The 115343-nt window shown below is 40.2% G+C and carries 123 protein-coding genes, 2 pseudogenes, 2 riboswitches and 1 other annotated feature (2 of these 128 only partly in view); of the genes and pseudogenes, 84 read left to right on the top strand and 41 right to left on the bottom strand.

What is annotated here, in order from left to right:
* Together metH and IEV27_RS13060 are read right to left on the bottom strand one after the other, a co-directional pair.
* A protein-coding gene (gene metH / locus IEV27_RS13065; protein ID WP_188377937.1) for a methionine synthase crosses the window boundary here: on the bottom strand, positions 1–240 show its 5' portion. The gene continues 3216 nt to the left of window position 1, outside the view; the window shows 240 of its 3456 coding nt (coding positions 1–240); the start codon lies at positions 238–240; the stop codon falls past the left edge of the window.
* Positions 203–2083, bottom strand: coding sequence for a bifunctional homocysteine S-methyltransferase/methylenetetrahydrofolate reductase (locus IEV27_RS13060; protein ID WP_188377936.1), 1881 nt, complete (start codon positions 2081–2083; stop codon positions 203–205). Before IEV27_RS13060 ends, metH begins: the two co-directional genes overlap by 38 nt.
* An 88-nt stretch (positions 2084–2171) precedes the next feature.
* A riboswitch (SAM riboswitch) is annotated at positions 2172–2278 on the bottom strand.
* 428 nt (positions 2279–2706) lie between these two features.
* Between IEV27_RS13060 and IEV27_RS13055 the strand changes: the two genes are divergently transcribed.
* Together IEV27_RS13055 and IEV27_RS13050 are read left to right on the top strand one after the other, a co-directional pair.
* Positions 2707–4083 carry a YjiH family protein gene (locus tag IEV27_RS13055; RefSeq protein ID WP_188377935.1) on the top strand — a complete coding sequence of 459 codons (1377 nt, stop codon included), beginning with the start codon at positions 2707–2709 and terminating at the stop codon, positions 4081–4083.
* Between the two features lie 45 nt (positions 4084–4128).
* Positions 4129–5445: an aspartate aminotransferase family protein gene (locus tag IEV27_RS13050; RefSeq protein WP_188377934.1), complete on the top strand. Its 1317-nt coding sequence runs from the start codon at positions 4129–4131 to the stop codon at positions 5443–5445.
* 492 nt (positions 5446–5937) lie between these two features.
* Here IEV27_RS13050 and IEV27_RS13045 read toward each other — a convergent pair whose 3' ends face one another.
* Entirely contained in the window at positions 5938–6372 is a 435-nt protein-coding gene (locus IEV27_RS13045; protein WP_188377933.1) for a universal stress protein, read from the bottom strand.
* A 156-nt stretch (positions 6373–6528) separates the two neighbouring features.
* Here IEV27_RS13045 and IEV27_RS13040 point away from each other — a divergent pair, with 156 nt between their 5' ends.
* Together IEV27_RS13040 and IEV27_RS13035 are read left to right on the top strand one after the other, a co-directional pair.
* Entirely contained in the window at positions 6529–7437 is a 909-nt protein-coding gene (locus tag IEV27_RS13040) for a CBASS cGAMP-activated phospholipase (protein WP_188377932.1), read from the top strand.
* Between the two features lie 217 nt (positions 7438–7654).
* Positions 7655–8818: a diguanylate cyclase gene (locus tag IEV27_RS13035; protein ID WP_188377931.1), complete on the top strand. Its 1164-nt coding sequence runs from the start codon at positions 7655–7657 to the stop codon at positions 8816–8818.
* Positions 8819–8858: 40 nt separating this feature from the next.
* On the opposite strand, the gene IEV27_RS13030 is transcribed toward IEV27_RS13035, so the two are convergent.
* The gene (locus tag IEV27_RS13030; protein WP_188377930.1) at positions 8859–9599 is read right to left on the bottom strand and encodes a YybI family spore inner coat protein; all 741 of its coding nucleotides are present in this window, start codon (positions 9597–9599) and stop codon (positions 8859–8861) included.
* Between the two features lie 158 nt (positions 9600–9757).
* Here IEV27_RS13030 and IEV27_RS13025 point away from each other — a divergent pair, with 158 nt between their 5' ends.
* Positions 9758–10825, top strand: coding sequence for a sensor histidine kinase (locus tag IEV27_RS13025; RefSeq protein WP_188377929.1), 1068 nt, complete (start codon positions 9758–9760; stop codon positions 10823–10825).
* A 204-nt stretch (positions 10826–11029) separates the two neighbouring features.
* Here the strand turns inward: IEV27_RS13025 and IEV27_RS13020 are convergent, their stop codons facing one another.
* Positions 11030–11485, bottom strand: coding sequence for a hypothetical protein (locus tag IEV27_RS13020; RefSeq protein ID WP_188377928.1), 456 nt, complete (start codon positions 11483–11485; stop codon positions 11030–11032).
* Positions 11486–11947: 462 nt separating this feature from the next.
* Between IEV27_RS13020 and IEV27_RS13015 the strand changes: the two genes are divergently transcribed.
* Complete coding sequence (locus IEV27_RS13015; RefSeq protein WP_188377927.1) at positions 11948–12178, top strand: excisionase family DNA-binding protein; 231 nt, start codon at positions 11948–11950, stop codon at positions 12176–12178.
* 503 nt (positions 12179–12681) lie between these two features.
* Here IEV27_RS13015 and IEV27_RS13010 read toward each other — a convergent pair.
* Both IEV27_RS13010 and IEV27_RS13005 read right to left on the bottom strand, forming a co-directional pair.
* The gene (locus tag IEV27_RS13010; protein WP_188377926.1) at positions 12682–14277 is read right to left on the bottom strand and encodes an amidohydrolase; all 1596 of its coding nucleotides are present in this window, start codon (positions 14275–14277) and stop codon (positions 12682–12684) included.
* Positions 14278–14686: 409 nt separating this feature from the next.
* Positions 14687–15067: a RidA family protein gene (locus IEV27_RS13005; protein WP_188377925.1), complete on the bottom strand. Its 381-nt coding sequence runs from the start codon at positions 15065–15067 to the stop codon at positions 14687–14689.
* A gap of 323 nt (positions 15068–15390) precedes the next feature.
* Between IEV27_RS13005 and IEV27_RS13000 the strand changes: the two genes are divergently transcribed.
* The 8 genes from IEV27_RS13000 to IEV27_RS12965 all read left to right on the top strand — a co-directional run bounded on the left by IEV27_RS13000 (position 15391) and on the right by IEV27_RS12965 (position 24862).
* Entirely contained in the window at positions 15391–16881 is a 1491-nt protein-coding gene (locus IEV27_RS13000) for a Na+/H+ antiporter NhaC family protein (protein WP_188377924.1), read from the top strand.
* Positions 16882–16994: 113 nt separating this feature from the next.
* Positions 16995–17492, top strand: coding sequence for a GNAT family N-acetyltransferase (locus IEV27_RS12995; protein ID WP_229735306.1), 498 nt, complete (start codon positions 16995–16997; stop codon positions 17490–17492).
* A 158-nt stretch (positions 17493–17650) separates the two neighbouring features.
* On the top strand, positions 17651–17944 hold the full coding sequence (locus tag IEV27_RS12990; protein ID WP_188377922.1) for a hypothetical protein: 294 nt from the start codon (positions 17651–17653) through the stop codon (positions 17942–17944).
* 135 nt (positions 17945–18079) lie between these two features.
* Entirely contained in the window at positions 18080–19660 is a 1581-nt protein-coding gene (locus tag IEV27_RS12985) for a long-chain-fatty-acid--CoA ligase (protein ID WP_188377921.1), read from the top strand.
* Between the two features lie 102 nt (positions 19661–19762).
* Complete coding sequence (locus IEV27_RS12980) at positions 19763–21220, top strand: NAD(P)H-binding protein (RefSeq protein WP_373868101.1); 1458 nt, start codon at positions 19763–19765, stop codon at positions 21218–21220.
* A 79-nt stretch (positions 21221–21299) separates the two neighbouring features.
* A complete protein-coding gene (locus tag IEV27_RS12975; protein ID WP_188377919.1) occupies positions 21300–22235 on the top strand; it encodes an aminoglycoside phosphotransferase family protein in 936 nt (311 codons plus the stop codon).
* Positions 22236–22256: 21 nt separating this feature from the next.
* On the top strand, positions 22257–23459 hold the full coding sequence (locus IEV27_RS12970; RefSeq protein ID WP_188377918.1) for a CynX/NimT family MFS transporter: 1203 nt from the start codon (positions 22257–22259) through the stop codon (positions 23457–23459).
* A 221-nt stretch (positions 23460–23680) separates the two neighbouring features.
* Positions 23681–24862, top strand: a complete 1182-nt coding sequence (locus tag IEV27_RS12965) for an MFS transporter (protein WP_188377917.1) — start codon at positions 23681–23683, stop codon at positions 24860–24862.
* A gap of 39 nt (positions 24863–24901) precedes the next feature.
* On the opposite strand, the gene IEV27_RS12960 is transcribed toward IEV27_RS12965, so the two are convergent.
* From IEV27_RS12960 to IEV27_RS12950, 3 genes are all read right to left on the bottom strand, one after another.
* Positions 24902–25960, bottom strand: a complete 1059-nt coding sequence (locus IEV27_RS12960; protein WP_188377916.1) for an SDR family oxidoreductase — start codon at positions 25958–25960, stop codon at positions 24902–24904.
* 24 nt (positions 25961–25984) lie between these two features.
* The gene (locus tag IEV27_RS12955; protein ID WP_229735298.1) at positions 25985–26788 is read right to left on the bottom strand and encodes an alpha/beta fold hydrolase; all 804 of its coding nucleotides are present in this window, start codon (positions 26786–26788) and stop codon (positions 25985–25987) included.
* A gap of 337 nt (positions 26789–27125) precedes the next feature.
* On the bottom strand, positions 27126–28088 hold the full coding sequence (locus IEV27_RS12950) for a nuclease-related domain-containing protein (RefSeq protein ID WP_188377915.1): 963 nt from the start codon (positions 28086–28088) through the stop codon (positions 27126–27128).
* Positions 28089–28170: 82 nt separating this feature from the next.
* On the opposite strand from IEV27_RS12950, the gene IEV27_RS12945 reads away from it, so the two are divergent.
* From IEV27_RS12945 to IEV27_RS12935, 3 genes and pseudogenes are all read left to right on the top strand, one after another.
* Positions 28171–28881 carry a hypothetical protein gene (locus IEV27_RS12945; RefSeq protein ID WP_188377914.1) on the top strand — a complete coding sequence of 237 codons (711 nt, stop codon included), beginning with the start codon at positions 28171–28173 and terminating at the stop codon, positions 28879–28881.
* A 1-nt stretch (position 28882) separates the two neighbouring features.
* Positions 28883–29638 (top strand): hypothetical protein, encoded by a 756-nt coding sequence (locus IEV27_RS12940; protein ID WP_188377913.1) that lies wholly within the window; start codon positions 28883–28885, stop codon positions 29636–29638.
* A 298-nt stretch (positions 29639–29936) separates the two neighbouring features.
* Positions 29937–31392 (top strand): annotated as a pseudogene (locus IEV27_RS12935) (carbon starvation CstA family protein).
* A gap of 72 nt (positions 31393–31464) precedes the next feature.
* Here IEV27_RS12935 and IEV27_RS12930 read toward each other — a convergent pair.
* The 4 genes from IEV27_RS12930 to IEV27_RS12915 form a co-directional block, all read right to left on the bottom strand.
* Positions 31465–31695 carry a helix-turn-helix domain-containing protein gene (locus IEV27_RS12930; RefSeq protein WP_188377912.1) on the bottom strand — a complete coding sequence of 77 codons (231 nt, stop codon included), beginning with the start codon at positions 31693–31695 and terminating at the stop codon, positions 31465–31467.
* Positions 31685–31837, bottom strand: a complete 153-nt coding sequence (locus tag IEV27_RS12925; RefSeq protein WP_188377911.1) for a YvrJ family protein — start codon at positions 31835–31837, stop codon at positions 31685–31687. The genes IEV27_RS12930 and IEV27_RS12925 overlap by 11 nt, the downstream gene beginning before the upstream one ends.
* Positions 31828–32340 (bottom strand): RNA polymerase sigma factor, encoded by a 513-nt coding sequence (locus IEV27_RS12920; protein ID WP_188377910.1) that lies wholly within the window; start codon positions 32338–32340, stop codon positions 31828–31830. Before IEV27_RS12920 ends, IEV27_RS12925 begins: the two co-directional genes overlap by 10 nt.
* 117 nt (positions 32341–32457) lie before the next feature.
* Positions 32458–32646 (bottom strand): hypothetical protein, encoded by a 189-nt coding sequence (locus IEV27_RS12915; protein ID WP_188377909.1) that lies wholly within the window; start codon positions 32644–32646, stop codon positions 32458–32460.
* 72 nt (positions 32647–32718) lie between these two features.
* Between IEV27_RS12915 and IEV27_RS12910 the strand changes: the two genes are divergently transcribed.
* The gene (locus IEV27_RS12910; RefSeq protein ID WP_188377908.1) at positions 32719–33378 is read left to right on the top strand and encodes a VC0807 family protein; all 660 of its coding nucleotides are present in this window, start codon (positions 32719–32721) and stop codon (positions 33376–33378) included.
* A 65-nt stretch (positions 33379–33443) separates the two neighbouring features.
* Here IEV27_RS12910 and IEV27_RS12905 read toward each other — a convergent pair whose 3' ends face one another.
* Complete coding sequence (locus IEV27_RS12905; protein WP_188377907.1) at positions 33444–35483, bottom strand: bifunctional metallophosphatase/5'-nucleotidase; 2040 nt, start codon at positions 35481–35483, stop codon at positions 33444–33446.
* Positions 35484–35983: 500 nt separating this feature from the next.
* Entirely contained in the window at positions 35984–37093 is a 1110-nt protein-coding gene (locus tag IEV27_RS12900) for an oxidoreductase (protein WP_188377906.1), read from the bottom strand.
* 196 nt (positions 37094–37289) lie between these two features.
* Between IEV27_RS12900 and IEV27_RS12895 the strand changes: the two genes are divergently transcribed.
* Positions 37290–37919, top strand: coding sequence for a flavodoxin family protein (locus IEV27_RS12895; protein WP_188377905.1), 630 nt, complete (start codon positions 37290–37292; stop codon positions 37917–37919).
* A gap of 19 nt (positions 37920–37938) precedes the next feature.
* Here IEV27_RS12895 and IEV27_RS12890 read toward each other — a convergent pair whose 3' ends face one another.
* Positions 37939–39327 carry a DUF2254 domain-containing protein gene (locus tag IEV27_RS12890; RefSeq protein ID WP_188377904.1) on the bottom strand — a complete coding sequence of 463 codons (1389 nt, stop codon included), beginning with the start codon at positions 39325–39327 and terminating at the stop codon, positions 37939–37941.
* 158 nt (positions 39328–39485) lie between these two features.
* On the opposite strand from IEV27_RS12890, the gene cypC reads away from it, so the two are divergent.
* On the top strand, positions 39486–40736 hold the full coding sequence (gene cypC, locus IEV27_RS12885; protein WP_188377903.1) for a CYP152 family fatty-acid peroxygenase CypC: 1251 nt from the start codon (positions 39486–39488) through the stop codon (positions 40734–40736).
* Between the two features lie 78 nt (positions 40737–40814).
* A complete protein-coding gene (locus tag IEV27_RS12880; RefSeq protein WP_188377902.1) occupies positions 40815–41171 on the top strand; it encodes a hypothetical protein in 357 nt (118 codons plus the stop codon).
* Between the two features lie 760 nt (positions 41172–41931).
* Here the strand turns inward: IEV27_RS12880 and IEV27_RS12875 are convergent.
* Complete coding sequence (locus tag IEV27_RS12875) at positions 41932–42711, bottom strand: TatD family hydrolase (protein ID WP_188377901.1); 780 nt, start codon at positions 42709–42711, stop codon at positions 41932–41934.
* A gap of 134 nt (positions 42712–42845) precedes the next feature.
* On the opposite strand from IEV27_RS12875, the gene IEV27_RS12870 reads away from it, so the two are divergent.
* The 4 genes from IEV27_RS12870 (at position 42846) to IEV27_RS12855 (ending at position 47207) form a co-directional block, all read left to right on the top strand.
* Positions 42846–43808, top strand: a complete 963-nt coding sequence (locus tag IEV27_RS12870) for an ATP-grasp domain-containing protein (RefSeq protein WP_188377900.1) — start codon at positions 42846–42848, stop codon at positions 43806–43808.
* Positions 43809–44193: 385 nt separating this feature from the next.
* The gene (locus IEV27_RS12865) at positions 44194–45135 is read left to right on the top strand and encodes a F510_1955 family glycosylhydrolase (RefSeq protein ID WP_188377899.1); all 942 of its coding nucleotides are present in this window, start codon (positions 44194–44196) and stop codon (positions 45133–45135) included.
* Between the two features lie 15 nt (positions 45136–45150).
* Complete coding sequence (locus tag IEV27_RS12860) at positions 45151–46533, top strand: sensor histidine kinase (RefSeq protein ID WP_188377898.1); 1383 nt, start codon at positions 45151–45153, stop codon at positions 46531–46533.
* Positions 46530–47207 carry a response regulator transcription factor gene (locus IEV27_RS12855; RefSeq protein ID WP_188377897.1) on the top strand — a complete coding sequence of 226 codons (678 nt, stop codon included), beginning with the start codon at positions 46530–46532 and terminating at the stop codon, positions 47205–47207. Before IEV27_RS12860 ends, IEV27_RS12855 begins: the two co-directional genes overlap by 4 nt.
* Before the next feature lie 35 nt (positions 47208–47242).
* Here IEV27_RS12855 and IEV27_RS12850 read toward each other — a convergent pair whose 3' ends face one another.
* Positions 47243–48304 (bottom strand): NAD(P)/FAD-dependent oxidoreductase, encoded by a 1062-nt coding sequence (locus IEV27_RS12850; RefSeq protein WP_188377896.1) that lies wholly within the window; start codon positions 48302–48304, stop codon positions 47243–47245.
* 261 nt (positions 48305–48565) lie between these two features.
* Here IEV27_RS12850 and IEV27_RS12845 point away from each other — a divergent pair, with 261 nt between their 5' ends.
* From IEV27_RS12845 to hepT, 7 genes are all read left to right on the top strand, one after another.
* Positions 48566–49942 carry a Glu/Leu/Phe/Val family dehydrogenase gene (locus IEV27_RS12845; protein WP_188377895.1) on the top strand — a complete coding sequence of 459 codons (1377 nt, stop codon included), beginning with the start codon at positions 48566–48568 and terminating at the stop codon, positions 49940–49942.
* Positions 49943–50430: 488 nt separating this feature from the next.
* Complete coding sequence (locus IEV27_RS12840) at positions 50431–51243, top strand: amino acid ABC transporter substrate-binding protein (protein WP_188377894.1); 813 nt, start codon at positions 50431–50433, stop codon at positions 51241–51243.
* On the top strand, positions 51221–51925 hold the full coding sequence (locus IEV27_RS12835; protein ID WP_281063598.1) for an amino acid ABC transporter permease: 705 nt from the start codon (positions 51221–51223) through the stop codon (positions 51923–51925). Before IEV27_RS12840 ends, IEV27_RS12835 begins: the two co-directional genes overlap by 23 nt.
* 12 nt (positions 51926–51937) lie before the next feature.
* Entirely contained in the window at positions 51938–52675 is a 738-nt protein-coding gene (locus tag IEV27_RS12830; protein ID WP_188377893.1) for an amino acid ABC transporter ATP-binding protein, read from the top strand.
* Positions 52676–52781: 106 nt separating this feature from the next.
* Positions 52782–53849, top strand: a complete 1068-nt coding sequence (locus IEV27_RS12825) for a C45 family autoproteolytic acyltransferase/hydrolase (RefSeq protein WP_188377892.1) — start codon at positions 52782–52784, stop codon at positions 53847–53849.
* A 348-nt stretch (positions 53850–54197) separates the two neighbouring features.
* Positions 54198–54590, top strand: coding sequence for a type VII toxin-antitoxin system MntA family adenylyltransferase antitoxin (mntA, locus tag IEV27_RS12820; protein WP_229735291.1), 393 nt, complete (start codon positions 54198–54200; stop codon positions 54588–54590).
* 1 nt (position 54591) lies between these two features.
* On the top strand, positions 54592–54996 hold the full coding sequence (gene hepT, locus IEV27_RS12815) for a type VII toxin-antitoxin system HepT family RNase toxin (protein ID WP_188377891.1): 405 nt from the start codon (positions 54592–54594) through the stop codon (positions 54994–54996).
* 627 nt (positions 54997–55623) lie between these two features.
* Here the strand turns inward: hepT and IEV27_RS12810 are convergent.
* Positions 55624–56109: a DinB family protein gene (locus IEV27_RS12810; protein WP_188377890.1), complete on the bottom strand. Its 486-nt coding sequence runs from the start codon at positions 56107–56109 to the stop codon at positions 55624–55626.
* Between the two features lie 149 nt (positions 56110–56258).
* Here IEV27_RS12810 and IEV27_RS12805 point away from each other — a divergent pair, with 149 nt between their 5' ends.
* From IEV27_RS12805 to IEV27_RS12775, 7 genes are all read left to right on the top strand, one after another.
* The gene (locus IEV27_RS12805; protein WP_188377889.1) at positions 56259–56861 is read left to right on the top strand and encodes a hypothetical protein; all 603 of its coding nucleotides are present in this window, start codon (positions 56259–56261) and stop codon (positions 56859–56861) included.
* The gene (locus tag IEV27_RS12800) at positions 56858–57604 is read left to right on the top strand and encodes a cytochrome c biogenesis CcdA family protein (protein WP_188377888.1); all 747 of its coding nucleotides are present in this window, start codon (positions 56858–56860) and stop codon (positions 57602–57604) included. Before IEV27_RS12805 ends, IEV27_RS12800 begins: the two co-directional genes overlap by 4 nt.
* 17 nt (positions 57605–57621) lie before the next feature.
* The gene (locus IEV27_RS12795) at positions 57622–58206 is read left to right on the top strand and encodes a peroxiredoxin family protein (RefSeq protein ID WP_188377887.1); all 585 of its coding nucleotides are present in this window, start codon (positions 57622–57624) and stop codon (positions 58204–58206) included.
* A gap of 20 nt (positions 58207–58226) precedes the next feature.
* Positions 58227–58910, top strand: a complete 684-nt coding sequence (locus IEV27_RS12790; protein WP_188378256.1) for a response regulator transcription factor — start codon at positions 58227–58229, stop codon at positions 58908–58910.
* Complete coding sequence (locus tag IEV27_RS12785; RefSeq protein ID WP_188377886.1) at positions 58900–59961, top strand: sensor histidine kinase; 1062 nt, start codon at positions 58900–58902, stop codon at positions 59959–59961. Before IEV27_RS12790 ends, IEV27_RS12785 begins: the two co-directional genes overlap by 11 nt.
* Positions 59962–60203: 242 nt before the next feature.
* Entirely contained in the window at positions 60204–61445 is a 1242-nt protein-coding gene (locus tag IEV27_RS12780) for a dicarboxylate/amino acid:cation symporter (RefSeq protein WP_188377885.1), read from the top strand.
* A gap of 135 nt (positions 61446–61580) precedes the next feature.
* Positions 61581–62270, top strand: a complete 690-nt coding sequence (locus tag IEV27_RS12775; RefSeq protein WP_188378255.1) for a YqcI/YcgG family protein — start codon at positions 61581–61583, stop codon at positions 62268–62270.
* Positions 62271–62416: 146 nt separating this feature from the next.
* Here the strand turns inward: IEV27_RS12775 and IEV27_RS12770 are convergent, their stop codons facing one another.
* Entirely contained in the window at positions 62417–63379 is a 963-nt protein-coding gene (locus IEV27_RS12770) for a bile acid:sodium symporter family protein (protein WP_188377884.1), read from the bottom strand.
* A 164-nt stretch (positions 63380–63543) separates the two neighbouring features.
* Between IEV27_RS12770 and IEV27_RS12765 the strand changes: the two genes are divergently transcribed.
* The 7 genes and pseudogenes from IEV27_RS12765 (at position 63544) to IEV27_RS12735 (ending at position 66846) form a co-directional block, all read left to right on the top strand.
* Positions 63544–63813 carry a hypothetical protein gene (locus IEV27_RS12765; protein ID WP_188377883.1) on the top strand — a complete coding sequence of 90 codons (270 nt, stop codon included), beginning with the start codon at positions 63544–63546 and terminating at the stop codon, positions 63811–63813.
* 162 nt (positions 63814–63975) lie between these two features.
* The gene (locus IEV27_RS12760; protein ID WP_188377882.1) at positions 63976–64257 is read left to right on the top strand and encodes a hypothetical protein; all 282 of its coding nucleotides are present in this window, start codon (positions 63976–63978) and stop codon (positions 64255–64257) included.
* A 110-nt stretch (positions 64258–64367) separates the two neighbouring features.
* Positions 64368–64747 (top strand): annotated as a pseudogene (locus IEV27_RS12755) (hotdog family protein).
* Positions 64748–64850: 103 nt separating this feature from the next.
* The gene (locus IEV27_RS12750) at positions 64851–65282 is read left to right on the top strand and encodes a GNAT family N-acetyltransferase (RefSeq protein ID WP_188377881.1); all 432 of its coding nucleotides are present in this window, start codon (positions 64851–64853) and stop codon (positions 65280–65282) included.
* 3 nt (positions 65283–65285) lie between these two features.
* On the top strand, positions 65286–65681 hold the full coding sequence (locus IEV27_RS12745) for an HIT family protein (protein ID WP_188377880.1): 396 nt from the start codon (positions 65286–65288) through the stop codon (positions 65679–65681).
* 248 nt (positions 65682–65929) lie between these two features.
* The gene (locus IEV27_RS12740; protein WP_188377879.1) at positions 65930–66364 is read left to right on the top strand and encodes a GNAT family N-acetyltransferase; all 435 of its coding nucleotides are present in this window, start codon (positions 65930–65932) and stop codon (positions 66362–66364) included.
* A 26-nt stretch (positions 66365–66390) separates the two neighbouring features.
* Positions 66391–66846 (top strand): NUDIX hydrolase, encoded by a 456-nt coding sequence (locus tag IEV27_RS12735; protein ID WP_188377878.1) that lies wholly within the window; start codon positions 66391–66393, stop codon positions 66844–66846.
* A 50-nt stretch (positions 66847–66896) separates the two neighbouring features.
* Here the strand turns inward: IEV27_RS12735 and IEV27_RS12730 are convergent, their stop codons facing one another.
* Positions 66897–67364, bottom strand: coding sequence for an Lrp/AsnC family transcriptional regulator (locus IEV27_RS12730; RefSeq protein ID WP_188377877.1), 468 nt, complete (start codon positions 67362–67364; stop codon positions 66897–66899).
* A 270-nt stretch (positions 67365–67634) separates the two neighbouring features.
* On the opposite strand from IEV27_RS12730, the gene ggt reads away from it, so the two are divergent.
* The 5 genes from ggt to msrA all read left to right on the top strand — a co-directional run bounded on the left by ggt (position 67635) and on the right by msrA (position 71953).
* Entirely contained in the window at positions 67635–69248 is a 1614-nt protein-coding gene (ggt, locus tag IEV27_RS12725) for a gamma-glutamyltransferase (protein WP_188377876.1), read from the top strand.
* 17 nt (positions 69249–69265) lie between these two features.
* Complete coding sequence (locus IEV27_RS12720; RefSeq protein ID WP_188377875.1) at positions 69266–69847, top strand: chromate transporter; 582 nt, start codon at positions 69266–69268, stop codon at positions 69845–69847.
* Positions 69844–70377: a chromate transporter gene (locus IEV27_RS12715; RefSeq protein ID WP_188377874.1), complete on the top strand. Its 534-nt coding sequence runs from the start codon at positions 69844–69846 to the stop codon at positions 70375–70377. The genes IEV27_RS12720 and IEV27_RS12715 overlap by 4 nt, the downstream gene beginning before the upstream one ends.
* Positions 70378–70451: 74 nt before the next feature.
* The gene (locus IEV27_RS12710; RefSeq protein WP_188377873.1) at positions 70452–71150 is read left to right on the top strand and encodes an AIM24 family protein; all 699 of its coding nucleotides are present in this window, start codon (positions 70452–70454) and stop codon (positions 71148–71150) included.
* Positions 71151–71236: 86 nt separating this feature from the next.
* A riboswitch (SAM riboswitch) is annotated at positions 71237–71359 on the top strand.
* Positions 71360–71479: 120 nt separating this feature from the next.
* Positions 71480–71953 carry a peptide-methionine (S)-S-oxide reductase MsrA gene (msrA, locus tag IEV27_RS12705; RefSeq protein WP_188377872.1) on the top strand — a complete coding sequence of 158 codons (474 nt, stop codon included), beginning with the start codon at positions 71480–71482 and terminating at the stop codon, positions 71951–71953.
* A gap of 53 nt (positions 71954–72006) precedes the next feature.
* On the opposite strand, the gene IEV27_RS12700 is transcribed toward msrA, so the two are convergent.
* The 3 genes from IEV27_RS12700 to IEV27_RS12690 form a co-directional block, all read right to left on the bottom strand.
* Positions 72007–72543: an RDD family protein gene (locus IEV27_RS12700; protein WP_188377871.1), complete on the bottom strand. Its 537-nt coding sequence runs from the start codon at positions 72541–72543 to the stop codon at positions 72007–72009.
* Positions 72544–72555: 12 nt separating this feature from the next.
* Positions 72556–73557, bottom strand: coding sequence for a signal peptide peptidase SppA (sppA, locus tag IEV27_RS12695; RefSeq protein WP_188377870.1), 1002 nt, complete (start codon positions 73555–73557; stop codon positions 72556–72558).
* Between the two features lie 93 nt (positions 73558–73650).
* Positions 73651–74187 carry a GNAT family N-acetyltransferase gene (locus tag IEV27_RS12690; protein WP_188377869.1) on the bottom strand — a complete coding sequence of 179 codons (537 nt, stop codon included), beginning with the start codon at positions 74185–74187 and terminating at the stop codon, positions 73651–73653.
* A gap of 121 nt (positions 74188–74308) precedes the next feature.
* Between IEV27_RS12690 and IEV27_RS12685 the strand changes: the two genes are divergently transcribed.
* The 4 genes from IEV27_RS12685 to IEV27_RS12670 all read left to right on the top strand — a co-directional run bounded on the left by IEV27_RS12685 (position 74309) and on the right by IEV27_RS12670 (position 77550).
* Positions 74309–74734, top strand: a complete 426-nt coding sequence (locus IEV27_RS12685; protein ID WP_188377868.1) for a hypothetical protein — start codon at positions 74309–74311, stop codon at positions 74732–74734.
* A gap of 47 nt (positions 74735–74781) precedes the next feature.
* On the top strand, positions 74782–75873 hold the full coding sequence (gene eutH / locus IEV27_RS12680; protein ID WP_188377867.1) for an ethanolamine utilization protein EutH: 1092 nt from the start codon (positions 74782–74784) through the stop codon (positions 75871–75873).
* A 69-nt stretch (positions 75874–75942) separates the two neighbouring features.
* Entirely contained in the window at positions 75943–76596 is a 654-nt protein-coding gene (locus tag IEV27_RS12675) for a peroxiredoxin-like family protein (protein ID WP_188377866.1), read from the top strand.
* A 57-nt stretch (positions 76597–76653) separates the two neighbouring features.
* On the top strand, positions 76654–77550 hold the full coding sequence (locus IEV27_RS12670; protein WP_188377865.1) for a DMT family transporter: 897 nt from the start codon (positions 76654–76656) through the stop codon (positions 77548–77550).
* Between the two features lie 4 nt (positions 77551–77554).
* Here IEV27_RS12670 and IEV27_RS12665 read toward each other — a convergent pair whose 3' ends face one another.
* The 5 genes from IEV27_RS12665 to argS form a co-directional block, all read right to left on the bottom strand.
* Complete coding sequence (locus IEV27_RS12665; protein WP_188377864.1) at positions 77555–78076, bottom strand: ribonuclease H-like YkuK family protein; 522 nt, start codon at positions 78074–78076, stop codon at positions 77555–77557.
* 107 nt (positions 78077–78183) lie between these two features.
* Positions 78184–78420 (bottom strand): hypothetical protein, encoded by a 237-nt coding sequence (locus tag IEV27_RS12660; RefSeq protein WP_188377863.1) that lies wholly within the window; start codon positions 78418–78420, stop codon positions 78184–78186.
* 152 nt (positions 78421–78572) lie between these two features.
* Entirely contained in the window at positions 78573–80051 is a 1479-nt protein-coding gene (locus IEV27_RS12655) for an MDR family MFS transporter (RefSeq protein WP_188377862.1), read from the bottom strand.
* A gap of 107 nt (positions 80052–80158) precedes the next feature.
* Positions 80159–80695, bottom strand: a complete 537-nt coding sequence (locus tag IEV27_RS12650) for a uridine kinase family protein (protein WP_188377861.1) — start codon at positions 80693–80695, stop codon at positions 80159–80161.
* Between the two features lie 10 nt (positions 80696–80705).
* Positions 80706–82388, bottom strand: a complete 1683-nt coding sequence (gene argS, locus IEV27_RS12645; RefSeq protein ID WP_188377860.1) for an arginine--tRNA ligase — start codon at positions 82386–82388, stop codon at positions 80706–80708.
* A gap of 41 nt (positions 82389–82429) precedes the next feature.
* Positions 82430–82647: a binding site (T-box leader), on the bottom strand.
* Positions 82648–82841: 194 nt separating this feature from the next.
* Here argS and IEV27_RS20110 point away from each other — a divergent pair.
* Positions 82842–82979: a hypothetical protein gene (locus IEV27_RS20110; protein WP_373868100.1), complete on the top strand. Its 138-nt coding sequence runs from the start codon at positions 82842–82844 to the stop codon at positions 82977–82979.
* 135 nt (positions 82980–83114) lie between these two features.
* Here the strand turns inward: IEV27_RS20110 and IEV27_RS12635 are convergent, their stop codons facing one another.
* Positions 83115–83642, bottom strand: a complete 528-nt coding sequence (locus IEV27_RS12635) for a class I SAM-dependent methyltransferase (protein ID WP_188377859.1) — start codon at positions 83640–83642, stop codon at positions 83115–83117.
* A gap of 83 nt (positions 83643–83725) precedes the next feature.
* On the opposite strand from IEV27_RS12635, the gene IEV27_RS12630 reads away from it, so the two are divergent.
* The 5 genes from IEV27_RS12630 (at position 83726) to IEV27_RS12610 (ending at position 89012) form a co-directional block, all read left to right on the top strand.
* Positions 83726–84049, top strand: a complete 324-nt coding sequence (locus IEV27_RS12630) for a thioredoxin family protein (RefSeq protein WP_188377858.1) — start codon at positions 83726–83728, stop codon at positions 84047–84049.
* Positions 84050–84361: 312 nt separating this feature from the next.
* Positions 84362–85204: a pyrroline-5-carboxylate reductase gene (proC, locus tag IEV27_RS12625; RefSeq protein ID WP_188377857.1), complete on the top strand. Its 843-nt coding sequence runs from the start codon at positions 84362–84364 to the stop codon at positions 85202–85204.
* 57 nt (positions 85205–85261) lie between these two features.
* On the top strand, positions 85262–86395 hold the full coding sequence (proB, locus tag IEV27_RS12620) for a glutamate 5-kinase (protein ID WP_229735289.1): 1134 nt from the start codon (positions 85262–85264) through the stop codon (positions 86393–86395).
* Between the two features lie 211 nt (positions 86396–86606).
* A complete protein-coding gene (locus tag IEV27_RS12615; RefSeq protein WP_188377856.1) occupies positions 86607–87869 on the top strand; it encodes a glutamate-5-semialdehyde dehydrogenase in 1263 nt (420 codons plus the stop codon).
* 372 nt (positions 87870–88241) lie between these two features.
* Positions 88242–89012: a nucleotidyltransferase domain-containing protein gene (locus tag IEV27_RS12610; protein WP_188377855.1), complete on the top strand. Its 771-nt coding sequence runs from the start codon at positions 88242–88244 to the stop codon at positions 89010–89012.
* Between the two features lie 15 nt (positions 89013–89027).
* On the opposite strand, the gene IEV27_RS12605 is transcribed toward IEV27_RS12610, so the two are convergent.
* The gene (locus IEV27_RS12605) at positions 89028–90128 is read right to left on the bottom strand and encodes an NADH-dependent flavin oxidoreductase (RefSeq protein WP_188377854.1); all 1101 of its coding nucleotides are present in this window, start codon (positions 90126–90128) and stop codon (positions 89028–89030) included.
* A 281-nt stretch (positions 90129–90409) separates the two neighbouring features.
* Here IEV27_RS12605 and IEV27_RS12600 point away from each other — a divergent pair, with 281 nt between their 5' ends.
* The 16 genes from IEV27_RS12600 to IEV27_RS12525 all read left to right on the top strand — a co-directional run bounded on the left by IEV27_RS12600 (position 90410) and on the right by IEV27_RS12525 (position 104231).
* Positions 90410–91888 carry a catalase gene (locus tag IEV27_RS12600; RefSeq protein WP_188377853.1) on the top strand — a complete coding sequence of 493 codons (1479 nt, stop codon included), beginning with the start codon at positions 90410–90412 and terminating at the stop codon, positions 91886–91888.
* A gap of 120 nt (positions 91889–92008) precedes the next feature.
* Entirely contained in the window at positions 92009–92260 is a 252-nt protein-coding gene (locus tag IEV27_RS12595; RefSeq protein ID WP_188377852.1) for a DUF2651 family protein, read from the top strand.
* Positions 92257–92520, top strand: coding sequence for a DUF4190 domain-containing protein (locus IEV27_RS12590; RefSeq protein ID WP_188377851.1), 264 nt, complete (start codon positions 92257–92259; stop codon positions 92518–92520). The genes IEV27_RS12595 and IEV27_RS12590 overlap by 4 nt, the downstream gene beginning before the upstream one ends.
* 435 nt (positions 92521–92955) lie before the next feature.
* A complete protein-coding gene (locus IEV27_RS12585; RefSeq protein WP_188377850.1) occupies positions 92956–94170 on the top strand; it encodes an acyl-CoA dehydrogenase in 1215 nt (404 codons plus the stop codon).
* Positions 94171–94173: 3 nt separating this feature from the next.
* Complete coding sequence (locus tag IEV27_RS12580) at positions 94174–94953, top strand: SDR family oxidoreductase (RefSeq protein ID WP_188377849.1); 780 nt, start codon at positions 94174–94176, stop codon at positions 94951–94953.
* On the top strand, positions 94947–95558 hold the full coding sequence (locus tag IEV27_RS12575; RefSeq protein ID WP_229735277.1) for a TetR/AcrR family transcriptional regulator: 612 nt from the start codon (positions 94947–94949) through the stop codon (positions 95556–95558). The genes IEV27_RS12580 and IEV27_RS12575 overlap by 7 nt, the downstream gene beginning before the upstream one ends.
* Entirely contained in the window at positions 95555–96427 is an 873-nt protein-coding gene (locus IEV27_RS12570) for a 3-hydroxyacyl-CoA dehydrogenase family protein (protein ID WP_188377848.1), read from the top strand. Before IEV27_RS12575 ends, IEV27_RS12570 begins: the two co-directional genes overlap by 4 nt.
* A 13-nt stretch (positions 96428–96440) precedes the next feature.
* Entirely contained in the window at positions 96441–96839 is a 399-nt protein-coding gene (locus IEV27_RS12565; protein WP_188377847.1) for an acyl-CoA thioesterase, read from the top strand.
* 11 nt (positions 96840–96850) lie between these two features.
* A complete protein-coding gene (locus IEV27_RS12560; RefSeq protein WP_188377846.1) occupies positions 96851–97915 on the top strand; it encodes a phosphotransferase family protein in 1065 nt (354 codons plus the stop codon).
* Positions 97908–98639 carry a 2-phosphosulfolactate phosphatase gene (locus tag IEV27_RS12555; protein ID WP_188377845.1) on the top strand — a complete coding sequence of 244 codons (732 nt, stop codon included), beginning with the start codon at positions 97908–97910 and terminating at the stop codon, positions 98637–98639. The genes IEV27_RS12560 and IEV27_RS12555 overlap by 8 nt, the downstream gene beginning before the upstream one ends.
* On the top strand, positions 98636–100408 hold the full coding sequence (locus IEV27_RS12550; protein WP_188377844.1) for an acyl-CoA dehydrogenase FadE: 1773 nt from the start codon (positions 98636–98638) through the stop codon (positions 100406–100408). The genes IEV27_RS12555 and IEV27_RS12550 overlap by 4 nt, the downstream gene beginning before the upstream one ends.
* A 17-nt stretch (positions 100409–100425) precedes the next feature.
* On the top strand, positions 100426–101214 hold the full coding sequence (locus IEV27_RS12545; RefSeq protein ID WP_188377843.1) for an enoyl-CoA hydratase/isomerase family protein: 789 nt from the start codon (positions 100426–100428) through the stop codon (positions 101212–101214).
* A gap of 12 nt (positions 101215–101226) precedes the next feature.
* Positions 101227–102201 (top strand): quinone oxidoreductase family protein, encoded by a 975-nt coding sequence (locus IEV27_RS12540; protein ID WP_188377842.1) that lies wholly within the window; start codon positions 101227–101229, stop codon positions 102199–102201.
* A gap of 117 nt (positions 102202–102318) precedes the next feature.
* Entirely contained in the window at positions 102319–102864 is a 546-nt protein-coding gene (locus tag IEV27_RS12535) for a GNAT family N-acetyltransferase (RefSeq protein WP_188377841.1), read from the top strand.
* Positions 102861–103319, top strand: coding sequence for a hypothetical protein (locus IEV27_RS12530; RefSeq protein WP_188377840.1), 459 nt, complete (start codon positions 102861–102863; stop codon positions 103317–103319). The genes IEV27_RS12535 and IEV27_RS12530 overlap by 4 nt, the downstream gene beginning before the upstream one ends.
* 171 nt (positions 103320–103490) lie before the next feature.
* Positions 103491–104231 carry a coiled-coil domain-containing protein gene (locus IEV27_RS12525; RefSeq protein WP_188377839.1) on the top strand — a complete coding sequence of 247 codons (741 nt, stop codon included), beginning with the start codon at positions 103491–103493 and terminating at the stop codon, positions 104229–104231.
* 41 nt (positions 104232–104272) lie between these two features.
* On the opposite strand, the gene glnA is transcribed toward IEV27_RS12525, so the two are convergent.
* Positions 104273–105583, bottom strand: a complete 1311-nt coding sequence (gene glnA / locus IEV27_RS12520; protein ID WP_188377838.1) for a type I glutamate--ammonia ligase — start codon at positions 105581–105583, stop codon at positions 104273–104275.
* Positions 105584–105837: 254 nt separating this feature from the next.
* On the opposite strand from glnA, the gene IEV27_RS12515 reads away from it, so the two are divergent.
* Positions 105838–106293: a DUF2188 domain-containing protein gene (locus IEV27_RS12515; RefSeq protein WP_188377837.1), complete on the top strand. Its 456-nt coding sequence runs from the start codon at positions 105838–105840 to the stop codon at positions 106291–106293.
* 140 nt (positions 106294–106433) lie between these two features.
* Positions 106434–106628 (top strand): YwbE family protein, encoded by a 195-nt coding sequence (locus tag IEV27_RS12510; protein ID WP_188377836.1) that lies wholly within the window; start codon positions 106434–106436, stop codon positions 106626–106628.
* A gap of 792 nt (positions 106629–107420) precedes the next feature.
* On the opposite strand, the gene IEV27_RS12505 is transcribed toward IEV27_RS12510, so the two are convergent.
* The 3 genes from IEV27_RS12505 to IEV27_RS12495 form a co-directional block, all read right to left on the bottom strand.
* Positions 107421–108413, bottom strand: a complete 993-nt coding sequence (locus IEV27_RS12505; protein ID WP_188377835.1) for an acrylyl-CoA reductase family protein — start codon at positions 108411–108413, stop codon at positions 107421–107423.
* 19 nt (positions 108414–108432) lie between these two features.
* Positions 108433–108642, bottom strand: coding sequence for a hypothetical protein (locus tag IEV27_RS12500; RefSeq protein ID WP_188377834.1), 210 nt, complete (start codon positions 108640–108642; stop codon positions 108433–108435).
* Positions 108643–108770: 128 nt separating this feature from the next.
* Complete coding sequence (locus tag IEV27_RS12495) at positions 108771–109406, bottom strand: hypothetical protein (protein WP_188377833.1); 636 nt, start codon at positions 109404–109406, stop codon at positions 108771–108773.
* A gap of 171 nt (positions 109407–109577) precedes the next feature.
* Here IEV27_RS12495 and IEV27_RS12490 point away from each other — a divergent pair, with 171 nt between their 5' ends.
* Positions 109578–110150 (top strand): M15 family metallopeptidase, encoded by a 573-nt coding sequence (locus IEV27_RS12490; RefSeq protein WP_188377832.1) that lies wholly within the window; start codon positions 109578–109580, stop codon positions 110148–110150.
* A gap of 35 nt (positions 110151–110185) precedes the next feature.
* Here IEV27_RS12490 and IEV27_RS12485 read toward each other — a convergent pair whose 3' ends face one another.
* The 5 genes from IEV27_RS12485 to mreBH all read right to left on the bottom strand — a co-directional run bounded on the left by IEV27_RS12485 (position 110186) and on the right by mreBH (position 113365).
* Positions 110186–111106, bottom strand: coding sequence for a ketopantoate reductase family protein (locus tag IEV27_RS12485; protein WP_188377831.1), 921 nt, complete (start codon positions 111104–111106; stop codon positions 110186–110188).
* 17 nt (positions 111107–111123) lie between these two features.
* Positions 111124–111420: a DUF1428 domain-containing protein gene (locus IEV27_RS12480; protein WP_229735275.1), complete on the bottom strand. Its 297-nt coding sequence runs from the start codon at positions 111418–111420 to the stop codon at positions 111124–111126.
* Between the two features lie 87 nt (positions 111421–111507).
* On the bottom strand, positions 111508–111906 hold the full coding sequence (locus IEV27_RS12475) for a DUF1428 family protein (RefSeq protein WP_188377830.1): 399 nt from the start codon (positions 111904–111906) through the stop codon (positions 111508–111510).
* Positions 111890–112183, bottom strand: a complete 294-nt coding sequence (locus IEV27_RS12470) for a hypothetical protein (protein WP_188377829.1) — start codon at positions 112181–112183, stop codon at positions 111890–111892. The genes IEV27_RS12475 and IEV27_RS12470 overlap by 17 nt, the downstream gene beginning before the upstream one ends.
* 174 nt (positions 112184–112357) lie before the next feature.
* Entirely contained in the window at positions 112358–113365 is a 1008-nt protein-coding gene (gene mreBH, locus IEV27_RS12465) for a rod-share determining protein MreBH (protein WP_188377828.1), read from the bottom strand.
* A 165-nt stretch (positions 113366–113530) separates the two neighbouring features.
* Here mreBH and IEV27_RS12460 point away from each other — a divergent pair, with 165 nt between their 5' ends.
* The 4 genes in view from IEV27_RS12460 to IEV27_RS12445 are tightly spaced (at most 22 nt apart) and all read left to right on the top strand, a layout consistent with a single transcriptional unit that may run on beyond the window.
* Positions 113531–114277, top strand: a complete 747-nt coding sequence (locus IEV27_RS12460) for a YkgJ family cysteine cluster protein (RefSeq protein ID WP_188377827.1) — start codon at positions 113531–113533, stop codon at positions 114275–114277.
* The gene (locus tag IEV27_RS12455) at positions 114267–114908 is read left to right on the top strand and encodes an MOSC domain-containing protein (RefSeq protein ID WP_188377826.1); all 642 of its coding nucleotides are present in this window, start codon (positions 114267–114269) and stop codon (positions 114906–114908) included. Before IEV27_RS12460 ends, IEV27_RS12455 begins: the two co-directional genes overlap by 11 nt.
* A 15-nt stretch (positions 114909–114923) precedes the next feature.
* Positions 114924–115289, top strand: coding sequence for a DnaJ family domain-containing protein (locus tag IEV27_RS12450; protein ID WP_188377825.1), 366 nt, complete (start codon positions 114924–114926; stop codon positions 115287–115289).
* Positions 115290–115311: 22 nt separating this feature from the next.
* Positions 115312–115343 carry the 5' portion of an SOS response-associated peptidase gene (locus IEV27_RS12445; RefSeq protein WP_188377824.1) on the top strand. It continues 634 nt past the right edge of the window, so only the first 32 of its 666 coding nucleotides appear in the window; the start codon lies at positions 115312–115314; its stop codon lies beyond the right edge, outside the window.

The raw sequence follows: 115343 nt of genomic DNA, 5'->3' as shown, positions 1-115343 counted from the left end.
CAAATCGGTAGCACCAAATGTATTGGTTTCAATAATATCCGCTCCGGCTTTAAGGTACTCATCGTGGATCCACTCAATCACTTTAGGTGATGTAATATTTAAATATTCATTACATCCATCGTATAATTCTCCGCCAAAATCTTCAGGGGAAAGGTCGGCATCTTGGAGCATTGTCCCCATGGCTCCATCTAAAACTAAGATTCTATTTGATAGATGCTGATGAAATGGTGTTGTTTCCATTAAGAACCGTCCTTTCTGAACGTTGCTGATTCACTTCTTTAATATAGTTCGTTAACTCTACCGTAATTTCATAACGCAAAAATGGTGTAATTAGATAGATGCCATTAAACAGCTCGGCTGCTGTATCGATTAATGACTTAGCGATGGCAATTCCTTCTGCCTGTGCAAGAGCAGGGTCGTGGCTGACGTGTTCCATACGCTTTCTAATTTCGTCAGAAAGTGTGATCCCAGGTACTTCATTATGCAAAAATTCAGCGTTTCTTGAGCTTGTAAGCGGCATAATACCGATATAAATAGGTGCTGATATATGCTTGGTTGCTTCGTATACTTCTCTAATTTGTTCCACGCTATATACGGGTTGGCTAATGAAGTAGTCAGCTCCGTATTTGATCTTTTTCTCAAGTCGTCCGACTGCTCGGTTAAGGTTTCGTACGTTTGGATTGAAGGCAGCAGCTACTGAAAAATTCGTGTTCATACCAAGAGATTTCCCGGAAAACGAGAGGCCTTGGTTTAATTGTTTAATGTATTGAATTAAATCAAATGATGACAGATCATACACCGACGTAGCCCCAGGGAAATCACCAATTTTCGTAGGATCCCCGGTAATTGCTAATACTTCTGTGATCCCTAACGTATGCAGTCCCATCAAATGGGATTGAAGTCCAATCAAGTTACGATCTCTACATGCGATATGCACAAGAGGGTTGATATCATACTTCTGCTTAATAATGGAGGCAATGGCTGAATTGCTGATCCTTGGTGAGGCTAGTGAGTTATCAGCAAGCGTAACGGAATCAACACCAGCGTCTCTTAATGCTTGTGCTCCCCTCATGTACTTGTCTGTGTTCAGTTTTTTCGGTGGATCAAGTTCTACGATGATCGAAGACCGCTCGGCTGCTATTTCATGGAGGTGCGGGTTCGTATCTTCAACTTCCCTTGGGGTTTCAACCTCAGCTTTAGCAGGGGCGACCACCTTTTTCTGAATTGGCTTTTTTCCTTTAACTTCTTCTGCAATCGCAGCGATATGCTCCGGAGTTGTTCCACAGCATCCGCCGATTAAACGTGCTCCTTCTTCGTAAAGAGAGCGTGCACTCGCTTTAAAATAGTCCGCATCTGTTTTATAAACAAGTCGACCATCCTGATAAGCAGGTAAACTGGCATTAGGATAAGCAGATAGAACAGCTTTTTTTGGCAAAGGCACGCCTTCTAACGCTTGTGTCATATGATAGGGTCCGAGGCGGCAATTGATTCCAACTACATCCGCTCCGATATTTTCTAGTGTAGCCAAGGCTTCGTTTAGAGAAGTTCCATCCTGCAGTACGCCAGGTTCATGCATAGAAACTTGGGCAATAATAGGAAGCTTCGTTTCTTTTCTCGCAATTTGTAAAACGGTTTGAAGCTCTTCAAAGTCATAGAAGGTTTCGAGTAAAAGACCGTCTACACCTTCGAATAGCATGCAGTATAACTGTTCTCGGAAGCTGCGTTTAATTTCTTCAAGCGAGACCGCCTGCTTACTAATTGCTCGAGTTCCTCCAATTGTACCAACGACATAATTGTGCTCAGCAGCAGCTTGTTTCGCAATTTTAATTGCGGCCGTATTAATTTCTTTTACTTTATCTTCAAGTCCGTAACGGGATAGTTTAACGTAATTCGCGCCATATGTATTGGTTTGGATGACATCAGCACCTGCTTCTACATAGGCTTTATGCACATTTAATACCTCATCAGGGTGGCTGCGATTTAAATCTTCAAAACACTGATCGATTCCATAAGAGTAAAGAAGGGTTCCTAAAGCTCCATCTCCTACAAGAGTTTGTGTTTGAAGAGCATCTCTCAAATTCATACATTTCCTCCTTAGTGGTACCGAGTACCATGGTAAATAAAAAAAGCCTTCTTATAAGAAGAAGACTTTAATTCGCAATAAATCCTTCTCCTTATCTTCCAAGTTTTTGATAACTTGCTGGAGTTAGCACCATACTGTGGAACAGTGGTTGCTGAGGCTTCATAGGGCCAGTCCCTTCACCTCTCGAGATAAGAAAGCATATAAAATTTTCCTGTACAAAACATTGTTGCGACTTACATTACACTAAATAATGTTAGTAATCAAGCGAATATTCGTAATTTTTCATTTTTATTCTAAAATTATTAACTACCTTCATTAGAGTTGTATGAATTTAACAATTAACCAGTGCTAAGTACACCCTTACACTTCGACGAATTTTGACATTTATAATTAAAATGGAGTGAATTTTCTTAATATTAAAACATGTAAGCGGATTTCTGATATACTGTTCAAAAGCTTGATGTAAAGCCATTTTCATCCAATATAAAAATAATATTTTTAATTTGCTTTCCTCTATTGAATTTTTATGCATTAAAATGTATCATTAAAAACCGCAAACCCGAAATAAGTCATATGTACCAATAATATATACAAAATTCATTCATTGATGGGGGAATCACATTATGGAATTAGAGAAAAAGGAAATGCAAGTAACATCGGGCTACACAGCGGGCCAGCTTATGAAATTTTTAATACCTTCTATTATTGGAGTTTTGCTGTTTCTCGTACCTGTTTCAGTTGACGGGACAGTCACTATTGGATTGGGAATTTTAGCTGATGGACTTCAAGGGGCGATGTCTGATTATATTCCATTGTTTATGACAATCGTGCTGTGGGTTTCTGTAGTCGGCACTTTTGTTATAAAGGGAATAAGTCATCCTGGAATTAGAAATCATAAATTTATATCAAGTTTGTTTGATATTGGAGTATTTTGGATCGTGCTTCGTGCATTAGGGGCTATTTTTGCTACGATGACCCTCGTGGGAATAGGACCTGAAGTTATATCCTCTGAGTTAACTGGACAAGTTGTCCTTTTTGATTTAATTCCTGTCTTAATGGTTTGGTTTTTATTTGCTAGTTTATTTATGCCGTTACTTCTTGAATTTGGACTTATGGACTTTATTGGATCTGTCGTTCGTAAGGTCATGCAGCCTTTATTTAAACTTCCGGGACGCTCCTCGGTTGATGCTTTGGCCTCTTGGATGGGAAGTGGAACGGTTGGCGTTCTGCTAACGACTCAACAATACGAGGGAGGCTACTATTCAAAGCGTGAAGCTGCTGTGGTCGCAACTAACTTTTCTATTGCTTCCATTGCATTTAGTTTAGTGATCGCTCGATTTATTGGTATTGACCATATGTTCGTCCAATTTTACTTTACAGTAGCTGTTTGCGGGATAGTTGCTGCGGTTATTTGTCCGCGTATTCCTCCGCTTTCAAGAAAGAAGCATACGTACTATGAACCGGTTGGAAAACAAATCGATGAAGCTGTACCCGCTGGCGTGTCAAGTTTTCGCTGGGGAGTCGATCAAGCTGTAAAAAAAGCGGATCAAGTGAAAAGTGCGAAAGATGTCATCAGCCGTGGTATTTTTAATGTGGCTGATATATGGCTTGGTTTAATCCCGCTCGTTATGGCGTTGGGAACGATCGCTTTAATCATTGCCGAATTTACACCAATTTTTACGTTTTTATCTTATCCATTTATTCCTTTACTGACATTACTGCAAATCCCAGAAGCTGCTGAAGCTGCCCCGGCGATGATTGTAGGTTTTGCTGATATGTTTCTTCCAGCTGTCGTTGGTTCAGGGATTGAATCTGAACTTACTCGATTCATTATTGGGGTAATGTCTCTCACGCAACTGGTGTACATGTCAGAGATCGGGATCTTACTTATTAAATCAAAAATTCCTTTAAACTTGCTGGAGTTGTTCGTGATTTTCTTGCAGCGTACGATTGTTACTTTGCCAGTGGCAGCGCTTATGGCTCATCTATTATTCTTTTAAATCTAATGTTACGATAAATAGAAATTGTTGTAGGAGGATTTGGTTATGGGAAACGATTGGAGTCACCTGGTAGATAATATGTCAAATCGTTTAGCACCAAGTATGGCAAAGGATCATCCGAACTTGCCGGTCGTTAAAGAAGAAGGCTGCTATTATTATGGTGTGGATGGAAAAAAATATTTAGACTTTACTTCAGGAATTGCCACTACGAATGTAGGGCATCGTCATCCTAAAGTTGTAGAAGCGATCAAACAAGGAGCAGACGAGCTTGGGCATGGTCCTTCTGGAGTTATTATATATGAATCAATATTAAAGCTGGCCGATCGGCTAGCTGAAGTCATGCCTGGAAACCTCGATTGTTTCTTTTTTGGAAACAGTGGAGCTGAGGCCATTGAAGGTGCCATTAAATTAGCGAAACACGTAACGCAGCGTCCTTATATCGTTTCATTTATTGGAGGATTTCATGGCAGATCGATGGGAGCTTTGAGTGTGACGAGCTCCAAAAGTAAGTATCGAAAATTTTTACAGCCTTCAGGATCTTACCAAGTGCCATATGCACAAGTAGATGACTGTCCGGCTGGAGCTGATCCTGAACAGTATGTAGTTGACCAGTTGGAGAAGGATTTCGAACGGTTATTTGCTCATCAAGTGACACCAGATGAAGTGGCGGCTGTATTAGTTGAACCTGTCCTTGGTGAAGGAGGATATATTGTCCCTCCAAAAGCATGGCTCCAAAAAGTGAGAGAACTATGTGATCAACACGGTTTATTACTTATTTTCGATGAAGTGCAGACTGGGTTCGGTCGAACAGGTGAGTGGTTTGCCTCTCAAACGTTTGATGTCACTCCCGACATCATGGCGATTGCCAAAGGGATTGCCAATGGTATGCCGCTTAGTGCAACCGTAGCTTCTAATGAACTGATGAAGCAGTGGCCGCTCGGAAGCCACGCGACGACATTTGGCGGCAACCCCATTGCCTGTTCAGCTGCCAATGCGGTTCTTGATGTAATTGAAGAAGAAAATTTACTTGAAAATACGAGAGATGTCGGAGCTTATGCAGCGCAAAAGCTTCAAGAAATTAAAGCGAAGCATTCTGTGATCGGCCGGGTACGGTCGGTAGGGTTGATGATTGGTATTGAAATCATTGATCCTCAATCAGGGGCACCAAATAGTGATGGTTTATTTAAAGTGTTAGATACTGCTTTAGAAAATGGCGTACTGTTTTACTTTGGGGGAAATCAAACAGAGATCATCCGCATGATTCCTCCATTAACCGTAACGAAAGAACAGATTGATGAAGGACTTCGCATGTTTGATGAAGCCTTAACTGCTTATGAAAAAGAGATTGGAGTTCATAACTAACAGAAGAGAGCCTATCCTTTATATGGATAGGCTCAGCTTGTAGAGAAACCCCTTGTTTTTCTACAAGCTTTTTCTTGCCTCCAGGAGCACAGACCATTCCCTTTCCGCCGACGAACGCCAGAGTCTCCTCGTGAAAATCCACACTGCGTGGTCTCGGATCGCCCGTTTTTCCGCAGGAGTGTCATGGTCTGTGCTCCTTCGCTCTAGATTATAGCTAAAACAGACTCTCCTCCACCTAACTCACCCCAGCTAGGTGTAAGACAATCTTTTTTTAAGTTTCAACAGGCATTCGTCAGCAGCGCCTGTTCTTTAACTTTGTCTTTTCCGTGTAAGCGGCTAAGTACCATTCCCTTTCCATCCCACCTCTTAAGTTTCTGAGTTTAGGGTAGCGAAAAATGAAGTTGAATTCTCAGACACAAGACAAAAATAAGGCTGTCGAGAACTTTCCCGACAGCCTGAGAGCCTATCCATATAACAGGATAGGCTCTTTTCCTATTTAATAACTAAAACCGGGCATTTCGCGTGCTGCACAACATTGTTGCTGACGCTGCCTAAGAAAAATTTCTTAACATTACCTAATCCGCGATTGCCAATGATGATCAAATCGATATCATGTTCATCCGCATAATCACAAATTTTAACCCCTGGATTGCTTTCACTTTTTCCTACTAACGCTTCAGTGACAATCGGGTGGTGGACAGTTTTAAACTCTTCTTTAATTGCTTCTAAATCTGATTTCAACTGTTCAGCTAGTTCTGTACCAATACTTTCAGCCATCTTTGCGTTTGTAAACGGACCGGTCGGTTTAATAACTGAGACGACGTGAACTTCTGCTTCATTATTGGCCTCTTCTTTAGTAAGTGCTTCTTGTATAGCTTTTTTACTAAGTTCAGAGCCATCGTACGCCACTAAAATTCTTTCCTTCATTATAAGCACCTTCCTTGGAGTTATAATATTAAGGTTTTCCTACTTCCATTTTAACATACAATAAACAATAATTCTTCCATTCAGTGCCACTGCTGTCGAATGAAGGAAGCCTATCATGGATACACTGAGGATAAATCATAAATTTAGGTGGCGCATGTGAAAATATTATGTATTGATGGCGGAGGGATTCGAGGTATCCTTCCTGTAACCATTTTGAAAGCAATTGAGAAGGATTTAAAAAAACCAATAGGAGAGTCGTTTGACTTAGTAGCAGGGACAAGCACAGGGGCGATTATTGCCGCCTCTATTGCTTTACGCAAAAGGATGGAAGACGTCCTTCACTTTTATCAAATGTATGGGGAGAAAATATTTACAAGGCAGGCAAAAGTAGGCCTATTTAAAAGTGTATATAGTGATCGGGATTTAAGGCACATGTTACGCGATGTGTTTAAAGAAGTGAAGCTGGCAGATGTAGAGCAGCCACTTCTCATTCCTTCCGTTGATATTACTCATGGGAAACCATTTACATACCGTTCTCATGCAGATGAAGCTGATAAAGGAGTAAGCGATATTTTTTTATGGGATGCAGTCCTGTCATCATGTTCTGCTCCCGTCTACTTTCCTCCGAATAACATCTCTCAGCGATATTTATCCATTGATGGGGGACTGTGGGCTAATAATCCATCGATGGCAGCAATTACAGAAGCTATTAAATCATTTAACACAGGATTAGAAGAGGTGAATGTTCTATCATTTGGAACAGGAAAGCAAAAAATTGAATTTTCGTTTTCAAAAAACAAGTACTGGGGGTTAAGGCAATGGATGCCTTTGAAGATCCCTTCGTTAAAAACAAAACCTAAGCTGCTGGACCTAGCTCTACATTTGTCTTCAGAATCGGTTTCTTATCAAAGTCAATTATTATTAGGAGAGCGTTATTTGCGAATTGATGAGGATTTATCTAAAGAAATTCCTTTTGATGATATTCTTTGTATGGAAGAACTCATGACCTTAGGGGAAAGGGTGTATGACCAGCACAAAGAAAAGATTCTCCAGTTTTTGTTTTGAGCGCCTTTGATGGCGTTCTTTTTTTATAGAGTTGAACCGATTGAATTTTGTTGTGTGTATAAGTTTTACAGTATAATAGTTCTAAAGTAATTGTAATACTGAACATTATTTGGTTTCAGTTCACTGATTATAGGAAAATATGATTATTAAGGTTGTCGATCATTTCATGAGTAAGATTGAAATGGTTTTGAAGTTAGAGAAATGAGGATGAACGACTATGGTTCATATCGATGAATTTATACTCAATGCCAGTATATTAATTACGATCATCTATTTATCTGCTTTTCTACACAAACACTTTCTAGTTAGAACCCATGTGCAATTTAAAGCTGCCATTTTCGTTATTATTTCGATAGCAGCTGGTTGGGTGTCTATGTTTTTTGGAATACACCTCAGTCAATCCGTTATTTTTGATTTGCGTTTTATCCCTATAATTATCGTGGCGCTCTATGCAAAAAATCCTTTTCAAATTTTAATGGTCGGCGGAGGGATTGGACTGCTTCGCTTTACATTTGGAATGAGTGAGGCTGCATTAATAGGGTTCATTAACATGTTAGTTCTCTCTATTACTGGGATGATACTTAGTAAACAGTTTAAGTATAGGAATTTCACAAGAAAAATTTTCATAGTGTCGATCCTATTAAATACAGTTAATGTAGTAGTTATTGCTACGCTCGGCGTTTTATCTCCTGGTGAATATTTCAGGTTGGTTGTTCCGACAGCGTTTCCCATGAGTATCGCGCTTAGCTTGTTTTTAGCCTGGATGGTCAAAGATTTAGCAGAAGAATTTAGGTACAAAAAAGACCTCATGGAGAAAGCAAGTAGAGATCCCTTGACCAAGCTTTATAATCGTCGTGCATTTATGCGGTTTTATGACCAACATGCTAAAGACCGTAATTCTGCGCTTTCTGTTGCTTTTATAGATATCGATTATTTTAAGGAAGTCAACGATACGCACGGGCATGTGACAGGAGATTTAGTATTGCAGAAATTAAGTAAATTATTATCACAAAATTTACGCACAATTGATATTATTGCCCGCTATGGGGGAGAAGAGTTCATCGTATTGCTGCCGCACTGTAACCAGTGGAATGCTGAAAAGGCGATGGAACGAATTCGTGAGGCAATAGAAAGAGAAGTTTTTCACGTGAACGGCCTCCATCTCCAACTAACGATTTCTACAGGAATTGCTACGACAGACGATGTCGAGGCCAGTCAATTAATCCTTGCTGCGGATGAAGCGTTGTATACAGCTAAGAATAACGGGCGCAATCGCGTGGAGTGTTATAAAAGTGGGAAGACGAGGGAGCGTTTTACGAAAAAAATTCTTGTTCACTCACAAAACTATTCTTCAGGAGGGACGGAAACGATAAAAAAATAGTGCGAGGTCAGCTCTAAGTTAAAAGAACTGACCTTTTTATTTAGGGCTGTTCCGTCCCTAACACTGCGACATATTGCCAGGTATCTTTAATAATAAATTGAGAACCGTCCCAATAAAGAGGGGACTGCACGAGACCTAAGCCATCGGCGTTATATCGCCCGGCGATACGCTGAAACACAAATAATTCGTATACGCCATTTCCGTCAAAATCCACAGGGTAAGCTGTATTTAATCCAGACACCCATCCTTGTACGGGAGTTTTAAGTTTTCCGTCCTCTGTGTAGATCTCAGATAAATATTCCTCGCCTCGATTGCTAATATCCATCACGTAATCTAAATTTAACGTTTGGTTGGATACATCTACTTTATACTGATCCCGGTACATGACATCATACAAGTATTGGTCGTTAAACGTTTCGTAGTTAAACAACTCTTTGGCCTGGTTATTAAGGAAGGAATAGATGTAAACAAAATAAAAACCTCCACTTCCGCCAGAGTTAATATTAATTTGAATATCATCTATACCATCCCCAGTAAAATCACCTAGAAACAGAGTAGGTGCATATCCGGCATTTGATTGAAGAGGTACGCTGTAAAACGTTTGTGTTCTTCCGTCTTGAATCACTAGAGTAATATCGGTCGTATAAGGACTCCCGGTCTCGTTTGGCTTTTTTCCCGTCAAGTACACATTGTCCATCACTCCGTTTCCATTCACATCTCCTTGAGCAAAAGCCAGAACTGTCGGCTGATTCATGGTCTGTCTATAATCATATGGATACATAATATCCTCTCCTTCAGATGATTCCGCGTATATGCTATTCTATGCTTCGGTAAACGAACAATAATATGAAAAAAGTTGGAAAGACTTTTGTAGACGATTGGCTGGGTCATGGTATATCCTTAAAGGACGGTACTACATAGATAAAGGAGAAGAAAAGAATGTCTATTCGTAAACGATTTATGCGATCAAATCTGGCGATTGTCATTGTTCCAATGCTATTGTTTCTTTTCGTAGAAGGATATTTACTTTTATATACATTTGACTTTAGTTCACAACAGGGAGATCAGCTTACGTTTCTATCGATTCATATTGTTGGGTGGTTGGTGCTTTTACTGATCACGAACGTTTTGTTTATTTACTTTGTAACGAAAAACGTCATTAAACCAATGAAGAACCTTACAAAAGCAGCTGAAGAAGTGAGTGCAGGGCAAATCGAAACCCCTTTTGTACGAATGAAAAAAGATGAAATTGGTAAACTTGCAGATTCTTTCGAGAATTTAAGGCTGCAATTACTAGAATCAGAAGATGTGAAACAAAAATATTCAGAAAACAGAAAGAAACTTTTATACAACATCTCAAATGATTTAAGACTTCCGATGTCGTTTATTAAGGAACAGGTCGAAGTTGCGCAAAGGGAAAATGCTTCTCGTGAAGAAGTCGATTCTGCCTTACAGGCTGTTCATATGAAGTCGATTGTACTTGAACGTTTGATTGATGAACTGTTTCAGCATTCTGAACTTGATATGGGGCGCCTGGCCTTTTATTTTAAAAAGGTGGAAATGCGTTCGTTTCTAATTGAAATCATGGAAGGTTTTCAAGAGGAATGGGAAGAGGTTACATTTACCTTTGAAGCCGATCAAGTTAAACCTTATGAGGCAAAAGCGGACCCGGCTCAATTAAAACGTGTCATGGTTCACTTGATTAACAACTGCTTGCGATTTATGGATAAAGAAGAGAAAAAGGTTGATATTCGTTTACAGGAAAAACGTGGGGAAATCATAGTTGAAGTTACGGATAATGGACCGGGTATTCTAGATAATGACCTTCCGCATATTTTTGAATTGTTTTATCAATCCGAACAAACGAAAATGTTCTCCGAGGGAGGAAGCGGCCTTGGTTTGCCAATTTCAAAGCGAATCATCGAAGAGCATGAAGGGTGGATAAAAGCTGCAAGCCGTATTGGACATGGCACGACGATGACCTTTACTCTCCCGACGTATGAATAATAAAAAAAGCTTGTAGAGAATTCCTGGCATCCTCTACAAGCTTTTTTTACATTTACCTGAACGCAGATAACAAGGTTACGTCCCATTGTTTGGAGAAAAGAAAAAATTCGCTTTCCGTCAAGACCTGCGGAAAGGGGGGCATTTCCACAACCCTTTATTCTGCCAACTTAACGGAACCTTTTTCGTGGAAGGCGTAACAATGAGTTAAATACGGCTGAATCCTTCTTCTTCTAGAAAATTAGCGGCTTCTTCGTATGAATTAAAGGCGCCTTCTAAATCTTCTCCTGCATAAACATGGTATCCATCATCTTCTCGCATAAGGAAAAGGGAGAAATCACCGTCATTCATCCATTCTTCAAAGACCGGATTTTTTTCTGCAGGCGTAGAAGATAAAGAATCAATGGCTTTACGAACGATGTTTCTCAATTCATCTCCGCTAAAATCACGAATGTTTACCATTCCTCGATCATCCGTAGGGTAGTCTTCAATCTCACCTGCGTATACGAAACCATTGCCGTTAGGATGTAGATGGTAAACAACGTTTTTCTTATCATAAAGACTTTCCTCGTAATGGAAGTTGACACGACCTAGTGAGACTTCTTTTTTAGTCAGCTCACCAAACTCTTCTATAATAGCGATCTTTTCTTCAAACGTTAGCATAATAGCCTCCTGCTGATTTTGTAATTCGTTCATTATAGCACAGCGGAGGAAGAATCCGAAATCTCAAATCAAATTTTGATTGTAAGTGCCTGTGAAAGATGGTATAGTTATGGAGCGATGAGCTGTTTGTGTAAGACGAAGTATATGCCTTCGAGGCTAAACGACGAATGTGGTCGTCGGTACATTCGCGACAAAAGATCGAAAGCTTTCCCTGAAACACGGGAAAGCTTTTTTTGATATGGATTTGTTAAATTTCATTATTGATCTTCTTCTATGAAAAAGAAGTGGAGCGTTGGGGAGGGAAAGGACTCGTTTTCCGTCACGCCTCGCTAAAAGCCGACTCTTTTTCTACATAAAAGTAGTGGATGGGTTACCCATATAATGAAGGATCAACACGAACATTTAACAAAGCCTTTGATATAGTAGTTTCAACTTCTTCAAATAAAAGGGAAGGTGAACGAAATGTATTTAACGGTAGAAGAAACGGCTAAATATTTAGATGTTCCAAAAGAGTATGTAGAGCATTTAATTAGAGAGAAGAAGGTACGTTGTATCCATGACGGGGAGCAATATTTAATTAATAATGCTCAATTTGATACATATTTTGAGCAGGTGGAGAAGTACCGTGCCATGATACAGGACTATTTAAATGAGCCTATTCCTCAAGATCGAGATATAAAAGATGAAGATTAACAAAAAAAGCAGGGTAAAAATTGAGGCCGCTGAAAAACTGAAGGTCCATGAAAGGTATAATTTTAAAAAGCGGTCTGTGCGAATTTAATTTCTACACAGACCGCTTTTCTTCTAACTTTTAAGAGATTTACTTCTATTCCTTCATAAGTTTAACGATTCGTTTCACTTAGCTGGGAAAAGCGCCATCGCACCCTGTAACATAAGAATTGGTTTTTAGATTGATCTCTGTTGATGCCACGATAAGCGTTCGGTGGTGACGACCTGGTCGATTAAAACCGGCCACTTCCTGTGGCCAACATCGACACTAGCACGTCCGGTGCGTCGCGGGAAGAGCGCGAGCCGAAGATCCACTTGGTCAAGTGAACTTCTTGACCAAGTTAGCTGAGGTCGTGCCCGCGGCAAGCCTCCACCGAAAAGCGATTCGTGAGGTTCAACTACAATCTTTAACACCTTTTTTAGAATAAAAGGACTTTTTCAGTGCACTCAAAAATCCCCTGCTTTTTTTACTTTTTATATGTTCTCTTTCCTCGCTGCCACGTCTCTGTAACTTGAATTTTGTTGATGTCTTCCATCCGAATCTCTAGAGGATGCTGATCTAAAATGACAAAGTCAGCTTGATAGCCTGGTGCGATTTTTCCTTTTCTAGTTTCTCCGTATTCTAGGTAAGAAGGAGTGACCGTGAATGAGTGAAAACTCTCATTTACTGAAAGTTTCTCTTGCGGCATCCATCCGCCTTGAGGCTGTTGATTTAGATCCATACGATTGACCGCAGTATAAATACTGACCAAAGGGTTGATGCTTCCAATTGGTAAGTCCGAGCTTAGTGTAATGGGAATATGACCTCGAACTAAACTTTTAAAAGGGTCACTAAAGCGAAGTAACTCTTCAGGTGTCCAAAGGTGTTTTTTATCCCATTCCCCTAAAAGAAACGAAGGCTGTGTTTCAATATAAGGCTTAATTTTTTGCAGTCGCTGAATTAAGTCGGGCGCTAAGGTCTGCGCATGAATAATCCGGTGTCTAAGCTTAGCAGTGTGAGACTCTTTTTGCTCTAAAGCTTCAATAGCTTGTTCAACCGCTCGGTCGCCAATCGCATGCATGGCCACTTGCATGTTGTTCTCGCTGGCTAGGGAAACCATTTCATTCAGCTGGTTTTGAGAATAGATGAGCGGTCCGGTTGCATTAGGGTCATCAGGGTAAGGATTTCTCATGGATGCTGTATGAAGACGCTGGGTACCATCCAAAAAGATTTTTATAGCTCCTACTTTAACTTGGTTGGTCCCATCACCTGTGCGACGAGTGTGGGTTTCTAGAAAGTGAGTTAAATCGCTAATATCGAATATATAGTGGTGAAGCTGAACATCAATAGGTAGTTTCCCTTCCTCTTCAAGTTCCGTATAAGCTTGCCATAGCCGATCATAATCCCCAATAAAACTCCGGTCATCTGTGTGCACGGAAGTTAGTCCATTTTCGCTCAAATAAGGAAATGCAGCTAAAAGGGACTGCTTAGCATCTTCCACAGATCTTCCCCAAAACCGATGGTTAATGTAATGAACCGCTGTATCTTTAAAACGTCCTGTCCAATTGCCATCTTCATCTTTTTCCTTAAACTCTTCGGGTTCTTTTTTAAATGCTTCTTCTTGCTTTAACAATTCCATGGCTTTCTCACTAATTACGCATTCATGCCCATCTTCGTGCAGGAGGTAGATATAAGCATTCGCTTGAATGTCATTTAAATCTTTTGCTGTTAACAACTGATCCAAATCTTCAAAATGATCATCGTTAAATCCTTTTCCAAAAAACCATCCACCTTCGTCTAAATTTTCATAGTGGTTTTCTATTAACTCTTTCATTTCTTGATAGCTGTTTGCTTCTGTTAAGTCTAATTCTTTCTTTAACAACCCATAACGCAGCAAATGCATGTGACTGTCATTAAATCCAGGGCTAAGTACTTTTCCTTCCCCATCTATGGTTGGCTCAGTCCCAGTGTAAGGACTTGAGTGGATTTGCTTAATTTTATCGGACTGTATCTCCACTGCAAACTTTTCATTACGATCTTCGTATTCATAAGGCTGATATATTCTTACATTATCCAAAATCATGCAGTTACTCCTCTCAACTATTTTCTACAGTTTTTCTACCCTTACTATACTCCGTTTAACCTTCTAATAGGGGAGCTCATTGTAGTTCCTTCATTTTGCTTGGATAAAAGGAAGAGGAAAAGCGCCTCTTTAAGAGAAAGTGAAGGAACAAGCATTACTGACGGCTGCCTGCCAGAATATAAAAAAGATTGACCTTCATCTAAAATGAGGGTCAATCTTTTTCAATATCGGAAGGACGAATACTGCGAGACTCCAGCGGGAAAAAGGCGATCCGAGACTCCGGAGCGTGGGTTTTCGCAAGGAGGCTCGGGCGTTCGGCCGTTGGAACGTCCACCCAAAAAAGCTTGTAGAAAAACCCGGGGTTTCTCTACAAGCTGAAAAGCAGAGCGTCTCTGCTCTGCTTTTGGGGTTATTCTTTAACAGCAATGGCTTCTATTTCAACCTTTGCTCCTTTAGGAAGCTTTCCTACTTCAACCGCAGCACGCGCTGGATACGGTTCGCTTAAATAACTGGCATATACTTCATTAACTACGGCAAAATCATCCATAGAATCCAAATAGATATTTGCTTTAGCTATATGTTTGTAATTCAACCCAGCCTCTTCAAGGATCGCTCCTAGGTTTTTCATCACTTGGTGAGCTTGGTCCTTAACATCTTCCGATACAAATTCCATTGTCTGTGGGTCCAGAGGAATCTGACCGGAAATAAAAATAAGGTTTCCTACATCTGCTGCTTGAGAATAAGGTCCGATTGCTGCAGGTGCTTGATCTGTAGCTAGTGGTTTAAACATAATGGTCACTCCTTTTATGTAGTTAGTTTCCATCCTACCATGACTCAGATAAATAGCGAAATTTTTTCAAATTAGAACATAGTTTTTGTTCATGCCGTTATCATTTCCTGGGAAATAATGAAGAAAAAAATAGAATAATGGCGACACTATCTCGGGGATGTCTGTAAGCCATTATACCTTAATAATAGTAAAAAAAAGAATAATTTTAGTGACTGGCATTCCATATTTATATGCTCACATCCCCTATCATAGTTAATGATTACGGTAAAACTAGATTTAGTGATACACTATGAAGGGATTTTAGTCATCAAGGAGGAAGTCTAGTGGGAAATCAAGAAAATAACGAAGTCATTGATGAAGCCGTAGGAGAAAAAAAGATAAAGAAATTAGAATTCCGTGGTGGCGTTTTTGCTGCAACCATACCATTAGTCTTTTTCATCGTGTGGGCTATCACACTTAGTGTCTCACAGCTTGTCACAGAGGAGGCGCTTGTACTGGGAATGGTGATTGGCGTAGCCATCGGTTTGTTCTTTTGTAAGTCAAAATGGGCCGATTATGCTCAAAGTTTAATTTCAGGGATGGCGCAGCCTGTAGGTGTAGTTGCGGTTATTGCCTGGTTTTGGGCTGGGATGTTTGCCACACTGTTATCAGCAGGTGGATTAGTCGATGGACTGATTTGGTTTGGATTTCAAACAGGTCTTGAAGGTGGAGCATTTGTAGGAATAACTTTTCTGCTTTCTGCGCTGTTTGCTACAGCTGTAGGTACAGGCTATGGAACTGTAGCTACATTTGGAATACTTATGTATCCGGCGGGTGTTATTCTAGGAGCCGACCCCGTCATTTTACTTGCTGCTATTTTAAGTGGTGCCGTGTTTGGTGATAATTTAGCGCCTGTATCAGACACGACCATCGTTTCGGCTACTACTCAGGAAGCAGATGTACCTGGCGTCGTTCGCTCAAGGTTTAAATACTCCGTAACTGCTGCCGTTCCAGCACTTATTTTATTCGTCATCTTCGGAGGAGGAGGTACTATGGGGAATACTCAAGTAATGAGCGACCTTCAACAAGAGGTGTCTGCTGATGGATTGCTCTTATTAATTCCGTTTGCCCTTGTGCTGTTCTTGGCATTGTCTGGCCATCATCTACTGACATCCCTAACTTGGGGAATTGTAGCTGCTGTAGTCGTCATGGGTCTTGCAGGTATTCCATTAACTGAAGTGCTGCATATTTATCAAAACGATGCAGGTGATGCGGTTATTGAAGGAGCTCTTATGGAAGGGATAGGCGGATACTTTAATATGGCCATTCTGATTCTATTTATTTTAGCAGCCGCTCATTTAATGGAAGTGGCTGGAACAATGGAGACCATTAAGAACTTCTTCTTAGGAATTATTAAAAATGTAGTACGTCGCGCAGAATTAACGATGTTTGGAATTGTGGCATTTTTAAATATATTTATTACCATTAATACTGCTGCTGAAATTGCAGCTGCACCGTTTGTGCGAAAGTTAGGGAAAGAGATGAACATTCACCCTTATCGTAGAGCGAACTTTTTAGATACAGTGACGTCTTCACTAGGGTATATTTTTCCCTGGAGCGGCGGTGTCCTGCTCGCCTGGGCGACCATCCAGGGAGCGGCTGATGACTACGAGTTCATACCAGTTGTCAGCCCAACAGAGGTTTTTCCCTTCGTATTTCAAGGGTGGGGATTGCTGATTGTTATGTTTATCGCGGCCCTGACTGGTTGGGGATTACGATTTAATGGGAAAAATGGAGAAGAAGTTAAGCCAAAGGATTATTATTCTGAAGCTTAGCAAGAAGGTCGTCTTTCCTTAGGGAAAGATGACTTTTTATGTGGAAAAAAGGAAATGGATGCTGCGTGTCGAATCTGATTCATAACGATTTTTATATTGGAAGGAAGAATGTCGTGAAAATTAAAGAATTACATAGAGATGATGTAAAAGTATTTCTTGAATTAACGGATCAAGTGGAGAGGGAAGCAGCCTATATGCTGATGGAACCTGGGGAGCGAAAATCAGGTCATCAGCTCGAAAAGGTAAAAGCTTTTATCAATGACCCTCATTCCACCATTTTAATTGCTGAGGCTGAGAATCAATGGATTGGGTATGCTTTAGCTTTTGGAGGAAAGGCCAATCGCAATCAACATACAATTTCCATCGTTTTAGGCGTTATACAGGATTTTCAAGGGAAGGGAGCAGGCAGCAGCTTATTAAATTCCCTTGAGGAATGGGCGAGAGAAAGAGGGATTCATCGAATTGAATTGACGACAGTGGTAAAAAATACAGCGGCTGTTCATTTGTATAAGAAAAATGGGTATGAAATTGAAGGGTGTAAAAGAGATTCTTTGAAAATGAACAATACGTATGTCGATGAATATTATATGGCTAAGCTTTTATGGGGATAGAGGATTTGGTATGCTTAGTAAAAACAACTGTGACTTTTTAATCAAACTTTCTTTTTAATAAGTAGGACTTTTAAGCATTCCGGACCTTCTTCTCACTTTACATGAATACTATAATAAAGAAAGATCAATTATTTTGTCGACAGGAGGATGCCAATTCAATGGCGAACAGTTTTTACTTAACATCAGATGAAATAAATAAAAAGAAAAAATTTAACATAGCATCACTTGTATTGCTTGGTATTTTCATTGCATTATTTGTCTTATTAGTAAGCGGGTTTTCATTTTGGGGGCTTGGCAGAGTGACTGTCATTCTTATGCTTTTGTTTCCTTTAGGTGGAGTATTTGTAGGATTAAAAGGCAGCGGATGGACGAAATGGCTGCTCGTCCTTCTTCATGCTGGCGCCTTTCTAATGATGACTTATATCATGTTGATCGCATTAGGTATCGCTTAATACGTTTGAGAACTTCCTTTCTATTTTCATAGATTGGGAGTTTTTTTGTTATATATCTGTTTTGTTTGATATATAACAGTGCATTCTTTACAATAAAATGTAACCGCTTTATTTAACGGAAGGGGAGGAAAAAGTATGCATGTCCCATTAGTACTAACAGATTTTTTGGACCGAGCTGTTGAACTTTATGGTAGTAAGCCAGCGATTATTGATGATCACCAGACACTAACTTACGATCAATTAAATGATCGAGTCAATCAATTATCACGTGGTTTACAAGATTTAGGTGTGGAAAAAGGAGATAAAGTTGCTTACTTAGCTCCCAATACAAGTGAAATGCTTGAAGGGTTTTACGGAGTCTTTCAAGTGGGAGGAGTGATGACTCCTTTAAATACACGATTAAAGCCTGAAGATTATAAGTTTATATTAACTCATAGTGAAAGCAAGGTACTATTTGTTGATGAGGAGCTTTATTCTCTAGTGAAGTCCGTTCTGCATGAGATTCCCCAGCTGCAAGAAGTGATTATTCACGGTAATTCTTTTGATGGCCATCTAGCTTATGAGAGTTGGAGGAGCAACTATTCATCGGACGATTTTGACCGTGAGCCGATTGAAGAATCGGATATTGCGAGCCTTTTATATACAAGCGGTACTACAGGCAACCCAAAAGGAGTACTGCTTTCTCACCGATCAAATTATTTACATGCCCTATCTGCGATGCATCATTTGCGAGTTTCTGACCAAGATACATTATTGCATGTTTTGCCGATGTTCCATGTGAACGGATGGGGTTCTCCTTTTTACTACACGTTAAATGGTGCAACTCAAGTGATGCTGCGGAAAGTGGATCCGGAGTTAATTTTACAAAAGGTAAAAGATCACCAGGTTTCTATTATGCATATGGCTCCAACCGTTTTAAATATGTTATTAGAACAATATGAATCTAACCCAATCTCTTTGCCTGAAAAAGGGAGGATTGTGATTGCAGGGTCAGCTCCCCCTCCTGCGTTTGTGAGAAAAGTAGAAGAAGAAATGGACTGGGAGTTTATCCAAGTCTATGGAATGACAGAAATAACGCCGCTTATTACCACTTCCATTTTGCGTTCCATGGAACAAGAATTACCCAAGGAAGAGCAATACCTGCTAAAAGCAAAAACAGGCTATGAAATGGTAGGATCGAAAGTGAGAGTTTTAGATGAATTTGGTAAAGAGGTACCAAGAGACGGGAAATCAATTGGCGAAATTGGTACCCGCTCCAACAATGTGATGGAAGGCTATTATAAAAATCCAGAAGCTACGAATGAAACGATCCGTGACGGGTGGCTGTATACAGGTGACATGGCGATCGTAGACGAAAGAGGGTATATTGAAATTGTCGATCGGAAGAAGGATGTCATTATCAGTGGAGGAGAGAATATTTCTTCGATTGAAGTAGAAGCCGCGTTATACGATCACCCTTCTATTTTAGAGACAGCTGTCATTGCGGTTCCACACGAAAAGTGGGGAGAAACTCCTCATGCTGTGGTTGTTGAAAGGGAAGGGCATTCCTTAACAGAGGAAGAGCTGACAGAATACTGCCGTAATAAATTAGCCCATTTTAAAGTGCCAAAAAGTTTCTCGTTCGTTGAAGAGCTTCCAAAAACAGCTTCTGGAAAAATTCAAAAAGTCCAGTTACGTAAAGAGTTCTGGAAACATGAAGATCGAATGGTGAAGTAGCCCCAACTGTTTGGGGCTTTCTTTATGAGCATCTCCCCAAGTTATCATTAGTAAAGAACAGGGTAAGGGTCCATAACTACATCGTACAGGAGGCAGATGAAAGTGAATAACACCATTATTAATAAGAAGCGGCCAGTAGTCGCGCTGACCGGAGCCACCGGATATATAGGAAATAACTTGCTAGAAAAATTAACGAAATATGCAGATGTTATTGCCTTATCAAGAAACGGAGATCACAAAGAGGATAGTGAACATGTGACATGGCGTTCCTGTGATTTGTATTCGATGGCAGACGCGGAAAAAGGACTTGAAGGTGCCGATATTGCCGTATACCTCGTTCACTCAATGCTGCCCTCCGCTAAACTCACTCAAGGGTCATTTGAAGATATGGATGTCATTCTATCGGATAATTTCGCCCAAGCAGCAAAGAAGCAAGGCGTAAAACAGATCGTTTATTTGAGCGGTATTATACCAAAAGCCAAACGACTGTCTCGTCACCTAAGGAGCCGGCTTGAAGTTGAAAAAATTTTAGGTGCTTATGGTGTGCCGGTTACGACGATTCGGGCAGCACTTATCGTGGGACCTAAAGGCTCATCCTTTCCTATACTTGCTAAACTGGTGAAACGACTGCCGATTATGGCTTTACCAAAATGGACTCGAATAAAAACACATCCGATTGCTTTACCGGACGTGTTAAACGCCCTCAATACGAGTATAGACAACCAAAATTTAAAAGGAAAAGCCATTGATGTAGGTGGTCCCGAGGTCATGACATATAAAGAAATGATGCTTCAAACCGCAGAAGCTATGGGCAAAAACCCACGACTATTTGATGTTCCTTTTATTACCGTGAAGCTTTCAAGGCTGTGGGTCAGTTTAACGACTCAATCCCCTAAAGAAATGGTATATCCATTAATAGAAAGCCTTGTGCATCCGATGACGGCCAGTCCAGAACGGATGGAAAAGGAAGTAAGTGAAGGAACAATGACGTTTAAAGAAGCAGCCGAGTGGTCCCTTAAGGAAGAAGCAGAACAATCGGGATCTTCTAAGAAAAAAAGGAAAACACCACAAGTTCAAAAGGATGTACGATCGGTTCAGCGTATTTGTCTTCCTGAAGGCAAAGATGCGACGTGGGCTGCCAAACATTATGTAGAGTGGCTTGCAGAAAAATTTGCTCCCATGATCCAAACGGAAAGCGATCAGAAAAATAATTATAAGATAAAAACAGCATTAACGGGCCAGCCCCTCTTGAAAATGGGCTATTCTACGGAACGCAGTACAGCAAACCGTACGTTATACTATTTAACAGGCGGCGTATTTTTCGATGCTAGTAAAAATGAACGGGGCCGCTTAGAATTCAGGCAAATTCCTGACTCGCAGGAATGTATCGTAGCGATTCATGATTACATGCCTTCTCTTCCATGGTTCGTTTATAAATATACGCAAGCCAAAGCACATATTTTTGTCATGTATCTGTTCCGTAAACATTTACAAAGTATGATAAAGTCTACTGAAAATAAAAGCAGGATAGTGAGAGGAAATGTAGAAATAACAACATAACAGGGAAGCTCGGTTCAAATAGAGAACCGAGCTGCTTGTTTATGAAAAGAGAGTTTATTCCCTTTAAGGAGAAGAGTAGATGAATTTTCCAAAAAAATTCGTTCACAATGTATTATTGGCTTGTCCAGATAAAGGTCAAGCCTTTCTTGATGAAATTCCTAACTTAATTGCCTACTGTGAGGAAAGGTGGTCATTGAAGATCCATGAGCCCTTTGAGCTGTCTTATAATTTTGTTGCACCTGCTACTCTTACAAGTGGGGAAGAGGTAGTCGTGAAATTATCATTACCTGAAGAGGGTTATGACGATGAACGTAAAGCACTTTTATCTTTGAATCCAAATGGCCGAGTTCAAGTAATAGATGAAGATGTCAGTAGAAGGATTCTTCTTTTAGAAAAAGTACAACCTGGAACTCCTTTATCAGATCTGGAACAAGATCATTCATCGACTCGAATTGCTGCTAAGCTAGTCCGTCAATTAGTAACAAAGGACACGGGGGATGTAACGCTTCCAACGACTAAAAGCAGAGAAAATCAGTTAAGAAAAATCTATGCAAACCACCCTGATGGCATAGGACCGATATCGGAAGGCACATTACAAGAGGCTATAGCTGTTTTTGACTTTTTAAATGAAACCCTACAGTCTCGCTATATCCTTCATGGGGACTTTCATCATTATAATATTTTAAAACGAAGGGATAAGGATTGGCTTGCTATTGATCCAAAAGGGTTAGTAGGAGAAGTGGAGTATGATCTCATCCAATTTTTATTAAATCGATTGCCTGCCCAAAAACGAAAGCAGTGCATCGAAGACCGCATTAAGATTTTTATGGAGGAGCTTAATTTAAACAAAGAAAGACTGTTATTATGGGGATTTTGTCATACTGTTCTTGCTGCTTCGTGGACAGTGGATCCGGTTTCCAATCATTATGACAAAACTTTTCTTTCAGGGGTTGAGATTTTTCGCTCCCTCTATAAAAGTACGTATAATAGAGACATTGGAAAAGGAATTTTTTAAGAAAAGGGGGAGAGACGGTTTATGTTCTATAACCCTATACATAAAAGAAAGTGGCTTATAGTTGGTATTGTTCTTATTGCTTTAAATTTAAGGCCATCGCTTACAGCAGTAGGGCCATTAATCAGTTCTATTCGAGAAGACCTTTCGATAACAAATGGAATAGCAGGAATGCTGACAACTCTTCCTCTCATTGCATTTGCCGTGCTTTCTGCGCTAGCTCCTCGCTTAGGCTTAAAAGTCGGGCAAGGCCAGGCTATTTTTATTGGAATGTTCGTGCTTACGGTTGGCATATTGGTCCGTTCAATTGAATGGGTAACCACTCTTTTCATCGGAACAGCCCTCATTGGTATCGGAGTAGCTATTTGTAACGTACTGCTTCCAAGCCTCGTTAAGCAGCAGTTCCCAGATAAAGTAGGTCTGCTTACCGGCATTTATTCGATTTCCTTAAGCGCATGGGCAGCGGTAGGTTCGGGTATAAGTTTTCCTTTAGCTCAACGTATGTCAAGCGGGTGGCAAGGTTCATTAGGAGTATGGGCTGTGTTGGGAATTATTGCTATGGTAGTATGGATTCCTCAAACGACTATAAAACGTAAGCCCGTTAAAATTCCAAAGATCAATATAAAAAACAGCCCGCTCTTTCGCTCGAAGCTTGCCTGGCAAGTGACGATCTTTATGGGCATGCAATCTTTTATGTTTTATTGTCTGATTACGTGGCTTCCAGAAATAATGCAAAGTCGAGGAATGACCCCTTCTACAGCGGGGTGGATGCTTTCTTTCATGCAAATTGTTGGGCTGCCAGGTACTTTTATAACGCCTGTTTTAGCGGGACGCATCACCAACCAGCGCGGCATCGTGCTCAGCATCGGAATTTTGTATCTAATAGGATTATCAGGTATGTTATTTGGTTCAGGTGTTGTATGGTTAACCCTATGTATTGCGATCATTGGTCTTGCTCAAGGTTCTTCAGTTAGTTTAGCTTTAACATTTTTAAGTTTGCGCGCTTCCACAGCAACCCAGGCTTCTAACTTATCAGGAATGGCTCAATCGATCGGCTACGCGCTGGCTGCTGTAGGACCTATTTTAATTGGAATGCTCTATGACTTTACTCAAACCTGGACACCTGGAATCGTTATTTTTATAGGCATCGTTGTGATCATGGTTAGTGCGGGAATAGGAGCAGGAAGAGATAAATACATCGAAGAGGTTTCCTTGGCTGCCAAATGATTTCACTAATGCATAAGCTATCTCTTTACACTGTGAAGAAAAATAAACGGTAAGCTTATTAAATCTGTCCTCTTCCAAGGGCAGATTTTTTTGAAAAATAGAACTTTTATAAAGTAACGCTTACATAAAGAATCATCGTTTTACTAATATAATGAGCGGGTATCTCCCGGAATGGAATTATTTTTGGACAGTAAAGTGTAACCATTCAGGAGGTAGTCATCATGACTAAAGGAAAAAGTATACATGCTTTAATTATTCTTATGTTTACTCAATTTATTTCAGGTGGAGTAACGAATACGAAAGGTATCGTACTAGATAAGGTAGAAGAAGATATTGGATTGAACATGGACGAGTTCGGGCTGATCGTGTTCATTTTCCAACTAGGGTTCACGTTAGCCAGTGTCATTATTGGTTATTACACGGATAAAAAAGGGCTGCGTGCGATGACAATTGTCGGTTCCATCATAATGGGACTTGGTTTCTTAGGTACAGGGTTGGCACCTAATATTATGTTCTTCTTAGGTTTTTATATGATCGTTGGTTTTGGTTTAGGTTCGTTAGGCGTAGCATCTAATGCCATCGTTCCTGCGGCGTATCCAGATAAGCAGCGACAAATGTTTAACTATGCGATGGGGGTTTATGGTTTAGGGATGGTTTTGTTCCCGCAGTTATTAAACTTCATGTTCCAATTTGCTTCATGGCGCGTGTTTTACATCGGGATTGCCGTGTGTTTAGTGGCTGTAATTATCTATGTAACGTCGGTAGCGTTCCCTTCAGGCAGAGCCGAGCGCATTGATTTGAAGGCTTTTATTCCTATGTTAAAGGATGCACAGTTCGTATTCCTTATGGCATTCCTTATGCTTCAAGTGTCAGCAGAAGTTTCATTTACGAACTTTTTCCCAACCTATTTGAAGTCGCTTGATTTAGGTGGATTATCAACAGCGGAAAAAGACGATATGGTAGCCGCCATCCTTTCATTGTTCTCTGTATTTTTCATGATTGGCCGGCTGGCAGTAGCTTATCTATCCAATTGGATTAATGAACGTATTATTTTGATTACGTTCTCTGCCGGATCTGTTGCAATGGTAGGCATTAGTTTCTTATTTGCGGATAGCTTTCCATACTTGTTTGCGGGTGCTGGTTTGTTCTTCTCCACGCTTTTCCCAACAGCAACGGCTTTTGGTACCCAGCTTTCTAAAACAAGCGGCTCCGCATTAGGTCTAATCTATATTGCATCTGGTATCGGCGGAGGTATAGCAGGTTATATTGTAGGACTGGCTTCGGATCTATTTGGTCAGAAAGGCGGATTTAGTATTGTACTGGTTTTCTTAGTCATGATGCTGATTACTTCTCTATTCTTAAACAGTAAGAAATCGACTCAGGAAGGTTATGCTTCCTCCTAATAAAAAAACTCGAAGAATCTCAGGGATTCTTCGAGTTTTTTAATGTTTAAAGTAAGCATCAATAATCATTTGCAGCGTTTCTGAGGATAGGTTTAGATGTTCAACATTCGTCCCTTTGATAAGCTCTTGTGTATTGTGATCATCAAAGGTAACATTACCAGCTAAATAGACTCGGAAGATGTTAATCATCGCGTTAAGCTGCTGTTCTTCTTCTGTTAAATCCTCCATTTTTGCATGATCGACAAGGTCTAGTTCTTTAAAACTTAATGCGGACTTAAACATATTGAGAATTTCCGTATTTGTCGGAGGATTTGGGTTCGTGATGTTATAGATTTTATTAGGCTCTGCTTTTTGTACGGCTAAACTAAGAATGTCAGCTACATAATCAACGGGAACGAAATTAGATGTCCCTTCTTCGTTGGCGATCACACGATACTTAACGGTATCATCGCCCCGGTTTTTTCGTGCAACCCGTCGTTTGAAGATGTGAAGGGCACGCATAAACCCGTAGAGCGTAAATTCTGAATCAGCTTCACCTGTTTTTGAGTCTCCAACGATGATCGCCGGACGGAAAATAGAGACGTCCATTTCGTCCTTGTAAGAAAAAACTAAGTGCTCCGATTGTACTTTACTCGCTTCATAAGGATTATGGTACTCAGCGTCTAACGGGTAGAGTTCTTCAACTCCTTGACTGCTTTTGCCAACTGTATAAGCGGTACTAATATAGAAAAACTTCTTAACGCCTAATAATTTTGCCAGTTCAAGAGTGTTCTTCGTACCTTCATAATTAATTTCAAATAGTTCATCGCTCAGTTCCACATCGAATTTAACGAGTGCTGCTGAATGATAAAAGCCATCCATTCCCTGGTCTTGAAGCTTTTTAAAGGATTCTTCAGAGAGACCGCAGTAGGGTTCGGTAATATCGCCCTTAATCAGGTGAATTCTGTTTTGTTTTTCTTCAGTAAACTGGCTGATTAAGCGTTGTCCTTTTTCAACGTTTCGTACTAATACATAGACGTGGTGACCCGTATCCTGCATTAAATTACTAATAAGCTTACCACCGAGAAAACCAGTCGATCCTGTTAAAAATAAATTCAAATTCTTCACTCCTGGAGCTGTACTTTAAGAAATTTGCTTCGTAGACTTCACACTTTGATTTCCTTTTAGAAAATCGAGGGTGACCTGATTAAATTCCTTATAGCGCTCAATATTACAAACGTGGCCACATTTTTCAATTAATTTGAAAGTGGCATTAATATCATGCTTTATATCTTTTTTAAGGTTCTTAATGAAAAGATGATCTTCACTGCCGGATACATAAAGCTTAGGAATACTTTTAGCTAGTTTTGGTACCAGGTCATAACTACGGGCAACTTTATTGACCGAATTAAACCAACCAATAAAATCCTCGCGCTTCATTTTTCTAGCTTCTTTAATAAAAATATCTCTTGAAGCCTTATGGTTTGCTCTAGGCATAATAATATGAGCGAAAAGATAGTAAATCCACAAATGCGGAGTAATTGATTTAATCATTCGTCCAACAAATAGGAGAAACTTTGAAAATAAATTAAATCGGGTAATGGCTCCTGAAAGAACGGCACTCGCAATGCGCTCAGGGTGACTCTTCATCATATGGTGAAGAATAATGGAACCAAGAGACACGCCGACAAAATGAGCTCTTTGAATATTTAAATGATCAAGTGTTTTAATCACTTCCTGAGCGGCAAGCTCTTGTGAGAATACCCCTTCATATTTATTCAAACTCGGCGAATTCCCATGTCCTGGTAAATGAATCGTAATCACATTAAAGTGTTCACGGTAATACTTCAACTGTTTATAGAAAATGTTAGAATTCCCGCCCATGCCGTGAAGCAGCACTAAATCTTCTTTGCCACTGACTTTGCTGTATACTTTATATTCTAACACGTGGACCCTCCTGAAATTCGATCTATGATGGTTTCAAAAAATAATCATTTTCATACTTATTTGGACAGATTAGTCTGCCCCTTCTCATAGTAAAGCATAGAAGCTCAAGGTGCTAGCCTTAATGGGCGAATTCTTAATTTTTTTGTGAACTTTGTGAATATAGAGGGGAATTAAGGAGGATTATGGTAATGGAGGGAGGATTTTAATGAGTTTTGGGAAGAAGGGTTAGCCGCGAAAATTTTGATTTGCCCGCGTTTTTAAATAATTAGCCGCGAAAATTAGAAAATGGCCGCGATTTTTTTAGTTTCGCCGCGAAAATCAAAATTTAGCCGCGATTTTACTTTTTAAAGCTTTCGAGACAATAGTATCTATTCTTATCTGCACCTCCCGACTTCAATCCCATCCCCACTAAAATCCTCCTGGCTGTATCAGCTGAAGAAAGCAGCAGCCATTCTCTCAGCTGACGGTTCGTAATTTGCTCTCCGATTAACAGTTCATAATCACGTAAAGCATCCAGGTGAGCCGATTTTGATGTATGACTGCAACGTTGGCAGCACCACCGAGCCGGCAGACGCTTCATTTCTGCAAATCCACACTCAGGGCAAATGACGCCTCGTATTAGTTCATGCTGCTCAATCTTGAATTTCCTTAATACTTTCTTCTTTTGTTCGGGTGGTTGATTCACAATGGCTTTTTCTATAAGCTTCAGATCCCTTCTGCTTAACACGACTTCTAAACAGCTATTCGCAAAATCGCGGACTCGCCACGGTAGATTTTCTACACGAACCACCCGCTTGACTTTAGGATCACTCTTATCTGTAAAATCAATGATTGCTCCTCTGTTTGTAAAAACGACGAGTGCTTCCATTGGCGGCAGCTGAATTCCTTGCTCTAGCAGCCAATTTTTAAAATGGGCGAGCTGCCGATCGGCCTGAGTTAAAGGGCTGGGCATGCCGCTTTCCACTCCGTCCACTATACGAACTAACTGCTGATGATCGAGATCAAATATATTTTTTCCAGCCAAGTTTTTAGCTTCTAATAAAAGGATATATTTTTCATTCAAAAGAAGCGCATCAATTTGGACAACAGAATCATTGAGTAAAGGGAGACGTACATCGTAGTAAATCGAGTGGAATTCATCAGGGGAGAGGTGAGTGAGCCAATATCGCAATGTATCTTCACCATAAGATCCGGCTTCCTGCCTTTTAAGAATAGATTCAATAGCTGTTCGCCCTGAATGATCAACGGACAGCCGCCTAAGCAAGGCTTCTACCTGTTCATGATATATTGTTGCTTGCAAAATAAATGACCTCCTTTTCACAATTATAGCTCAATCGGACAGGACATTTCTGGTAAAATAAGAGAAGAAAGGAGGCAATAGTATGGTATTTGATTTTAACTGGTCATGGAACCTTCCTGAAATTATTCTTCAAATCATTTCCTATGTCCTAATCATCTCTTTGCTACTTATCATTTATAAAAAGCAGTCCGAAAAACCTCACATTGGAAAAGCAGTGCTTGCTGCAATGGTGGGGATTTTTTCTTTTTCCTTTAACTTTCAGTTTCAAGGGTATTCTGTGAGCCTGGCGATCTTGCCTCTGGGCGTTGGCGTCCTTTATTTTTTCATTAAACGAAGGAACGAAGAAAGGTGGCGCGTATATCGCCGTTATGCATGGTTAGGGTTTCTGGCTAACTACGTATTTTTATTAACAGGATTGCTTACACCGCTCGTATTCAACCTTATGTATGATAAAAGTGATCCAGCAACATATTTAGCTCAAACCGATGACGCAGCAGTGCACCTGACTCATGAATCAGCGGACCAAAGAAACTTACATAATGAACGATTAGAAACAGAATTGGAAAATGCTCAGGTTAAAGAGTTTGACAGTATGCGGTGGCACCGGCAAATAGAGGATCAAGAGGAGAAAGAGAGGTTTCCTTATATTTTATCGGGATTCGAGTCTAAATCAGGAAGCGATTTGAATGCGGTCACTTTTGTGGAGAAAGACGGGAAAGGTCTTCTCATTCAAACAGCGGAAGACCAGCTATATGTAAGAACGGAGCAGTCGGTACTAAAGGAGGGCGAATAACATGAAGAAGAAAAAACTTATAATTGTTACCCTCCTGTTATTTGTTGTACTGACCGGTGTATTTATTTTTACATCCAATTCTCCAGGACCGGGCGACCTGCCTGAAAACAGCGCCATTAAAGAGGAAATTGAGTCCACCCTAGGCGGAGTGAAAATAGATGAAATCGTTGATCGTCAGCAAGTCGGGGACGACCACGCTTTTTTTCCTTTTATTACAGATGATGGTCAGCGGGGAATGAGTGTGTGGAAAGTAGAGAACCGGAAATGGACAATAGGGGCTTCGGATAATGGTGGCGAACCATCATTATGGAAAATCGACCCTCAGGACCCTGAGACGTTTTACATCATCTATCATTTAGATCCTGATGATGATGTGGATAAGATCGACTTTTATATGAAAAGGGAACGCAATTACCATGTGACAGGGGAACATCAGAGCTATGTTCCACAAATCATGGCGAAAGAAGAAGTTGATGTAAGTGGGGGTTATGGAGCTCAACCTGCACCTAAGATATGGAAAGAATTGCAAAATCAACTGAATACTTTAGCTCAACCTGATAATAATGGAGCAAATGGCTTGTTCTCAAGCAGCCATCCTAACCCTCATTTGCAAATGTTATATGTTCCGTATGACGATGAAGGGGAATTTAGTAGGCTGGAGCAGACACTAGGAAATCAGTCATTTACGAATGGAGAGCAGATGGATCTTATTATATGGATGGATCCTTTAGAACTGGAAGAAGAACAAATCCAGTAGCTTGATTCCAACACCCCCATATGCTATTTTTAAATTAATGCCACCTCAGCGCAAAACGACTGCGGGAACTTAACCATTCTCTACTGGGGTGGCAGGTTACATAAAAGAGCGAGATTCTACTCATAGAATCTCGCTCTTTTTTTCCAAAAAACACCTTATCATCCCTGTCATTCCAGTGAAAACGCTTCAAAATATAGAGAAAAAAGAAAAAATATATAATTTTCAGAATAAAGGTTGTTATTGGGAAATAACCGTTATAGAATACTCCTTACATTCATTTTTGAGAGGAGGCTCAGCGATGCTTACATTTGTTGCATCCATCTTATTTTTACTAGCAGGTTATTTTATATACGCAAAGGTGGTCGAGCGAATTTTCGGCATTAATGACGAAAATCAAACGCCTGCCTATACACATAACGACGGCTTCGACTACACACCAATGAGCTGGTGGAGAGCGAGTCTGATTCAACTACTCAATATCGCTGGGCTTGGACCGATCTTCGGAGCTGTGATGGGCGCTTTGTATGGTCCGGTAGCTTTTATATGGATCGTCATCGGCTGTATTTTTGCCGGGGCCGTTCATGATTACTTCAGTGGTATGATGTCCGTGCGTCATAAAGGGGCACAGTATCCCACGATTGTCGGGAAGTATTTAGGGAAAAATGTGGCAAAGGTCATTAACTTACTATCGATTGCTTTAATGATTCTTTGTAGCGGCTGCATTTACGGCAGGTCCGGCAGAACTTATGGCTCAAGTGACGCCACTAAGCTTTATCGCAGCACTTATTATCATTTTTGCTTATTTCCTGGTGGCGACGATGCTGCCTGTTCATAAAATCATAGGAAGAATTTATCCATTCTTAGGTGCGGTGCTGATCTTTATGGCTGTATCGATCGGTGTCGGGTTATTTTTCTTTGAAAATCCTGTACCTAACTTAACGGTTAGCAACTTGCACCCAGGAGAACTGCCAATGTGGCCGCTTCTCATGGTCACGATCTCTTGTGGAGCGATCTCAGGGTTCCATAGTACCCAAAGTCCCATTCTTGCACGAACGCTGAAAAAAGAAAGTGAAGGTCGTAAAGTATTTTATGGTGCGATGATTGCTGAAGGGATCATTGCACTAATCTGGGCCGCAGCAGGGATGGCTTTCTTCGGAAGTACAGGAGGATTGCAAGCTGCGCTGGATGCAGGTGGCCCTGCCGGTGTTGTGAACGAAATCAGCTCGACAACACTAGGTACGTTCGGCGGGATCTTGGCTATCCTCGGTGTTATTATTTTGCCGATTACCACAGGGGACACGGCCTTGCGCTCTTCCCGTATGATGCTTAGCGAACTATTGAAAAAGAAAGATACGAGTGAACAAGCTTCACCAAGTAAGTTGAAAAATGGACTAATGGTAGTAGTAGTAGCCACTCCGGCTTTCTATTTATCTACGATTGATTATAACTTCCTCTGGAGATATGTCGGCTGGTCGAACCAGGTTGTCGCGACGGTGATGTTATGGGCAGGAGCCATGTATCTATTGCAACAGAAGAAGTTTCATTGGATCTGCAGCGTTCCCGCGTTGTTTATGACAGCCGTAGTGAGCACGTATATTTTCTATGCGCCTGAAGGGTTTGGATTACCGTATGATGTATCCATGATCATCGGCGGAATCATTTGGCTGGCTGTTCTCGGCTGGTTTATCACTCAGGTAGTAAAAAGTAAATCCGTTAAGAGGAATCGTCCAGTAGTCGCAACAGAAGCTAGTTAATCACAAGCCTGTCTCGTTTTCGAGGCAGGCTATTTTAGTGAAAAAACCTGCCCATCGCGTTCGAAAGGCAGGTTACTGTTCTTCATAATACTTCCAAAAGGCAACGAGGTGGTCGACGTTAAATTTTTCAATAGAATGGACAAGCTGAATACGCAGCTCTTGTTCTAAATCGTCTCGCTCCCATTGGGGCAAGGTTGAACTAAGTTTCTTAATCTTCGGTTCAAACCGTTGAATCACCTCGGCCTTGGCTTGTTCATCGTTTTCCTTCGCCCTCAGTAATAAATCGTACAGTTTATTCTCCATTTTCTTTCTCCTCCTCAATAAGCTCTGCCACACTGTCTTCTAACCGTTGAATGCTTTTATCTAATCGAAATAAAATGAAGGAGGCGATCACGATTGGAAAACCAAAACTTTCTACGGCTTGTACCCATAAATCTAATCCCATGATTGATTCGCTCCTTTTAAAGTTTGTCTTAGCTTTACCATGACTCGCTGATATGTTTTTGATGCGGACTGCTGGGAAATGCCCAGCTGGTCTGCAATCTCTTGAAAGGTAAACATTTCTACTGCATAGGCATGCAAAACAAATTGCTGCCTGGGCGTCAGCTTCTTGATCGCCAAGTATAATGTTTTGCTTTCCAGCGCTTCAAATAAATCTCGTTCCGTTAATTGATTGAGTACATCTTGTTGATCGGAAATAATTTCTACATTCTCTAGAGCGATAAATAGCTGCTGGCTTTTCCTTTTTTTATGATAATCTTTCGCTTGCCGCCATAAAGCGGTATTGACGTAATTCACAAAACGCGCTTCAATTTGATATTGATAAAACAAGTGATTGACGTAGCTGCGGTTTTTAGGCGAAGGCTTTTTTAAGGCAGTCGAAACAGCGGATTGATTCTTAGGTTTTTTCAAAAAAGATTGAAGCGGTTTTTCAAATTCTTTCCTCATTTGCCACCCTCCTTACTAAAGAATAAGGGTTGTTCATTAAAATTCACAACCTACTTACGAACTAGTGTTCGTGTTTTTGTGTAAAAAAATACCCCTTTTAACATGAAGGGGGTATGACTATGATTCGAATTGCTTGTAATAAGCTCTTCGGTATAGAAAAAATTGTGCGCCTGTAAGACCGATAAATAGAGCCGCAGGAATCGGCCATTCAAAAGGTGCATCACGTGCTGTTCGTAATAAATAGTACAATACAACGCTTAATACTCCAGTTAGTACTGGATAGACGTAAACTTGCCACTTTCTCATAGATAATCTCCTTTAATCTTATGTTTCGTTAGTTTACAATAAATGTATATTACCGCAATCGGAGGTTCGTTGATGAAGAACAATTTTGTGCTGCTTGATTTAATTTTTTATGTTGTTTTCCCGCTAGCGATCTGGAACCTCACCCGCGATGACATCGGCGATTACTATGCCATGCTGTTATCTTCTGTTCCTGGCATTATCTATACGATTTTTCGATTTATAGCCTTGAAAAAGGTCAATGTGTTCGGGCTCTATATCATTGCTACGCTGGTCGCAGGAACGCTCGTCGATGTTCTCTCGGGAAACGCCATCCGTCTATTGTGGAACAACGTCATTTATTCCTACGTCGTAGCTGGGACCTTTTTATTTACAATCATAATTAAGAAACCGATTGCTCTCTATTTTGGACTAGACTTCGTTGAACTTCAAGGGCATGATCGAACGTTTAGCAAGCGTTTATTTTACCAAAAGAAAATTTATCGGATTTTTGCATGGATTGTCGTTGGCTTTGCCTTGCAAGATATAATATTGGCTACACTCAAAGCCTGGCTCATTTCAGCATACGGGGTAGAGGCATTTGATAAAGGCATTATTATTCGTCAGGTGATTAATTGGGGGCTGACGTTTATTATTATGGGTGGATTTTTTTACATAGGAAAGGTTATTAACGAATCCCCGGAGTTAATGGAAAAGGTGAAAAGAGAATTGGAGGAGGAGGAATTAAGCAGCTGAAGTCTAGAGATTTACTTCAAATGCAAAATCCAGCAGAGCCCCCACTCTGCTGGATTTGTTAAAAATTATTCTTCTATTAAACGATCATCAAATGCGTCATCCGGATTAATCGTTTCTCCGCGGTCGCGAATATCACGTAAGTAGTCGGCAAATAGTTCACGCTGGAAGTCAGGATCTGAATCCCATTCGACTTCACCGAATGTGTAATATCCGTCTCCAGAGCCTGTAGACAAGAAGTTGTTTGTTACAACAGAGAATGTCTCGTCATTCGACTCGCCTTCCGTGTAAACTGGTGTTCCATCCCAAAGTTCAATGGAAGATACTCGCTCTCCATCAGCTTGAGAAGGATCATACACAACGTTCATCCCGGAAAACTGAATTTGCATGAAGTTCGAATCATCTTCTGCTGGACCTTCTAGTATTTCTTTAATTTGTTCGCCTGTCATGTCGGCTGTTACGTTGTAGTTATCAAATGGCAATACTTCAAAGACGTCTCCATACGTAATTTCACCTGCGCTTATATTATTACGGATTCCTCCACTATTTTGGAAAGCAATATCCGTATCAGCTCTTTCACGCATAGCGTCTGTAATCATATTCCCTAATTGGCTGACACCAAGGTCGCCATACATGCGATCACGTGTAATCGGTCCTTCTGTAGTAGAAACAACTTCGCTTGTAATTTCTTCGACTTCGCCTTGATAGTATTCTACGATCTCGCGAACACTCTCATCCTCGCCTGCTAAGTGTGAATAGGTTTCTAGCATACCTACTTCAGAATCATAGATTTCCTTGGAATCACGATCGACAAAGAATTGAATGTGGCCAATTGCATTTGTATATTCATCTGCTTCAACTACAGGTATATCATTGATATGTCCGGCTACACGTTCATGTGAATGACCGCCGACAAGGGCGTCGAGTCCGCCATTTTCAGCACCGGCCAAGTCAGCTAGCTCACCCATAATTTCGTCTGTCGTTTCCTCATGCCATCCAGGCAGGTGGGACGTAACCATCACCATATCAGCGCCTTGCTCTTTAAGTTCAGCGGTTAGTTCTTCAGCAATCGGAGCTGGTGTAGGGAATTCTAATCCTTCTACGTGTGTAGAAAGTGTCGTTTCTGGTGTTTCCGTCGTAGCAAAACCAATAATCCCTAGCTTGTAGCCGTCAATTTCAACCATTGTATAAGGCTCTGCCCATTCAGGACGTTCGCCTGTTTCTTCTTCAAAAATATTAGCACCTAGAATCGGGTAGTTTGCATCTTCCAGACGGTCTTGTAAAACATCGACGCCCCAATCAAATTCATGGTTGCCAATAGCACCAGCATCATAACCAATATCATTTAGCGTTTCAATGGTAGACAATCCGTCGAAGGAGTTAGAGATCAGGGTCCCCTGCATCGTATCGCCGCCATCTACAACGACCGTACCTTCTTCATTTACAGAACGAAAATCTTCGATGATTCCACCGACTAAAGCCATCCCGCCTTGTTCATATTCTGTGTCCTGTTCTATGTTTCCGTGAATATCGTTCGTTGATAGAATATCAATGACATCAAATACGAGCGGCTTGAAAGATTCAGCTACTTCTTCACGAGACATTGGCTCAGTAGGATTGAATTCATCCTCAAAGGAAATATCAAATGCCCCGGCAAGAGTCGCGTAGGCCACGTAAGGCTTCGCTTCTGCAGGGATCGAATCTGTATCATTAAAGTTGTTTAAAACCTCTAAATCAACATCTGGTTTTTCTCCATCATTCATAGCCAGTGTAAATACTTTCGCCATATCTACTTTTGTAATTGGTTCGTTAGGGTTCGCACCTTTGCCTTTATTTGATGAATCAGAGAAAAAAATATCTTTAGGATTCAACCCATCCATTTCATCTGCGCGCTCCAACATCTTCTTAACTTCATTTCTGGTAATCTCGTCATTATTATGTACTTTACCATTACCTTTTTCCTGCATGATCTCTTGATCGATCATTAATTCTGTGGCGCTCATGTTCACGGCATCAAAATTTGTATCCGCTTGTACCGAATCGGCTTGATAAAGCGAAAAAGCCATGACAGGAGCTGCGAGCACGGTTAAGAATTGTCTCTTTTTCATGGATTGCTCTCCCCTTAATTTGTAGTAGTAAACCGTCTTCAATGTAACAAAATGTTTACAAATTAGAAATCAACCAATCTATCTAATTTTTTTATACATTGGCAGGTATATTTGGATATTATGTCTAATTATGTAATTAGGACTATTTTATTCAAGATTGGTATTTTTCTGAATGCTTTACTATTTGAATGTTGTGATAATTTGCCTGGAAAACTTATGAAGTAGGTCTATTAATCTATAAAATAAGAAAGGGTGTGCGACTTGAGTCTCAAATCTACTATTTATAAAATCCTGCGACTTTGGAATGATGTAGATTCAGTACGTAAGGGGAAGGTAGGGAAGAGAGTGGGACGGAGAGCAGCAGGGAAAGCAGCAGGGAAGACGATCAGGAAAATTTTTAAATGAATATGTTAAGTTAAATCTTCGGTGGTTAGGTCTATTGGTATGGTTCTATCATCATAATTAAGCCGCCTCCAATTTATGAAGGCGGCTGCTATTTTTTATGGTGTGAGTTCCTTTTCCAGCTCGTGTTCTTTTACGTAAGCTTTAGGAAGTAACGTATTTTGAAAATCAAATTCTTCTAACTTTATTCCTTTTTTCACTTTATGAGGAAGGTCAGGGTTTGCTAAGGCACCTGTCCCGATAGAAATTAAGTCAGCCTCATTGTTGTTTAATACGGTTTCTGCTTTCTCCGGGTCTCCGAGCTGACCATTAGCAATAACAGGCAGATGACTAAATTCTTTTGCCGCTTGCGCTAGTGTACGAGTTTCTTCTCCGAATGAAGGTTGAGCGCCATCGGCATCAGTAACGTGTATATAGTCCAGGGAGGTTACGCCCAGCTTCGTGAAGATTTGTTCAGCCTCTTTTTCGCCTCCAGCCCATTTGTGCTCACCATCAGCTACTTTTGCTTGGGAAATTCTAATCCCCACAATATACTCATTTCCCACGACCTCACGTACGTCCTCTATAAGTTCAACAATAAGACGTAAACGGTTATCAACAGAACCTCCATATTGATCGTCACGCTGATTCAAATAATCGGTAAGGAACTGATCAAGCAAGTATCCATTGGCTCCGTGCAATTCAACACCATCAAATCCAGCCTCTTTAGCACGCAGGCAGCTTTGAACAAAGGCTTCTTTTGTTTGATTAATATCTTCTTCTGTCATCGCTCGAGGTTGAGGAAAGGATCCTTCTCCTCCGTAAAATTCCAACTGTTCGCCTTTTGGGGCTACAGCTGATGGGGCGATTGTTTCATTTGTATAAGGGTTTCCTTGACTCTGACCGCCGGCATGCATAATTTGGGCGATGAACAATGCTCCGTTATCTTGTACAGCGTCTACGACTGGTTTCCAAGACTCTGTGTGACTTCCATTCGCTAGTCCCGGCTGGTTGTAATACCCTTGACTGTTCTTATCGTCCGGGTAGATTCCTTCAGAAATAACAGTACTAAACCCTCCCTTAGCATAACGTTCATAATACTTTTTCATCGTAACGTTCGCACGTCCATCATCTTCAGCGCTGATCCTCGTCATCGGCGCAACGACGAAGCGATTGTCTATCGTCTTATCTTTAAAATTAAATGTGGAATATAGTTGATGATAATTCACGGTATAACCTCCTGAATGTATTTCTTATCAATATCCTATCTGTCTAAAATCTCACATTCAAGATAAATGCTTGGATGCTATTCTAGACCCCTGTCTTATCCTTACCCGTTTTTTAAAGAAATAAAAAGAAACCCGCCTGTTTGTGATATTGACAATGAGGGAATGTTTTCAGTACTTTCAATAAAGGAGGATAAAAATGGCAGCATTAAAAGCGTTATTTCTGAATGCTTCATTAAAGAATTCGGATGAACCATCTAATACTGAAGGATTGGCCCAGGAGGTCATAGAGCACTATTCAAAAGAAGGGATCAAGAGTGAAGTCATACGACTTGCCGATTATCAAATTCCTTATGGGATTGAAAAAGATATGGGCGATGGGGATGAGTGGCCAAAGATATTCGATAAAGTAAAAGAAGCCGATATTGTTATTTTTTCCTCACCAATTTGGCTTGGAGAAAAAAGCAGCCTTGCTACTGTAGCAATGGAACGCTTGAATGGCAGCAGCGGGGAAACGAATGAGAAAGGGCAGGCGATTTATTATAATAAAGTAGCTGGAGTCGTCATAACAGGGAATGAAGACGGGGCGAAGCATGTAGCTTCTTCCTTGTTATATGGTCTTTCCCATTTAGGGTTTGTCATTCCGCCTAATGCGGATGCTTATTGGGTAGGGGAAGCAGGACCAGGGCCATCCTATCTGGAAGAAGGCGGTCAGGAAAATGAGTTTACGAAAAAGCATGTAGAGATGCTGGCGTATAACACGATGCACTTAGCTAAAATCTTCAAAGAGCATCCTATTCCTGCTCAAGGAAATGTTGTAGAGGACTAAATAGAAAAACGGACGTCAGTTAGTGTATAGACGTCCGTTTTAGTTTATATTCAATCGCTTGATAATCTTTTTCGTGACGGGTGAACAATGCAAGTTCTCGCAGCTCTTCTAAATAATACCTTCGATCCAAATCATAAACATAGTGTTGAAACGTGTGTTCTGTAATATTTCGAGCAAATGCCCATAACGTTTCATGCTTATTTTCTGAAACAGCTTGAGCAAGCATGGTTAATACAGCGATGAGCTCTGTCAAAATGGTATGATTGTTTTGAGCGGCGTTTCGAATGGAACTAAACCCCTTATGCAGGTAGTACTCGAAATCTTCTCGAGGGACAATGATCCTCGTCTGTTCATTTTCGTCGAGCAAGTAAGGACTAAAGGCTACGTTCTTGTCGATTGCAACAAGTAGATCAGAAATATGATGAATCGTCGAAAGCGCCGTTTGAGGATCCGAATTACCAACAGCTTTCACAGCGATTTCGCTTAATTTCATAATTCCCATTTTCATTTCTTGAATTTCTGTTTTTTTATGTCCGACTTCGATCATGTGAGCATACGTTTCTGGATTTATTTTGTTTTGTCCGGGCCCCCAATAAGTAAACAACAGGTTGTCTTTTAAACTGAAATCTCCAATCTTTTTATGCAATTCAATAATAATGTCGTCTTTCTTGGCTTGATCGATCATTTCTTTAAAATAAATCATTTGAATATAGCCCGCTTCCGTGATTGAAAAAGATTTCTTCTTCTTCCGAAATTCCTCCATAAGGTCTCCAGATTCTTGTCTGCTGCATTGCCCTATTCCATACTTTCTTGAATACTCGATCGTTTCTCTTGAAGTATTTTTCATGGCATACGTAAAATTATGAACTTGCATCCAGCTTGCAGCATGATTGATGAAAAAGATAAACGTCGTAATGGTTAAGGCTGCCAGGAAAACGGCCATAACAGGGATGGCGGAATAAAATTCATTCTCGTTATTTGTAAGAAATAAAAAGATAAATAGTACGTAAATAAAGCTTCCGTGGAAGATTCCTAAAAGATGCTGTGTCGTCTTATCAGCAATAAAGTTAAACATCATCCTTGGTGAAAATTGATCACTAAAGTTGGTGAGCACAACCAAAAGTGAGTTCAATGTAAATGCACTAAGTGTTAATATCCCTCCAATTAAGGCGCTGACTAATATTTGAGTAGCATCGCCCCCTGAGGTAAACCAGGGGTGAACGTACTGAGAAATGTTTAAACGAAGATCCAGCACAATAGTTAACACAACAATCAAGATTGAAGCTGCCATATATAAAAGCGGCATCGACCATAGAGTCATTTGCAATTCGTATTTTCTTTGCCGGTGAGACATTTGAAAGTATTTTCTCATCGCTAAAGGAATGATCGTCATCCTTCTTTTTTTCATGGAATGGTCCTCCTTTTTGGATGCTTGCTTTAATGGTGATTCCCCCGTTAGCTATAAAAGTAACCATTACATATCCGTTACAGACATTGTTTGAACTTTTCTTAATAAAGGAAAGTAATCAATTAGAACGGCAAGCTATATAGGAAGGGAGAATAGCCATGAAAAAAATTCCTCGGGACCAACGCTTAGATCAAAGTATTAATGTCTTACGGCAAGGGTATCGATTTTTACCAAAGCGATTCGAACGGCTACATACGGATATCTTTCAGACTACTTTACTTGCTGAAAAAGTCATATGTGTTACCGGTGAGGAAGGGGCCAGGTTGTTTTATGATAAAGAAAAGTTTCAACGGAAAGGAGCTCTTCCTAAACGAATTGAGAAATCATTGTTTGGTGAAAATGCGATTCAAGGAATGGATGGGCATCCGCATGAACACCGAAAACTTTTGTTTATGTCATTAATGACTCCAGACCATTTAGAGAGACTTAGTAACATTACAACGGCGCAGTGGAGAAAGAAAGCTTATGAATGGACACCTGATGGAGAAATTATACTTTTTGAAGAAGCGAAAGAAGTGTTGTGTAGAGCAGCGTGTGAATGGGCTGGAATCCCATTGGAAGAAAATGAAGTTACGGAAAGAGCGGAACAGTTATGGTCTATGATTGATGCATTTGGAGCTGTAGGACCTAGACATTGGAAAGGGAGGAAGGCTCGTGCAGAATCAGAAAAGTGGATGAAAAAGAAAATCCTGGATGTGCGCGAGCAGCGCTTGCAGGCTCCCGGAGATTCAGCTTTATACCAAATGGCTTCCCACAAAGATATAGAAGGAAACCCTTTAGATCCCCAAATTGCGGCTGTCGAACTTTTAAATGTGATTAGACCTACGGTGGCTGTAGCGACTTATGTGGCATTTGGTGCATTAGCTTTACATGATGATGAAGAGCAAGAAGGGAAAGTAAGAGAAGCTGAATCACCCTACATTGAAATGTTTACTCAGGAAATTAGAAGGTTGTTTCCGTTCGTCCCTTTTTTAGGGGCGCGAGTCCGACGGGATTTTATTTGGAATGGGTTCCATTTTAAAAAGGGACGTTTAGTGCTGCTTGATATTCATGGGACTGATCATGATTCCCGGTTATGGGAAGACCCTCACAAATTTAAGCCTGAACGGTTTCAAGAGTGGAAGGGAGGACTCTTTGATCTCATTCCTCAGGGAGGAGGGGAGCATTACACAGGACATCGTTGTCCTGGAGAATGGATTACGATTGAAACCATTAAATCAAGCATGAGATTCTTAACGAATGATTTAGAATACGATGTTCCTTCACAGGATTTAAGTTATAGTCTAACGAGAATGCCATCCTTACCAAAGAGTGGTGTAGTTTTAACAAACGTAAGAATAAAACCTTAATGGCGCTCGCATAGAGGTGGGAAATTGCGAAAGACTAATACTCACCTTAGCTTCTTGTTGAAAGAAAGAAGGAATATCATGACGAGCCTATTAGTTAAAGTGTTTGCCTTGCCAAGCTTATTAGTATTGGCGATGTACTTCTTGGATAGTGTACAGTATGGAGCGATCTGGCAGCCTCTTCTTGTTGCCTTTGTCCTTATAGTAGTGGGAGTACCTATGGAAAAGAAATGGGTACGCGAAGGTAATCTTTGGGCCAGTGTACTAATGGATGTGATCAGTGCGTTCTTCATTATATGGGGATTGTCGAACATGTTTGGAACGGCAGCAGTAACGTTTACAGGGGCTTTCATTTTATCTATTATTATTGGTTTCTGTGAATACTTTCTTCATAAGCATATACTGAAAATCGATGAACCTAAAGCAGCGATGGAATAGAATAAGGCCGGGACATAAGTAAAGCAGTGAGGTCAAAAAAAGAACGGTCGTATAAACGAGGTCACTGAAAAAGTCTTTTCTAATCTAAAAGAGCTGTTAAAGTTTGTAGTTAATCTCACGAATCGCTAGTCGGTGGATGCTTGCCGCGGGCACGGCCTCAGCTGACTTGGTCAAGAAGTTCACTTGACCAAGTGGATCTTCGGCTCGCGCTCTTCCCTCGACGCACCGGACGTGCTAGTGTCGATGTTGGCCACAGGACGTGGCCGGTTTTAATCGACCAGGCGTCACCACCGAACGCTCATCGTGGCATCAACAGAGATCAATCGAAAAACCCGTCCGTATGTTACAAGGTACGATGTCTATTTTCACAGCTAAGTACGAATCGTTAAACTTATGAAGGAAGAGAAGGCACAAATCTCTTTAAAGTTAGAAGAAAAGCGGTCTGTGGGGAATTTAATTTTCCCGCAGACCGCTTTTTAAAATTCTACCTTTCATGGACTTTTAGTTTTTCAGTGATCTCGTATAAACGCAGCTTATTAGCGTAGTCAAAATGCGAGGACTTCTGTGGGAACAGCACGAGTCGAAGATCCTGCAGGAAAGCGTTCTTTGCTTTTCGAGGAAGATGAGGAAGTGCCCACGGAAAGCGAAGTATTTTGACGGACGATGGTCTGGATTCTCTTTAACATAAAAAATCCGAACTATTTCTACAGAATCATTCGGATGTTTTTATGCTTTATTCAGTTTTATCGCAGCTTGATTCTTATTCCGTAGTAGACAACTGATAAAATTTTATTGTGTTGGCCAAGAGCTGGTTATAAACAGTTTCGATACTTAACTTCTTAATTTCACTAATGGTTTTGACTGAGTCATGAATCATTCGAGGATGGGTCCATTCCGTTTGGTTAAACTCCCATGGCCCGTCTGTTTCTACCATTAGTAATTCCAAGGGAAAAAGCTGGATCAGTTGACGCGTTCTCTCTTTATAAAGGCAATCGGGAGTGACAGAAACATAATAACCGTTTTGTTTCAAACGATTTATGGTAGCTGAATTCCCTTTGAACCAATGGAAGTGTGCTTTTTGTACCTTGTGTTTCTCTAATAAGTCACAAGCCATTTCAGCATCTTCATAGATAGCGTGAAGCACAATCGGTTTTTGATAGGTTGCAGCTCTCTTTATGAATTCTTCCAGGAGCTCTATATACGGTTTTAAAGAAAGAGAAGCGTCTTCCTGTCGAAGATAATAAGGAAGCCCCACTTCACCGATTGCTATAAGATCATCTTTATGCTCATCGATGAACGAAAAAATCTCATTTAAGTTGACTCGAGTAAGAAGCTGCTGTTCAGGGTGGAAACCGGCAGCTGCATAAACACGACGATGGTTTTTAGCTAATTGTAGATTGTGCGAAGAAGATGTGAAGTCGCTTGAAACCGTAATTAACCCTTTAATATGATAGCGATCGAGTTCGTTTAAGATTTGCTCCCTTTTTCGTTTATCGTACCAATCTAAGTGGATATGAGCATCTATAATCAAATGGGACATAATTGCCTCCTTCATCTTATCTAGATTTCTAGTATACGTAATTTTAAGAAGTGGAATCAATGCATAGTAAGTTGCTGTGTATTATGTGTTATAATCTGGGTAAGAAACCGAGCAGCCTAGAAAGGAGCATATGAATGTCTAAAATCTATGTGATCCACGAAAATGATGAATGGACTGAACATTTAACAAAACGTTTAGAGGAGCTTGAGCTTCCTTATGAACTCTGGCATTTGAAAGAGGGAACCGTTGATTTAAATAGTGAGCCGCCAGAAGGTGTATTTTATAATCGAATGAGTGCGTCTTCTCATACGAGAGATCATCGTTATGCACCAGAATTCGCGGAAGCTGTCCTTGCCTGGCTGGAAAGGCATGGACGAAAAGTGATCAATGGCAGCCGCGCTCTACGCCTGGAAGTAAGTAAAGTCAATCAATATATGGCTTTGAACCAAACAGGTATTACGACGCCAAAAACGATCAGCTCCGTCGGAAAAGACCATATTATCGAAGCGGCAGAAATGTTGAATGATCATTCTTTTATTACGAAGCACAACCGTGCTGGAAAAGGGCAAGGCGTACAGCTCTTTCATTCGATAGAAGCTCTGCGTGAGTACGTCTATGGCGATCGATTTGATGAACCAGTTGACGGTGTTACCCTTATTCAGCAGTATATTGAAGCTCCTGAGCCTTATATTGTTCGTCATGAGTTCATAGGTGGCCGTTTTGTATATGCGGTAAAAGTCGATACGTCTGAAGGCTTTGAACTATGTCCTGCTGATGCTTGTACAATTGAGGATTTAAATTGTCCAACGGAACAGCCTGACATAGCGAAAGGGGCTAAATTTCAAATCTTAGATGGATATTACCATCCTGTCTTAAAAAAGTATGAAGAATTTTTACGAGCAAATGATATTCAAGTAGCAGGGATTGAAGCCATTCAAGATAAGAATGGGGACTTATTTACGTATGATGTAAATACGAACACCAATTATAATTCCGAGGCTGAAGCGGTGGCAGGAAACTATGGCATGCTGGAATTGGCTCGTTATCTAGAATCGGAACTGAATAAACTTCGTGAAAAACAAACGAATGCCGGATAGTTGTACGCTTCCGTAAGTGATAAAATAATAGTGCAGCTATAGGTTTTACAAAAGTGGTTGACCATCTCCCTTTGGAAGGGAGGTGGTGAGTTGACAGATTATGAAATGGTGATGGTCGTCCTCACATCAAACCTTGTTTTGATTGGGATTGTAAAGATTGTGTTAGCGATCATCAAGGAAACAAACAGAAAAAAGTAATCCTCCATTGTGCCATCATGAGTAAGAGGGTTGCTTTTTCCAATAAAAATGGGTTGGCTTCTTTACAAGGACCTATAGCTTTTCAAACTGAGTGACTTCTTCGCTCAGTTTTTTTATAGATCTTCATAATTTCTCGAAAAAATTACGTTACATTTTTAGGAACGTTAGAGTGGGGGAGAGTAACGATATGAAAAAATTAATCATTGCATTCATTGGGATTGTCTTTTTTACGTTGGGCTGCAGTTCCAATGAACCTTCGAACGAGGAGGAACAAGTTCAGCAGGAAAATGAGACGGAAAATTTTTGGGGAGAGACGGCCTCTTTTGAAGGGGATCTATCTCATGTACATGGAGTAGGATATTTTAATAATGAAACGATCGCGTTTGCCTCTCATACGGGTTTAAAACTTTATCAAGATGAGGAATGGAAAGAAACAGAAGAGCATCGCCATGATTATATGGGATTTAATGCTGTAGAAAATGGTTTTTACACATCCGGTCATCCTAATTTGCAAAGTGATTATCCTAATCCTTTAGGTCTTCAACGTTCAGGACCTGATACGGGCGAGTTAGAAGAAGTAGCTGTAGAGGGTGAAAGTGATTTTCATATTATGGGGGCAGGTTATCAAAGTAGAGCCCTTTATTTATGGAATGAAGAGGAAAATTCACAGATGGATCTCGGTTACTATAAGAGTTTAGATGAAGGTGAATCCTGGACAACCTTCCAAGCTGAGGGCATAGAGGGAGATCCTTTTCAAATTTCGGTTCATCCTACAGATGAGCAAACCTTAGCCGTTGCTACTGGTACAGGCGTTTATTTAAGTAAAGATGGTGGAGAACAGTTCAACCAGATTTCTGATAACGGTCAAGGAAGCGGAATGTTCTTTAACGAAGATGAATTGTATTATGGTATTTATAAGGGAGAGCAAGAATTGGTGAAATATGATTTAGAAAGTGAAGAAAAAGAAACCATTCCTTCACCACCTATAAAAGACGATGCGGTGTTATATTTAGCTGTACATCCAGATGAAGAAGAAATGGTAGTATTTACAGCTCAAAATAATAGTTTTATAACAAACGATAGTGGCGGTTCATGGAGTCAGATTGTAGAAGAGGGGACCGTGAATTAAGTTGGAGGCGCTTGAATGAGAAATAAGATATCGGTGAAGTTAGGGTTGCTCTTTTTTATACTCATTTTACTGGTTGAGTTTATTTTGTTTGTCATTTTATATACAAGCATATCAAATGATCGGATCGATGAGGTGATGGAGCAGCTGTTAGCGAGAGGAAATAGTCACCGGGATGTTTTAGAAAAAAACTTTAACGCTTCTACTTTAGATCATGTGGCCCTGATGGAATCTGAAGCAAGCACAGATGTAGTCATTCTAGGGGAGGAGTCAGAAATTCTTGCTGCATCAACGGAGGTTAGAGAAGAAAAACAAGCGATTATTGAAACTCATCAAGCGATGAACCATGAATCAGAAGAAATGGTAGAAGAGCGATGGAAAACGGAACCTTATGTAGCAACAATTTCCCCGATTCTTATTAATGACCAGGTGAGGGGATACGTATATATGTTTTCCCCCTCAGAGCAAATTTCTGATATCATCTCACAATTAGCTCGACAATTTATGCTTGCTGTTGCCATAACGGTAGTTTTTACGATGATCAGTGTCATGATTTTAACGAAATTCATAACTAAACCTTTAATTAAAATGAAGGAACAAACAGAGTTACTCAGCCAAGGCAAAACAGATATAGAGCTGCAGTACAGTAATAAAGATGAATTAGGGGTCCTGGCTCAATCCATTCAGAAACTGGCTGAGGACCTTGGGCGGTTAAAGGAAGAACGAAGCGAGTTCCTTTCAGCTATTGCGCATGAATTACGCACTCCGTTAACTTATTTAAAGGGGTATGCTGACATTGTTTCAAAGCCTGGGTTAAGTGAAGAGCAAAGAGAGAAATACATTTCAATCATTAAAGAAGAATCTGTTCATTTGACTCATATGGTTCAGGAACTTTTTGAGTTAGCAAAAATGGACAATAATTCCTTTTCAATGGAGATGCAAAACGTAAACGTTGTGCCTCTTCTTCACCAAGTAAAAGATAGGCTTTATCCTGTGTTAGAAGAGAAAAAGATGAATTTAATGATAGGTAGTAAAGAGGAAGTCTATGCTCGTGTAGATCCGACTCGTTTTAAACAAGTGGTAATGAATGTGCTTGATAATGCCATTCATTACAGTCCTGCCGATACTACCGTCCAAGTTACCGTGGAAAGTGAAACTGATTATACCAAAATACTAGTGCAAGACGAGGGACCAGGTGTGCCTGAAGAAGCGGTAGACCATTTATTTGAACGTCTCTACCGAGTAGAAAAATCACGTTCTCGCGCTCATGGAGGGTCCGGCCTTGGTTTATCGATTGTAAAGGAAATCATCCATGCCCACGGAGGGGAAGTCCGAGCACGAAATGGAAGCCAGGGAGGACTGGTCGTTACAATGAAGTGGCCAAAGGAGGAGCGGAAGTGAAACGGATATTATTAGTGGATGATGAACAAAGGATGCTTGACCTTCTGAAATTATACTTAGAGCCTCACGGTTACGAGTGTGAGGCTGTACGAAGTGGTAAAGAAGCACTAGAGCAATTGGATAAGCAAGCGTACCACATCATTTTATTAGATATTATGATGAAGGATATGAATGGCTTTGAGACGTGTAAGCACATTAGGAAAAGAACAGATACACCGATTATTATGGTTACGGCCCGTGATCAAAAGCAGGATATTTTACAAGGCTTTCGTTTAGGTGCAGATGATTATATTACGAAGCCTTTTGACGAAGACATTTTATTAGCGAGAATTAATGTGCTCATCCGCCGTCAAGAAAATGGTTTGAATATTAAAAACGGGGGTCTCGAGTGGAGGGAAGAAAAGCATCAGCTGCTTTATAATGACAAAGAAATTAGTCTGACACCTAAGGAATTTCAATTAATAGGATTACTGATGAAACACCCCGGAAGAGTGTTTGAGAGAGAGCATTTAATCGAACTAATTTGGGGAGTGGACTCGTATACAGAAAGCCGTACGATTGATTCTCATGTCAGGAACATTCGTGACAAAATAAGGGTTTATGGCTTTCCGGTTGATGATTACTTAAAAACCATTTGGGGAGTAGGCTACAAATGGGAAGTCGGGAAAATTTAAAAACTCTTCCACTCTGTTAACAGAGTGGAAGAGTTTTAATGTCGTTTATTTAACCAAAGGACACCGGATTTAGCTAAACGAGGCAGTCGTCCTGTAACGGGCTGCTGCATCATATTACCGAAACCATCTGATTTACCTAATGATCCTAACGTTCCTTTTAGCTTAATTTCTTTAGGCTTGCTAGGCTCTTTATCATTGAGCAGATCAGCCAAAATTTCTCCAATTTGCTCGCCTTGCTGACCGGCTAGTTGAGCACTTGGAGAAAACGTTGATGAAGCGCAGTCTCCCACAACATATACATTTTGTCGTTCGGGCACTTGATAGAAATCATTAATGATGACTTTATCCTGCTCGTCCTTTTCAAAAGGGAGTTCACGTACTAAATAGTTTGGCCGCACACCAGCTGTCCAGATGGTGACATCATTTAGGTAGCAGATGCCGTTGTTACAAACCCCATCTTTTTCTACGTAATCTACACTCGCCTTGTGTAGTACTTCCACATCGTTACTTGCGAACCACTCTTCAACGTAGTCTTGTATTTTTTTATCGAAGGCACGTAATACCGTTTCCCCGCGATCTAATAATCGAATGTTTAAATCAGGGCGGCTTTCCCTAATTTCAGAGGCTACTTCAATCCCGCTTAACCCCGCTCCTACTACGGTCACTTTTCCATAAGCCTTTAAGTTCCCTACAGAAAATCCAGCGCTTCTTGCCTTTTCGAAGGTCTGCACACTTTCAGTAAACTCTTTCGCACCTTCAATGCCGTGGTAGTTATCTTCACAGCCAAGCCCGATGATTAAATAATCATAAGGGATCGCTTCTTTGAAGTCTTTAATTAAAATTTGTTCATCTTCTATGTCAATTTTATTGATTTCCGTATAGACATAATGAACTTGCTCGTGCTTTGGGAATTCCATTCTCACATTTTTATCTGCTTCCGTTCCAGCCGCAATCGTATAGAATTCAGTTTTCAATGAGTGATAGGGGTTGCGGTCAATAACGGTAATATGTACGTCTTTTGGCATACCTTGATCAATTAAAGTCAGTAAGGCTTTAAGACCACCGTATCCGCCACCAAGTATGACTAATCGTTTCAATCGTGACACCACCTTATGTTGCTTTAGTTAGAGTGTGAAACTTTCAGGCCGTTTATCCATCGGAAAACGCTTTCGGTTTACTTTCCACTAATAGCCTACCAAAAAACAGGTCATAAGACTAGAAAAAGTATACGATTATTCGATTTTTTTCATACTATATACCATCATGATTAGATGTATAGGATCAAGTTTTAATCCTTTAAAGGAGGGTACTTAACTACTATATAGTTATTTAGACACAAGACAGATGGAGGGTATGTAATGAGTGGAAATAATAACGTAATCGAGCAATCATTAACGGCGCTTTTAGAAGATGAAAGCTTTTTGCCAGATCTACAAGCACAAACGAGAGATCAGGCGTTCAAATCTCTAGTTGCTATTTTATCAACACCAAACCATATACATAAATCCTTTTTAAGGGTGGCTCTTGAAAATGGGACCATTGTTAGAATCCCATCTTTTCGTGTGCAGCATAATGATACATTAGGGCCGTATAAAGGCGGGATCCGTTTTCACGAATCGGTCAATGAGGATGAAGTATCGAATTTAGCACGACTGATGACGTTAAAAAATGCCCTTCACGAGCTTCCGTTTGGCGGTGGCAAGGGCGGTGTTATTATAAACCCTCGAGAGTATAGTGTGAAGGAATTAAACTTGATCTGCAAAAAATATGTACAATATTTCAATGACATTCTTGGGCCGGATAAAGATATTCCTGCTCCTGATGCAGGAACAGGAGAGCGGGAAATGGACTGGATGATGGCTGAGTACAAAAACATTCATCCTGGTGAACCTTACCGTGGCAGTTTTACCGGCAAGAGCATTATTAATGGGGGATCGTTAGGGCGGAAAGAAGCTACTGGTAAAGGTGTATATTTCACCTTTAAATACTTAATGCACAATTTCGTAAAGGATAATGAAAGATGGCTGAGTGAACAGGAGAATCGTTTTGCAATGACGGCATTACGTAATGTAGACAAAAAGTTAAAGATCGCTGTTCAAGGTTTTGGTAACTTAGGATCTGTAGCGGCTAAAGAAGCCTTTAAATGCAATGATCTGCAAAACAATGTAGTAGCTGTTAGTGATGCAAATGTGATGCTCTATAATTCAGATGGACTAGATATTCCAGCGTTAATAAGATATACAGAAGAGCACGAAGGGGATTTACCCCAAACAGAAAAAGACCTTTCGGAAAACGGAATAAAAGCTGTAGTTAAAGAACGCGACGACCTATTGGAAATTGACGTAGACATCTTAATTATGGCAGCTCTGGAAAATCAAATTTATAAAGATAACATGGAAAATATTAAAGCAGAGATCATAGTAGAAGGAGCGAATGCTCCGATTACGGAAGAAGCAGATGAGTATCTTAGTGACAAGGGAGTGTTAATCGTTCCAGATATTCTCGCGAACGCTGGAGGGGTAATTGTTTCTTATTTAGAATGGATTCAAGGGAGAGAAACGCAGTTTTACAAAGAAGAAGAAATCTATGAGCTGCTTTATAATAAAATGCAAAGTACCATGGATACCATTCTCCCTCAATTCTTTGGTGATCCTTTTCCTTTACGACAAAACTGTTATATCCATTCCGTCATGAAATTATCAACTGTTCTGTTCAGGCAAGGTAAGCTATATTAAAGTTTGCACTGACCTTTTTATAAAGGTCAGTTTTTTTAATGTCTAGGAAATTATAAAATTCCAAGCTGTGGATATATATGTTTAAAAGAGCGACATCCAGCTCCAGCGCCCAGACACTCGCGTCATAAGCAATACGCCCTGCGGAAGGGAAAGTCACCTTCCTCCTGCCGTTTTGCTTATGCGTTTCGTGTCTACCAGGGCGCTTGCGCTTTTGTTCTGAGGAATTTAAAGCGCTAACCTCTCATTTAATAGTAGGTTTTGTTAAATTTTAGTGTTTGATCGGGGCCGTTGCCTGTAATGGAATCGTTTTACCGAGCCTTTCTCCACACAAAAGTGGAACCGTGGTAGCCTGTTTTGCAACGATCAACGCAAACGTTTCAAACAACTTTTTACAAAGGTGTTGACGTCATAGCGAAGACCTTGTATGCTCTATAAGACTACTATCCCGATAAAAATGGTTGGTTTTAGATAAGGAAGGAGATTTTTAAATGAAAAAATTTGGTTTATTGGTTGTTTTGTCTTTATTTTTACTTGTTCTTTCAGCGTGCGGGTCTAATGAATCCGAAGGCGAGGATACTTCCAATGAAGATCAAAGTCTGTATGATCAAATCCAAGAAGAAGGTGTACTTACGGTTGGGACTGAAGGGACTTATGCCCCGTATACGTTTCATGATGAAAACGATGAATTGACAGGCTATGACGTAGAAGTAGCTAAAGAAATTGGGGAACGTTTAGGACTGGAAATTGAATTCGAAGAAACAAAATGGGATTCGATGTTTGCGGGACTAAATAGTGAACGATTTGATATGATTGCGAATCAGGTAGGGATTAAACCTGATCGCGAAGAAAAGTATAGTTTCTCTGAACCTTATACTTTCACTGCAGCTGTGCTTGTGGCTAAGAAAGATAATGAAAACATCCAAAGCTTTGAAGACCTAGAAGGAGCTTTATCAGCTCAATCACTGACAAGTAATTACGCAGAAATTGCCAAAGAATATGGAGCTGAAATTGAAAGTGTAGAAGGATTTAACCCTGCAATAGAATTGCTAAGAAATGATCGTGTAGATGCGACCGTTAATGATCGGTTATCTGTATTGGACTATCTAAATCAAACTGGAGACAATGCCCAAGTAGAAATTGTCGACCAAGAAGACAATGCATCTGAAACAGCAATGATGTTCCGCCAAGACAATCCTGAGCTTGTTGAAGCGGTTAATGGAGCTTTAGGTGAGATGAAAGAAGACGGTACATTAGAAGAGATTTCTAAAGAGTGGTTTGATGAAGATGTATCTGTTGAATAGTTTTTTTAGTGCACAGAATATAGAAATTTTACAAGACTCCTTTCTTCCTCTATTGAAAGGAGTCTTGTCCTATACCATTCCGCTGACGTTAATCTCATTCTTTATTGGAATCGTGATTGCTGTAGTAACAGCGGTATTCAGGATTTCAGGGATAAAAATACTGTCTGGCATAGCTAGAGTGTATGTCTCTATTATTAGGGGCACCCCTCTGCTCGTACAATTATTTATTGTGTTTTTTGGATTAGGGAATCTCGGAATAGAAGCTCTTAAATTTGAGCCGTTTACAGGTGCGGTCATTGCTTTCTCATTAAATACCGGTGCCTATGCTTCAGAAATTATTCGAGCATCTATTTTATCGATTGAAAAAGGGCAGTGGGAAGCATCATCCTCCATAGGAATGTCTTATTTTCAATCTTTAAAAAGGGTCATTCTACCCCAGGCAACTCGAGTGTCTATTCCGCCTCTTTCTAATTCGTTTATCGGTTTGGTAAAGGAAACTTCTTTAGCTTCTACGATATTGGTTAGTGAAATGTTTAGAAAGGCTCAAGAGATCGTAGCTACCACATATACCCCTTTACTTGTCTATGTAGAAGCCGCAGCGATTTATTGGGTCATTTGCTTAGTGTTATCATTAATACAAGAACGTATAGAGATTCGATTGAATCGTTATGTGAAAACGTAAGGAGTATGCAGCATGATTACTATGAATCAAGTAAGTAAACAATTTGGTGATTTAGTCGTATTAAAAGACATCAACTTAGAGGTAAAGCAAGGGAAAGTGGTTGTAGTGATTGGACCTTCCGGCTCCGGTAAAACTACCCTGCTTAGATGCTTGAATATTCTCGAACAGCCTGAACAAGGTTCAATTACAATTGATCAACAGACTGTGGATTTCTCAAAAAAAGTGAATAAAAAAGAGATCCTTTCCTTTAGAAAACAGTCAGGAATGGTCTTTCAAACGTACAATTTGTTTCCTCACTTTACCGCATTAGAAAATGTGATGGAAGGCCCTGTGACTGTTCAAGGGGTTAATAAAGCAAAAGCGAGAAAAAGAGCTGCGGAGCTTTTAGAAAAAGTGGGTCTCTCGGAGAAGTTGGACGTGTATCCTTATCAGCTATCTGGCGGCCAGCAGCAAAGAGTTGGAATCGCACGTGCTATGGCGATTGATCCAAAAGTTATGTTATTTGATGAACCTACCTCTGCTCTTGATCCTGAATTAGTTGGAGAAGTCCTGCTTGTCATGAAGCAGCTGGCTGAAGAAGGCAGAACCATGGTTGTTGTCACACACGAAATGAAATTCGCCAAAGATGTGGCCGATGAAGTCATTTTTATGGATAATGGAATAATTGTGGAGCGTGGAAAGCCAGATGAGTTGTTTTCACAACCGAAAGCGCAAAGAACAAAAGAATTTTTGAGCTTAATTAATCAATAATAGAAAGGTGCCTTCATGGAGGCACCTTTCTTAAGTTTAATTACTTTATCCACTCGTGATTGTCGATTACACTATGAAGAACACTAGTCGCAAAAGAGGGTATAACATGAAGCATATACATAGTGATGTTTTACAGTTTAGAGGCACGCATTATGATTTTGGATACAAGCAAGGCCAATTATTGAAGAACTCGTTAACAGTAAAAAATCGTGTGCGCCAATGGAAGGTGCGTAGACCTCGGTTCATAGTAGAAGAAACAGAAGTGAAAGGAGCAATCACTCGCTTTGCTCCTTGGCTATGGGACGAGCTTCTTGGTTTACGAGATGCACTGGACTGGTCCATGGAACGAGTGATGATGGAGTATGGCGGGTATCGCATCGATTATAAACGTTCAGGCTGTTCTATTATGACAGGGGACGGGTATTTTATTCGAAACTATGACTATATGCCAAAAACCTATGAAGGCAGGTATGTATTCTTTCAGCCGACAGATGGTGGCTATTCGATCGCAGGACCATCTCAGCGAATCACAGGACGAATGGATGGGATGAATGAACATGGTCTCGTCATTGGGTACAACTTCATGCATCGGAAAAAGCCAGGCGATGGATTCATTTGCTGCATGATTGGGCGCTTGATTTTAGAGTCATGTGCTAACGTAGAAGAAGCGGTGCAAATGTTAAAAGAAATTCCTCATCGTCATTCGTTCAGTTACATTGTATTTGACCGAAGCAGCCAAACATTTGTAGTCGAAGCTTCTCCGCGTGGAGTTGAAGTTCGTACTTCTAATGTGTGTACCAACCATTTCGAAATTCTGAAAAAAGAAAATCGAAACCATCTCGTTGATTCTATGAAAAGGCTTGATGCGATCAACAGTGCACGTCATCGAATAAATGATGCGTATGATGCATTTCGCCTAATGAATGACACGGATCAAGGAGTATTTTCGAAGCAGTATAGCAATTGGGCTGGTACGATTCATACGTCAGGGTATTTACCGAATGAAATGAAAACATGGTTTGCCCTTGGCGGGGATCAGGACCCCGTAGAATTCGATTTTTCGCAGTGGTTATCAGGCAAAGATTTTTCTTTAATGCAAATTACAGGGAAAGTCGATACCGATATACCGTTTGTTCATATGGATGAAGGGGCATATTGGACTGGAAGAAAATAGATGATTGATAAGCGTGATCCAGCAATTGGGGTATTTGGTACAGTGATTCCTTAAGTGACAAATACTAGTTATAGATTAACCGAACATTTTTATCAACCCTTGACTAGAGTACAGGAATTTTACTAATTCTAGAAAAAAGACGTTTAAGAAGATTCTAGATGAGGAACTGCCTAGTATAAGAAAAGGATAGTTAAGTTGAAGGTAAACGATTTTAATTCAGCAGCTTTTAGTATGATATGAAGAATACACTTGAAGGTTAGAACGGTAAGGTTGAAACGGAAAGAGCTGGCTTGATGTCAGCTCTTTTTGTTGGCTTGTTGAGCCGCATTAAGGAGAAGGGGTGATGGCTTGCACGGTAATGTCATTCCATATATGAGAGCTTGTTTAACTAGAAAATTAGAACCTTCTTTTATTGTCATGTTCGGTTCTTATCAAAGTGGGGCTGAAAGAGGCGAGAGTGATATTGATGTAGCCTTTTGTAGTGATCAACAGCATTCTACCTACAAGCTGTTCTTAATTGCTCAACAACTGGCGGATCTAATTGATATTGAAGTTAATCTCGTAGATTTACGTAATGCATCCTATATATTTCAAACTCAGATTTTTTCCAGAGGGACGGTTATTTATTGCGAAAATGATTTTCTGCGTATGGGCATGCAGATGAAAGCCTATAGTATGTATGCGCTCTTAAATGAGGAGCAGACGTGTATCGCTAATAGCATCAATGAAAGAAGGGCATAGGATGAAGGATGAGATAATCATAAGAAAAATTAACTCAATGGAACGAAGCATTCAGAAAGTATATACGGTGTATGATGATAATCCTAATGAGCTTTTAGACATGATTAAACAAGATTCCATTGTGCTTAATGTCCACCGAGCCTGTAAAGCAGCTATTGATTTATCCATCCACATTATTGCTGAATACCATCTCGGTGTTCCACAAAGTTATAGAGATTCATTCGATATTTTATATGAAAAAGGAATCATTAATCATTCGTTAAAATTAAAATTAAAAAACATGGAAGAGTTTCGGCATGTGGCCGTTGATGACAGTAAGAAGATAAACTTAAATGCCCTCAAAGAAACAGTAGAAAATGATTTAAAGGATTTGTCCCTACTTGGAAAAGAAATACTAAAATATTAAGTAGAAAGAGACAGCTTGTAGAGAAAAGATTTTCTCTACAAGCTTTTTTGCTTTTTAAAAAGAGGATGAATATTCCTTGCGATAGAAAGAGTAAAGGTTGTAGGAAACGACTCGCTTTCCATGGCCCTACACGACGTGGTGTGTTGGGTTTACATCGCAGAAAAAGATCAGGTCTTTTTTGAGGACGTGCCGAATGTAATCGAACTTCCTATTTATGACCTCTTCAGGCTAACGCCTTCCTGGTCACACCTTATTCGTATCTCCCATAGGAGTCTCGCCGTTTCCTCCAACCTTTTTCGATAGGAGGTCATTAGAACAAATGTCTTCTAGGCTTTCCTCTTATAGAGAGAAAGGTGTCACCAAGGCTCCACACTTCAATGGTTCTGATCCTCTGTTTTTAATTAAAAGGAACTTAAAAAAGTGACGACTCCTGCGGGCGAGCAGACAGGAGAGGCCCCGGAGGTCGCAGACCGAGGAGACTTTCCGTCTTGCCCCGCGGAAAGCGGCGCTTTTTCCTGTTCCTTTTCTTTAGACTCTAGTGGAGGAACCAGGGGAGACCATGTATACTTTATCCAAGCTTTTTGGACAGCCTGAGACAGCTTGAAGAAGCTGCCTCTTTCTTTATGTTCATTTAATGGAGGCATAAACTTCTTTCATTTGATCAAGATGCCGGAGCTCGTGCCATCCAATAAACTCTACCCACTGCTTTAGTGTCATATCTCCAAAAGAGGGGTGATGGAAAGCATACTTCTCTAATACTTCCTCCTCTTTATTGTGGATTAGAAATAAAGTCGTTTCACGGCTTTTGGCTAATGCATCATTTGCCTCTTGTATGGTGCTGAATTCCCCTTTTGGTTGAACTACTTCGGGTGCTTCAACTTTAAAGTCTCGATTGGTCGTTTTATGAATTGGTTTCTCTGGTGTTTCTTGAGTTGATCCTTCTTTAAGCTGCTTGCCAATTTGGTAGCTGATGAGTTGTTCCATTAAATAAAGGTGTTCAGCGATTTCAAGAATTGACCAGGATTCTTTGGCTGGCTTTTGCCGAGCATGATCATTGGGTACTTCTTTCATAAAAGTGATTACTTCCTCACGTTTTTCTTCAATGCCGTACATGACTGATCATCCTTTCAACTATCGGATGCTTTGATTTTATCATACCACCTGTTTCGTTTCTTCAAAAAACATTTCTCTATGCGTTCATCATATTTTCACAAAGGTTTATTATACTATTTCTAGACACCAAGCCGAACGGAGTTATTCTAATGATTGTACAGCCTGCACTAGCATTAAGAATCCTATCATTTGTGATCGCTATTCTTGTTTTTTGGTTTATTTCAACAAGAAAACGAGGTGATAAGAAACAAATTGTCGAAGCATTTATTTCTAATTTAACTACATGGGTTTTATTTTTTATTGGGGTGAAAGTGATAACAAAATGGGAGATTTTGCTGGATCACCCCCTTGCAGTCCTAGCTTATCCCAGCGGAACATTAGAATTTTACATTGCATCATTGCTGACGATGTTATGGCTTATCAGAAAAAGTTCTAGTTCACGTTCTTTCTTATATGAACACGTGCAGCTTGTTGCTTATAGCTTATTTATTTTTGCTTTTATGAGTGTCATTGTATTAGGGGAGCAAGGGCTCTTCCATTTGTTATTTCCCTTTCTATTTTCGATTCTTATTACACTCGTTCGTGCACCTTTAGTGATGATCATCTGCGTTTCACTGATTTCGGGCATGGCCGGTCTCGTAGGTCAAACCCCTGAAATTATGGGATATCGAATGGATGGATGGTTCTATTTCGGTATTGCCGGAATAGCAGCTTTATTATTTTTTAATGAGAAGAGGAGAGGAAGACTATGACTGACGTAACGATTTGGCTGGCTCTTGGAGCGGGGATTATTTCATTCCTTTCCCCTTGCACACTACCTTTGTTTCCGGCTTATCTTTCTTACATAACTGGTATGAGTGTAAAGGAAATTAAAGAGAATCAAAGCTTAACAGTGAAAAAGAAATTAATTTCACACTCCATTTTTTTCCTTATAGGTGTATCTACCATATTTATAAGCTTAGGGGTGAGCGCATCTTACCTTGGCGGCTTCATTCAAGGATTGTTAACGGGGGACACCGGTTTATTTATCCAACGATTAGCAGGAGTTTTTGTCATTATCATGGGGTTATTTGTGGCAGGATGGCTTAAGTTTAACTGGCTTATGAACACAAAGAGGATGAATTTTAAACAGAGATCTTCTTTTAACTATGCAGGAACTTTTTTTGCAGGGATGGGTTTCGCTGCTGGTTGGACGCCATGTATTGGACCTATTTTTGCTTCCATATTAATGCTTTCTGCAACAAATCCGACCCAAGGTATTCTATATACCGTCGTCTATGTCATAGGCTTTGCCCTTCCTTTTTTGATTTTTTCATTTTTCCTTGGTTCCACAAAGTGGATATTGAAGTATAGTGAAAAGATCTTGAAGGTAGGGGGAACGGTTATGATTGCTGTCGGCGTATTGCTTTATACGGGCTACATGACAAGAGTTTCAACCATGTTATTGAATTTGGTTCAAGACACATGGCTTTCTAATTTAGGATTAATTTTTTAAAATGAAGGGAGACCATTATGAAAAAATGGATCGTGATCATAGCTGTTACGGCTATGTTTGGATGGGCTGTGTATGACTTAGTAGAGCCTGAAGAAGAAAAAGTTGAAGTCGAAGATCAGTCAGTTTCTGAATCAGAAAGTGGAGAGAAGATGGTGGCAGAAGGACCTGCTACAGAAGAACCGGAAACGGGACTAGAAGAAGGGCAGCAGGCTCCTGAGTTTACACTAGAGACGTTGGACGGTGAAGAAGCTCAATTATCAGATTATAGAGGTCAGAAAGTCATGGTTAATTTTTGGGCAACCTGGTGTCCGCCATGTCGTGCCGAAATGCCTGATATGGAAAAATTTCACCAAAATGAAGATGTACAAGTATTAGCTATTAACCTAAGTGAAACAGAGTCATCGATCGGTGAAGTGGAAGAGTTTGCAGACGAATTTGATTTATCATTCCCTATCTTAAAGGATGAGAAATCTGAGGTCGCTGCTCAATACGAAGTGAATCCTGTTCCAACTTCTGTGTTTATTGACGAAGATGGTAAAATACAATCCGTTATGATGGGGGCTATGAATTACGATATGATGCTTCAGAGATTAGAGGAATAATAGGAGTGGCTTAGACGGTGATGAATCCTAAAATATTAGTCGTTGAAGATGATCGTAAAATTTCTAACTTAATTAAAATTTATTTGGAAAATTACGAGTACACAGTAGTACAAGCGTATGACGGTGAAGAAGCAAAAGAAGTGTATCTTCAGCACTCTCCATGTTTGATTATATTAGATTTAATGTTACCAAAGGCAAGCGGTGAAGAGTTTTGCCAATGGGTTAAAAAAGGAGAAATGGATGATCCGGCGGTCATTATGCTATCAGCTCGTGCAAAGACAAATGACAAAATAAACGGTCTAAGGATCGGCGCAGATGATTATATGACCAAACCGTTTAGCCCTGAAGAGTTAGTAGCCCACGTGGAAGCCGTTCTCAGGAGAACAGGGCACTTTTGTCAAAAGATAGCGATTGATGGTCTGGTCATTAAACCGAGAAAAGGAGAAGTTACTTTAGGTGGAAAACAGATCGAACTGACGAGTTATGAATTCAATTTGCTTTACTTTTTAATGGAGCACCCAGAACAAGTTTTTTCTAGAGAACAGCTTGTTCATCAAATTCACCCTCATGGAGAAGCCGAAATTATGACGCGCACGATAGATGCCCACGTGAAAAAGCTGCGGAGAAAAATAGAAGAAAACCCTTCACAGCCCTGGCGGATCTTAACTGTCAGAGGGATGGGGTATAAATTAAATGGAATTTAAGCGTTCACGTTTATGGGTGAAATTAACGTTTCTAAATGTGCTGCTATTAGTAGGACTCGTTTTATTTTCTGTGCTTACTGTTTATACAACAGCCTGTTACTTAGCTTCAGATATTGGAGGGATTCAAGAAGGGAGACAGCTGTCGTTCAATTCTTCTTTACTCACTTATTCCTGGTTGATTAGTGCTTTTGTTATTCTTATAGGCGGGGTTTTATATGCGATCACTACTAAAAGAATGCTGCGTCCGGTGAAGGACTTAAAAAGTGCTATGGAAAAGTTGAAAACGGGTAACTATCCGGAATCTATTTCTTCACAATCCAATGATGAAATCGGAGAGTTGGTTGGCCATTTTAATCATTTAATTGTGATGCTTCAAAAGCAAGAAGAAGAAAGAAATCGGATATTAGGAGATATGTCCCATGAATTAAGAACTCCTCTATCTAATTTGAAAGGGTATTTGGAAGCGTTGAATAAAGGGTTTATTAGTGGAAATCAAGAAATATATAAATTGCTGGCAGAGGAAACGGAGAGGGTCACAGGTTTAGTTCAGCAAGTAGAACTTGTAAAAGAATGGGACAAATCCTCTCATCCATCTTTAGAAAAAGAATCTATTCAGGTGAAGGAATTAATTGAACAAGTGGTTCAATTATTTGAATGGGAGTTAGAGCAAAAGAAGGTGCCGGTGAAATATAATATCGAAGAAGTACCACTTCCTCTCCATCGAGAAGGCATGCAGCAAGTTTTAACAAACCTCATGGATAACGCCATAGCCTATCATAAAGGAGCTGATCCAATAGTAATTAAAGGAGAAGCCTTGCATGAGGAATATATCATTTCATTTTCAGGAGAAGGTCAATTTATTCCAATCGAAGAAAAAGATAAAGTATTTGATCGATTCTATCGGGTAGATACGGCTAGAAGCAGAGAAGAGGGTGGTACAGGCTTGGGCTTAGCCATAAGTAAAGAAATAATGGAGCGCCATGAAGGTACGTTAGAACTGCAAACGAATGGATACTACCATACATTTGTGGTTAAAATTCCGATAAAATAAGAGGTAATGTGTGGAAGATTCGCACATTACCTCTTATTTTGTAGAAAAATACGGTAATAATATGGGTTATTTGTCTTATTTGCTTTTATGCTTTGGTCTGATAATTTAGAAAAGGACCTTTCCACACTAAATGCCATCGCCAACATTAATTTGGCTGAATTTTCCGACACATAAACTTCTATAGTAGCTCATATATAGGAGTAAACGAGCTTTACAACTAAGAGCAAGGAGGCGAAAGTTAAATGAACTTAACGATTAAAATATTCATAGGTTTAATTTTAGGTGCCGTTATTGGTTTAGTTTTAAACCTTACTTCACCAGATCTATTTACTCGATTAGATACGTATTTATTTGATCCATTAGGAACTATTTTTCTTAACTTAATTAAAATGCTTGTTGTTCCGATTGTGTTCTTTTCCATTACGCTTGGGACAGCTTCATTAGGTGATCCAAAGAAGCTGGGGAGAATCGGTGGAAAAACGATAGGTTTCTTCTTAATATCAACAACCGTTGCCATTTCGATCGCTTTGCTTTTAGCCTTCGTATTTGAGCCAGGTAATGCGAACATAGATACATCAGGTGCTAATTATGAGCAGGAGGAAGAAGCACCAGGTGTAGTCGATACATTTACGAACATTATTCCGGAGAACCCGCTGCAATCTATGGCAGAAGAAAATATGCTGCAAATCATCACGTTCGCCATTTTTATAGGATTGGCTTTAGCCATGCTTGGTCAGAAAACAGCTGGTATATTCAACTTGATTGAGCAGGGTAATGAAATTATGATGTGGCTTGTTAACTTAATCATGCGTTTTGCTCCATATGGTGCTTTTGGGTTACTTGCTTCTGCCATTGGCGAAATGGGAATTGATGGCATGAAAGCGATGTTTGCCTACATGGTCCTCGTCCTTGCTGGATTAGTTATTCATGGTGCTCTTTTCTATGGGTCTATTGTTTATTTCATAGGGAAGATGAATCCAATCTTTTTCTTCAAAAACTTCGTCCCTGCAATGACCGTGGCGTTCAGTACGTCAAGCAGTAGTGCTGTACTCCCTATTTCTATGAAGACAGCACAGGAGCGACTCGGCGTATCAAAACCGGTGAGCAGTTTTGTACAGCCGTTAGGCGCCACCGTTAATATGGATGGTACCGCGATTATGCAGGGGGTAGCTACATTATTTATTGCTCAAGTGTACGGCAGTGAGTTATCATTTGCTCAATTAATTATGGTTGTATTAACTGCGGTTCTCGCAAGCATCGGTACCGCTGGTGTACCAGGTGTCGGATTAATCATGCTGGCAATGGTATTAAGTCAAGTTTCTCTTCCTGTTGAGGGCATTGCCCTTATTCTGGGAATTGACCGTGTACTTGACATGGCTCGTACAGCGGTAAACATTACAGGAGATGCAGCTTGTGCCGTTGCGATTGACAAGTCAGAAAAAAATAAAGAGGACCCCCATCCTACAGTAGAAAAACCTGTATAATGATAAGGAGCTTACTTATTTGAAGTAAGCTCCTTTTTATCTTCTGTTTTTCAAAAATAGTGGCAGGGTATAAAAGAAATATTATGAGCTAGAGAGGTGAATGTTCCGTTGAGTTTTCTGTTCACGAAAGAAGATATGACAAATACAGAAAAAGTCCCTCATTGGGTGACGAGAGAGTATGAAACCTTCCGTGATATCGTAACTGATAAAACCTTTCCTTGCTATTTCGGCATGTCAGCGGAGAAACGCGGAGAGCTAAGTTATTCCTATATTACTCACCATAATTGGGATCATCTCCCTGATACGATAGAATCGTTCATCCGTTTATTTGATGAGCAAAAGCGAATGATCAGGCACGGATTTTTTTTATTTGTAGAACCAGAAAAGCATGTAAAATCGATCCCTTATTACAGAGACTATTTCTGGGAAATCTTGCAGTACTTACATAACCATGATCACAAGCCTTGGCCAAAAGATTACCCGACAGATCCTGACCATCATCTATGGGCCTTCTCGTTTGCAGGGGAACCATTTTTTGCTTTTGGAAATGCGCCCGCCTATAAACAGAGAAAGACAAGGGACTTAGGAAACAGCCTGGTCTTAGGTTTTCAACCAAGGCGTATTTTTGAAGGATTAGAAGGGACTTCAGATGGCGGCATCATGTCACGAGAGAAAGTAAGAGAGCGGGTGGAGAAATGGGACCAACTGCCGAAGCATCCGAATATTAGCCACTATGGTGATCCGGACCATCGAGAGTGGAAACAGTACTTTATTGGAGATGACGTTGAACCTATTCGTGGTCAATGTCCGTTTAAGCATAAATAAAAGAGGCCGTGCCCACGTAAAGCGATGTATTTTGACGGAGCGATGGTAAAAAATCTTTTCCTGAACCTAAATCATCCGAACTGATTTTAATAGAATCGTTCGGATGATTTTATGCTTTATTCAGTTTTGTCCCGGCCTCTTTTTATCTATGAAGCTTTATGAACAGGTTTGGATGATTGCTGTTTTTCTTGTCTCTTTCGATAAATGGTTGCGATGATTGGTCCTGAAATGTTATGCCACACACTGAAAATGGCGCTAGGAACAGCTGCAACGGGGTTAAAATGAACCGATGCTAACGACGCTCCAAGTCCGGAATTTTGCATCCCGACTTCTATAGATACAGCTTGTTGTTTAGCTGGTCCCATTTTGAATAATTTTCCTAATCCGTAGCCTGTGAAGTAGCCGAGGATATTATGCAATACGACGATGGCAAAGATAACGAGTCCCGTTTCCATGATTTGCTGCTGGTTTGCGCCGATCACTGCTGCCACAATAGCTACGATGGCAACAACAGAGATTAGTGGAACAGATTTAATCCCAGCTTCTACTTTAGACCCAAGCACAGCACGTACGATTAATCCTAAGATAATTGGGATAAGAACGACGTTTACGATAGAAAAGAACATATCCATGGCTGATACAGGAAGCCATTGACTAGCAAACAACAGCATAAGTGCTGGAGTAACAATTGGTGCCAACAGAGTTGAAACAGAAGTTATAGCAACAGATAAAGCTGTATCTCCTTTTGATAGGTAAGTCATTACATTAGACGCTGTGCCACCTGGACAGCACCCCACTAAAATAACTCCTACGGCTACTTCTGGAGAAACAGGTAAAATAGTGACGAGCAAAAATGCAAGCAAAGGCATGATTATAAACTGAGCGCCTACTCCTACCGCTACATCTTTCGGACGGCGAAAAACTTCTTTAAAATCCTGCTTTGATAAGGTTAATCCCATTCCAAACATGATGATCCCAAGTAAGGGAACGATATAAGGAGCGATCCAGGTAAAACCTGATGGAAAGATAAATGATAAGACCGCAAACAATAATACCCATATAGCAAAAGTACTTCCTACAAAACTGCTTATTCTGTCTAATGTTCTCATTGTGAACCTCCTTGATGTAAATATAATTTCAGATTATACGTTATTTTCAGACAAAAGGAAGGCGTGGTGGAGAGAAAAAAATGAAAAGAAGTTCACAATCTTTTGATAACCATATATTTATTTTTTCATAGGATCATGAGAGAATTTTATGGGGAGGGATAAGAATGAACGAAAGACAAAAGTTAGTAAATGAACGATGGAAGAAAACTCGTGAAATGGGAAAAATGAAATACATTGGTTATTATGGAATTGTAGCGTACGGTACAATTTTTCTATTATTCTCGATCATGATGGATACGTTTTTCGGGGATGGAGTTACGAGTTCTATCATTATAGAGAAGGTTATTATTGCAGTAATCGGCGGGATCTTCTTCGGTTTAATTACGTGGTGGATAAACGAACGCAGGTATCAAAAATTCACAAATCATCAATAAAGAAAATTAAAACCAACCTAGCGTATAGGTTGGTTTTAATATTTTGTAAAGTAATCGTAATCGTCATTCTTCTAAAACCTGTGATAAAGTGGATAGAACTAGGTGGAATATGGTACATACTTCTATTAGAAATCACAACTTAGAGAAGAAGGAGGGAGCTTCTTGATTATTCGTTCGTATCTTATCCCTATTGCCATATTTTTTACGAACATGATTTTACTTAGCATTTTAATGTTGGAAATCGTGGGAGCGTTGTCTCATAAGCAAGGTGGTCTGGGTTTTTTTGTTCCATTTTTATCGTTTCTGTCGTTTCATTTTATAAGGGGACAGCAGAGAAGACGCACCACTGTGAGTAGAGGGTTAAGCACATTGCAAGCGATAAATACAATTACTTTTGTTATTCCTTTTGCCATCTTTTTAGCCTTTATAATAGGGATGATATAAGCTTATCTTGAATTTACTGAACTTTCCTGTAAAATAGTAGTAGCTGTTTTGCGGGAAATTTTAGTATATTCATATAATGAATGAATGATCATTCAAACTGGAGGGAGTCCATGAATGTAACGGTTGGAGATGTTTATCGTTGGGAGCGGAATTTCACGGAAGACGAAGTGCTGCAGTTTGGCGAAATGAGTGGGGACCAAGGACGCCATCACGTCGAGCGCGATCAACGTGGTCGATTGATGGTGCAGGGGCTGATTACGGCTAGTATAGCAACTAAAATAGGCGGGATTTAAATTACATTGCTAGAAAAATGAACAATGAATTTTTTCGCCCGGTTTTTACTGGTGAGCAAATTACATGTGAATTAATCATTGAGCACATAGAACAAGGTGATGGAGTTAAAAAAGTTGAGATGAGTACAGTTTATAGAAATCAAGAGAATGAAGAGGTAATGTCAGGATCAAGTTATGGAACCATTAAAGATCGTTAACTAGGAGTCTTTCAGTTGGGGTAACACAGGGCGTGACTAATCTAAAGATTAATAATATGATCAAGTGATAGATTTTATATTTAAATTAAGGGGAATTATTAGGATGGAAATACGAGAGTTGCAAAAGGATCACCAAATAAGGGCTGCATTTCCTGTGATGAATCAGCTGAGAAATCATCTGGACGAAGAAGAATATGTTGCTTTAGTCAAAGAAGCGAAAGAAAAAGACATGTACCGATTGTTTGGGTTATTTATAGGGGAAGAGATAGTTGCAGTCATTGGTTTTAAGCCTATGATTACTCTTTATTATGGTCGGTTTGTTTGGGTTTGTGATTTAGTGGCACGAGAAGATAAACGATCATTAGGGAATGGTGAAAAATTATTATCATTTGTTCATCAGTGGGCGACAGAAGAAGGCTATGAAAAAGTAGCCCTTTCTTCGGGTCTTCAACGTGAAAATGCTCATCGTTTTTACGAACAAAAAATGAACTATGAACGAGTAAGCTTTGTATTTAAAAAAGATTTGGAGAGGTAAAGAATGAAAGAGTGCGTGTTCTGTAACGTATTAAATGACGAGGAACAATCGATTATAGAAGAAAATGAAACCTGTTATTTTATTCAAAAAGCTACAGAGCAGGAAGTGTTAGCAGGGAGCGGATTAATCATCCCTAAAGCACATAAAGTGAATGTATTTGCTTTATCTAATCAAGAGTGGGAAGACTCCCGTGACTTACTTCTAAAAGCAAAACAAAGATTAGATCATCTTCATTCCACAGAAGGGTATAGTGTTGGCTGGAATACTGGGGAAGTAGGTGGACAATCGATCCCGCATGCTCACCTGCATGTCATCCCAAGGTTTGCTGATGAACCCTATGCTGGAAAAGGGATTCGATATTGGATAAAACAGCCTGAGAATAAAAGGGTGGAAAGATAAATTTTTTGTGTAGAAACCTATTCATTGAAAATTGAGAAAAAAACAATTTTTTTGGTGAACGGTAAAACTTTTTCATAAGGCTAGTCGTCTAACTTCATAGGGTATAATTGATAAACATTTCCCTATATTAAAATGGATAAAAGTTCTAAAGATTTCCTATTTATGCTAAAATATCTTTTGTGGTTGAAGTCATCATGGGTTCGACATAAATTATTCCATTACATTTAATTAGAGGTGACAGAAAAAAAGTGAACTATAATGTGACAATTGATATGGAAGGGCGAGGGGAGTTTTCTAATTTTATTTACCAAAAGCTAGAACAGTGTAAAGAAGAGTATCCGACCTATATAGCAAAAAATAAAGAATCTGTTCAACCCATTAATATGATGGTCTCAAATGAAGAACAAAAATGGGTGGGTGGAATTTCTTCTGAACTGTACTGGAATTGGCTTGAAATTAATGATTGTTGGGTGTACGAGCAGTATAGAGGCCAGGGAATTGGGACAGAATTGCTGCGAACTGTAGAGAATATGGCCAGGAAACGAGGCGCTGATTACGCCATGCTGACAACCTTTGAGCAAAGAACGAAAAAATTCTACGTAGCTAATGGTTATAAAGTGGTAGGAGAAATCAAAGACTACTTCCCTGGCACAAACTTTTATACATTAAAGAAAACATTGTAACACCAGCTAAGAAGGAAGGTCGTTTTTTGGGGTATGTAGAAGATTTAAGAAGATTAGTAGGGCATCGTCCATTAATTCTTGTGGGAGCCATTGTAGTTATTTTTAATGAGCAAAAGCAAATGCTGCTACAGCAGCGCACGTTTCCTGAAGGAGTTTGGGGCCTTCCTGGAGGTCTTATGGAGTTGGGTGAATCTACGGAGGACGCAGCCAAGCGAGAAGTCTTTGAAGAAACAAATTTACAAGTTAAAAACTTAGAGCTAATCGATGTTTACTCAGGAGAGGAATTTTTCACCGTCGCTAAAAATGGAGACGAATTTTACTCTGTTACAGCAGCGTACTACACGGGGGATTATGAAGGTCACGTGATAGCAAATGAAGAAGAATCGTATCAATGTCAATTTTTTTCAGAAGACCAACTCCCGGAAAACATGATCGGCAGTCACAGAAAGATGATTCAAGATGTATTGAAGAAAGTAAAGTAAAGGTTATTTCCATATAAAAAGGCAAGGTCTCAATTTGAGACCTTGCCTTTTTATAATTTTAAACCACTTCTACTCTTAAAGCGTCTCAGTAAAATATGGCTTTCCACCCGGGTGATGCCCTCTAATGCGTATAATTCGTTATTCACAAATGATTCTAATTCCGTAAAATCACTAACAAGCACATGCATATGCAGAGTGCTAGGACCCGTCATTTGATAACAGCTTGCCACATAAGGGTTATTTGCCAAATTTTCTGCAACATCGACCAGAGCTCTAGGTTCGCAATCGACTTCAAAAAAAGCCGATACTTCTTTACCTACTTTTTCGCTGTTAACTACAGCTGTAAACTTTTCGATAATGCCACGCTCGATCAGTTGATTCACTCGTGACCGGACGGCCACGCGAGAAAGGTCTATTTCTTTCCCGATGTCCGCGTAAGATAATCTTCCGTCTTCAATTAAAAGTTCCAGTATTTCTTTATCTGTGTCGTCAATTTTTAACCTTTGGCTTTTTTCCATAATAACCACCTATCTTAGTGGGGTAAATTCGTTCTGGCACTGGTACGTACCAAAATAGTAGCATGAAGAAAATAGGGGATCAAACTTGGTGTTGGTGTAATTAACTCTTTAAATATTTAGAACATTCACTTATAATTAAATTATAACGAATGTTAATTTAAAATTCCATTTAGATTAACGAACGATAATTATATTCTTTTGAAGTAACTTAAAGTAAAATGATACAGCGAAACAGCACCATTAATTATTGGGAAGAAAGGTTGTCAGTAAATGAAAAAAAACGACTATTTATACCACCCTTATAAAGCACAGCGAATGTCAACAATCTCTAAGAAGGGAATGGTTGCTACTTCCCAGCCCTTAGCTTCTCAGGCAGGGCTGGATATGCTGAAGAAAGGTGGAAACGCGATCGATGCTGCGATTGCTACTGCTGCTGCTCTTACGGTTGTGGAACCTACATCAAATGGAATTGGCGGTGATGCTTTCGCTCTTGTTTGGGTTAAAGATAAGCTTTATGGATTAAATAGCAGTGGTCATTCGCCTTCTTCTATTTCCATAGATGATTTACGATCCCGTGGTTATGAAGCTATTCCTAAATATGGATTAACTCCTGTTACGGTTCCGGGGGCTCCTGGGGCATGGGCTGAGCTATCTAGACGATTTGGAAAGCTGCCCTTAACAGAAGTATTAGCTCCAGCCATTGATTACGCTAATAATGGATTCCCTGTTTCTCCAGTTTTAGGGAAGTTTTGGCATACTGGAGTAGAGAAATTTAAAACTGAGTTAAAAGGCGAAGAGTTCGAACATTGGTTCGAGACATTTGCTCCTAAGGGTAAGGCTCCAAGAATAGGAGAGCTATGGAAATCGCAAAACCATGCCGACACGTTAAGAAAAATTGCTGAATCTAATGCTGAAGCATTTTATCATGGAGAGTTGGCCGATAAAATAGATGCCTTTTCGAGGAAGCATAATGGGTACATAAGAAAAGAGGATTTAATAAATTTTAAACCAGAATGGGTAGACCCCATTTCCGTAAACTATAGAGGGTATGACGTTTGGGAGATTCCTCCTAATGGTCAAGGATTGGTAGCATTGTCTGCCTTAAACATTATGAATGGATTTAATCACCTGCATAAAGAAGATGTAACCACTTATCATTGCCAAATAGAAGCGATGAAGTTGGCATTTGCAGACGGTCAGAAGTTTATTGCTGATGCTAATCATATGAACGTAGAAGTTGATCAATTGTTAAGTTCTCATTATGCCCAAGAGCGCAGGGCATTGATAGGAGAAGAAGCACTAGTTCCTGAAGCAGGAGTACCACCTAAAGGGGGGACCGTCTATTTAGCTGCGGCTGATGAGGAAGGCAATATGGTCTCATTTATCCAAAGTAATTATATGGGATTTGGGGCAGGAGTGGTTATACCAGGTACAGGGATCTCGCTGCAAAACCGTGGGCATAACTTCTCGATGGATCCAAACCATGTGAATGCTTTGGGTGGCAATAAACGATCCTATCATACCATAATTCCTGGTTTCTTAACGAAGGATAATAAAGCTGTGGGACCATTTGGTGTCATGGGAGGCTTTATGCAGCCGCAAGGGCATATGCAAGTCATTATGAATACAATTGATTTTAACTTGAATCCTCAAGCCGCTTTAGATGCTCCGCGCTGGCAATGGATGAAAGAGAAGACGGTTTATGTCGAACCTGACTTTCCTTCGCATATCGCACAAGCCCTTTATAGAAAAGGTCATGAAATTGAAGTTCAGTTAAATGGGGATGGTTTTGGAAGAGGTCAGATGATCTTAAGAGATGAGAATACAGGTGTTTTATTTGGTGGAACTGAATCTAGAACAGATGGAACGATATCAGCGTATTAAGGAAGGGAGTGAGAAGGTTGCAGCAATGGAATCTCTTCCTTGCATTTTTTAGAGTAGGAATCTTTGGATATGGTGGAGGGCCGTCTTCTATCCCTCTCGTACATAAAGAAGTCGTAGAGAAATATAAGTGGATGACGGACGATGAGTTTGCTGATGTTTTAGCACTTGGAAATTCTCTTCCAGGTCCAATTGCTACTAAAATGGCTGGTTATATAGGCTATCGTGTTTCAGGTTTCACAGGAATGATGAATGCTGTTTTAGCTACTATACTTCCAACAATTGCTGTTTTAATTATTTTGCTATCCTTTCTAAATAACTTTCGGGAATTATCATGGGTGAATGGAATGACACAAGCCGTTGTTCCGGTAGTGGGAGTTATGTTGGCTGTCCTAGCCTTTGACTTTGTCAAAAAATCTAAACAAAACCTTGGAGTTTGGGTGACGCTGTTGATCGGAACCGCTTCACTATTGTTAATAGAAGGTGGCGGTGTACACCCGGGGCTTGTTATTTTAGTCCTCTTACTATTTGCTCTTCTTCGTCCAATGAGTAAAAAGGGAACGGATCGAGATGAGTATCACAGTAAGGAGGTCTCTAAATGATCTATTGGCAAATTTTCGTAGCGTTCTTTATCCCAGGAGTGGTGGGATACGGTGGTGGCCCAGCTTCTATTCCCTTAGTCGAAAATGAAGTAGTCGGCCGATTTGAGTGGATGTCGGTAAACGAATTCAGTGAAATGCTTGCCGTCGCTAATGCTCTGCCCGGGCCGATTGCCACAAAAATGGCGGGGTTTATAGGGTATGAACAAGCCGGCATTTTAGGAGCATTTATCGGAGTGTTTGCTACCGTTGCTCCTTCTCTTATTTTAATGATTGCGCTATTAAGCCTTCTGAATAAATTTAAAGGTTCACCACGTGTGAAAGCAATGACCTCTTTTATTCGTCCTGTTATCGCTATTCTACTCGGGGTAATGGCTTATCAATTCTTTGAAACTTCTTATGGATCCGCAGGTATTGTGCAAACTGTTTTTTTAATAATAGTGAGCTATGTTTTACTTGAGCGAGTAAAAGTACACCCGGCTTTTGTCATTGCTGGCTCGCTTTTATATGGTGCCCTTTTTCTAGGAGGGTGAATGTTTAACGTAATGAATCATTTATACCCTCTTTCTCGTATACAATAAGGACGAGACAGGAAAGGGGAGAGATAGTGAGCAATTATTCGATTGATGAATTCATAAGAAAAACCAAGCAGGATGAAGCAGAAAATGAGTTCTTTGAACTGGAAACAGAGCGTATATTAGAAGTAAACCTTTCTGATCAAGTATGGGCCAAAGCAGGATCGATGATTTCCTATAATGGTTCTATTAAGTTTGAACGGGAAGGTATATTGGAACATGGTGTTGGGAAAATGTTTAAGAAAGCCTTCTCGGGCGAGGGCAGTTCTCTGATGAAGGCAGCCGGAAAAGGTCGTCTATACTTAGCTGATCAAGGGAAAAAGGTTACCATCTTTGATTTGAATAATGAATCCATCACGGTTAACGGGAACGATCTTCTTGCCTTTGAGCCTGGCATATCATGGGATATTAAATTAATGAAAAAAGTAGCTGGAATGGTGTCAGGCGGACTGTTCAACGTGACGTTAGAGGGCCGAGGAAGGGTGGCGATTACTTCTCACTATGAGCCATTAACTTTGCTTGTACGACCAGGGGAGCCTGTCATTACGGATCCAAATGCAACGGTAGCTTGGTCAGGACATTTAAAGCCTGAATTTCGTACCGATGTAAGCCTGAAGACGTTTATTGGGCGTGGGAGCGGTGAGTCTATTCAGATGGAGTTTAAAGGAGAAGGCTTTGTAATTGTGCAGCCGTTTGAAGAGGTAATGACAACCGGAAATGGATCTTCATAATTTTTTCTAAAAAAATGAAGCATTCGCCTTTACTTCGAGATTGAAACATTGTATTATATAAAATAACTTAAAATTATAACGGAAACTTCTTATCCAGAGAGGCGGAGGGACTGGCCCTTTGATGCCCGGCAACCATCGAATCAATCTAAGGATTGACGAGAACGGTGCCAATTCCTGTAGAGTGTTTATTTCACTCTAGAAGATGAGAGGATCGTACGGAAAATTACGACCCCTTTTCTTATACTGGATAAGAAAAGGGGTTTTTTGGTAGCTTGAACCGTCAAACTCTCTTAGGTGGAAGTTGCGTTAATGGAAAGGGAAGATGACAAATGGCGACAGCAATTTTTGGAGCAGGATGTTTTTGGGGAGTTGAAGCTTTCTTCGAGCGTTTCGAAGGAATTACACATACACGAGTAGGTTACACGGGTGGCCACGTTGAAAACCCAACCTACGAACAAGTAAAAACAGGAACAACTGGTCATGCGGAAGCGATCCGTGTTGAATATGACCCAGAAGTGATTACGTATGGCGGTCTGGTTAATATCTTTTTTGAAGCCCATGACCCTACGACTAAAAATAAGCAAGGAATTGATGTTGGCCATCAATATCGTTCCGCTATCTTTTATCAAGATGAAGCTGAAAAAGCAATTGCTGAGGAGAAAATTCAGCAGTGGACAAATAAAGGAATTTTTAAACGTAGAATCGTAACTGAAGTTACACCTGCTCGCGATTTCTATGAGGCGGAAGAATACCATCAAAAGTATGCTCAGAAGAATGGTTCCTTCGCTTGCGGCATAGGCTGATCTAATTATAAATAATCCGCTTCCTTTCAATAAAGGAAGCGGATTTTTATGTTTTAATCTACAGAAGATTCAATTTCTCGATTTAACTTCTTCATTCTGTCTTTGATTACAGAAGTATCGGCAAATAGGTCGTGGATCCCTTGATGCTTTCTCGTGAAGATGACAACGAGATAAGGAAGACCTAAAACAGCCATACTTATATAACGTCCCACAAACTCTCTAAAGATAATTTGTCCTTTCGTTAAGTGCTCTCCTTTTAATGGTTCTACTGACAAGCCTAGAATCATTTTTCCTAGTGTGGCCCGGAAAAAGAAGGTCATTAATACGAAATAAAGAAAAAACACAATAGATTGAGTGATGTTCGCGGCACTTAGAAGGTCAATCCAAAGCTTTGCTTCGGATAGGTTGGTTACTCTTAAAAGCGGACGTGTAATGATTGAATTGATACTCCAAATCACGATTAAATCAATAATATAAGCAAAAAAGCGTGGAACAAAACCAGCATATACAATGCGGTGGATTTCGTTAAGGTTTGATGCAACAGCTTGATTTAAGTGATTCGGCTGATGGGTGGGTTCTACTGTATCCATCTAATCCCTCCTTTACTCAGAATACATGTACATTAATCTTGGACCTTGACGTTTCTCGATCATTTCGTTAATCCATTTCACTTCACTTGTAGGCAGAAAGCTTTTCACATCAAATGGAATACCGAACAACGTTTCTCCACTTGGATGATATTCAATCACTTCAGGATTGCCGCCGATTTCTTCTTTAAGTGCTGCTAACGCATCTTCTTCAAAACCGATGTTGTCAATTAATCCATTATCTAATGCTTGCTGACCAGAATAAATGCGGCCATCTGCAATTTCAATCACTTCATCTTCAGGCATGTCACGACCTTCACTGATTACATCGACAAAACCTTGATAGGATTCATCTACTAACGTTTGTAAAATCTCGCGGTCTTCCTCTGTCATTTCTTTAGTGGGGCTCATAATATCTTTAAATTCCCCGCTTTTAATGGTGTTGAATTTAACACCATACTCATCAGCCAGTTCTTCGTAATTAACACTTTGCATTATGACGCCTAAGGAACCTGTGAATGTTTCTTCAGATGCATAGATTTGATCCGCTGGAGCTGATATGTAATAACCCCCAGAAGCAGCCATGCCGCCCATAGAAACGTATAGAGATTTATCTTCTTCCTTTAATTCATTTAGCTTGTCATGAAGTTCCGCACTTTCAAAAACTCCTCCACCTGGGGAGTTCACGTAAAGCAATACTCCATTAATGCTAGAGTCTTCTTTTATCACTTCTAATTGTTCGAGTAAAGCTTCATGGTTATATCCTTCTCCCATAAAAGGGTTAGAGCCTTGACCGCTCATTATTGTCCCTTCTACGGATAAGCGTGCTATTCGCTCAGAAGAGGAGCCTTCTTCTATAACCTCTTCTCTGGGTCCCTCATTATCGCTGTCTCCTCCAAACAATCCTTGTGAAGACTCTGTAAACGTACTAGAAGTTAAAAAACTAATGCTTTGAATGAGGATCGCAATAATTAATAAAGCGGAAGCAATCCCAATGGCGATCAAACGTTTTTTCATATCTATCTATCCTTTCTTAATTGCTTTGAACCACTAGCTTAGCAAATTTTAGGTAATTAATATATAGTTACTCAAAAGATCATGGTGTAAATTCTATGAAATTCTAGAGTTTGCTTTCCATTCAGAATGTAAAATACTCATCTCATATAAGTTCCAGTACTCTTCTTCGAATCTTCGATGATCTCGAAGTAACCCATCAATTTGAAAGCCAGCTTTCTTATACGTTTGAATAGCAGGTTTATTAAAATCAAACACTCCTAAAGTCACTTTATTTAAGTTTAATTCATCAAAAGCGATCTTTAAGATTTCCTCCATCATGATAAGCCCTATTCCTCTTCCTCGTGCTTCCTTACTGACTAACACTTTACCGACGCGTGCCGAACGGTTATAGTAATCAATATTTTTTAACCCAATATGACCGATTGGCCGATTGCTTGATTCCTCCACAGCTTTAAAAATAAGCAAAGAGCCATTAACCTGATTGGCTTCTTTTATGTACTTATCTAGTTGATCATCGCTTAAGGGGTAAGAAAAGGTTGGCCCTGCCCATTGCAGTAAAAAGGAAGGAGATTCTACCCATTGAAGAAGCGTGTCATAATCCTGTTTCGTAAAGTATTCCAGTTTGATCATCATGCATTCTCCTTTCTATACTTGACGGATTGAAAGTTTACCATTTTAAATGGATGATAGATAAATAAAAGAAAGTAGGTAAACTATTCGATACTATTATATACTTTTAATGATGTTTGTGATGGTTCTTAGTGCTTGTGGAAATGAGACAGACAAAGTCGATATTGGAAGTGAGAAAGTTTCGGAAACGTTGTATATTCAAAAAGTGGAAGATAATCGAACAACGGAAGAACAAACTGCAGTAAGGCAAGAGAAAGAAATAAATAAAGAGTTACTTGAGAAGCTCGACGGGATGGAAATAAAAAAAAGCGATGAAAGTGAAATAAAAAATAAAATGAATACACAAGACACGTATACGTACAGCTTTTCTGATGAAGGAGACCTTTCTTCTGGGTCCGAATCTGATTTCAGTTTTGCCGTAATAGAAGATGGTACGTTTTTAATGCCTGAAAACGCGGAGCAGTCAGGTACTGTTAGCTATCAATCGGTTGAAAAGCATCCGGAGTTACTTAATGAAATGAATCACTTAGTCGATATTAGCTTTTAATTCTTTCACCATTTAAGGTTGTGGACGGAAACGGGGGAGAAATCCGTATGTGGATCAATGATATGATACTTATTCTTATGGCTGCCTTTATGGTGTTAGGGGCCGTGGATTACACCCTTCTTGACAATCGTTTAAGTCTCGGTGATCGCTTTCACGAGGCTTTTTTAATGATGGGCCCCCTGGCTTTAGCGATGGTAGGAATCATCTCACTAGCTCCCGTCATTTCCGGTGGTCTCTATCCTCTTGTCACTCCTATTTTTGAATGGATGGGCGCTGATCCAGCGATGTTCGCTTCTATGCTGCTAGCCATTGATATGGGGGCTTATCCGTTATCAGAAGCGTTAGCATCAGATGAAGATGCCGCGGTATTTTCGTGGGCTTTTTTAGGAACGATGATGGGACCGACATTGGTATTTACGCTTCCAATCGCTTTGACTATTGTTCAAAAAAGGGATCGAAGCTATTTTGCTAAAGGTATATTAATCGGTATGATGACGGTACCTATTGGTTGTTTAACTGGTGGTGCTGTAGCAGGTTACGAATGGGTATGGATGATTCAAAATTTAATTCCTGCTGCCATTTTAGCTGTCATCATTGGCATAGGCTTATGGAAATTCACTTCTCTTACCATTGTACTATTTTCGAAGTTTGGAAGAGGTATAGAAATCATCATTATGTTTGGATTGGTTATGATCATTATCGAAACGTTAACTGATATTACAGTTATTCCTGGAATGGCTCCATTAAATGAAGGAATTGAAATAGTTGGAAGAATAACGATTACCTTGGCTGGGGCCTATCCCTTGGTTGCTTTTATTAATCAAAAAGGAACGAAGCTTTGGGACCGATTGAGCGTTCGATTAGGAATCAATTCGCCGTCGGTGACTGGCTTTATTGCCTCTTTAGCTCATCATTTGCCTATGTTTGCTACGATGAAAGATATGAACCCTAAAGGAAAAGTAATGAATGCCGCATTTGCAGTGAGCGGGGCTTTTGCTTTTGGGAGCCATATCGGATTTGTGGCTGGGGTGGAAAAGGAGTTAATTGTAGCGGTTGTAACAGGGAAATTAGTGGCAGGGGTGCTGGCTGTCTGGATTGCTTGGTGGACGACCATGCCCACTAACCAACAAGCTGAATAAGCGCTTTTCTTCAAACTTGTCCTTTTATCACTTATACTTAGTCTATACACCAATAAAGGAGTTTTTCATATGAAGACTGAAATGAAGGAACGCTACAATGAGTACTTGCAAAAGTTTAAAGAAGCGACCCCTGACGATGTCCAAAAGAAAATGAAAAACGCTATTGATGAATTAAAAAGTTCGGATGACGGTGAAGGATTAAAAGAAGGAGACCAAGCTCCAGATTTTACTCTTCCCGATCCTAATGGAAACTCGATTAACCTATCTAATCAACTCGATATTGGGCCAGTGATTGTAACGTTTTATCGCGGAGGATGGTGCCCTTACTGCAATATGGAATTAAGGGAGTATCAACAAATTTTAAATGAAATTCATGATGCAGGCGGTGAGCTTATCGCCATTAGTCCGCAAACTCCGGATTACTCCCTTAGTACAGCGCAGAAAAATGAGCTGAGTTTTCATGTGTTAAGCGATGTGGGAAACAAAGTGGCTCGTGAGTATCAACTCGTATACCCGGTCCCGGACTACCTTGTTGACATTTATAAAGAAAAAGGGCTAGATGTGGATAAGCATAACGGGGATGACACGTGGGAACTTCCTGTAGCTGCTACGTATGTTATAGACAGAAACGGAACGATCGTCTATGAATATACGAAAGCCGATTACAAAGATCGAGCCGAGCCTTCGGAAGTACTAGAAGTATTGAAGAAAACGAATAGATGATGAAAGGCACACCCTTCAGAGGAGGGTGTGTTTTCTTAGGATAAGAGGTGTCCACCGATGAAATTATACAGTGCATTAATTGGTCTAAGCTTTATATGGGGATTATCCTTTGTGTTTATCAAATGGCTGCTCGATCCTATTGGGGTATGGGGGACCGTCTTTTTTAGGTGTTTCGCCGGTGCCCTCGTTTTACTGCCGTTCTTATGGATAAAGAGAAAAGAATTAAAAGGACCTCTTCCATGGAAAGCCCTTTTCTTTGTGGGAGTATTTAATGCTGGACTGCCTTGGGGATTAATTGCATGGAGTGAAACGGAAATACATAGCAGTACGGCTGCCGTTATGAATGCTTTAACCCCAATTTGTACAGGGCTTGTAGGTTTTATGTTTTTTTCCATTCTTTTAAAGCGAAGACAATGGGTAGGGATTGTCCTCGGGTTCGTTGGGATATTAGTTTTAATGGATTTTAATATTTTTGATCTTTTTAGTGAAAGCTTTATCGGCATAGGTACGATGATTTTAGCAACTATTTCGTATGGTGTTGCTTCTCAATATACTAAAAAACATTTACAGGAGACATCTATCCTTCTCGTTACCACATGTTCCTTGCTTGTTGCTGCTCTTTTTGGATTAGCAGGTATGGTTCTGACCAACTCCGTTTCCGTCATTAATGAAGATGTTCTTAGTCGTCCTCTTGTGTGGCTCTCTATCATTGGGTTAGGGTGCTTTGGTTCCGGCTTTGCCCACTTATTGTTTTACTATATGGTTAAGAATGGAAGTGCGGAGTTTGCAACATCAGTGACTTACATTATTCCGGTCACTGCAATGGTATGGGGGTACGTATTACTTGATGAACCAATTACGAAAAACATTGTTTTAGGACTCGTGATCATTTTTGCTGGGGTGTATTTAGCGACGCGTAAACCTCGTAGAAGTATTCAACAAGCTGCGGCTTAAACCATTATTTCGTGTACTTATTGGCGTAACTGCTTGCCGTAATTGATTCTGGTTTTATTTTCGGTTCAAATCCCAGTGATTCGATTCTTGCCACCATTTCATTTACGTAAGCGCGTGTACGGTTCCGTTCCCCTGCACCAATATCGATGTGTCCTTCAATTGTAAAGCTGGCGTTTTGGTAAATGTGAGGGAGGACAATTTCAATCAGCTGGTCAATTTTTTCTTTCGTGAAATAGGATGCTACATCAACTGTGAGACTCGTTTCATAAGAAATCCGTTCATGTAACACCTTCATTGCTCGGGGAACAATTTCTTTATGATAGCAAGCCCATGCTCCTTTTCCAACACGGTGAATCACAATTCCTGTAATAAAAAGAGTATGATCAGAGTGAATTTGAGAATCTGTACCTAGCATTAATTTGTAACGCCCTAAAGGCTCTTCTTTCATAAAAGACGTAATATGTGCAAATACTTCCTCGAAATCCATTTGTGGATGGGATAAATTTTGAAAAAGCATAGGTTCCATTTTGGGTCCTCTTTTCAACCAGGGCTGTTAATCCCATTTTTTATATTCTATTCACCTTTACTATTCCCGTGTTTTTCAATAATAAAAAAAGACGGCGCAGGCCGTCTTTAAAAAATGAAAATCCATATGAGCAAAATGGTAATAATAAATGTAATCGTGTAAATCCAAGTTAACAGCCGGACACTCGAGTCTTTCACAGGCCGTTCTTGCTTTAAGCTGGTTAAGTCAGCTTCAGGAGAGTTTTCATCTTTCTCTCTCTTAGACATCTCACGAGCCACTTGAATGGTGCCAATGGAGGCTATAATACATACAAGTACAATGATGGCATAGTAAAGTGGGTACACAGCATTCGCCTCCTTTAACACTTGGCATCTTTACCTAAAGTTTATCACGTTCATGTCGTTCTATGAAAATATAGGCTCTGTTAATTGATGCTGTTGATCTTTCTGACTGGGGAATGGTTCTCCCATTCCGCCGCCTAGAACAGAGCTGAAATTTAAGAAGCAGAGTCTTCAGATACGTCTGCAGGACGTGCTCTTTTTATGAAAAGAGAAAGGACCAACCCGGCAAGGGCAACAGCAAATGCGACAAAGTAAACGAGTTCCACTCCTGCTACGGTAGCTTGAGTTAAAGCTTCCTCCGAAGCAGGGTTACCCATTTGCTGCAATTCAGCTTCCTGTCTCGCTGTCATAATGCTAATAAATACGGAAACGCCAATCGCTCCGGATACAGGCTGAAGTGTGTTCATAATAGCTGTGCCGTGAGGATAGAGGCGCTTCGGCAGTTGATTTAAACCGTTTGTTTGCGCGGGCATCATAATGGCTGACACAGATAACATGAGCAGCATGTAACTGATAATAATGACGTAGATCGACGTATTCTCACTAACTTGACTGAGTGAAAACATAGTGGCTGTTAAAACTGCGGCAGCCGGAATAATTAATTTTCTTGGACCAAACTTATCAAAAAGTTTCCCCATGATAGGAGACATCAGACCGTTGAGTAACGCACCTGGCAATAGGATGAGTCCGGCTGTTGCCGCCGTTAATGCTAACGGTCCCTGCATGAACATAGGTAAAATAATTTCCGAAGAAAACATAGACATCATAACAATAATAAACATCACAAGTGCGATTGAATACATGGGGTACTTGAACACTCGGAGATCGAGTAATGGATCTTCGAGCTTTAATTGGCGTCTAGTAAAAATAATTAAAGCTGCTACTCCGACTAAAATGAAACTATATACTTTTGGTTCAAGAAAACCCGCTTCACCTTCACCAGCAAAACTAAAGCCCAATACGATTCCTCCAAATCCTGCGGTGGAAAGAATGATAGAAAAAATATCTGCTTTAGGTTTTGTCACTTCTCCTACATTTCTTAAATATTTATAGGCAAAAAGAATAGAGAAGAGGGCGAATGGGATGACGGTGATGAATAAGTACCTCCACCCTAAATGCTCGACAATAATTCCAGAGAGTGTCGGACCAATAGCTGGAGCAAACATAATCACAAGCCCAATCATTCCCATGACCGCACCGCGTCTAGCCGGCGGGAAAATGAGTAAGAAGGTATTGAAAATAATAGGGATTAATAATCCAGTACCGACTGCCTGAATGAGACGCCCAGCGAGTAAAACAGTAAACGTAGGAGCGAGCGCACAGATGATCGTTCCCAAGGTAAATACAGTCATCGTTCCAAGGAACATTTGCCTCGTCGTAAACGTCTGCAGCATAAAAGCGGACACCGGAATTAATATCCCCATAATTAACATAAAGCCTGTGACCATCCATTGAACAGTAGACGGGTTAATATCAAACACGCCCATAAGGGTCGTCAAGGCAATGTTAAGTAATGTTTCGTTAAGAATGGCGAAAAAAGCGCCAATGATAAGTGAAAACATCACGGGCTTTACGCTGAAGTCAGGGTCATCAGCTAAAAACTCGTACGTTTCTTTAAAATGATTTCCTTCCATATATGTAATCTCCTTTTTTTGTGTTCACAATAGATCATTATATAGGAAAGGATAGGTAGGTATGAAGATTTTGCTCAAGTTTTTTTAAGAAGGGTGTAGGACGCAAACTAATAACCTTTCACTCTTCGATCTACTTTTAATTGAGGAAGCTGCTCTTTTATATAACGATCTTCTTCCTCCATCCACTGCTGCCAAAAATTGATGGCTGCTTCACCGTCCCGTTCCAATCCACGGGCTAGCCGCTGCTCTCTCGGACAATCGACCCAAATGGAAAAATCATAATACTCTCTTAATTCATCACGAGTACTATAGCAGCCTTCAATAATAACGATCCCTTCTGGATGAAATGTGTGCCACTCAGCTAATTGGTCAAGGTCCCAGTCATACCGCTGATAGTGAGCGCCTTTCCCTTGCTTAATCGGAATGATAACTTGCTTTAATACACGCTCCCAGTCAAAATCGCTTCCAACAAGAGCGGAGCGATTTCTCTGTGCGGAGGGTAAATAAAAATCATCCATGTGAATAATCGTGGAGTGTGAATGGTCGTTAGAGAGCTCTTCAGCAAGTGTACTTTTGCCTGAGCCACCGCATCCGTCAATACCGATTAGAGTTAGTGTCTGATTAAAGTGAGGGAGTTCGTTCATATCAATCCTCCTACATTTTTTCGGGGGCCTCAATGCCAAGCAAATGAAGTCCTTCTTTTATAACGATAGAGAAGCCGTATACAAGCGTTAATTTCTTTTGCAGCTGTTCGCCTTGAAGAATCTTCGTGTGAGTATAGTATTGATTGAATAAGCGAGCGAGTTCGAGTAAGTATTTCGCCACCTTACTTGGATCGTACTCCTTGTAAGCCACTTCCACAATTTGTGGAAATGCTCGCAGCTGTTTTATTAACGGCCAAGCTTTTTCATCATTAAGGTGAGTCTCAGCTTGATGAGGATCAAACGCTCCCTTTTGTAAAATCGAATGGGCACGAACGAAGGCATACTGTAAATAAGGAGCCGTATTCCCTTCAAAGGTAAGCATGTCACTAAGTGAGAATTCGACATCATTACGGCGATCATGTTTTAAATCGTGAAATATAACAGACCCTACCCCGACCTGACGTGCTGCCTCTTCTTTATTTTCTAACCCGGGATTCTTCTCTTCAATATTGATTTTGGCCTGTTGGATAGCTTCTTTTAGTACATTTTTCAATAAAATTGTTTTGCCTCTTCTCGTTGACATTTTTGATCCGTTTTGCAGCATCATTCCAAATGAGATGTGCTTTACATCTCGAGCCCATGGGAAGTGGAGCTTGCCAAGTACGTGCTTGATCTGCTGAAAATGCAGCGATTGTTCATGACCTACTACATAAAGAGCTTCATCAAAAGAATAGCTTTGATAACGATCGATTGCAGCTGTTAAATCACGAGTAGCATAAATGCTAGTGCCATCACTTTTCTTAATTAAACAAGGGGGGAGCCCTTCCTCATCTAAACGGACCACCTGGGCCCCCTTGGACTCCGCTAATAATTGGTGTTCTTTAAGTAAGTCAACGGTGGCCACCATTTTATCGTTATAGTATGCTTCACCACGTGTAAGATCGAATTCAACACCGAGCATCTGATAAATTTTATCGAATTCCTCAAGTGATGCATCTTTAAACCATTTCCACAATGTAAGAGCTTCTTCGTCCCCCTGTTCTAATTTCTTAAACCAGCCACGCCCTTCTTCAATTAACTCTGGGTCCTCTTTTGCTTCTTCGTGAAATCTTACATAGATCTTAGTAAGCTCGGCGATTGGATTGGATTTTACACGTTCTTCGTTTCCCCACATTTTGTAGGCTGCCAGCAGTTTGCCAAATTGTGTGCCATAATCTCCAATATAATTAATTTTTACCGTTTCATACCCGCAATGTTCTGCTAGATTAGCAAGTGCGTTACCAATAACGGTGGAGCGAAGGTGCCCCATTGAAAAAGGCTTAGCAATGTTTGGAGCAGACAAATCGATAACAACCGTTTTCCCTTCACCAAAGCTATGCTTTCCATAGCTCGCTCGTTCAGTAAGAATCTGCTTTAGTGTATGTTCAGTCGTAAATTCCTGGTTGAGAAAAATGTTGATGTATCCACTGACAGGTTGAACGCACTCAAATAAATCGTGTTTCAATTGTGGGGCAAGTTCTCTCGCTAATTCTTGAGGCGATTTACGAAAGGCTGGTGCGAGCTTGAAACAAGGGAACGCCAAGTCGCCCATTTTTTCCTTCTTCGGGACTTCAATGTTTTCATAGATCCAATCTCGTGTGAGTTTTTCTCCGAGAATATGGGACAGCTGCAAGGCAAGTACGTGTTTTTCCATGGCTCATTCCTCCTCAAAATATAAAAAAACACCCCATCTCAAGAAGAGACGAGGTGTTTGCTCGCGGTACCACTCTTATAGCTACAATCTTAGCCACTCGAAGTTGATAACGGGGGTCATCCCCGGCCATGTCCTACTGCTGTTCGTTCAGACAGGCTCCTTAAAAGTCCGGTTCACTTATGTTCGTCTTCCAGGCTCCCACCGTCCCTGAATCGCTGCAGAGGAAATCATAAGTTACTCTCTTTATCACTGAATTTAGGTATTGAAAAAATTATAGCGGAGTGGGAAAGGGATTGCAACATGTATTCTGAATATAAAAGAAGTATCGAGTTAGAATAATGGCAGTGGAGGGCTGCCAATGGACTGGGATTGGATATGGAAGGCCATTTTAAATTATTTTAGCAGGTACGTACGTTTATTTTAAGAATAGCAGGCAGGAAGTCGGTTTCTCAGATGACTTTGGCGCAAACGGTGATTATGATTGCGATCGGTTCACTACTTATTCAGCCAGTGTCAGGGAAGAACATATGGGTGACATTTGGTGTAGGAAGTATATTAGTTCTTACGTTAATTGTCATTGAAAATTCATAAGTGAAGATCAATGCTTTGGAAAAGTTATTTACGGGGCTGTCTATTTCTATCATTGAAAAGACATCAGCAGCCCCCGGCGAGTGATTTACAGTAATCTCCCAAAAGAAAACTTGAGTGGATGACTTACACATTCCACTAGTTTCTTCTATATAAATAAATGGAGCTGTAATTTACTTTTGATTCCACTGGCCAAATTAAAGATGGCTTCCAGTCAGGCATAGCAAAACAATTGGAGATCATTGTTGTGCGCTGGTGGCTGATTTTATCTTGTAGTTGATCCATTGCTTTAGGATACAAATACGTATATAAGAGATCATAACTTGATAAGTCTTCTTTCATAAAATTTTTTCGGCGTATGCTCAGGTTTGTACGCGGTTGGAAGATACGTCTAATAAGTAAAAAGATCCATGGGATGGTAGCCGTTTCATAGGCTACAACTTTTGCATCGGGGAATTGTTTAGCTAGCGGAAAAGCCATCGTACCGAATCCCGCTCCTAAGTCTGCTATACTCGATGGGTGCAAAGACTCAGAAATTTTAAGAGCTGCAGCTTTTTCTTTAGAAGTGGTGGGGGTAGGTGTAATTCCGTTTTTGGCAGAATCAATTAAAATAAGTAAAGTTATTGTGATCATAAAAAGTATTAAAAAAATGCTTATGATGGACATCGGGTCACCTCTTTTGTTTAGTATAAATCATGTAGGATTATCACGGAAGAGATAGCTGGTATAATAGAAGAGAGGTGAATGTCATGAAGCAAGCTCATTCAATAGAAGAAGTTCGCGAACATGTAAATCAGGAAATGTTATCCCTTGTGTACATTTCACAACCGGGTTGTACGGTTTGTCATTCCCTACTGCCGCAAGTAGAGGATTTATTGACAGATTTTTCGAGGATCCGGCCGATTCATGTAGATGCAGCGGAGGTCAAAGAAATCGCAGGGGAGTATACAGTTTTTACTGTGCCTGTCGTCATTTTACTTTCTGAAGGAAAAGAACTTGAACGAATGGCACGTTTTGTCCCCTTAGGAGAATTACATGAAAAGCTCGTTAAATATAATCAACTTATCCGATAGAGGCGCTCTCCATTGAGAGGGTCTTTTTTTTAGTCTAAAAGCCTACTATGAACGAAGGTTTAGAAGATTCACTCCCTACCTACTTGGATTTTCCAGAAAAACAATCTCCATATAAGCGCGTGAGTCGTAATTATTTGCGATGAGAAGCGATGAAATGGAAATATCTCTCCATGAAACCGTTTACGCTCACTAATTGGACGATATAGACATGACTTGCCAAATAACCCTTGAACTAGTTTTTACTAGTGTTATGATAAAAAACGTCATTGATTAGAGCGAACAAAAAACGCGAACGGGAGAGATGTAACCCAAATGATTAAACAAACAATTGCTTTTCTAGGTGCAGGATCTATGGCAGAAGCTATGATTTCTGGAATGGTTGAGTCTGGAAACATTCCTGCTCATCAAATTATCGTGACGAATAGAAGCAATCAAAATCGTTTAAATGAAATTCAAAGTAAATATGGTGTACGCACTGTTTTAAAAGATGATTTAAATTATGGTGAAGTTGATCAATTCATTTTGGCAATGAAGCCTAAAGATATAGATGCAGTTCTTGAAGATTTAAAATACCGTATTGACCCGAACCAAGTGCTTGTTTCCGTATTAGCTGGTATTTCTACTTCTTATATGGAGGAACGCTTAAATGACGGACAGCAAGTTATTCGCGTGATGCCAAACACATCAAGCATGCTTAGGGAATCAGCAACAGCGATTTGCCCTGGTCAATACGCAGCTATGGATAACGTAATGGTTGCTAAAGAATTGCTGCAATCCATTGGGGAAGTTTTCGTCATTGAAGAAGATAAAATGGACGTCTTCACAGGGATTGCGGGAAGCGGACCAGCTTATTTCTACTATTTAATGGAGCACATCGAGGAAACAGGAAATGCAGAAGGAATGGATCGCGAAACATTACGTGAAATTGGAGCTCAAACACTACTAGGTGCCGCAAAAATGATGCTTGAGCGTGATGAAAGTCCATCTGAACTTCGAGAAAATGTAACATCTCCAAATGGTACAACAGCAGCTGGACTTGATGCTCTTCATCAAGCAGGTGGAGGAGAAGCGATCTCTGAAGCAATCAAAGGAGCAGCAAGCCGTTCTAAAGAAATGAGCAAAGAACTAGAAGGAATGCTCGTCGGATCTAAATAAATGGATAAAACAATGAAACGAACTCATAGACAAAACAGTACAAATAGGAGTGATAAATTGGTTAACGGCACGAACAAGAAACGTGTAGTTATTAAAATTGGCAGTAGTTCATTAACAAGTCTTCACGGAGAGATTAGCCGCCGGAAGCTTGAAAAATTAGTAGATGAAGTTGTACGAATTAAAGATGATGGGCACGAGGTATTGCTTGTATCATCTGGTGCAGTTGCAGCAGGTTACCGTAAACTAGGCTGCCTCACTCGTCCAGATTCCTTACCAGAAAAACAAGCCGCAGCGTCCGTTGGCCAAGGGTTACTCATGGAATCATATTCTGATTTATTCTTATCTCATGGTTATATGGGATCTCAAATTTTAATTACGCGCAGTGACTTTTCAGATGAAGATCGTTACAACAATGCGCGAAATACAATTAATGTGCTGCTAGATCGCGGCATTATCCCTATTGTTAACGAGAACGATACGATTACAATTGACCGCTTGAAGTTTGGAGATAATGATACGTTATCTGCCAAAGTGGCGGGCTTAGTTGATGCGGATGAACTTATCATCCTTTCAGATATAGATGGACTGTACGATGCAGACCCTCGAAAAGACAGCAATGCTAAACTTCTTGATACAGTCCACGAAATTACTCCAAAAATTGAAGCTGCCGCTGGAGATCCAGGCAGCGACGTAGGAACAGGAGGCATGAAGTCTAAGATTGACGCATTCAAAATTGCGATGGCTTCAGGAATCACTTCATTCCTAGGGAAAGCAAGTACCGAAAGTATTGTTTACGATGCTGTTTATCGTAATGCAGTAGGAACGTACTTTGAACCTACCCCTGAAGGTGAAAACTTAAACCAGAAGAAACAGTGGATCGCGTTTAACTCCGGTCCTGAAGGGGAAGTAACTATTGATCATGCGGCTAGAGAAACGATCGTAGATCAAAGAGAAAATCTATTGCCGGTAAACGTTCACCACGTGAATGGTCGTTTTAAGAAAGGCGCAGTTGTGCGTATCTATGATCTTACAGGTGAAGAAGTGGGTCTAGGCGTTGTTAACTATTCCTCTAAACAGCTTGAGCAAATGATCGGGCTTACGGAAGAGGAACTAGCTTCGTATGAAATGGCCGCTATTGAAAGTAAAGATTTAGTTTGTCACTTAGAAGTTAAATTGCCAGTAGGCGTGTAAGGAAAGCTCATAAGCAAAACACCTTTGTGAAGGGATTTCTCTTCACGAAGGTGGATATACTCAAGTATTGAACTGGATTACGGCTAAAAACGGCACGTCCTCAAAAAAGACAAAGTCTTTTTCTGCGATGTAAAACCAACGAAGTAGTTCGAGTGTGCCAACATTGATTGATCCTACTCCATGTGGGTCCAAATTTTCAAGGAGGTCTTGGATGACACTAATAAAAGGTAATGTGAACGTTGAGGAACAAGCAATTGAAGCAAAAAAAGCTTCGAAATCACTATTGGTACTTTCAGAAAGCGAGAAAAATGAAGCGCTGAACCACCTAGCAGATGTTCTAGAGAGAGAATACGAAACCATTTTAGAGGCAAACGAGAAAGATCTGGCAAACGGGAAAGAAAAAGGATTTTCTGAAGCTTTTATGGATCGACTATCTTTATCCAAAGAGCGTGTTGCAGATTTTGCTAACGGGTTGCGTGAAGTAGCAAAGCTTGAAGATCCAACGGGTAACATTCTTTCAGATTGGACGTTAGACAATGGCCTTCAAGTTGAAAAAGTAACTGTACCTCTCGGGGTAATCGGTATGATTTATGAAGCTCGTCCGAATGTGACAGTCGATGCAACAGGACTTGCATTGAAATCTGGGAATGCGATCGTGCTTAAAGGTGGATCATCTGCCATTAACTCGAACGGTGCCATTGTAGATGTAATCCACAAAGGACTCGCTGAAACAAAGATACCAAAAGAAGCTGTGCAGTTTATTGCTAGTACAGACCGTGCAGCCACGAATGAACTGTTTACAATGAAAGAACACATCGACGTGCTTATCCCGCGTGGCGGAGGCAAGTTAATCCAAGCTGTAGTAGAGAACGCTACCGTACCTGTACTTGAAACAGGAGTTGGAAACTGCCACATCTATGTCGATAAAGAAGCCAATGTTCAAAAAGCAATCGATATTCTGGTGAACGCAAAAACAGACCGTCCAGCTGTATGTAACGCAGCAGAAACCTTAATCGTTCATGAAGACTGGCTTGAGAAGCATAGTGCAGCTTTAATAGATGCACTACAGCAGAATGGAATTAACGTTCATGGCGATGAAAAAGCAGTAAGCGTTATTCCAGGAGCCGTTCCTGCAGGTCATGAAGACTGGACGAACGAATACTTGAGCACAGATATCGCTGTTAAAACAGTAAGTGATGTCAACGAAGCGATCGGCCACATCGAAACGTATGGCACGAAGCATTCAGAAGCGATTGTGACCGAAAATGATGACACGGCTCATCTATTCTTAAGCCTTGTTGACGCAGCGGCTATCTATCATAACGCATCTACACGCTTCACAGATGGCGGAGCACTAGGTTTCGGTGCAGAGATCGGAATTTCAACTCAGAAGCTGCACGCGCGTGGACCAATGGGGCTGCCAGCGTTAACTACCGTTAAGTTCTTAATGAAGGGCAACGGTCAAACTCGATAATTATTCTGAAAGTGGAAGGGAAGCGAATGCTTCTCTTCTTTTTTGTCTTTTTTGTTGGAGTGATGATGGGAATAGCGCCCTGACTGGGTGAGATAACGACTGATCTGAATCAGATAACGCCCTAACAAAAAACATAGCGACTTAACTACTTTTCACAAATCCAAATAATATTTCTTTGATTGAGTAGGCGCAGAATTGTGTTTACAACTTTCTTTTAATAACTTCCGGGCTACTTTTACAGAAGCTGGTCCCTGTAGATCTGATAGAGTTCTATTCCTTTTAATAAAATCACTGCCCTTCTTTCTTACTATAAATTCTCATCACCCAATATTTAGGTTATGATGGTGTAATAAGCGTATAGGAGGGGCTGGAATGCGTCAACATGAAGCTGTGCAAATGATAACTAAAAGTTTGAAGAAAGATCACTTAGTAAAAGCTGTCTTTTTAAAAGGTTCGATGGGACGAGGGGAAGAAGATGAACAGTCGGATGTGGATTTATACGTACTAGTGGATGATGAAGAAGGATTTCTTCCTAAGCGAGTCCGTCATTTAGAAGCGTATCGAGAGATGATTTTTCAAGATGATATTTTTATTATTGCTCCGCAGGTCATTGCGGTGTATGATAATTTGCTTCATGTCGATTTGTTCACAGTTACAGATGAAACGCTTATACTTAAAGATTACTTTAAAGTGTTGTATGATCCTGACCAGCGAATGGAGAAGTATAGAAAGCAGCAGCACCTTACACTCTCAGATCAGGAATTTGTAGATAGGGTGGATGACACAGCATTTTTTCTGCTCCAATATATAAAGTCAGCTGGTCGGGAAAATGATCTCTGGTCGGCTAAAATTTTGAATAACGTCATGGAAAATCTAGCGAAGGTACTTTTACAAAAGTTTTGTCCAGAGCGGGCCCAGCTGGGCTTAAAGACGGTGGAGAGATCTATGTGTGGTGAGGTTGTGTTCACTTTTAAAGATATTTATGAGCAAATGACGATTAAAGGTCATTCTCGTGCAGCTATCATGATTGCTGAACTCTTAGACCGTGAATTTGATTGGATTAAGGAGGCTCTTCCTGAATCAAAATACACCATTTCATTTCTAAGCAGGATGATTAACGAAATAAAACAAGTCCGCCCATAATAAGGGCGGGCTTGTTTACTTTTCTACTGGGATCCAGTTTGGAACGCTCATAATTTTTGTCCACATCGGTTCAGGGATAAGAATATCTTCGCTAGGTTCTTTCGGCATTTTCGTACGTATGGCTTCCCCTGATTCGATTTTCTGCATCCAGTCAGGTTCAATTAAAAGTTCACGGCCTAAAGAGATAAGAGGCACGGTTTCTAAAGCTTCTTCAACCTCGTTAGGTGTATAAAGTGAGCCTACACCCATGACTGGAACTTTTTGACCTGCTCGCTCTGCGATTTGTTTAATGACTGGTTTTGTTGGATTTTTTTCTCTCATTGAAGGCTGATGGAATTGACTTAAAGAGATGTGCAGGTAATCTAAGTTTTGCTCAGTCAACACATCAATGAACTGAAGAGTATCTTCCATTGTAATTCCTGGCTCTTCACGTTCTTCAGGTGATAAGCGATAGCCGACCACAAATGGTTCATTGGCATGAGCAGTCACCGTTTTAGTGACAGATTCTATAACAGCCAGCGGGAAATTCATACGATCGCGAACATTGCCACCCCACTGATCATCTCTGCGATTAGAATGGGGAGAGAAGAATTGCTGAAGTAAGTACGTGTTAGCCCCGTGGATTTCCACTCCATCAAAACCAGCTTCTATAGCTCGACGTGTAGCTTCACCAAAATCAAATATTGTTTGTTCAATTTCTTCTTCTGTTAATGCTCTTGGTGTAACCGCACCTTCTCGTTCGGGAGCAACTGCACTGGCACTAACTGTCTCATTATGAGGAACAAGATGAGGAGGACACATTCTTCCTCCGTGGTAAATTTGTAGAATGGCTTTTGAGCCTTGTTCATGTATACTTGCGGCTAACTTTCTAAGTCCAGGAATAAGGTCATCGCGGTCGACCCCAATTTCACCGTCGAATCCTTTTCCTTGGGCATTTACATTAGCACATGCTGTAATTACTGCTCCAACGCCACCTGAACGGCGTGCGTAATAATCGAGTTCATTGAGTGACACGGTCCCATCATCATTGGATAAGAAATTCGTCATGGGTGCCATTAATACTCGGTTTTTCAACTCCACACCTGATGGCAGTGTAAATGATTGTGACAATTGCATCTAAATAGGCCTCCTTATCTGTAAGAACAATCACAGTTTAGCATGTGATGATAGAACTGTCCCTTAAGTTGCTTATCAATTACAAAGAAATTTATCGTTTAGATAGTTGATTGCATCAAGCCATCACGGTATTTTTTAATAATTTTTAAAGATTTTCAGATTATAATTATTAAAAAGTAGTTTTGCTATGGATACTGGAGGGTACTTCACTTATGCAGCCCTCATTAGGTCGAGAAACTTGTGGTGGGCAAATCTAAGAACAAGAAGAAAGAGAGGGTATTATGTCAGATAAAAATAACAAGAAACGTATGACGACCAACCAAGGTGTGCCTATTTCTGATAATCAAAATTCTAGAACAGCAGGTAGAAATGGCCCTATACTTATAGAAGACTATCAAATGATTGAAAAAATTGCTCACTTTGACCGTGAGCGTATCCCAGAGCGTGTTGTCCACGCACGAGGAGCGGGAGCGCACGGTGTCTTTGTTACAAAGAACAGTATGAGCAAATATACAACAGCGGACTTTTTACAAGAGGAAGGAAAAGAAACCCCGGTATTTACACGTTTCTCCACGGTAATTCACGGTAAGCATTCACCTGAAACGGCACGTGACCCGCGAGGCTTTTCTGTGAAATTTTATACTGATGAAGGGAACTATGATTTTGTGGGGAACACGCTGCCTGTCTTCTTTATTCGTGATGCGATTAAGTTTCCGGATGTCATTCACTCCCTTAAGCCTGATCCTGTGACAAACGTACAAGACCCAGCGCGTTATTGGGATTTCATGTCTCTTTCACCTGAAACGACGAACATGATGCTTCACTTGTTTACAGATGAAGGAATCCCTGCAACTTACCGTAATATGCGCGGATCAAGTGTTCATGCGTTTAAGTGGTATAACGATCAAGGAGAGACTTTCTACATTAAGCTTCGCTGGGATCCTAAAGAAGGGATTAAGAACTTAACCCCTGATGCGGCGAAAGAGGTTCAAGGGGAAGACTTTAACCATGCGACAGTCGACCTTTACAATGCCATTGAAGAAGGCAACTATCCAGAATGGGATCTTTATGTTCAAGTATTGCGTCCTGATGAGTTAAATGATTTTGACTTTAACCCGCTTGATGCAACAAAAGACTGGTTAGAAGAAGATGTACCTTGGGAGCTCGTAGGGACGATGACACTAAACAAAAACGTAGACAACTTCTTTGAAGAGACGGAGCAAGTTGGTTTTAACCCAGGGGTGCTAGTACCTGGTATGCTGCCGTCTGAGGATAAGCTTCTTCAAGGGCGTTTGTTCTCCTATTCTGACACACAGCGCCATCGCGTAGGTCCAAACTATCAGCAGCTGCCAATTAACCGTCCAAAAGGAGACGTGAACAATAATCAGCAAGAAGGCTTTATGGCTAGAGACACGGGTATCCGTCACGTAAACTATGAACCGAACAGCCATAGTGGAGAGCCTGCTCCTGTTGAAGGTTATGAGGAGCCGCCGCAGCCTATTAACGGAACAGCTGGTCGTGAAATTATTGATAAACCAAATTATTTCGGACAGGCTGGACGTATTTATCGCAGTTATGATGAACAAACAAAAGAAGGGCTCATCCGTAACATTATGATGGACTTTGATCAAATCGAAGACCGTGATATTGTGGGACGAATGATCGCTAACTTCTACCAAGCGGATGAAAGTCTAGGTAAGACTTTAGCAGAGAAATCAAATATCAACCTTGATCAATATGTTGGTCACACTGTCTATTAAAATTAAACTATAGCCTAACCTTCTAGTGGAAGGTTAGGCTTTTTTGTGTAAAAGGAAGGAGATGAGAAACGTTTATAGAAACTAGGACAAATAAGGTTTTGAGAAAGGGATGAGAAGGAGATGGAAACTTTTATCTTACTAATAGTCGTGTACCCGATCATAGCTGCTATCCTAGGCGTGTTAGGCGCATGGATTTTTAAAAATATGTATATGATGCCGTGTATTGTAGCCTTATGCTCAATCGTGATGATGGGAACAATTTATAATCTATCTTTTTTTACTTGGGTCCTCGTATATACTTTCTTATCTCTAGTGAGTGGAGGGATTACACGTCATTTAATAACAAATAATAAAAGGGGAATGACGGTATGAATGTAAAAGGCGCGGCCTTAGCTTCTTTAATTTTAGGGATTCTATCGATTTTCTTTCCAGTCATCGGGTTAATTCTTGGGGTGATGGGTGTAATATATGGCAGAAAAGTAGTGAAAAATCCTGAAACTGAAGGCCAGCATGCAGGGATGGCAAAAGGCGGAATGATTTGTTCGATTATAGGAATTTCTTTGCAGCTATTTATTATTCTATCTCTCATCTTTGGCACGTTGCTCTTCTGGAATTTCACATCATTTATTTAGGACGAAAGAGCGTTGAGCTAATAAAATACTAAACGATCGAGAACTACCGCTGATGACAAATGCCTGCCAGAACATGATGAAGATTCTCCTCCATTTAGCCAAGGTGAGATAGGTGAAGGAGTGTTTTTTTATTGTCTTAAGGAACGTTCAAGGAGCGAGGACCCCTTCCACTCCTGCGGAAGAATGAGTGCACCGAGATCATCGAGCGTGGGTTTCGTGAGGAAGCTCGGGCGCTCGTCCGCGGAAAGGGAAGGGTCCTTCGCTCCTGGCGGCAAGAAAAAAGCTTGCGGAAAACAAGGGGGTTCTCCACAATTTTATTAGCAATAAATGAATAACAATTCATTTATTGCTTGAATTATCAGAATTATCGGGATAAAATGGAAACTACATACTAACCGGTTGGTATGTTGCGGCCGGGAAAGGAGATCAACAATTTTGAACTTCGATTATTCAGATAAAGTACTCTCTTACAGTCAGAAAATCACGGATTTTATGGATAAATACATTTACCCCAATGAGAAAGTATACGAAGAACAGTTAAATCAACAGGACTCCAGGTGGGCACAGGTACCGCCCATTATAGAGGAGCTAAAAGCAAAGGCCAAAGAGCAGGGGCTGTGGAATCTTTTTCTTCCTGATGGTACATATGGTGCGGGTTTAACCAACATTGAATATGCTCCCTTATGCGAAATTATGGGACGTTCTCTATTAGCTCCAGAGGTGTTTAATTGTAACGCCCCTGATACGGGTAATATGGAAGTTCTGACCCGATATGGCAGCGATGAACAAAAAGAAAAATGGTTAACTCCTTTACTTAACGGTGAAATTCGTTCCTGCTTTTCAATGACTGAGCCAGATGTGGCTTCTTCTGATGCAGCAAATATTGAAGCACGTATTGAAAGGGACGGGGATGAATATGTCATTAACGGCCGAAAATGGTGGTCGTCTGGAGCAGGAGATCCACGTTGTGAGATTGCTATTTTCATGGGGAAAACAGATCCTGAAGCTAATAAATACGAGCAGCAGTCTATGATTCTAGTGCCCTTAGACACACCAGGTGTATCCATTAACAGAATGCTCCCTGTATTTGGGTATGATCACGCCCCTCATGGTCATGGAGAAATTGATTTTGATAACGTTCGTGTGCCTGCTGCAAACATGATCTGGGGAGAAGGAAAAGGGTTTGCAATTGCCCAAGGCCGTCTAGGACCGGGAAGGATTCACCATTGCATGAGGTTGATTGGAGCAGCAGAACGTGCACTTGAAGAATTATGTAAGCGTATACAAGGAAGAATCGCATTTCATAAGCCTTTAGCTGATCAAGGGGTGATTCGTGAATGGATTGCTGACTCAAGAATTGAACTGGAACAGGCTCGTCTTCTAACGTTAAAAGCTGCTTACATGATGGATACGGTGGGGAATAAAGCGGCAAAGACAGAGATCGCAATGATCAAAGTGGTTGCGCCAAATATGGCCTTACGAGTGATTGATCGTGCGATTCAAGCGCATGGTGCAGCCGGAGTAAGCAATGATTTTACATTAGCTGCTCAATGGGCCAATTCAAGAACATTAAGGCTGGCTGATGGACCTGATGAAGTTCATCGCAGGCAAATTGCTAAGCTTGAACTATCAAAATATAAGGAGCGATAAAAAATGCATGTCATGGACTTATTTAACTTAAAAGGAAAAACAGCCATTGTTACAGGAGGCGGACGAGGGTTAGGAGAACAAATTGCTGAAGGGTTGGCGGAAGCCGGAGCCAATGTAGTTTTATGTTCAAGAAAAAAAGAAGCTTGTGAAGAGGTAGCCCAAAGACTAGAAAAGGAAATGCAGGTACAAACATTGGCACTTAGCTGTAACGTAACGGATCCTGAAGATATTCAAAAGGTAGTGGACGAAACAGTAGCAACATTTGGGACGATCGATATTTTAGTAAATAACAGCGGGGCAACATGGGGGGCGCCTGCATTAGATATGCCCTTAGAAGCTTTTCAAAAAGTAATGAATGTGAATGTGACGGGCACATTTCTTATGTCACAAAAAGTAGGAGAAGTTATGGTGAAACAAGAGTTTGGGAAAATCATTAACATTGCGTCTGTTGCTGGCTTGGGTGGGGCTGATCCACGATTTATGGATACAGTTGGCTACAATGCCAGTAAGGGAGCTGTAATTACGTTTACGAAAGATTTAGCTGTGAAGTGGGGGGCTAAGAACATCCAGGTCAATGCACTTGCACCAGGGTTCTTTCCAACAAAAATGTCACGCGGTGTTCTAGAGCAAGGCGGCGATTTTATATTAGATCGCACACCTCTCGGGCGTTTTGGAAGCGAAGAAGACCTAAAGGGAGCAGCATTGTTCCTCGCATCCAACGCTTCAAATTACGTCACGGGAGATGTTCTCGTCGTTGATGGAGGAATGCATGCTTCATGTTAAAGGAGGAGAGTGTCAAAAGAGCTGAACTTCCAATGAAAGAAAAGATGATCGACACGTGTATTGCTCTATTTGGACGTAAAGGATTCAGGGAGACTTCAATAAAGGACATTGTCGAGGCGAACGGAATGACGAAGGGGACCTTCTATTATTACTTTAAAAGTAAAGAAGACGTACTTGTGTATATTCACGACACTTTTATATCAGGTTTGCTTCATAAACAACGAAAAATCATGCAGACTGAAAATTATTCCTATAAAGAAAAACTGTATGCAGTAGTAGAAATGATGATTTTGAATATAGCAGAAGGCGTAGATAGTGCAATGGTCTTTTTTAGAGAAATGCGGCATTTGAGTGAGGCAAAAACGAAAGAAATTCTGCCAAAACGGGATCAGTTTCAAAAAAATATTCAAGAAATAATTGAAGGAGGAATCTCTAAAGGAGAGTTTCGTTCAGATTTGCGAGCAGACATGCTCTCTTATGCCATTTTAGGAATTGCGAATTGGAGTTATTTTTGGTATGAGCCAGGGGGAGAAGTGAAGGAGCAAGAATTAACAAATATTTATATGAACATCATTTTGCAAGGAATCGAGGAGGGGAAGAAATGAATGTACAAAATGTAACGGTGGTCGGTGCCGGATCTATGGGGCACCAAATTGCAATGCTAAGTGCACTAGCAGGGTTCAAAACAAACTTACAGGATCTTCAAGGCAAAGCGTTAGAAAAAGCAAAAATCAGCTTGATTGATATTATAGACAAATGGGTAGCAAAAGAGAAAATTACACATGAACAGCGAGACAAGGCTTTTGAAAACTTGTACTTCACTACTGAGCTGCATGAAGCTGCAGAAGAAGCTGATTTAGTAATTGAAGCCGTAGTAGAGAAGCTGGAAGTAAAGCGTGAAGTGTTCGCGCAGCTTGACGCCATTGTTCCCCGTCACACTGTTTTAGCAACGAATTCTTCAACCATTGTCAGTTCTTTAATAGCAGATGTCACTTCACGTCCAGAAAAAGTATGCAATATGCACTTTTTCTTCCCTCCTTTAGTTATGGACTGTGTAGAAGTCGTAAAAGGGGAGCACACCTCTGAAGAAGCTGCTCAGCTTGCCATGGATGTATGTGAGCGCATGAATCGAACCGCAGTACTTTTACAAAAAGAAATATCCGGGTTTATTGCAAACCGTATTCTTTTTGCTATTCAAAAAGAAGCGATGGCTTTATATGAAGGTGGTTATGCAGACTTCAAAGACATCGACAAGATTACGAGAAAAGCACTGCGTCACCCAATTGGTCCTTTTGAATTAATGGATTTATCCGGACTTGACGTTGGATATTACGTCATGAAGCAACAGTATTCAGAGACAGGTAATCCGAGCGACCAACCATCTCAAACGCTAATTGATAAAGTCGAAGCGGGGGAATTAGGTCGTAAAACCGGAAAAGGATTTTATGAGTATGAGAAAAAAGTGAAAAATTGAGGGAGTGGACATAATGCATGAAACTGAAATTCAAGTCCGGTTCTGTGAAACCGATTTATTAGGGCACGTCAATAACAATAACTTCTTTATTTATATGGAAGATGCCCGAATTAGGTTTTTTAACGATTTAAAACTTGTGGATGAAGATTGGAATTTCATTTTAGCCTCGACGAAGTGTGACTTTCTAAAACAGGTGTACTATGGGCAGCATCTTGTTATTAAAAGCGGGGTTGTGAAAATAGGAAATGCAAGCTTCCATCTTGAGCAGGACATGTATGAAAAAACAACAGGAGAACTCGTCGCGAAAGGTATATCAGTAATTGTGCAATTTGACTTTGAAGAACAGGTTAGCCAGCCGATGTCTGCCGAAATGAAAAAACAATTAGAAGCCTATCAACTGGCCGCTAATTAAGGAGGATCTCCATGATGCGTACACTTGACACACGTGAAGTTAGAAAGGGGGAAGAGTTAGACGTTTCTCAAATAGAAAAGTTTCTCCACGAAAGTATACCGGACCTTCCTCATCATCCTTTACAAGTGAGGCAGTTTGGTGCGGGACATTCTAATTTAACGTATGAACTAACCGTAGGGGAGTGGCAGGCTGTTTTACGTCGTCCACCGATGGGACCAGTCGCTCCTAAAGCTCATGATATGGAAAGAGAATACGAAATTTTGAAAGCGCTTCATAAAGTCTATCCTTTAGCCCCAAAGCCTTATGCCTTTAACAAAGGAGACGTACTAGGTAAGCCATTCTTCATTATGGAACGCCGCCACGGTCTCGTATTTGATACTGAATTTCCAAGTGAGATAAAAGGGACGCCTGAATTGGGAAGGAAACTATCTGAAACGATGGTAGAGCGCTTAGTGGAACTGCATGCCATTGATTTTGAAAGTACGGATCTGCGTCTTATGGTAAAACCCGAGGGCTTTATGGATAGGCAAGTTCATGGATGGATCAAACGTTATGAGAAGGCGATCACAGATGATGTAGTGCACGCAGAAGATTTAAAGAAATGGTTAATACAACATATTCCTACTTCCCAAGAAGCTTCCATCATTCATTATGACTATAAGCTTAACAATGCGATGTTTAATGAAAATGGAAATATGGTTGGTCTGTTTGATTGGGAAATGACGACGGTCGGTGATCCATTAGCTGATGTAGGAGCAGCCATGAGTTACTGGATTCAAAGCGATGACCCTGCATTGCTGCAAACAGGATTAGGCAAACCTCCTCTAACCGTAAAACCAGGTTTTTATACTCGTGAAGAATTTATCGAATCTTATGCTGCTAAAAGTGGAAGGGACGTAAGTGAGATTCATTTCTATCTTACATTTGCTTACTTTAAATTAGCAGGAATTGTACAGCAGATTTATTATCGCTACAAAAAAGGTCAAACCAATGATCCAAGGTTTGCAGAAATGAACGTTTTTGTTAATAATCTCATTACACATGCGGAACGAACGGCGGGGTTAGCTGATGGGTAATATTCAACTGATTTTTAAAAAAGAAGATATTAAGCCAGAGCAAATGAAGGGAAAAGTTGCCGTCGTGTTTGATGTGCTCTTTGCTACTTCTACGATTACTGCAGCGTTAGCAGATGGTGCCCGTTCTGTCATTCCTGTGTATGACCAAGCCCAGGCAAGAGAAAAAGCAAAGTCCATTAGTGAACCTTATGTATTGGCTGGAGAAGAGCAAGGAAGGACAATTGAAGGCTTCCATCATCCATTGCGAAGTTTCTTAAACCCAATTGTAAAAGGGAGCCATTTAATTCTCTCCACTACGAATGGGACGGTGGCGATTAATCGCTCAAGTCAAGCTGATCATCTGTACACTTCTTCCTTATTAAATAACCGTGAAATGGCTAACTATTTAATTGAACAACATCTTGAAGAAACGATTGTACTTGTATGTTCAGGTACAAGCGGACATTTTACAATGGAAGACTTCTATGGTGCTGGCAGTCTTCTATCCTATTTAGTAGAAAAAGGTTCCTTTCAATTGTCAGACTCAGCCCAAACGGCTTTGCTTTTCTACAATGGATTGTCTATTTCTCCATTTCAGCTGCTGCGAGCGACTAAAATTGGTCAGATTTTAATGGAATTGGGCATGGACGAAAATGAGATTAAATCTGTTGCTCAAGAAGGCATTCTTCATACGATAGGAAAATTTGATCCGTCAACCCGACAAATTAAGGAGGTAGAAAGATGAATCCAGTACAGGCAACGATCAAGGGTGGAGACTTTCTCATTTCAGAAATTATTCCCGATTTAATTTTCACTCCTGAAGATCGTTCAGATGAGCATAAAATGATCGCTGACACAGCTCGACAGTTTATTGCCCGGGAAATACACCCTTATCGTAAACAAATTGAAGCCGGCGATTTTCAATTAGTCAGCAGGAAAATGAAGCATGCGGGTGATCTTGGATTGCTAGGCCACAGCATTCCAGAGAAATACGGTGGTTTGGGATTAGATAAAGTAAGCAAAGGAATCGTTGGTGAAGCGTTAGGGAATGCAAGCGGGTATAGCGTTGCTCATTCCAATCACACGTGTATTGCCACTCTTCCAATCACATATTTCGGAACCCCTGAACAAAAGGAGAAATACTTACCTAAATTAGCGAGCGGAGAATTTATTGGCGCTTATTGTTTAACTGAGCCGGAAGCAGGATCGGACGCTTTATCTGCTAAAACAACGGGGGTACTTAATGAAGCTGGAACTCATTACATCTTAAATGGCACAAAGATTTATATTACGAATGCTTCTTTTGCTGATACTTTCATCGTATACGCTAAAGTCGATGGTGAGTTTTTTACTGCCTTTATCATTGAGCGTGATTTCAAGGGATTATCCATTGGACCTGAAGAAGATAAGATGGGAATAAAAGGATCTTCTACATGTTCAGTAGTAATGGAAGACTGCGAGGTTCCAGAAGAGAATCTTCTTGGCGAAGTTGGGAAGGGTCACCTAATCGCCTTAAACGTATTAAACCTCGGGAGATTTAACTTAGGATTCGCTACGATGGGAGCAGCGAAATACAGTCTCAAACTAGCTCTTGAACATACGACAGAACGTAAGCAATTTGGCCATACCGTTGCCCAGTTTAATGCGACAAAACAAAAGCTCGCACAAATGTCGGCAAGAATTTATGCAACAGAATCACTGCTATACCGTACAGCCGGGTATATTGAGAGTGCATTAGGAAAATTTGAAGATTCAAATGATTATTCCTCCATCGCTAAAGCTATGAACGAACACGCTCTGGAATCAGCTATTTGCAAAATCACGGGCTCAGAAACTTTAGACTACATTGTTGACGAATCCCTTCAACTTCACGGAGGAGCAGGATTTATAAAGGACTACCCCATTGAACAAGCTTATCGAGACTCGCGCATTAACCGTATTTTCGAAGGCACCAACGAAATTAATAGGCTGCTGATTCCAGGGAGCTTTTACAAAAAAGCAGCAAAACAAGAATTTGACGCCGAAACCCTCATGGAAAAGGCAAATCAATCTTTACGGGAGGGGTCCAAGGAAGGTTTTCCAGGACCTTTAGAAAAATTACAACAGGCCGTCCGCTTATTTAAAGATCTGTATCTAGTATCTGCCGGCGTCGCTTATAAAGTATTTGGAAACGCGATTCAGACAGAGCAAGAAACGTTAATGAAGCTGGCCGACCTGGCCATAGCTATTTATGAAAGTGAATCAGTGATCCTTCGTACGATGAAAGCCATTGAATCTTCTGATCGACAAGCTGGACTAAAAACAGACATGGCCTTCATTTTCTTAGAGAAAAAGGCTTTTGAAGTTCAGCAAACCTCAGGTGAACTCCTTTCCTATTTATTAAATGGAGAAGAGCGCAGAAAGGCTTTGCGAAACCTGGCCTTATTATTAAGTGAGTATCAATTTGAAGATTCGATTGAACGACAACGCTCCATTGCTAAAGTTTTAATTGAGGAAAAACAATATATTTCATAACGAAGGAGTGGGGATAGATGAGTAAATTAGGTAACGAACATGTAAGCGTGAGCTTGAATGGACCGGTCATGTCGTGTGTATTGAATCGCCCTGAAAGTTTAAATGCATTTTCGGATGAGATGATTTTAGGTTTGCAGCATGCTCTTAAAGAAGCGGAACATAACCAAGAGGTAAAAGCCGTTGTATTATCAGGATCAGGTCGTGCCTTTTCTGCCGGCGGTGATGTAAAAAGTATGGGCTCTGCTACTTCGAGTCATCTATACGACCATGTCGGAGAGTTAAATAAACTGATTTTAATGATGAAAGATTTAGCGAAGCCTATAATTGCTGTCGTGCATGGATATGCGGCTGGAGCTGGTTTTAATTTAGCTTTGGCATGTGACCAAATATTGGCAGGAGAAGACACCAAGTTTGTACTTAGCTTTGCTCAAGTAGGACTTGTAGCAGATGGAGGGGGACATTACTTTCTATCTAGAATACTTGGACCCTATCGAGCCAAGGAGCTTTTATTTAGAGGAGATCCAATACCCGTTGAAACGGCTGTAGAATGGGGATTAGTCAATAGAGTATTCCCGCTCTCTGATCTTGAAGAAGGAGCGATGAGTTATGCAGTAGAACTGGCGAAAGGACCAGGACGTGCGCTAGGTATGATGAAAAAGCTTGTAGATCGTGCTGAGCGTGCAGACCTTGCTGATATATTGGAACAAGAAAGAATAACACAAACGATGATGATTGATACCGTTGATCATAAAGAAGGCGTTCAAGCATTTAAAGAAAAAAGAAAACCCGAGTTTGTTGGGAAATAAGGAGGTTATACTTTGAAATCAGTACTTTTTAAACAGTATGGAGGACCAGATGTACTAGAAACAGCTGAAGTGGAACGTCCTGCCCCTCAACATGGTGAAGTACTCTTGAAAATTACCGCCATCGGAGTGAACTACGCTGATACCGCTAGGCGTGAAGGAGCTTATGTAGTACCGACGCCTCTTCCATTTACACCAGGAGCAGAAATTACAGGCGTAGTGGAAGAAGTGGGAGAGGGGGTTCAGCGGTTCTCTAGAGGTGACCGAGTCGTGACTCTGATAGGATCAGGAGGGTATGCGGAGTATGTAGCGGCGGATGCAAATAACTTGATTCCATTACCAGAAGGGTTAGATGATGAAACGGCAGTTGCTTTGCCACTTCAAGGCTTAACAGCGTATCACTTGTTAACGACAATGGGACGAATTGAAAAAGGAGAAACCGTCTTAGTCCATGCAGCAGCAGGAGGCGTAGGATCGCTGGCTGTGCAACTAGCAAAACATTTTGGGGCTGGGAAAGTCATTGCAACGGCAAGTACGGAAGAGAAATTGGCATTAGCTCAAGAGCTAGGTGCAGATCATCTCGTGAATTATACGAACACGAACTGGCGTGAATCAGTGATGGAGGCAACTAGCGGAAAAGGGGTCGACATTGCTTTAGAAATGGCTGGAGGAGATATTTTTCACGAAACGATTAAATGTATGCGTTCCTTTGGACGCGTCGTCATATACGGGGTAGCCAGCGGAAAACCTGCCGAAATGTACCCAGCTGGGTTAATGAATCGCAATTTATCAGTGATAGGCTTTTTTCTTCCGCAAATTATGAAAAAGCCGGCCTTGTTTGAAAAGAGTTTGCAAGAATTATTAGCACTTGTTCATGAAAATAAACTAAAACTAACGGTTGGCGGTGTTTATAAGTTAGAGGAAGCAGCTAGAGTACACGAGCTCATGCAAGGGAGAAAAACAAAAGGTAAGCTCATATTAAAGCCTTAAGAAAAGTCGTCCGCTCAGGACGGCTTTTTTTATGGAGAATGCAGGAATAGCTGTCAAACTATCGAATTAGTTACTAAACGCGAATTTTGCAAAAGATTGACAGAGGAGAGAGACTTTATGTTTACTTATACTATTGATGATGAACTATCGTTAAAGTTAATAGAACCAAACGATGCAAAAGAACTTTATCAACTAACAGATCAGTCGCGCGATCATTTAAGAACGTGGCTCGGTTGGGTAGATGGAAACGACTCGATTGAGCATACAGAGGGTTTTATAAAAATGGGCATGAAGAAGTATGCTGAAAACGAGGGGGTGTCTACTTGTATTATATATAAAGATGAAATTGCGGGAATTATCGGGACACATGCAACCGATTGGACGAATAGGAGTGCAAGCATTGGATACTGGCTTGGAGAGGCTTTTATTGGAAGAGGGATTATGACGCGCGCCACAAGGGCAATGACAGATTACCTTCTTGGAGACTTAAAGTTAAACAGGGTAGAAATTCGAGCAGCTGCTCGAAATACAAGCAGCCGTTCAATTCCGGAACGCCTGGGTTTTACAAAGGAAGGACAAATCAGGCAAGCTGAATGGCTTTATGATCATTATGTGGATCATGTTGTTTATAGCATACTTGCAGAAGAGTGGAAAAGAGAATGAAGTGGATTGTGATTTTTGCTCTTCTACTAATAGCAGGGTTTGGTGGCTTTTTTGGTTTTATTAAATTTAACCCCCCACTCATTGAAGGAGGGTTAGGGGCAACCGAAAATAAAGAGGCTGTCGTCATTTCTCTAGGTAATAAAGGAATGGGGGAGATTCACTTTACAGGAGTACAAGTTAACTCAGACGAGTCTCCTTCTGCAGCTGCTTTTCAAGTAGTGGACGCTGCAACTGGATTTACGATTAGTAATGATTTTGAAAACGAAGGAAACTCGGGTGCACATTTTCAATCGGTGGCTAAAACGGTGATGCACCCAAATACAGATCCAGTCCCCCAAAATGATGAAGATATAATATATGGGCTGAGTGTGAGAGCAGATGAGCGCATTCATACTGTTAAAGTAGCTTATGAGTATTTTGGTTTGCGGTTCTTAAAGGAAGTAACCATTGAATGAATGACGTCCATGGCTTTGGGTTAAGTAGAAAAAGTTTGTCCGTATTTATTATGCAAATGAAGAAAGCTTTCCATAAAGAGAAAGTACAAGGATCCGCACAATCACCTCATTTTTTTCATACATATAAACTAAATATTAGCCTAGAAAAATAGGTTAACGGAGGTTTAAAGTATGAAGAGTGATCCTATTCAAATGCAACAAAAGCTCATTTATTTTAAAGCGGAGTTAGATAAATACAAAGAAAAGGTAAAAAATTATCAGGACAATTACCATTACGCTCAGCTCGAAGCCTTAAAAAAAGAGAATGCAGCTTTAGTAGAGAAAAATGAAGCTCTAGCTATGCAGATAAACGCATCTAAAGCAGAGTTAAATAAACATTTAACAGGGCATGACAAGGAATTTAATCGTAGTAAAGAAAAGGTGGAACGGCTATTAGAGGAGAAAGTGGCTTTGCAGCATAAAAATGCAACCTTAGTACAGGAAACACAAATGCTTCTCGGTGATATTAAAACCTTAAAGGAGGAACTTACGGCTAATCGAACTCGAATGTCTCAACAACAACATGATATGGCCTTGCTGCAAGCTAGCTATGTAAATGTACAAAAAGAAGTAGAAGAGAGAAAAAAAGAAATCAGTGTAGAAAACTTAGCAAAAACAAATGCACTTGAAAAACTGAAAATGTTTGAGAAAAATTGGCTGGAAGAAAAAAATAACTTTGAAAACAAAATGGAAAAGATCAAAGAAGAAAACGAGGTATTAAGAAGCAGCCGTGACCAATTAAATGAGGAATTGCAGCAAGTTTTAGCAGCGCAGAAGGTTGAATTGACTGATGAATTTGATGATATCGAAACTCAAATGAAAAATGATGATTTTGCAGACGATAAAGAAGAACAAAAGGATGCAGAAAGATAGCCAAAAGGAAACCCCCATAACAAAATGGGGGTTTGTGTGTCTTATTTGCTCATATAGTGTTCAAGTTCCCAATTGCTTACTTGCAAGGAATACTCTGTCCACTCTTCATCTTTTTCAGCGATATAAACTTTAGATGTATGGTCACCCAAAGCCTTTAGAAGGACTTCGTCTTTTTGAAGTGCTTCGATCGCTTCTTTAAGGTTTGTTGGCAGTGTAGGGATGCTGTCATCCGTTACTTCGTACAAGTTACGAGATTCAGCTTCACCTGGATCCATCTTATTACGAATTCCTTCAAGTCCAGCTTGAATAAGAACTGCTAGAGCTAAATAAGGGTTAGCTGTTGGATCTGGGTTACGAACTTCAAAGCGAGTACCTAAACCACGTGTAGTTGGTACGCGGATCATACAGCTTCGGTTAGAGTGAGACCAAGCTACACTTACGGGAGCTTCGTATCCTGGTACTAAACGCTTATATGAGTTCACGTTAGGGTTGGTAATAGCAGCAATTCCGCTTGCGTGGTGAAGAATACCACCCATGAAATATTTCATTGTTTTAGAAATTTCATCGTCTGTCCCATTATCATAGAATGCGCTGTTTCCATCTTTAAATAAGGATAAGTGACAGTGCATACCAGAACCGTTATCAGCTGAAACTGGTTTAGGCATAAAGGTAGCATGGTAATCATGATTAGTAGCAACATCTTTAACTACACTTTTGAACGTTTGAATGTTGTCTGCTGTTTTTAGAAGTTCATCGAAACGGAAGTTGATTTCGTGCTGGCCTTTAGCAACTTCGTGGTGAGAAGCTTCCATTTCAAATCCAATCTTTTTCAACGTGCGTACAATATCACGGCGAACGTTGTCCCCTTTATCTTTAGGAGAGGCATCAAAGTAGCCAGCTCTGTCGTTCATTTTACGTACTGGATATCCTTCATCATTAAGCTTGAATAGGAAGAACTCTGGTTCAGGACCTACGTTTACTGTATAGCCAAGGTCTTTAGCTTCTTCAACTGCTCTTTTTAAAATATAGCGTGGGTCGCCTTCAAAAGGTTCACCATCGGGAGTGTAAATATCACAAATAAAACGTGCGATCGGATCTTCGTCCATCTCTTGTGGCAGTACTAAGAATGTATCTAAGTCAGGGTATAGATACATATCACTTTCTTGGATATCAGAAAAGCCGGAAATGGAAGAGCTATCAAACATTGCTTCATTTTCTAATACTGATTCCAATTCTTCGATAGGAAGTTCAACGTTTTTCGTATCACCTAGCATATCTGTGAATTCTAAACGAATGAATTCTACATTTTTTTCGTGCACAACTTGCTTAATATTTTCTTTCGTGTACGTCATACTCTTTTACCCTCACCTTTGTTTTATTTTTTGAGATTTGTTCTACTATAAATAGTCTGAAATCTCTAATAAATCTTATGTAAAGAATTCTAACATAAGATGTTCTGTATTTCTAACAATAATTTATATTTTCCCCCAAAAAAATTTTTCAAACCAGAAAATGATGGATTTTAAGGTATTTTGACGAAGGAAATTTGTTTGAAATTTCTTTCTATGAGGTAAAGATGAAAAAAAGAGAAAAGGAGTGAATGAGAATGCCGTGGGATACGAATGATTACCCGAGTTCATTGAAAAACTTAGACACGACGGTCCGAAAAAAAGCTATAGATATTGCAAATGCCATGATTGACGAAGGATATGACGAGGGAAGAGCTATCCCTATTGCCACAGAGCAAGCAAAAGAGTGGTATGAAAATGCGAGTAAAAGTGAGATTGATCAAGTTCGGAACATGTCAGACAAAAAATTAAAAAAGCGTGATGAAAATGCTGAAGATAGCCGCCCGGAGCTTCTTGATAAAGGAGAGCATGTAGTCGCTCATGATAAAGGGTGGGCCGTTCAATCGGAAGATGCAAAGAAAGCTTCTTACGTATTTAAAAATAAAACAGATGCTGTAGAACGAGCAAAAGAGATTGCCAGGAATAAAGGTACGAAAGCGATTGTTCATAAGAAAGACGGAACGATTCAAAATCAAACTTCTTATGAAGAATAAAGTTATGCATGGCTTCCCGGGTTAGTACGTCAAAGGTAACTGTAAAGATTACTAAAAAAAGACGCCCTTTCCGGGTGTTTTTTTATGAGCGAATGAAAAAAGATTTATGGTAAAATGAACGGAGAGAGAGTAGGTGAATTATGAACGGACAAGTTCGAAAAGATGTAAGGCCGGGGTTAGAGGTAGATATTGTTTTGAAAAAAGATCAGAGAAACGGAAAGCTAACTCGAGGAGTAGTGAAAGACTTATTGACTAAGTCACCTTCTCACCCTCACGGAATTAAGGTACGACTCGAAGATGGTCAAGTGGGAAGGGTAAAACAGATTTATCAATAGAGATTATAGGATGGTTCCTTCCTATTGGTATGGAGAAAAGGAACAGGAAAAAGCACCGCTTTCCGTGGGGCAAGACGGAAAATCTCCTCGGTCTGCGACCTGCGGGGCTTCTCCTGTCTGCTCGTCCCGCTGGAGTCGGCACTTTTTCCTTTCCTGTGATCAAAATGAGCTCTTGGAACCATCGTAGAGTGAACGCCCTTAGGCAAATGCTGTTTTCATAAGGTAAAGCTTGATTAAATAGTTTTTCCAGTAATCTGTTCCTAAAACCCTTTCCTCTTCCTAATGTAAGAAAATGTTTACACTGTCTATGTAAAAGAAAGAACTGAGGTTTCTCTAAAAGCTGAACATATGAACTTCTTTGCTTCAAATGTTTTTAATCTCTTAGGGTAATGAAAAAGCTCATAAATTGGAAAAGCGAGTCAGACAATGTCTGACTCGCTTTATAATAGCAGTTCGGAATTAATGAATAAATTGTTTGTTGATTACTTACATTTTAAACGTAAGCACGTAATTAAACCATATTGCCGCGGTTCGTTCTACATGGTAGTTTTTATCAACTTAAACGACGCAATCCCTACCTCTATTGCATCCTTACAGCTCCGAAGCTGATCCAGTGTGATTAAGTTGTAATAAAACATAGCAGAATGCCAGTCTCATACTTATCACTCTTTCATTTTCCGAGTTACCTTTTTAGCGAAGGCACTAATAGATAATAATAATATACTACTACATGTTTGTCAATATTAATTACTGGTTTTCTGCCGGTGATGCTTTTCTACCTTTGCTTATCAATTACATTTTTATAATGGTGCGACCGCGAGTCTGACCTTTTAAAATATCGTTTAATGTATCAGGTACATCCTTTAATGTAATTTCGGATTTTAACTGTTCAAATGCATCTGTCGTTTTTAAATCGTTAGCTAACCTATGCCAAATCTTTTTTCGAGTGGACATCGGACAGTAAACAGAATCAATCCCAATAAGACTGATACCCCGTAAAATGAAAGGATAAACCTGTGCAGGAATTTTTGTACCTCCCGTTAATCCACTTACGGCAACGGCCCCATTATAATTTAATTGACTTAGAATGGATGCCAGCTGTTCCCCTCCGACAGGATCAACAGCAGCGGCCCAGCGCTCACTTTGTAATGGTTTTAGTTTTCCGTCATAGACATCTTCACGCGTGATGACGCTTTCAGCACCAAGCTCTTTTAAGAACTGAGTATGCTCCGTACTTCCTGTACTTGCTTCAATGGTGTACCCTCGTTTGCTCAACATGGCGATGGACATACTTCCAACTCCGCCTGTAGAGCCTGTAACTAGAACTTTCCCATGTTCAGGCGTAAGACCGGCTTCTTCTAAGCGATGAACAGAAAGAGCTGCGGTAAATCCCGCCGTACCATAAATCATAGCTTCTTCTAATGAAATTCCATCGGGTAAAGGGACTACCCAGTCACCAGGGATGCTTGCGTATTCACTATAACCTCCATGGTGGTTGACTCCAATTTCATAACTAGTGGCAATGACTAAGTCTCCTACGGTAAATCTAGAATCATTGGATTCAACAACTTCTCCGGATAAATCTATGCCAGGAACGATGGGATAATTTTTTACTAAAGCATTATTTGGGGTCGTTACCATTCCATCTTTATAATTTACGCTTGAATAATGAACTTTAATAAGTACATCGCTCTCGGGTAAGTCGCTTTTCGATAAGTATTCGATTTGAGCTGAAACTTCGCCGTTATTCGTTTTATCGACTTTCAATGCTTGAAATTCAGACAAAGGATCCGCCTCCTTTTTATTAATCAGAGTTCTTGTTTTTTAAATCTTCGTCATATTTTTCTTCTGAGGAAGAGTCGTTTTTCGACTTGTGGCCTTTCTCAATTTCCCGTTCTTCCTTTTTCATATCTTGATCTGGTACAGGATCTTCAGGACGTTTTTCTTCTTCTTGTAGTTTTTCCTCAATTTCCTTCAAGCTGTAATTCGCTTTATTTTTATTTTCGTTTGTCATACCATCACCTCCGATACCTAGTACAACATGTTCCTTTTTTTAGAAGAAATTAAACAGTTTCAACTTATGAATTTTTTAAATAGTGCCTTTTAATTAGAAAAAACCGTTGCATCTTTGCAGCGGTTCCTTTAAGATTCACGGTTTTTCCAATACTTTATCAAACGTTGGACCCATGAAGATTTTATAATGTAATCGAAGGTTGTACTGATCACTAATCCGTGCAAGATGACCCCGAATATCGTAATGATCACTATAATGGTATGACCTATAAAGGTGGAAGGCTCAAAATTAGATTTTCCAAAAAAGACTAGGGCGGTAAATGAACTCATAAGGGCCTCGATGTAAGTAGATAAGCCGGGTTCCAAATTTTTAAGTGGAATAATTAAGATGAAAATAAAGATTGTAGTTAACCCTGCAATGTAGGATAAGTGTTGTTTTTTTAAAAATTTAATGAAAGGCAGCGTGTAATACTTGGTTATGGATTTTAATCGCAGCAGATGAAGGATGCGCGCAAATCTGGCAAATTGAAAAACGGCATCAAGAGGGATCGCTGCAATAACTATAAAGGGGTGCTTCTTAATAAACTCCCACTTTTGGCGTGCATTTATAAGTCGATACATGAAGTCTATAAAAAATATGCTCCATGTGCTCCACACAATATAGCTGTCATACTGGGTTTCCTGCCATATGGTCGCTACTGATAATGCTGCCAGGCCGATCATCAGGAGTTCATAGACCGTCTGGGTTGATTCCTTCTTAGACATAACTCCCCCTCCTGAAACAAACTATAAGACTATTATACCAATTATGCAAATGTCGAATGATGTAGTCAGGTAGTTGAATGTGGTAAGATTATAGGGAAGTATGATGTGAAACTTCCTCTTTTGTGGAGCGGCATGATGACCTGATTCTTTTCGAAGAGAGGAAAATTTGATGTGAGAACAATCTTTAACCAGAGCGTTTGGTTTCTGTTCCTTTTTCTATCTATTGGGATAACGGTTTATTCTCTTATTGAAATTCAAGAGCGTCGAGCAGGTGTATATAATGTTGAAGACGGAGAACTTCCTGATCAGCTCCATCCCACTGTAGAACAAAAGAAAAATCAACTCATTGAAGAGGCAGCAGATATAGAAATTGATGTCGTGATTACAGATGAGCTTCGTACGTTGGAAGAACAAGATGAAATCTATGAACGAGGGCGATCTAAAGATGGCGATGTTGTAACGTATGCTGAAGGTGGAGAATCCTATCACAACTATGGACTGGCTATTGATTTTGCTTTACAAACAGATGACGGCCAAGTGATATGGGATACAGAAAGAGATGGGAATGGCAATGGGAAGTCTGACTGGATGGAAGTTGTTGATATAGCTAAACAATTAGGATTTGACTGGGGAGGAGACTGGGAGTCGTTTCGAGACTATCCTCACCTTCAAATGGATTTTGGGCTCAGTATAAGAGAGTTGCAGAATGGCAAACGTCCTAAAGCCGAACCTTTACCTGAATGAAAACGCCGCTAGCTGAAATGGCTAGCGGCGTTTTCTTATTTCTGGTAACTTTCAAAAGGCTTAATCATAGCGTGAATGGTTTGAATATACGGTAAAGGAAGTTCGTGTTCTTCGGCTAATCTCAATGCACCGCCATGAAGATGTTCTACTTCTAAAGGAAGTCCTTTACGACGATCCTGATGCATGGAAGAGGTCATTTCATGATCAAAACCATTGAGCTTTTCAAACGCATTCTCTACCTGCTCATCTGTTAATTGAATGTGATGAGCGTTTGCAAGTGTCTTCATTTCTTGTAAGATTTTTTTTGAAATGATAAACGTTTCTGGATACTGCCTTACATCTCCTATGGGTAAGTTCGTAGCGGTCGTAATTCCAGAAAATGCAGTGATAAACATGTATTTATTCCAAATTTCTTCTAATATATTTGCGCTCTGTTTTCCGTCCATATTCGCTTGATTACACGCAATTCCAATCTCTTCACAAATTTGTTGTTGAGAAGGGTGGAGAGGACCAAAAACTAAATCGTGAAACGTACTTGTATGCTGCACATGACCGTTTTCATCCAATGTGGCGATAATGTAAGCTAATCCACCTATGACAGCTTCCTCACCAAGTTCTTTTTGCAAAATAGGCAAATGCTCTACACCATTTAATACAGGAAGTACTTTGGCCCCTTTTTGAACGAGTTCCTTAAGCCATGGAATCGTTCCGCGCAGATGATATCCTTTAACAGATAAAAAGACAAGATCTGCTTCTTGAATTTCCTCAGGGCTTTCAGCGATCGTTAAGTTTGGAACTTCATAATTTCCCATTTTACTATGTAAAGTAAGGCCATGGGTGCGCAATTGATCAGCGCGGCCTTCTCGAACCAGGTTGATCACTTCATGGCCTGTTTCTTGCCAACGTGCCCCATAATATGCGCCTAATGCTCCTGCGCCTAAGACAACGATTTTCATCATGAATCCCCCTTGAATTATACTAATCTAAATTTGGAACTAATCACTTTGTCCATTTCGATAATGTCTTTAATGTGCTGATTTAAGTAGGCAATCATATCATTAGATCCTGTTTTCTTCATGACTTCATAGTAATGGTCTTCATCTTTAAAAACGCTTTGGCCAAGCATTAATTCTTCATCTTCTTCTAATTCAAATAAATTCAGTATTCCCATCGTTCCTTGATTGCCGGTAAGTTCATTAGAGTAATAAATGCTGTGATCGAGTGTTCCATGAGAAAGAAGAATATCACCTGTTTTCTTCGACATTTTCATAAAGGGTTTTACTTGTTTCTTTTTCACCCTGAAAAAACAGATTATTGTATAAATAAAAGTCACTCTCCTTAAAGTGAAAGCTATAGGTTACACTTCTGCCTCTGCATCTTGAAAGGTAGATGTAATTAATGAAGGGAAGTCCACAACTTTACGTAATTGTTCATAAAAATGATTCATGCCTTCATTTTGCTGTATTTTTTTCATGGTTTCCTCATAGTGAGCTTTCGAATCAAATTCTATTTTTCCTAAATAAACTACTTCATCATCCTTCAGCTCGAATAGATTAAGCAATCCCATTGAACCTTGCTTCCCTGTGAGTACATCTTCCTCAAATAAGAAAGGTCTAGCTTCATAAGAAAGGATAAGAGGTTTTACTTCTTCTATCAGTTTAACAAACCGTGGGACATGATCCTTGTGAACACGAAAAATGTACAATGAAACAAATATTGTCATCACCTCATCGTAGATCTCAATTTTTTGTTTCAATAGCTGCATCAATAAGTAAAACGAGAGCTGTGATTGTATGCATCACCCAACCTATAATAGGGATGGCGCCTATAAAGCTTGTAATCATACCTAAAATACTCCCTGCACTAAATCGAGCGTCTTTAATTGATAATATTAGTGTAACGGTGTGAAGGGCAAACATAAACAGAAGCGGTGTCCAAGACATACTGACAATAAATGTTCCGCCTGCAATTGGAATGGCTAACAAGCCTTCGCAGACTCCAGAAATCCATTTTAAGATAGTAGTGCGATTCATAAGACTATTCGAACTCCTTTGCATTAAACAATCTCTTACCTATATAAATTCGCCAAATTCTCTATAAAACCTTTTAATTCAACAATAAATAAAGAGACTAACCTATTGAAAGGTTAGTCTCTACAATTGAAAGCGTATTAAAATTCTTTCTTTTTGTCTACTAATGCAGCTTAGTTATTTTGCTGCTTTTTGGAGCTTTTGAATCATTTTTAGGGATCGTCCTGTACCGATGGCTACTGATTCTAATGGGCTGGGGGCCATATGAACAGGGACATAAATTTCTTCAGAAAGCCACTCCTGCATTCCCTTAAGAAGGGAGCCGCCGCCGGTCAAAATAACTCCGTGATCTACAATATCACCACTTAGTTCTGGCGGGCAGTCTTCTAACGTTGCTCGAATCGTTTCAAGCAGCTGTTCAAGTGATTCTTTAAGAGCTGATTGAATTTCGTGAGAAGAGAGTTCGATCGTTTTTGGAAGTCCAGTAACCATATCTCTTCCGCGGACGTCCATTTTTTCTTCAGGATGCTCAACTAGCGCGTAGCCAATCTCCATTTTGATTTGTTCAGCTGTACGTTCACCGATTAAAATATTGTAGGCTTTACGTACGTATTGAATGATCTCTTCATCCATTACATCGCCGCCCATACGAATGGATCGGCATGATACAACGCCGCCAAACGAAATAATGGCTACTTCACTCGTACCTCCGCCAATATCAACAATAACGTTTGCCACTGGCTCATCCACTGGGAGGTCTGCACCTATAGCCGCTGCGATTGGCTCCTCAATAAGATGTACCTGCTTAGCTCCATAGCTTTTGACAGCGTTATGGATAGCGCGGCGCTCTACAGAAGTGGAACCAGAAGGAGTACAAATGACAACGGTCGGTTTACGCATGGAAACACCAGATTTACGACTTACTTTCTTCATAAGCTCCTTAAGCATTTGTGCGGTCATATCATAATCTGCGATGACTCCATCACGAAGCGGGCGGACAGGTATAATATTTCTCGGAGTCTTTCCTACCATTTCTTTTGCTTCTTTTCCAACGGCAACTACGCTTTTTGTTTCAGTATTATAAGCGACAACAGACGGTTCATTTAATAGAATTCCTTTTGACTTTGAATAAATAAGTATATTAGCTGTACCTAAATCAATTCCTATTTCTGCAGTTGATAACATGTAGACGTACCTCCAAAGATGACAGATTCTTATATATTTCTTCTCCCATGCTACTTATTTTATGGGGGTTATCGCAAGAGGAATTTTATGGGCTATCTTCCCTCTAGTCGGTAAGCCTTACACATGTGTATAATAAATGTAACCAGTTAACAAGGAGTTTTCCGCATGAACAGGTATTTAAGGCACGAAGAAATTATTGAGAAATCAAATAAGATAAATGAATCATATGAACTAGACCCGCAAGTGTTTGATGAAATTGTTGATGAATTATTAAATAGTGAACACGACACAGAAGATGTGATTCTAGATGGATTTCAACGGCTCTTAACAGAAGTAAATCATGAAATAGCACGAATGGAACAACATGTCGACATGACACCCAGCTGTTTTAAAGGGTGTGCTTTCTGCTGTTACTTTCCGATTATCGTCAGCAAAATGGAAGCCAAAATGCTATTTCGTTCAATAGAGAATTTTTCTCAAGAACGAAAAGAAAGTATTTATGAACATTGGGAAAACTATTACACCAGTCAATCTCATAAGTTGAGCCAAGCTCTCGCGTTGGATCATACGGATGAAGTTGTAAAATTTGATTATAAAAAATTGAACTTGCCATGCCCGATGCTTGACCCGGCTACGCATGCCTGTATGGCTTATGAAGTAAGACCTATTCCATGCCGTACGTATTTAAATTATTCTGATCCTAAAGTTTGTGCTGAAAATCATTTGCCGAAAGAACCATTTAGTTATGAATTCTTATATGATTACTATTTTGGAGCTGTCAACGAATTGATCCAAGTGCTGTATGAAAACGGCGAGGACCTATTTGTTGATTACCCTACGGATGCCTGGAGCTATGATTTTCTGCCTGCATGGATTCAAAAGTGGAGAGAGGGGACGATCGATGAAGTATAAGCTTTGCTCGTTAAATGTAGGCCGACCTGAACGCTATCAAACAGATAAAGGAGAACTAGAGAGTGCTTATCGAAAAAGACCAGTAAGTGAACCGACATTTTTAAGTAAATTAAACTTTCAAGGTGATGAACAAGCGGATAAAAAGCATCATGGTGGAGTGGACCAGGCCGTTTGCCTTTACCCTGCTCAGCATTATCGGTTTTTTGAAAAAGAATATGGTCGTTCCTTCCCTTTCCCTTCGTTTGGAGAGAATATAACGGTAGAAGGAATTGATGAGCGTACTACGAATATTGGTGATGTTTTTGCAATTGGAGAAGCAGAAGTGCAGGTAACAAAGCCGCGTAAACCCTGCTATATCATTGCTCGAACTCATGGGATTGATGATTTTCCTAAGCAAGTGCAGCGTACAGGTTTTACCGGATTCTATCTTCGCGTATTAAAAGAGGGATATGTCCAAGCTGGAGATGACGTTATTCTTAAATCGAAGGATCCCCAAGGAGTAACAGTGGCGGATGTGAATGACGTAAAGTATGACAATCCACATGACCAAGACAAGATAAAGAGGATTCTTCAAGTGGATGCTTTTCCTGAAGAGGATCGAGTTTCGTTAGAGCGGCGCTTATCTGAATAAAGGAGATGACGACAGATGGATTTCGGTCATTTAATTGAAGAGAAGATTAAGCAATCGATTCAGCAAGGTGATTTTGACAATCTGCCTGGTAAAGGAAAACCGCTTCCAAAAGATGAGTTAGCTTATGTGCCAGACGATATGCGTAATAGTTATCGGATTTTGAAGAATGCCAACATGCTTCCTGAGGAAATGCAGCTAAAAAAAGAAATTGTGCAGTTAGAAGAATTGTTAGCGGATAGCGAGGACAGCCCAGAAGAGCAGAAAAGACAGCTTACGGAGAAGAAACTTAGATTCAATATGTTAATGGAACGTCGAAAAATGCAAAGTAATCAAGCGTTTCGTCAGTATAGTGGTAAAGTTAATCGTAAATTAGGATGGTAATGTTCGGAGAAGGGGTGGGGTTATGTGCGGAAGATATACACTAACTGCTCAGGA

The sequence above is a fragment of the Halobacillus andaensis genome, from assembly GCF_014636475.1.
GTDB classification, from domain to species: domain Bacteria; phylum Bacillota; class Bacilli; order Bacillales; family Halobacillaceae; genus Halobacillus_A; species Halobacillus_A andaensis.
This window is presented reverse-complemented; position numbering and strand designations above follow the sequence as displayed.

What these genes read in the sequence shown, in the direction of transcription:
- IEV27_RS13060 (WP_188377936.1), bottom strand. Translation starts at nt 2,083, where the DNA reads ATGAATTTGAGAGATGCTCTTCAAACACAAACTCTTGTAGGAGATGGA.
- IEV27_RS13055 (WP_188377935.1), top strand. Translation starts at nt 2,707, where the DNA reads ATGGAATTAGAGAAAAAGGAAATGCAAGTAACATCGGGCTACACAGCG.
- IEV27_RS13050 (WP_188377934.1), top strand. Translation starts at nt 4,129, where the DNA reads ATGGGAAACGATTGGAGTCACCTGGTAGATAATATGTCAAATCGTTTA.
- IEV27_RS13045 (WP_188377933.1), bottom strand. Translation starts at nt 6,372, where the DNA reads ATGAAGGAAAGAATTTTAGTGGCGTACGATGGCTCTGAACTTAGTAAA.
- IEV27_RS13035 (WP_188377931.1), top strand. Translation starts at nt 7,655, where the DNA reads ATGGTTCATATCGATGAATTTATACTCAATGCCAGTATATTAATTACG.
- IEV27_RS13030 (WP_188377930.1), bottom strand. Translation starts at nt 9,599, where the DNA reads ATGTATCCATATGATTATAGACAGACCATGAATCAGCCGACAGTTCTG.
- IEV27_RS13025 (WP_188377929.1), top strand. Translation starts at nt 9,758, where the DNA reads ATGTCTATTCGTAAACGATTTATGCGATCAAATCTGGCGATTGTCATT.
- IEV27_RS13020 (WP_188377928.1), bottom strand. Translation starts at nt 11,485, where the DNA reads ATGCTAACGTTTGAAGAAAAGATCGCTATTATAGAAGAGTTTGGTGAG.
- IEV27_RS13015 (WP_188377927.1), top strand. Translation starts at nt 11,948, where the DNA reads ATGTATTTAACGGTAGAAGAAACGGCTAAATATTTAGATGTTCCAAAA.
- IEV27_RS13010 (WP_188377926.1), bottom strand. Translation starts at nt 14,277, where the DNA reads ATGATTTTGGATAATGTAAGAATATATCAGCCTTATGAATACGAAGAT.
- IEV27_RS13005 (WP_188377925.1), bottom strand. Translation starts at nt 15,067, where the DNA reads ATGTTTAAACCACTAGCTACAGATCAAGCACCTGCAGCAATCGGACCT.
- IEV27_RS12990 (WP_188377922.1), top strand. Translation starts at nt 17,651, where the DNA reads ATGGCGAACAGTTTTTACTTAACATCAGATGAAATAAATAAAAAGAAA.
- IEV27_RS12985 (WP_188377921.1), top strand. Translation starts at nt 18,080, where the DNA reads ATGCATGTCCCATTAGTACTAACAGATTTTTTGGACCGAGCTGTTGAA.
- IEV27_RS12975 (WP_188377919.1), top strand. Translation starts at nt 21,300, where the DNA reads ATGAATTTTCCAAAAAAATTCGTTCACAATGTATTATTGGCTTGTCCA.
- IEV27_RS12970 (WP_188377918.1), top strand. Translation starts at nt 22,257, where the DNA reads ATGTTCTATAACCCTATACATAAAAGAAAGTGGCTTATAGTTGGTATT.
- IEV27_RS12965 (WP_188377917.1), top strand. Translation starts at nt 23,681, where the DNA reads ATGACTAAAGGAAAAAGTATACATGCTTTAATTATTCTTATGTTTACT.
- IEV27_RS12945 (WP_188377914.1), top strand. Translation starts at nt 28,171, where the DNA reads ATGGTATTTGATTTTAACTGGTCATGGAACCTTCCTGAAATTATTCTT.
- IEV27_RS12940 (WP_188377913.1), top strand. Translation starts at nt 28,883, where the DNA reads ATGAAGAAGAAAAAACTTATAATTGTTACCCTCCTGTTATTTGTTGTA.
- IEV27_RS12930 (WP_188377912.1), bottom strand. Translation starts at nt 31,695, where the DNA reads ATGGAGAATAAACTGTACGATTTATTACTGAGGGCGAAGGAAAACGAT.
- IEV27_RS12925 (WP_188377911.1), bottom strand. Translation starts at nt 31,837, where the DNA reads ATGGGATTAGATTTATGGGTACAAGCCGTAGAAAGTTTTGGTTTTCCA.
- IEV27_RS12920 (WP_188377910.1), bottom strand. Translation starts at nt 32,340, where the DNA reads ATGAGGAAAGAATTTGAAAAACCGCTTCAATCTTTTTTGAAAAAACCT.
- IEV27_RS12915 (WP_188377909.1), bottom strand. Translation starts at nt 32,646, where the DNA reads ATGAGAAAGTGGCAAGTTTACGTCTATCCAGTACTAACTGGAGTATTA.
- IEV27_RS12910 (WP_188377908.1), top strand. Translation starts at nt 32,719, where the DNA reads ATGAAGAACAATTTTGTGCTGCTTGATTTAATTTTTTATGTTGTTTTC.
- IEV27_RS12905 (WP_188377907.1), bottom strand. Translation starts at nt 35,483, where the DNA reads ATGAAAAAGAGACAATTCTTAACCGTGCTCGCAGCTCCTGTCATGGCT.
- IEV27_RS12895 (WP_188377905.1), top strand. Translation starts at nt 37,290, where the DNA reads ATGGCAGCATTAAAAGCGTTATTTCTGAATGCTTCATTAAAGAATTCG.
- IEV27_RS12890 (WP_188377904.1), bottom strand. Translation starts at nt 39,327, where the DNA reads ATGAAAAAAAGAAGGATGACGATCATTCCTTTAGCGATGAGAAAATAC.
- cypC (WP_188377903.1), top strand. Translation starts at nt 39,486, where the DNA reads ATGAAAAAAATTCCTCGGGACCAACGCTTAGATCAAAGTATTAATGTC.
- IEV27_RS12880 (WP_188377902.1), top strand. Translation starts at nt 40,815, where the DNA reads ATGACGAGCCTATTAGTTAAAGTGTTTGCCTTGCCAAGCTTATTAGTA.
- IEV27_RS12875 (WP_188377901.1), bottom strand. Translation starts at nt 42,711, where the DNA reads ATGTCCCATTTGATTATAGATGCTCATATCCACTTAGATTGGTACGAT.
- IEV27_RS12870 (WP_188377900.1), top strand. Translation starts at nt 42,846, where the DNA reads ATGTCTAAAATCTATGTGATCCACGAAAATGATGAATGGACTGAACAT.
- IEV27_RS12865 (WP_188377899.1), top strand. Translation starts at nt 44,194, where the DNA reads ATGAAAAAATTAATCATTGCATTCATTGGGATTGTCTTTTTTACGTTG.
- IEV27_RS12860 (WP_188377898.1), top strand. Translation starts at nt 45,151, where the DNA reads ATGAGAAATAAGATATCGGTGAAGTTAGGGTTGCTCTTTTTTATACTC.
- IEV27_RS12845 (WP_188377895.1), top strand. Translation starts at nt 48,566, where the DNA reads ATGAGTGGAAATAATAACGTAATCGAGCAATCATTAACGGCGCTTTTA.
- IEV27_RS12840 (WP_188377894.1), top strand. Translation starts at nt 50,431, where the DNA reads ATGAAAAAATTTGGTTTATTGGTTGTTTTGTCTTTATTTTTACTTGTT.
- IEV27_RS12835 (WP_281063598.1), top strand. Translation starts at nt 51,221, where the DNA reads ATGAAGATGTATCTGTTGAATAGTTTTTTTAGTGCACAGAATATAGAA.
- IEV27_RS12830 (WP_188377893.1), top strand. Translation starts at nt 51,938, where the DNA reads ATGATTACTATGAATCAAGTAAGTAAACAATTTGGTGATTTAGTCGTA.
- IEV27_RS12825 (WP_188377892.1), top strand. Translation starts at nt 52,782, where the DNA reads ATGAAGCATATACATAGTGATGTTTTACAGTTTAGAGGCACGCATTAT.
- hepT (WP_188377891.1), top strand. Translation starts at nt 54,592, where the DNA reads ATGAAGGATGAGATAATCATAAGAAAAATTAACTCAATGGAACGAAGC.
- IEV27_RS12810 (WP_188377890.1), bottom strand. Translation starts at nt 56,109, where the DNA reads ATGTACGGCATTGAAGAAAAACGTGAGGAAGTAATCACTTTTATGAAA.
- IEV27_RS12805 (WP_188377889.1), top strand. Translation starts at nt 56,259, where the DNA reads ATGATTGTACAGCCTGCACTAGCATTAAGAATCCTATCATTTGTGATC.
- IEV27_RS12800 (WP_188377888.1), top strand. Translation starts at nt 56,858, where the DNA reads ATGACTGACGTAACGATTTGGCTGGCTCTTGGAGCGGGGATTATTTCA.
- IEV27_RS12795 (WP_188377887.1), top strand. Translation starts at nt 57,622, where the DNA reads ATGAAAAAATGGATCGTGATCATAGCTGTTACGGCTATGTTTGGATGG.
- IEV27_RS12790 (WP_188378256.1), top strand. Translation starts at nt 58,227, where the DNA reads ATGAATCCTAAAATATTAGTCGTTGAAGATGATCGTAAAATTTCTAAC.
- IEV27_RS12785 (WP_188377886.1), top strand. Translation starts at nt 58,900, where the DNA reads ATGGAATTTAAGCGTTCACGTTTATGGGTGAAATTAACGTTTCTAAAT.
- IEV27_RS12780 (WP_188377885.1), top strand. Translation starts at nt 60,204, where the DNA reads ATGAACTTAACGATTAAAATATTCATAGGTTTAATTTTAGGTGCCGTT.
- IEV27_RS12775 (WP_188378255.1), top strand. Translation starts at nt 61,581, where the DNA reads ATGACAAATACAGAAAAAGTCCCTCATTGGGTGACGAGAGAGTATGAA.
- IEV27_RS12770 (WP_188377884.1), bottom strand. Translation starts at nt 63,379, where the DNA reads ATGAGAACATTAGACAGAATAAGCAGTTTTGTAGGAAGTACTTTTGCT.
- IEV27_RS12765 (WP_188377883.1), top strand. Translation starts at nt 63,544, where the DNA reads ATGAACGAAAGACAAAAGTTAGTAAATGAACGATGGAAGAAAACTCGT.
- IEV27_RS12750 (WP_188377881.1), top strand. Translation starts at nt 64,851, where the DNA reads ATGGAAATACGAGAGTTGCAAAAGGATCACCAAATAAGGGCTGCATTT.
- IEV27_RS12745 (WP_188377880.1), top strand. Translation starts at nt 65,286, where the DNA reads ATGAAAGAGTGCGTGTTCTGTAACGTATTAAATGACGAGGAACAATCG.
- IEV27_RS12730 (WP_188377877.1), bottom strand. Translation starts at nt 67,364, where the DNA reads ATGGAAAAAAGCCAAAGGTTAAAAATTGACGACACAGATAAAGAAATA.
- ggt (WP_188377876.1), top strand. Translation starts at nt 67,635, where the DNA reads ATGAAAAAAAACGACTATTTATACCACCCTTATAAAGCACAGCGAATG.
- IEV27_RS12715 (WP_188377874.1), top strand. Translation starts at nt 69,844, where the DNA reads ATGATCTATTGGCAAATTTTCGTAGCGTTCTTTATCCCAGGAGTGGTG.
- msrA (WP_188377872.1), top strand. Translation starts at nt 71,480, where the DNA reads ATGGCGACAGCAATTTTTGGAGCAGGATGTTTTTGGGGAGTTGAAGCT.
- IEV27_RS12700 (WP_188377871.1), bottom strand. Translation starts at nt 72,543, where the DNA reads ATGGATACAGTAGAACCCACCCATCAGCCGAATCACTTAAATCAAGCT.
- sppA (WP_188377870.1), bottom strand. Translation starts at nt 73,557, where the DNA reads ATGAAAAAACGTTTGATCGCCATTGGGATTGCTTCCGCTTTATTAATT.
- IEV27_RS12690 (WP_188377869.1), bottom strand. Translation starts at nt 74,187, where the DNA reads ATGATCAAACTGGAATACTTTACGAAACAGGATTATGACACGCTTCTT.
- IEV27_RS12685 (WP_188377868.1), top strand. Translation starts at nt 74,309, where the DNA reads ATGGTTCTTAGTGCTTGTGGAAATGAGACAGACAAAGTCGATATTGGA.
- eutH (WP_188377867.1), top strand. Translation starts at nt 74,782, where the DNA reads ATGTGGATCAATGATATGATACTTATTCTTATGGCTGCCTTTATGGTG.
- IEV27_RS12675 (WP_188377866.1), top strand. Translation starts at nt 75,943, where the DNA reads ATGAAGACTGAAATGAAGGAACGCTACAATGAGTACTTGCAAAAGTTT.
- IEV27_RS12670 (WP_188377865.1), top strand. Translation starts at nt 76,654, where the DNA reads ATGAAATTATACAGTGCATTAATTGGTCTAAGCTTTATATGGGGATTA.
- IEV27_RS12665 (WP_188377864.1), bottom strand. Translation starts at nt 78,076, where the DNA reads ATGGAACCTATGCTTTTTCAAAATTTATCCCATCCACAAATGGATTTC.
- IEV27_RS12655 (WP_188377862.1), bottom strand. Translation starts at nt 80,051, where the DNA reads ATGGAAGGAAATCATTTTAAAGAAACGTACGAGTTTTTAGCTGATGAC.
- IEV27_RS12650 (WP_188377861.1), bottom strand. Translation starts at nt 80,695, where the DNA reads ATGAACGAACTCCCTCACTTTAATCAGACACTAACTCTAATCGGTATT.
- argS (WP_188377860.1), bottom strand. Translation starts at nt 82,388, where the DNA reads ATGGAAAAACACGTACTTGCCTTGCAGCTGTCCCATATTCTCGGAGAA.
- IEV27_RS20110 (WP_373868100.1), top strand. Translation starts at nt 82,842, where the DNA reads ATGACTTTGGCGCAAACGGTGATTATGATTGCGATCGGTTCACTACTT.
- IEV27_RS12635 (WP_188377859.1), bottom strand. Translation starts at nt 83,642, where the DNA reads ATGTCCATCATAAGCATTTTTTTAATACTTTTTATGATCACAATAACT.
- IEV27_RS12630 (WP_188377858.1), top strand. Translation starts at nt 83,726, where the DNA reads ATGAAGCAAGCTCATTCAATAGAAGAAGTTCGCGAACATGTAAATCAG.
- proC (WP_188377857.1), top strand. Translation starts at nt 84,362, where the DNA reads ATGATTAAACAAACAATTGCTTTTCTAGGTGCAGGATCTATGGCAGAA.
- IEV27_RS12615 (WP_188377856.1), top strand. Translation starts at nt 86,607, where the DNA reads ATGACACTAATAAAAGGTAATGTGAACGTTGAGGAACAAGCAATTGAA.
- IEV27_RS12610 (WP_188377855.1), top strand. Translation starts at nt 88,242, where the DNA reads ATGCGTCAACATGAAGCTGTGCAAATGATAACTAAAAGTTTGAAGAAA.
- IEV27_RS12605 (WP_188377854.1), bottom strand. Translation starts at nt 90,128, where the DNA reads ATGCAATTGTCACAATCATTTACACTGCCATCAGGTGTGGAGTTGAAA.
- IEV27_RS12600 (WP_188377853.1), top strand. Translation starts at nt 90,410, where the DNA reads ATGTCAGATAAAAATAACAAGAAACGTATGACGACCAACCAAGGTGTG.
- IEV27_RS12595 (WP_188377852.1), top strand. Translation starts at nt 92,009, where the DNA reads ATGGAAACTTTTATCTTACTAATAGTCGTGTACCCGATCATAGCTGCT.
- IEV27_RS12590 (WP_188377851.1), top strand. Translation starts at nt 92,257, where the DNA reads ATGAATGTAAAAGGCGCGGCCTTAGCTTCTTTAATTTTAGGGATTCTA.
- IEV27_RS12580 (WP_188377849.1), top strand. Translation starts at nt 94,174, where the DNA reads ATGCATGTCATGGACTTATTTAACTTAAAAGGAAAAACAGCCATTGTT.
- IEV27_RS12575 (WP_229735277.1), top strand. Translation starts at nt 94,947, where the DNA reads ATGTTAAAGGAGGAGAGTGTCAAAAGAGCTGAACTTCCAATGAAAGAA.
- IEV27_RS12570 (WP_188377848.1), top strand. Translation starts at nt 95,555, where the DNA reads ATGAATGTACAAAATGTAACGGTGGTCGGTGCCGGATCTATGGGGCAC.
- IEV27_RS12565 (WP_188377847.1), top strand. Translation starts at nt 96,441, where the DNA reads ATGCATGAAACTGAAATTCAAGTCCGGTTCTGTGAAACCGATTTATTA.
- IEV27_RS12560 (WP_188377846.1), top strand. Translation starts at nt 96,851, where the DNA reads ATGATGCGTACACTTGACACACGTGAAGTTAGAAAGGGGGAAGAGTTA.
- IEV27_RS12555 (WP_188377845.1), top strand. Translation starts at nt 97,908, where the DNA reads ATGGGTAATATTCAACTGATTTTTAAAAAAGAAGATATTAAGCCAGAG.
- IEV27_RS12550 (WP_188377844.1), top strand. Translation starts at nt 98,636, where the DNA reads ATGAATCCAGTACAGGCAACGATCAAGGGTGGAGACTTTCTCATTTCA.
- IEV27_RS12545 (WP_188377843.1), top strand. Translation starts at nt 100,426, where the DNA reads ATGAGTAAATTAGGTAACGAACATGTAAGCGTGAGCTTGAATGGACCG.
- IEV27_RS12535 (WP_188377841.1), top strand. Translation starts at nt 102,319, where the DNA reads ATGTTTACTTATACTATTGATGATGAACTATCGTTAAAGTTAATAGAA.
- IEV27_RS12530 (WP_188377840.1), top strand. Translation starts at nt 102,861, where the DNA reads ATGAAGTGGATTGTGATTTTTGCTCTTCTACTAATAGCAGGGTTTGGT.
- IEV27_RS12525 (WP_188377839.1), top strand. Translation starts at nt 103,491, where the DNA reads ATGAAGAGTGATCCTATTCAAATGCAACAAAAGCTCATTTATTTTAAA.
- glnA (WP_188377838.1), bottom strand. Translation starts at nt 105,583, where the DNA reads ATGACGTACACGAAAGAAAATATTAAGCAAGTTGTGCACGAAAAAAAT.
- IEV27_RS12515 (WP_188377837.1), top strand. Translation starts at nt 105,838, where the DNA reads ATGCCGTGGGATACGAATGATTACCCGAGTTCATTGAAAAACTTAGAC.
- IEV27_RS12510 (WP_188377836.1), top strand. Translation starts at nt 106,434, where the DNA reads ATGAACGGACAAGTTCGAAAAGATGTAAGGCCGGGGTTAGAGGTAGAT.
- IEV27_RS12500 (WP_188377834.1), bottom strand. Translation starts at nt 108,642, where the DNA reads ATGACAAACGAAAATAAAAATAAAGCGAATTACAGCTTGAAGGAAATT.
- IEV27_RS12495 (WP_188377833.1), bottom strand. Translation starts at nt 109,406, where the DNA reads ATGTCTAAGAAGGAATCAACCCAGACGGTCTATGAACTCCTGATGATC.
- IEV27_RS12485 (WP_188377831.1), bottom strand. Translation starts at nt 111,106, where the DNA reads ATGAAAATCGTTGTCTTAGGCGCAGGAGCATTAGGCGCATATTATGGG.
- IEV27_RS12480 (WP_229735275.1), bottom strand. Translation starts at nt 111,420, where the DNA reads ATGAAAATGTCGAAGAAAACAGGTGATATTCTTCTTTCTCATGGAACA.
- IEV27_RS12470 (WP_188377829.1), bottom strand. Translation starts at nt 112,183, where the DNA reads ATGAATCGCACTACTATCTTAAAATGGATTTCTGGAGTCTGCGAAGGC.
- mreBH (WP_188377828.1), bottom strand. Translation starts at nt 113,365, where the DNA reads ATGTTATCAACTGCAGAAATAGGAATTGATTTAGGTACAGCTAATATA.
- IEV27_RS12460 (WP_188377827.1), top strand. Translation starts at nt 113,531, where the DNA reads ATGAACAGGTATTTAAGGCACGAAGAAATTATTGAGAAATCAAATAAG.
- IEV27_RS12455 (WP_188377826.1), top strand. Translation starts at nt 114,267, where the DNA reads ATGAAGTATAAGCTTTGCTCGTTAAATGTAGGCCGACCTGAACGCTAT.
- IEV27_RS12450 (WP_188377825.1), top strand. Translation starts at nt 114,924, where the DNA reads ATGGATTTCGGTCATTTAATTGAAGAGAAGATTAAGCAATCGATTCAG.